The organism is Pseudomonas sp. Pseusp11, from assembly GCF_047304405.1.
Classification (GTDB): Bacteria; Pseudomonadota; Gammaproteobacteria; order Pseudomonadales; family Pseudomonadaceae; genus Aquipseudomonas.
Window position 1 is genome coordinate 57,672 of sequence record NZ_JBGLZF010000013.1, and the last position, 106,052, is coordinate 163,723.

90 protein-coding genes and 2 pseudogenes (1 of these 92 only partly in view) are annotated in these 106,052 nt (G+C 60.3%); 41 read left to right on the plus strand and 51 right to left on the minus strand.

Going from position 1 to position 106,052, the window contains the following annotated elements; genetic code table 11:
• The 8 genes in view from ACCC96_RS12940 to ACCC96_RS12975 are tightly spaced (at most 28 nt apart) and all read left to right on the plus strand, a layout consistent with a single transcriptional unit that may run on beyond the window.
• On the plus strand, positions 1-1,215 hold the 3' portion of the coding sequence (locus ACCC96_RS12940) for an NAD(P)/FAD-dependent oxidoreductase (RefSeq protein ID WP_413696035.1). 33 nt of this gene lie to the left of the window's left edge; the window shows 1,215 of its 1,248 coding nt (coding positions 34-1,248); its start codon lies off the left edge, out of view; it ends in the stop codon at positions 1,213-1,215.
• Entirely contained in the window at positions 1,212-1,937 is a 726-nt protein-coding gene (locus ACCC96_RS12945; protein ID WP_413696036.1) for a class I SAM-dependent methyltransferase, read from the plus strand. The genes ACCC96_RS12940 and ACCC96_RS12945 overlap by 4 nt, the downstream gene beginning before the upstream one ends.
• Positions 1,937-2,449 (plus strand): hypothetical protein, encoded by a 513-nt coding sequence (locus tag ACCC96_RS12950; RefSeq protein ID WP_019650773.1) that lies wholly within the window; start codon positions 1,937-1,939, stop codon positions 2,447-2,449. Before ACCC96_RS12945 ends, ACCC96_RS12950 begins: the two co-directional genes overlap by 1 nt.
• Entirely contained in the window at positions 2,446-3,642 is a 1,197-nt protein-coding gene (locus tag ACCC96_RS12955) for a beta-ketoacyl-[acyl-carrier-protein] synthase family protein (RefSeq protein WP_413696037.1), read from the plus strand. The genes ACCC96_RS12950 and ACCC96_RS12955 overlap by 4 nt, the downstream gene beginning before the upstream one ends.
• On the plus strand, positions 3,639-4,097 hold the full coding sequence (locus ACCC96_RS12960; protein ID WP_413696038.1) for a hotdog family protein: 459 nt from the start codon (positions 3,639-3,641) through the stop codon (positions 4,095-4,097). Before ACCC96_RS12955 ends, ACCC96_RS12960 begins: the two co-directional genes overlap by 4 nt.
• Entirely contained in the window at positions 4,097-4,825 is a 729-nt protein-coding gene (gene fabG / locus ACCC96_RS12965; RefSeq protein ID WP_413696039.1) for a 3-oxoacyl-ACP reductase FabG, read from the plus strand. Before ACCC96_RS12960 ends, fabG begins: the two co-directional genes overlap by 1 nt.
• On the plus strand, positions 4,825-6,051 hold the full coding sequence (locus ACCC96_RS12970) for a beta-ketoacyl-ACP synthase (RefSeq protein ID WP_019581869.1): 1,227 nt from the start codon (positions 4,825-4,827) through the stop codon (positions 6,049-6,051). Before fabG ends, ACCC96_RS12970 begins: the two co-directional genes overlap by 1 nt.
• Positions 6,052-6,079: 28 nt before the next feature.
• The gene (locus ACCC96_RS12975) at positions 6,080-6,523 is read left to right on the plus strand and encodes an excinuclease (RefSeq protein ID WP_413696040.1); all 444 of its coding nucleotides are present in this window, start codon (positions 6,080-6,082) and stop codon (positions 6,521-6,523) included.
• A gap of 310 nt (positions 6,524-6,833) precedes the next feature.
• Here the strand turns inward: ACCC96_RS12975 and ACCC96_RS12980 are convergent, their stop codons facing one another.
• The 4 genes and pseudogenes from ACCC96_RS12980 to ACCC96_RS12995 form a co-directional block, all read right to left on the minus strand.
• Positions 6,834-7,121 (minus strand): addiction module antidote protein, encoded by a 288-nt coding sequence (locus ACCC96_RS12980; protein ID WP_038360089.1) that lies wholly within the window; start codon positions 7,119-7,121, stop codon positions 6,834-6,836.
• A pseudogene (locus ACCC96_RS12985) lies at positions 7,118-7,422 on the minus strand (type II toxin-antitoxin system RelE/ParE family toxin). Before ACCC96_RS12985 ends, ACCC96_RS12980 begins: the two are co-directional and overlap by 4 nt.
• 337 nt (positions 7,423-7,759) lie before the next feature.
• On the minus strand, positions 7,760-8,203 hold the full coding sequence (locus ACCC96_RS12990) for a DUF2846 domain-containing protein (protein WP_019581867.1): 444 nt from the start codon (positions 8,201-8,203) through the stop codon (positions 7,760-7,762).
• Between the two features lie 92 nt (positions 8,204-8,295).
• On the minus strand, positions 8,296-9,189 hold the full coding sequence (locus ACCC96_RS12995; RefSeq protein ID WP_413696041.1) for a LysR substrate-binding domain-containing protein: 894 nt from the start codon (positions 9,187-9,189) through the stop codon (positions 8,296-8,298).
• Between the two features lie 118 nt (positions 9,190-9,307).
• Here ACCC96_RS12995 and ACCC96_RS13000 point away from each other — a divergent pair, with 118 nt between their 5' ends.
• A complete protein-coding gene (locus tag ACCC96_RS13000) occupies positions 9,308-10,582 on the plus strand; it encodes an MFS transporter (protein ID WP_413696042.1) in 1,275 nt (424 codons plus the stop codon).
• A gap of 69 nt (positions 10,583-10,651) precedes the next feature.
• On the opposite strand, the gene hemE is transcribed toward ACCC96_RS13000, so the two are convergent.
• The 11 genes from hemE to ACCC96_RS13055 form a co-directional block, all read right to left on the minus strand.
• Entirely contained in the window at positions 10,652-11,719 is a 1,068-nt protein-coding gene (gene hemE, locus ACCC96_RS13005; RefSeq protein WP_138866669.1) for a uroporphyrinogen decarboxylase, read from the minus strand.
• A 153-nt stretch (positions 11,720-11,872) separates the two neighbouring features.
• On the minus strand, positions 11,873-13,291 hold the full coding sequence (locus ACCC96_RS13010) for an FAD-dependent oxidoreductase (RefSeq protein WP_007936832.1): 1,419 nt from the start codon (positions 13,289-13,291) through the stop codon (positions 11,873-11,875).
• Positions 13,292-13,324: 33 nt separating this feature from the next.
• The gene (gene gltB / locus ACCC96_RS13015) at positions 13,325-17,770 is read right to left on the minus strand and encodes a glutamate synthase large subunit (protein ID WP_204123935.1); all 4,446 of its coding nucleotides are present in this window, start codon (positions 17,768-17,770) and stop codon (positions 13,325-13,327) included.
• A gap of 349 nt (positions 17,771-18,119) precedes the next feature.
• Positions 18,120-19,733 carry an AAA family ATPase gene (locus ACCC96_RS13020; protein ID WP_413696043.1) on the minus strand — a complete coding sequence of 538 codons (1,614 nt, stop codon included), beginning with the start codon at positions 19,731-19,733 and terminating at the stop codon, positions 18,120-18,122.
• Positions 19,734-19,743: 10 nt separating this feature from the next.
• Positions 19,744-20,844, minus strand: a complete 1,101-nt coding sequence (gene aroB / locus ACCC96_RS13025) for a 3-dehydroquinate synthase (protein WP_019581861.1) — start codon at positions 20,842-20,844, stop codon at positions 19,744-19,746.
• Between the two features lie 150 nt (positions 20,845-20,994).
• The gene (gene aroK / locus ACCC96_RS13030) at positions 20,995-21,513 is read right to left on the minus strand and encodes a shikimate kinase AroK (protein WP_019581860.1); all 519 of its coding nucleotides are present in this window, start codon (positions 21,511-21,513) and stop codon (positions 20,995-20,997) included.
• Between the two features lie 4 nt (positions 21,514-21,517).
• Positions 21,518-23,593, minus strand: coding sequence for a type IV pilus secretin PilQ (gene pilQ, locus ACCC96_RS13035; protein ID WP_019650781.1), 2,076 nt, complete (start codon positions 23,591-23,593; stop codon positions 21,518-21,520).
• A gap of 13 nt (positions 23,594-23,606) precedes the next feature.
• Positions 23,607-24,134, minus strand: coding sequence for a pilus assembly protein PilP (locus ACCC96_RS13040; protein WP_019650782.1), 528 nt, complete (start codon positions 24,132-24,134; stop codon positions 23,607-23,609).
• Entirely contained in the window at positions 24,131-24,754 is a 624-nt protein-coding gene (gene pilO, locus ACCC96_RS13045; protein ID WP_019581857.1) for a type 4a pilus biogenesis protein PilO, read from the minus strand. Before pilO ends, ACCC96_RS13040 begins: the two co-directional genes overlap by 4 nt.
• Positions 24,751-25,317, minus strand: coding sequence for a PilN domain-containing protein (locus ACCC96_RS13050; RefSeq protein ID WP_019581856.1), 567 nt, complete (start codon positions 25,315-25,317; stop codon positions 24,751-24,753). Before ACCC96_RS13050 ends, pilO begins: the two co-directional genes overlap by 4 nt.
• On the minus strand, positions 25,317-26,381 hold the full coding sequence (locus ACCC96_RS13055) for a pilus assembly protein PilM (RefSeq protein ID WP_019650785.1): 1,065 nt from the start codon (positions 26,379-26,381) through the stop codon (positions 25,317-25,319). Before ACCC96_RS13055 ends, ACCC96_RS13050 begins: the two co-directional genes overlap by 1 nt.
• A 217-nt stretch (positions 26,382-26,598) precedes the next feature.
• Here ACCC96_RS13055 and ACCC96_RS13060 point away from each other — a divergent pair, with 217 nt between their 5' ends.
• A complete protein-coding gene (locus ACCC96_RS13060) occupies positions 26,599-29,037 on the plus strand; it encodes a penicillin-binding protein 1A (protein ID WP_413696061.1) in 2,439 nt (812 codons plus the stop codon).
• 132 nt (positions 29,038-29,169) lie between these two features.
• On the opposite strand, the gene ACCC96_RS13065 is transcribed toward ACCC96_RS13060, so the two are convergent.
• The 3 genes from ACCC96_RS13065 to rpmE form a co-directional block, all read right to left on the minus strand.
• Entirely contained in the window at positions 29,170-30,438 is a 1,269-nt protein-coding gene (locus tag ACCC96_RS13065) for a malic enzyme-like NAD(P)-binding protein (protein ID WP_019581853.1), read from the minus strand.
• Positions 30,439-30,617: 179 nt separating this feature from the next.
• A complete protein-coding gene (locus tag ACCC96_RS13070) occupies positions 30,618-31,409 on the minus strand; it encodes a thermonuclease family protein (protein ID WP_413696044.1) in 792 nt (263 codons plus the stop codon).
• A 35-nt stretch (positions 31,410-31,444) separates the two neighbouring features.
• On the minus strand, positions 31,445-31,663 hold the full coding sequence (rpmE, locus tag ACCC96_RS13075; protein WP_018929146.1) for a 50S ribosomal protein L31: 219 nt from the start codon (positions 31,661-31,663) through the stop codon (positions 31,445-31,447).
• Positions 31,664-31,833: 170 nt separating this feature from the next.
• On the opposite strand from rpmE, the gene ACCC96_RS13080 reads away from it, so the two are divergent.
• The 10 genes from ACCC96_RS13080 to ACCC96_RS13125 all read left to right on the plus strand — a co-directional run bounded on the left by ACCC96_RS13080 (position 31,834) and on the right by ACCC96_RS13125 (position 44,966).
• The gene (locus ACCC96_RS13080) at positions 31,834-34,053 is read left to right on the plus strand and encodes a primosomal protein N' (RefSeq protein ID WP_413696045.1); all 2,220 of its coding nucleotides are present in this window, start codon (positions 31,834-31,836) and stop codon (positions 34,051-34,053) included.
• Between the two features lie 226 nt (positions 34,054-34,279).
• Positions 34,280-36,016, plus strand: a complete 1,737-nt coding sequence (gene argS, locus ACCC96_RS13085) for an arginine--tRNA ligase (protein WP_413696046.1) — start codon at positions 34,280-34,282, stop codon at positions 36,014-36,016.
• A gap of 1 nt (position 36,017) precedes the next feature.
• Positions 36,018-36,728, plus strand: a complete 711-nt coding sequence (locus ACCC96_RS13090) for an SPOR domain-containing protein (RefSeq protein ID WP_007936813.1) — start codon at positions 36,018-36,020, stop codon at positions 36,726-36,728.
• 312 nt (positions 36,729-37,040) lie between these two features.
• Positions 37,041-37,571: an ATP-dependent protease subunit HslV gene (gene hslV, locus ACCC96_RS13095; protein WP_007936812.1), complete on the plus strand. Its 531-nt coding sequence runs from the start codon at positions 37,041-37,043 to the stop codon at positions 37,569-37,571.
• A gap of 54 nt (positions 37,572-37,625) precedes the next feature.
• Positions 37,626-38,966: an ATP-dependent protease ATPase subunit HslU gene (gene hslU / locus ACCC96_RS13100; RefSeq protein WP_019581849.1), complete on the plus strand. Its 1,341-nt coding sequence runs from the start codon at positions 37,626-37,628 to the stop codon at positions 38,964-38,966.
• Positions 38,967-39,171: 205 nt separating this feature from the next.
• Positions 39,172-39,552, plus strand: a complete 381-nt coding sequence (locus ACCC96_RS13105) for a gamma-butyrobetaine hydroxylase-like domain-containing protein (RefSeq protein ID WP_018929151.1) — start codon at positions 39,172-39,174, stop codon at positions 39,550-39,552.
• A 254-nt stretch (positions 39,553-39,806) separates the two neighbouring features.
• Complete coding sequence (gene phaC, locus ACCC96_RS13110; protein WP_258672087.1) at positions 39,807-41,486, plus strand: class II poly(R)-hydroxyalkanoic acid synthase; 1,680 nt, start codon at positions 39,807-39,809, stop codon at positions 41,484-41,486.
• A gap of 134 nt (positions 41,487-41,620) precedes the next feature.
• On the plus strand, positions 41,621-42,475 hold the full coding sequence (gene phaZ, locus ACCC96_RS13115; protein WP_413696047.1) for a poly(3-hydroxyalkanoate) depolymerase: 855 nt from the start codon (positions 41,621-41,623) through the stop codon (positions 42,473-42,475).
• A gap of 129 nt (positions 42,476-42,604) precedes the next feature.
• The gene (gene phaC / locus ACCC96_RS13120) at positions 42,605-44,287 is read left to right on the plus strand and encodes a class II poly(R)-hydroxyalkanoic acid synthase (protein WP_413696048.1); all 1,683 of its coding nucleotides are present in this window, start codon (positions 42,605-42,607) and stop codon (positions 44,285-44,287) included.
• A 58-nt stretch (positions 44,288-44,345) separates the two neighbouring features.
• Positions 44,346-44,966, plus strand: a complete 621-nt coding sequence (locus ACCC96_RS13125) for a TetR/AcrR family transcriptional regulator (RefSeq protein ID WP_019581845.1) — start codon at positions 44,346-44,348, stop codon at positions 44,964-44,966.
• Between the two features lie 89 nt (positions 44,967-45,055).
• On the opposite strand, the gene ACCC96_RS13130 is transcribed toward ACCC96_RS13125, so the two are convergent.
• The 3 genes from ACCC96_RS13130 to ACCC96_RS13140 form a co-directional block, all read right to left on the minus strand.
• Entirely contained in the window at positions 45,056-45,877 is an 822-nt protein-coding gene (locus ACCC96_RS13130; RefSeq protein ID WP_258672084.1) for a phasin family protein, read from the minus strand.
• Positions 45,878-45,887: 10 nt separating this feature from the next.
• Entirely contained in the window at positions 45,888-46,310 is a 423-nt protein-coding gene (locus tag ACCC96_RS13135; protein WP_007936802.1) for a phasin family protein, read from the minus strand.
• A gap of 205 nt (positions 46,311-46,515) precedes the next feature.
• The gene (locus ACCC96_RS13140) at positions 46,516-46,791 is read right to left on the minus strand and encodes a polyhydroxyalkanoic acid system family protein (protein ID WP_018929158.1); all 276 of its coding nucleotides are present in this window, start codon (positions 46,789-46,791) and stop codon (positions 46,516-46,518) included.
• A 154-nt stretch (positions 46,792-46,945) separates the two neighbouring features.
• On the opposite strand from ACCC96_RS13140, the gene ubiE reads away from it, so the two are divergent.
• The 10 genes from ubiE (at position 46,946) to ACCC96_RS13190 (ending at position 55,143) form a co-directional block, all read left to right on the plus strand.
• A complete protein-coding gene (ubiE, locus tag ACCC96_RS13145) occupies positions 46,946-47,716 on the plus strand; it encodes a bifunctional demethylmenaquinone methyltransferase/2-methoxy-6-polyprenyl-1,4-benzoquinol methylase UbiE (RefSeq protein WP_007936800.1) in 771 nt (256 codons plus the stop codon).
• Complete coding sequence (locus tag ACCC96_RS13150) at positions 47,716-48,339, plus strand: SCP2 domain-containing protein (RefSeq protein WP_019581841.1); 624 nt, start codon at positions 47,716-47,718, stop codon at positions 48,337-48,339. Before ubiE ends, ACCC96_RS13150 begins: the two co-directional genes overlap by 1 nt.
• Positions 48,336-49,940, plus strand: coding sequence for a ubiquinone biosynthesis regulatory protein kinase UbiB (ubiB, locus tag ACCC96_RS13155; RefSeq protein WP_028939613.1), 1,605 nt, complete (start codon positions 48,336-48,338; stop codon positions 49,938-49,940). The genes ACCC96_RS13150 and ubiB overlap by 4 nt, the downstream gene beginning before the upstream one ends.
• A 91-nt stretch (positions 49,941-50,031) precedes the next feature.
• Positions 50,032-50,433 carry a phosphoribosyl-AMP cyclohydrolase gene (gene hisI, locus ACCC96_RS13160; RefSeq protein ID WP_007936797.1) on the plus strand — a complete coding sequence of 134 codons (402 nt, stop codon included), beginning with the start codon at positions 50,032-50,034 and terminating at the stop codon, positions 50,431-50,433.
• Positions 50,426-50,758 carry a phosphoribosyl-ATP diphosphatase gene (locus ACCC96_RS13165; protein ID WP_007899279.1) on the plus strand — a complete coding sequence of 111 codons (333 nt, stop codon included), beginning with the start codon at positions 50,426-50,428 and terminating at the stop codon, positions 50,756-50,758. Before hisI ends, ACCC96_RS13165 begins: the two co-directional genes overlap by 8 nt.
• A gap of 24 nt (positions 50,759-50,782) precedes the next feature.
• A complete protein-coding gene (locus tag ACCC96_RS13170; RefSeq protein WP_018929163.1) occupies positions 50,783-51,061 on the plus strand; it encodes a twin-arginine translocase TatA/TatE family subunit in 279 nt (92 codons plus the stop codon).
• A gap of 10 nt (positions 51,062-51,071) precedes the next feature.
• A complete protein-coding gene (gene tatB / locus ACCC96_RS13175) occupies positions 51,072-51,512 on the plus strand; it encodes a Sec-independent protein translocase protein TatB (RefSeq protein WP_258672078.1) in 441 nt (146 codons plus the stop codon).
• On the plus strand, positions 51,509-52,303 hold the full coding sequence (tatC, locus tag ACCC96_RS13180) for a twin-arginine translocase subunit TatC (RefSeq protein WP_019581837.1): 795 nt from the start codon (positions 51,509-51,511) through the stop codon (positions 52,301-52,303). The genes tatB and tatC overlap by 4 nt, the downstream gene beginning before the upstream one ends.
• Positions 52,300-53,007 (plus strand): 16S rRNA (uracil(1498)-N(3))-methyltransferase, encoded by a 708-nt coding sequence (locus ACCC96_RS13185; RefSeq protein WP_258612982.1) that lies wholly within the window; start codon positions 52,300-52,302, stop codon positions 53,005-53,007. Before tatC ends, ACCC96_RS13185 begins: the two co-directional genes overlap by 4 nt.
• A 219-nt stretch (positions 53,008-53,226) precedes the next feature.
• Positions 53,227-55,143 (plus strand): methyl-accepting chemotaxis protein, encoded by a 1,917-nt coding sequence (locus tag ACCC96_RS13190; protein ID WP_413696049.1) that lies wholly within the window; start codon positions 53,227-53,229, stop codon positions 55,141-55,143.
• Between the two features lie 84 nt (positions 55,144-55,227).
• On the opposite strand, the gene ACCC96_RS13195 is transcribed toward ACCC96_RS13190, so the two are convergent.
• The 20 genes from ACCC96_RS13195 to hutC all read right to left on the minus strand — a co-directional run bounded on the left by ACCC96_RS13195 (position 55,228) and on the right by hutC (position 79,741).
• Complete coding sequence (locus ACCC96_RS13195) at positions 55,228-55,962, minus strand: amino acid ABC transporter ATP-binding protein (protein ID WP_007936789.1); 735 nt, start codon at positions 55,960-55,962, stop codon at positions 55,228-55,230.
• Positions 55,955-56,914, minus strand: a complete 960-nt coding sequence (locus ACCC96_RS13200) for an amino acid ABC transporter permease (protein ID WP_413696050.1) — start codon at positions 56,912-56,914, stop codon at positions 55,955-55,957. The genes ACCC96_RS13195 and ACCC96_RS13200 overlap by 8 nt, the downstream gene beginning before the upstream one ends.
• A gap of 181 nt (positions 56,915-57,095) precedes the next feature.
• Positions 57,096-57,893, minus strand: a complete 798-nt coding sequence (locus tag ACCC96_RS13205; RefSeq protein WP_026345986.1) for a transporter substrate-binding domain-containing protein — start codon at positions 57,891-57,893, stop codon at positions 57,096-57,098.
• Positions 57,894-58,123: 230 nt separating this feature from the next.
• Positions 58,124-60,694 (minus strand): glucans biosynthesis glucosyltransferase MdoH, encoded by a 2,571-nt coding sequence (gene mdoH, locus ACCC96_RS13210; RefSeq protein ID WP_019650797.1) that lies wholly within the window; start codon positions 60,692-60,694, stop codon positions 58,124-58,126.
• Complete coding sequence (locus ACCC96_RS13215) at positions 60,687-62,492, minus strand: glucan biosynthesis protein G (RefSeq protein ID WP_019581832.1); 1,806 nt, start codon at positions 62,490-62,492, stop codon at positions 60,687-60,689. Before ACCC96_RS13215 ends, mdoH begins: the two co-directional genes overlap by 8 nt.
• 321 nt (positions 62,493-62,813) lie before the next feature.
• Positions 62,814-63,251 carry a D-aminoacyl-tRNA deacylase gene (gene dtd, locus ACCC96_RS13220; protein ID WP_018929172.1) on the minus strand — a complete coding sequence of 146 codons (438 nt, stop codon included), beginning with the start codon at positions 63,249-63,251 and terminating at the stop codon, positions 62,814-62,816.
• Complete coding sequence (gene pip, locus ACCC96_RS13225; RefSeq protein ID WP_018929173.1) at positions 63,248-64,219, minus strand: prolyl aminopeptidase; 972 nt, start codon at positions 64,217-64,219, stop codon at positions 63,248-63,250. Before pip ends, dtd begins: the two co-directional genes overlap by 4 nt.
• 128 nt (positions 64,220-64,347) lie before the next feature.
• Complete coding sequence (locus tag ACCC96_RS13230) at positions 64,348-65,268, minus strand: alpha/beta hydrolase (protein WP_258672063.1); 921 nt, start codon at positions 65,266-65,268, stop codon at positions 64,348-64,350.
• A 50-nt stretch (positions 65,269-65,318) separates the two neighbouring features.
• Positions 65,319-66,266 carry a choline ABC transporter substrate-binding protein gene (locus ACCC96_RS13235; protein ID WP_019650800.1) on the minus strand — a complete coding sequence of 316 codons (948 nt, stop codon included), beginning with the start codon at positions 66,264-66,266 and terminating at the stop codon, positions 65,319-65,321.
• Positions 66,267-66,593: 327 nt separating this feature from the next.
• Positions 66,594-67,397, minus strand: a complete 804-nt coding sequence (hutG, locus tag ACCC96_RS13240) for an N-formylglutamate deformylase (RefSeq protein ID WP_018929176.1) — start codon at positions 67,395-67,397, stop codon at positions 66,594-66,596.
• Between the two features lie 10 nt (positions 67,398-67,407).
• A complete protein-coding gene (gene hutI, locus ACCC96_RS13245; RefSeq protein ID WP_018929177.1) occupies positions 67,408-68,613 on the minus strand; it encodes an imidazolonepropionase in 1,206 nt (401 codons plus the stop codon).
• A 17-nt stretch (positions 68,614-68,630) separates the two neighbouring features.
• Positions 68,631-70,040 (minus strand): amino acid permease, encoded by a 1,410-nt coding sequence (locus tag ACCC96_RS13250; RefSeq protein WP_019650803.1) that lies wholly within the window; start codon positions 70,038-70,040, stop codon positions 68,631-68,633.
• 97 nt (positions 70,041-70,137) lie between these two features.
• Positions 70,138-71,676: a histidine ammonia-lyase gene (gene hutH / locus ACCC96_RS13255; protein WP_413696051.1), complete on the minus strand. Its 1,539-nt coding sequence runs from the start codon at positions 71,674-71,676 to the stop codon at positions 70,138-70,140.
• A 113-nt stretch (positions 71,677-71,789) separates the two neighbouring features.
• Positions 71,790-73,313 carry a histidine ammonia-lyase gene (gene hutH / locus ACCC96_RS13260; protein WP_413696052.1) on the minus strand — a complete coding sequence of 508 codons (1,524 nt, stop codon included), beginning with the start codon at positions 73,311-73,313 and terminating at the stop codon, positions 71,790-71,792.
• Between the two features lie 144 nt (positions 73,314-73,457).
• The gene (locus ACCC96_RS13265; protein ID WP_007936770.1) at positions 73,458-74,288 is read right to left on the minus strand and encodes a quaternary amine ABC transporter ATP-binding protein; all 831 of its coding nucleotides are present in this window, start codon (positions 74,286-74,288) and stop codon (positions 73,458-73,460) included.
• Entirely contained in the window at positions 74,285-75,136 is an 852-nt protein-coding gene (locus tag ACCC96_RS13270) for an ABC transporter permease (protein WP_018929182.1), read from the minus strand. The genes ACCC96_RS13265 and ACCC96_RS13270 overlap by 4 nt, the downstream gene beginning before the upstream one ends.
• Positions 75,137-75,206: 70 nt before the next feature.
• Positions 75,207-76,175, minus strand: a complete 969-nt coding sequence (locus ACCC96_RS13275) for an ABC transporter substrate-binding protein (protein WP_018929183.1) — start codon at positions 76,173-76,175, stop codon at positions 75,207-75,209.
• Between the two features lie 171 nt (positions 76,176-76,346).
• On the minus strand, positions 76,347-78,029 hold the full coding sequence (gene hutU / locus ACCC96_RS13280; RefSeq protein ID WP_019650808.1) for a urocanate hydratase: 1,683 nt from the start codon (positions 78,027-78,029) through the stop codon (positions 76,347-76,349).
• Positions 78,030-78,479: 450 nt separating this feature from the next.
• Complete coding sequence (locus ACCC96_RS13285) at positions 78,480-79,049, minus strand: HutD family protein (protein WP_413696053.1); 570 nt, start codon at positions 79,047-79,049, stop codon at positions 78,480-78,482.
• Positions 79,050-79,072: 23 nt separating this feature from the next.
• Complete coding sequence (gene hutC / locus ACCC96_RS13290; RefSeq protein WP_244858324.1) at positions 79,073-79,741, minus strand: histidine utilization repressor; 669 nt, start codon at positions 79,739-79,741, stop codon at positions 79,073-79,075.
• Positions 79,742-79,929: 188 nt separating this feature from the next.
• On the opposite strand from hutC, the gene ACCC96_RS13295 reads away from it, so the two are divergent.
• Positions 79,930-81,294 carry a formimidoylglutamate deiminase gene (locus ACCC96_RS13295; RefSeq protein WP_413696054.1) on the plus strand — a complete coding sequence of 455 codons (1,365 nt, stop codon included), beginning with the start codon at positions 79,930-79,932 and terminating at the stop codon, positions 81,292-81,294.
• A 60-nt stretch (positions 81,295-81,354) separates the two neighbouring features.
• On the opposite strand, the gene ACCC96_RS13300 is transcribed toward ACCC96_RS13295, so the two are convergent.
• Both ACCC96_RS13300 and bamE read right to left on the minus strand, forming a co-directional pair.
• Complete coding sequence (locus tag ACCC96_RS13300; protein WP_019650810.1) at positions 81,355-81,924, minus strand: lipocalin family protein; 570 nt, start codon at positions 81,922-81,924, stop codon at positions 81,355-81,357.
• Between the two features lie 33 nt (positions 81,925-81,957).
• Positions 81,958-82,212 (minus strand): outer membrane protein assembly factor BamE, encoded by a 255-nt coding sequence (bamE, locus tag ACCC96_RS13305; protein ID WP_018929189.1) that lies wholly within the window; start codon positions 82,210-82,212, stop codon positions 81,958-81,960.
• A 296-nt stretch (positions 82,213-82,508) separates the two neighbouring features.
• On the opposite strand from bamE, the pseudogene ACCC96_RS13310 reads away from it, so the two are divergent.
• Together ACCC96_RS13310 and ACCC96_RS13315 are read left to right on the plus strand one after the other, a co-directional pair.
• A pseudogene (locus ACCC96_RS13310) lies at positions 82,509-83,531 on the plus strand (cache and HAMP domain-containing protein); the annotation flags it as partial.
• Positions 83,532-83,624: 93 nt separating this feature from the next.
• The gene (locus tag ACCC96_RS13315; protein WP_370695245.1) at positions 83,625-84,389 is read left to right on the plus strand and encodes a methyl-accepting chemotaxis protein; all 765 of its coding nucleotides are present in this window, start codon (positions 83,625-83,627) and stop codon (positions 84,387-84,389) included.
• A gap of 62 nt (positions 84,390-84,451) precedes the next feature.
• Here the strand turns inward: ACCC96_RS13315 and ACCC96_RS13320 are convergent, their stop codons facing one another.
• The 5 genes from ACCC96_RS13320 to ACCC96_RS13340 form a co-directional block, all read right to left on the minus strand.
• The gene (locus ACCC96_RS13320) at positions 84,452-85,054 is read right to left on the minus strand and encodes a DUF924 family protein (RefSeq protein ID WP_018929191.1); all 603 of its coding nucleotides are present in this window, start codon (positions 85,052-85,054) and stop codon (positions 84,452-84,454) included.
• Positions 85,055-85,057: 3 nt separating this feature from the next.
• Positions 85,058-86,068 (minus strand): class 1 fructose-bisphosphatase, encoded by a 1,011-nt coding sequence (locus tag ACCC96_RS13325; protein WP_007933966.1) that lies wholly within the window; start codon positions 86,066-86,068, stop codon positions 85,058-85,060.
• 245 nt (positions 86,069-86,313) lie between these two features.
• On the minus strand, positions 86,314-87,681 hold the full coding sequence (locus ACCC96_RS13330; protein WP_413696055.1) for a DUF3999 domain-containing protein: 1,368 nt from the start codon (positions 87,679-87,681) through the stop codon (positions 86,314-86,316).
• Positions 87,678-91,265, minus strand: coding sequence for a DUF2339 domain-containing protein (locus tag ACCC96_RS13335; protein ID WP_413696056.1), 3,588 nt, complete (start codon positions 91,263-91,265; stop codon positions 87,678-87,680). The genes ACCC96_RS13330 and ACCC96_RS13335 overlap by 4 nt, the downstream gene beginning before the upstream one ends.
• Before the next feature lie 143 nt (positions 91,266-91,408).
• The gene (locus ACCC96_RS13340; RefSeq protein ID WP_019581812.1) at positions 91,409-93,859 is read right to left on the minus strand and encodes a glycogen/starch/alpha-glucan phosphorylase; all 2,451 of its coding nucleotides are present in this window, start codon (positions 93,857-93,859) and stop codon (positions 91,409-91,411) included.
• Between the two features lie 258 nt (positions 93,860-94,117).
• On the opposite strand from ACCC96_RS13340, the gene ACCC96_RS13345 reads away from it, so the two are divergent.
• The gene (locus tag ACCC96_RS13345) at positions 94,118-94,558 is read left to right on the plus strand and encodes a YkgJ family cysteine cluster protein (RefSeq protein WP_258674128.1); all 441 of its coding nucleotides are present in this window, start codon (positions 94,118-94,120) and stop codon (positions 94,556-94,558) included.
• 227 nt (positions 94,559-94,785) lie between these two features.
• On the opposite strand, the gene typA is transcribed toward ACCC96_RS13345, so the two are convergent.
• Both typA and thiI read right to left on the minus strand, forming a co-directional pair.
• Positions 94,786-96,606: a translational GTPase TypA gene (typA, locus tag ACCC96_RS13350; protein ID WP_008028025.1), complete on the minus strand. Its 1,821-nt coding sequence runs from the start codon at positions 96,604-96,606 to the stop codon at positions 94,786-94,788.
• 139 nt (positions 96,607-96,745) lie between these two features.
• Positions 96,746-98,200, minus strand: coding sequence for a tRNA uracil 4-sulfurtransferase ThiI (gene thiI, locus ACCC96_RS13355; protein WP_258672044.1), 1,455 nt, complete (start codon positions 98,198-98,200; stop codon positions 96,746-96,748).
• Positions 98,201-98,528: 328 nt separating this feature from the next.
• Between thiI and glnA the strand changes: the two genes are divergently transcribed.
• The 6 genes from glnA to ntrC all read left to right on the plus strand — a co-directional run bounded on the left by glnA (position 98,529) and on the right by ntrC (position 104,601).
• Positions 98,529-99,935: a glutamate--ammonia ligase gene (glnA, locus tag ACCC96_RS13360; RefSeq protein ID WP_258619145.1), complete on the plus strand. Its 1,407-nt coding sequence runs from the start codon at positions 98,529-98,531 to the stop codon at positions 99,933-99,935.
• A 134-nt stretch (positions 99,936-100,069) separates the two neighbouring features.
• Positions 100,070-100,618, plus strand: coding sequence for a chorismate mutase (locus ACCC96_RS13365; RefSeq protein WP_019650817.1), 549 nt, complete (start codon positions 100,070-100,072; stop codon positions 100,616-100,618).
• A gap of 101 nt (positions 100,619-100,719) precedes the next feature.
• Positions 100,720-101,235: a DUF4124 domain-containing protein gene (locus tag ACCC96_RS13370; RefSeq protein ID WP_413696057.1), complete on the plus strand. Its 516-nt coding sequence runs from the start codon at positions 100,720-100,722 to the stop codon at positions 101,233-101,235.
• Positions 101,232-101,852 carry a DUF4124 domain-containing protein gene (locus tag ACCC96_RS13375; RefSeq protein ID WP_019650819.1) on the plus strand — a complete coding sequence of 207 codons (621 nt, stop codon included), beginning with the start codon at positions 101,232-101,234 and terminating at the stop codon, positions 101,850-101,852. The genes ACCC96_RS13370 and ACCC96_RS13375 overlap by 4 nt, the downstream gene beginning before the upstream one ends.
• A gap of 230 nt (positions 101,853-102,082) precedes the next feature.
• The gene (glnL, locus tag ACCC96_RS13380) at positions 102,083-103,168 is read left to right on the plus strand and encodes a nitrogen regulation protein NR(II) (RefSeq protein WP_018929201.1); all 1,086 of its coding nucleotides are present in this window, start codon (positions 102,083-102,085) and stop codon (positions 103,166-103,168) included.
• Positions 103,165-104,601 (plus strand): nitrogen regulation protein NR(I), encoded by a 1,437-nt coding sequence (gene ntrC / locus ACCC96_RS13385; protein WP_018929202.1) that lies wholly within the window; start codon positions 103,165-103,167, stop codon positions 104,599-104,601. Before glnL ends, ntrC begins: the two co-directional genes overlap by 4 nt.
• Positions 104,602-105,064: 463 nt before the next feature.
• On the opposite strand, the gene ACCC96_RS13390 is transcribed toward ntrC, so the two are convergent.
• Complete coding sequence (locus tag ACCC96_RS13390) at positions 105,065-105,505, minus strand: hypothetical protein (protein ID WP_413696058.1); 441 nt, start codon at positions 105,503-105,505, stop codon at positions 105,065-105,067.
• Between ACCC96_RS13390 and ACCC96_RS13395 the strand changes: the two genes are divergently transcribed.
• A complete protein-coding gene (locus ACCC96_RS13395; RefSeq protein WP_413696059.1) occupies positions 105,504-105,959 on the plus strand; it encodes a tRNA (cytidine(34)-2'-O)-methyltransferase in 456 nt (151 codons plus the stop codon). The two genes, ACCC96_RS13390 and ACCC96_RS13395, sit on opposite strands and share 2 nt — an antisense overlap.
• Positions 105,960-106,052: the final 93 nt, after the last annotated feature.

Below are 106,052 nucleotides of genomic sequence, written 5' to 3' on the forward strand. Positions count from 1 at the left end.
GTGGTGATCGGTGCCGGCCCCTCGGGCGCTATCGCCGCCGCGCTGCTCAAGCGCAAAGGCCATGATGTGCTGATGATCGAACGCCAGCATTTCCCACGGTTTTCCATCGGTGAAAGCCTGCTGTCCCACTGCCTGGATTTCGTCGAAGAAGCCGGCATGCTCGACGCGGTCAATGCGGCCGGTTTCCAGTTGAAGAACGGTGCGGCATTCGCCTGGGGCGATCAGTACAGCACCTTCGATTTCGGCGAGACGTTCAGCAACGGCAAGCCGACGACCTTCCAGGTCCAGCGCGCCGACTTTGACAAGCTGCTGGCCGATCAGGCTGAACTGCAGGGAGTCGACGTCCGTTACGGCGAAGCCATCGTCAGCGTTGATTTCAGCCTGGCGAAACCGCAGCTCGATGTGCTTCGCGAAGATGGCAGCCAATACCGCGTCGAGGCCGACTTCGTGCTCGATGCCAGCGGCTACGGTCGTGTGCTGCCGCGCTTGCTGGACCTTGAGGCGCCGTCAAACTTTCCGGTGCGCCAGGCGGTATTCACCCACGTCGAAGACTGTATCGACAGCCCGGCTTTCGAACGGGAAAAAATCCTCATCACCACCCATCCGACCCAACGCGACATCTGGTTCTGGACCATCCCGTTCAGCAACGGCCGTTGCTCGGTGGGCGTGGTGGCGGCCGCCGAACACTTCGCAGGCCGCACCGACAATCTGGACGACTGCCTGCGCGGCTTCATCGCTGAAACTCCAAGCCTGGCCGGGGTGCTGAGTAACGCCGTATGGGATACACCCGCGCGAACCATCGGCGGCTATTCGGCCAACGTCAAAACCCTGCATGGCCCTGGCTTCGCCTTGTTGGGCAATGCCGCAGAATTTCTCGACCCGGTGTTCTCCTCCGGCGTGACCATCGCCATGCGTTCGGCGAGCATGGCCGCCGGGGTGCTGCACCGCCAACTGCAAGGTGAAAGCGTCGACTGGCAAACCGAGTTTGCCGAACCCCTCAAGCGTGGCGTCGACACCTTCCGTTGCTACGTCGAAGGCTGGTACGCCGGGACTTTTCAGGATGTGATTTTCTATCAGGGCGGTACAGAGGATATTCGCCGCATGATCAGCTCGATCCTCGCGGGTTACGCCTGGGATGAACGCAACCCGTTCGTCAGCGAAGCCAAACGTCGACTGCGGATGATCTCAGAGCTTTGCGCAAAGGATGCGACATGAGTTATTTGAGCGACAACTACGTCGAAGAAACCCGTTTCGGTTTCTGGTTCCTGCGCAGCCACACCTGGCAGCACCATGTATTGCGAGTGGCGATCAATGATTTGCGCAGCCTGTTCAGCGAGCCATTGCCCGACAACCCGGTATTGCTCGATGCCGGTTGCGGCCAGGGCAAGTCGTTCCAGTACCTGCGCCAGACCTTCGCGCCCAAGCGCCTGATCGGGCTGGATGCCGACCCTCACAGCCTGAACCTGAGCGGCGAAGAAGCGATCCGCCAGGGCATGGATGTAGAGCTGATCGGCAGTGACTGCGCCAGCATCAAAGTGCCAGACGCCGGTGTCGATCTGCTGTTCTGTCACCAGACTTTCCATCACCTGGTCGAGCAGGACCAGGCCTTGGCCGAGTTCTACCGGGTGCTCAAGCCGGGCGGTTATCTGCTGTTCGCCGAGTCCACCGAGGCTTACATTGATACGTGGGTGATTCGCTGGTTGTTCCGCCATCCGATGCACGTGCAAAAGAGCGCCGCCGGCTACCTGGAGATGATTCGTCGGCAGGGTTTTGAATTCGGCCCGAAAAACGTGTCTTACCCTTACTTGTGGTGGAGTCGCGCCAAGGATTTCGGCCTGCTCGAACGCTTCGGCTTGCGCCAGCCAAAACCCTTTGGCCACCGGGAAGAAACCCTGGTCAATGTGGTCGCGCGCAAGCCCCTTGAAGAGAGTGTCTGATGATCCGTTTCCTGCTTCTGGGTTGTGTCCTGCTACTGAGCGCCTGTGCCAGCCAGACGCCGCTGCCCGAGCGAACCCCGAACCTGGCGTTGCCACTGCAACTACACATCGAACGGCAGATGGCCGAGCAGCGTCAGGACTGGCTCCTGGTGATCCAGCGTGAAGGCCCGGGCATTCGCTGGTCGATGATGGACCCGTTGGGAATTCCCGTGGCACGACAGAAACTGATCGATGGCCAATGGCAAGCCGACGGCTTGCTACCACCCAATCCGGAAGCCCGGGAGCTGTTCGCCGCCCTGTTGTTTGCATTGACCCCCGAAGGCGAGTTGCACCGCAACTATCCCGCCGCCCGGCAGCATGACGGGCAACGGTCATTGTCAGCGCGCTGGAACATCCGCTATTCACAACCAAGTCTTTCGCAACCAAGTCTTTCGCAACCACCGAGCTTTGAATTGAACGTGTCCCAAGGCCCGCATTATCGCGTCACCCCGTTAGGCGAAAACACGCCATGACCGCTTACCTGAATGCCCTTGGGGTAATCTGCGCCCTCGGCCGCGACAAGCAGGAAGTCGCCCGCAACCTGTTTGCCGGCGATTGCTCGGGCATGCGTAGCGAGGCCGGCTGGGTCGCGGAGCGCTCGTTGCCCGTGGCGGCGGTGCGTGGTGAGCTGGCACCGATTCCGGCTGAGTTGGCTCATCAAAACAGTCGCAACAATCAATTGCTGCTGGAGGCCGCGCTGCAAATTCGCCAAGACATCGAGCAGGCGATCCAGACCTACGGCCGCGACCGTATCGGCGTCATTCTGGGCACCAGCACCTCAGGCATCGACGAAGCCAGCCGCGGCCTGGCCCATTACATCCGCGAACATCACTTCCCGGCTGATTATGACTATCAGCAGCAAGAGCTCGGCGCACCGGCGACGTTTCTCGCCGACTGGCTGCAATTGAGCGGCCCGGCCTATGTGATCTCCACCGCCTGCACCTCCAGCGCCCGTGCGCTGATGAGTGCCCAACGGCTGCTCGACCTGGGCATGTGCGATGCCGTGTTGTGCGGCGGTGTCGACAGCTTGTGCAAGCTGACCCTCAACGGTTTCTCTGCCCTGGAAGCGGTGTCCGAGCAACGCTGCAACCCGTTTTCGGCGAACCGCAACGGCATCAATATCGGCGAAGCCGCGGTGCTGTTCCTGATGAGCAAAACCGCTGGCAGCGGCCAACCGATTGCTTTGCTCGGCAGTGGTGCCAGCTCCGATGCACACCATATTTCCGCGCCGGAACCAACCGGCCGTGGCGCCCGGCAAGCCATGCACAAAGCCTTGAGCCGCGCAGGCCTGCAACCCCAACAAATCAGCTATCTAAACCTGCACGGCACCGCCACCCAACACAACGACGCCATGGAAAGCCTGGCTGTGACGGCGCTGTTTCCACAAGGCGTGCCCTGCTCATCAACCAAACCGATGACCGGCCATACCCTCGGCGCCGCTGGCGCCCTGGAAGCGGCGTTCTGCTGGTTGAGCCTGAGCGCGGATAACCACGAGCATGCCCTGCCGCCCCATGTCTGGGACGGGCAGCCCGACCCCGAGTTGCCGGCATTGCATTGGGTGACCCCGACCGACCACCTGACGTCCATTGCACCCCGCTACCTGATGAGTAATTCCTTTGCCTTTGGTGGCAATAACGTCAGCCTGATTATCGGAGACGCCCCATGATTACCTGGCCGCTCGCCGAACTGCTGCCCCATGCCGGCGACATGATCCTCATCGATCAGATCCTGTCGTTCGACGACGAGCAGATCTATACCCGACTCACCGTCAAGCCCGGCGGCCTGTTCAATCGCCCCGACGGCAGCCTGCCGGCCTGGGTCGGCATCGAGTTGATGGCCCAGAGCGTCGCCGCTTACGCTGGCTGCCATGCGCGCCAGAAAGGCAATGCGGTGGAACTGGGCTTCCTGCTCGGCAGCCGCAAATTCGAATGCAACGTGGAACACTTCCCTGCCGGCACCGAGCTGACCATCCATGGGATACGCTCGCTGGAAGACGACAACGGCATGGGCGTATTCGAATGCCACATCACCGCCCCCGGCATCCACGCGACCGCCCGGCTGAACGTGTTCCGCCCACCTCAAGCCGCTCAATATCTGCATGAACCCCAAGGAGTCGAGTGATGACTGAATCCGTACTGGTCACCGGCTCCAGCCGTGGTATTGGCCGCGCCATCGCATTGCGTCTGGCCCGAGCGGGGCATGACATCGTGCTGCACTGTCGCAGCGGCTTGGCGGACGCCGAAGCCGTCAAAGCAGAAGTGGAAGCCTTGGGCCGCAACGCGCGCATCCTGCAATTCGACGTCAGCAACCGCGCCAGCTGCAAAGCCATTCTCGAAGCCGACGTGGAAGCTCATGGCGCCTATTACGGCGTGGTGCTCAACGCCGGCCTGACCCGCGACGGTGCTTTTCCGGCCCTGAGCGAGGAGGACTGGGATGTGGTGATACGCACCAACCTCGACGGTTTCTACAACGTGCTGCACCCAGTGATGATGCCGATGATCCGTCGTCGCGCCGCCGGGCGGATTGTCTGCATTACTTCGGTGTCCGGGCTGATCGGCAATCGCGGGCAGGTCAATTACAGCGCGTCCAAGGCCGGTCTGATCGGCGCGGCCAAGGCATTGGCGATTGAGCTGGGCAAGCGCAAAATCACGGTTAACTGTGTCGCACCCGGCCTGATCGACACGGCGATGCTCGATGAAAACGTGCCGGTGGAAGAACTGATGAAAATGATCCCCGCACAACGCATGGGCACCCCGGAAGAGGTGGCCAGTGCAGTGAATTTCCTGATGTCGGCGGAAGCTTCGTACATCACCCGGCAGGTTCTGGCCGTCAACGGAGGCCTGTGCTGATGAAGCGCGTCGTCGTCACCGGCATGGCCGGCATCACCTCACTGGGCAGCGACTGGGACACCATCGCCGCCAACTTCGCCGCCAACCGCAGCGGCATTCGTCGCATGCACGAGTGGGATCGCTTTACCGAACTCAATACCCGCCTGGCCGGGCCGATCGACGACTTCCAGGTGCCCGGCCACTGGACGCGCAAGCAGTTGCGCAGCATGGGCCGGGTATCGCGGCTGGCAGTCGGCGCTGCAGAACAGGCCCTGGCGGACGCCGGGCTACTGGGTGATGAGTCGATCAAGGACGGGCGCATGGGCGTGTCCTGCGGCTCGTCCACCGGCAGCACCGACGAGATCAAGGCGTTCGGCAAAATGTTGCTCAATTCGGTGGCCGAAGGCCTGAACGCCAACTCCTACGTGCGGATGATGCCGCACACCACGGCAGCGAATATCAGCATCTTCTTCGGCCTCACCGGCCGACTGATCCCGACCTCCAGTGCCTGCACCAGCGGCAGCCAGGGCATCGGTTACGCCTACGAGTCGATCAAGTTCGGCCGCCTGCCGCTGATGCTCGCCGGCGGTGCCGAAGAGCTGTGCCCGACCGAGGCCATGGTGTTCGATGCGCTCTACGCCACCAGCCTGAAAAACGATGCCCCGCAAACCAGCCCGCGCCCTTACGACAGCGGCCGCGATGGCCTGGTGATCGGTGAGGGCGGCGGCATGCTGGTACTCGAAGAACTCGAACACGCCCTGGCACGTGGCGCCCGCATCCACGCCGAGATCGTCGGTTTCGGCAGCAACGCCGACGGCCAGCATGCCACCCGCCCCGAGCTGATCACCATGCGCCGGGCCATGGAGCTGGCTTTGGAAGACGCCGGGCTCGACCCAAGCGCCATCGGCTATGTAAATGGTCACGGTACGGCGACAGAACAGGGTGACATTGCCGAAACACTGGCGACCAACAGCTTGTTCGGCGAACACATGCCGATCAGCTCGCAGAAGAGCTTCCTCGGCCACACCCTGGGAGCCTGCGGCGCGCTGGAGTCCTGGTTCAGCATCGAAATGATGAACCGCGACCTGTACGTGCACACCTTCAACCTCGATGAGGTCGATCCCCAGTGCGGCAAGCTCGATTACCTGCGCGGTGAATTCCGGCAGATGAGCAACCAGTACGTGATGAACAACAACTTCGCTTTTGGTGGGGTCAACACCTCGTTGATCTTCCGCCGCTGGTCGTAAACGAAATACCAGGGTCAAGGAGACCAGCATGCACTTCAAGAAACTCGCTGCCGCCACTCTGCTGATGTGCGCCTTGCCGGGCATCAGCCACGCGCGAGACACGGCGCTGTACCTGCCTTTTGACAAAGCCGTTGCCGAGGCCACCCGCACCGGCAAAATCGATGGCAGCGTGAAGTTCTACCTGGCGGGCAATACACCGGCTGGCAACGTCACCGTACTCAGCACGGGTGCCGTGACCAATAAGAAAACCAACGCCTTCAACAAGTCTGACCAAGTGGCCTGCGAATGGGTCGTGCAATCAGCAATCATCAGCCTGCACCAGGCAGCGAAGAACGCCGGTGCCAACGCCGTGACCAACATCGTCAGCTTCTACAAGAGCAATGAGCGCAAGGATGCCAAGACCTATGAATGCCACGCAGGGGCGATCATGGCCGGGGTTGCGTTGAAAGGGGATTTGGCGAAGGTTCAGTAACAACACTTGTGGCGAGGGGGCTTGCCCCCGTTCGGGCGCGAAGCGGCCGTAGATCTGAAATTGCGATTTGTCTGACGAAACATGAACTCAGATTCAGGACTGCTGCGCAGCCCAACTGGGGCAAGCCCCCTCGCCACAAGGGCGCCTTTCGGCGCCCTTTCACAAACAGGTCGGCTTGTCATCGCCCGGTACCAGCCTGGCTCTGCGATGGCTGGTTACCCAGGATCCTCAGAGACTCGCAAACCCCTGTCAGGGACGCAGGAAGTAAACACTCAAGACAGCATTGTCGTCATTATTCTTTTGGGTTGACTCAGGTACTGGCGTGTAATTTTAATCCTAGAGCCTTCACTACTTTCAGGATGGTACCGAACTCTGGATTCCCTTCACCTGACAGTGCGCGGTAAAGGCTTTCCCGGGAGAGCCCTGCATCCCGTGCGACTTGGGTCATGCCGCGAGCACGCGCAATGGTCCCAAGTGCTTTGGCTATAAATGCTGGATCATCTCCCGCTTCTTCCATGCAAGCGTCAAGATAATTGGCCATGTCCTCTTCGGTCTTGAGGTACTCGGCAGAGTCCCAACGAGTGAATTTTTCGGTCATGGGTTTTGCTCCTGCCAGGATTTCGCTATGAGCCTGGCTTGTTTGATGTCTCGGGTTTGGCTGCTTTTGTCACCACCGCAGAGGAGGATGACCAGTTGACGGCCTTGCTGCATGAAATAGACCCTATACCCGGGGCCATAATCAACACGTACCTCACTGACCCCTTCTCCGATGGTTTTGACATCGCCAAAATCCCCATCGCCATACGGTCAATTCGCACCTGAATACGCATCCTGGCGCGGCTATCGGCCAGCTTCAATAACCAGCTAGAGAAAGTTGAACTTCGAAGGATCTCAGTCATACGCCAGAGTGTAGCCTTTGAGCTACACACACTCAACGTGGATTTCTTCTGAGATGATGTGCGGCGTCTACACCCTCTCATCGGCGAGGTAAGGGCTTACCTTTGATCGCTGCTCACTTCAACGAGAGCGATCGCGACGCCTGCCAGCGGGTGCTGCAATCGAACCAGACCAAGCTGCAAGGCCGAGAGCAAACGGGTCGGGATGAATGCGATGACCGATGTCGTCAGCGACTAGCATTCCCGCAAGGATTTGAACACTTACGGAGGTGAACTTATAGGTTACGGATCCAGTGAACGGGACAACCCCCAACGCTACGCGCAGGGGCCATCCAGACACTTACTGCGCTTGAATCAACTTGCTTTCAGCGACGCCAGCGCGGCCTGTCTTGTCGTCGACGACTTGCAGGTTGTTACGCGCTTTGATGAAACCCACTTTCACTTCCTGCCAGACAAAGTAGTTTTTGCCCGCTTCTGCGGTGAGTTTCAGTTCCGAGTCGTTTTCCGCCGAAGACACCAGAGTCTGCTGGCCAGCCGGGACAGCCAACATCAGATAGGACTTGGCGACTGTCTGCCCTACAGGCTTGCCATTGAGGGTCACCGGCATTTTCACCCCGGCACCCATGCTCTCGTTGCGATAAACATAGATATTGGCTTTGTCGGGGCTTACCTGGAACGTCTTCGCTTGAGCGTCCAGGGTTTCATCGGCCATTTTTACCGAAGCACAACCACCGGTCAGAGCAAACAATGCCAGCAATGCGGTGAACGTTAACTGCTTGAACATCCTGTATCTCCCTGGTTTGTGATGAGTCCAATGACGGTATCGGCCGATACGTTAAAAGACCTAGGGCTGCACCCAATAAAAACCTTGTAGCGCTATGGCGTCAGCTTGCGCGTCAACAACTCCACAAACGCCTTGGCCATCGGCGACTTCTGATCCTTGCGCTGTACCAGCCATACCGCCGAAATCGCCTCTGGATCCAGCAACGGCCGATAGACCACGCCATCAATGCGCATTCGCTGATAAGACGCCGGCAACACCGATACCCCCAAACCCGCCGCCACCAGCCCGATGATGGTCATCGCCTCGCCAGCCTCCTGGGCAAAGTGCGGGCTGAAGCCGGCGTCCCGCGCCAGGCTGAGCAGTTGTGCGTACAAACCGCTGCCATAGCTGCGCGGAAAAAATACGAACGGCTCGAGGGCCAGGGCGGACAGGAACAGACCTTCTTCGCTGCCATCCACCAGCGGATGCTTGGAGCTGAGCACCGCCACCAACGGCTCACGCATCAATTCCACAACGCTGAGCGAGTCCGGCAAGCCCAGCGGTCGCATGATGCCGATCTCGATCGACTCGTCCACAAGCGCATCGGCCACTTGGGTGCTGCTCATCTCCCGCAGGTTCAGGTGCACCGCCGGGAAGCGCTGGCGAAACGAGAAAATCGCCTGGGGAATGGTCGAGTTGAACGGCGCCGACGAGGTGAAGCCGATCTTCAGTTCACCCAATTCACCAAGTTGTGCCCGCCGAGCCACATCCGCCGCTTTGTCGACCTGCGCCAGCGCCAGCCGCGCCTCTTCCAGAAACAGCCGACCGGCCTCACTCAGCTCGACCCGACGATTGGTCCGCTCGAACAGACGCGCCCCCACTTCCTGCTCCAGCGCCTGAATCTGCTGGCTCAGCGGCGGCTGCGAGATGCCCAGCACTTGGGCGGCGCGGCCAAAATGCAGCTCTTCGGCGACGGCAATGAAGTAGCGCAAGTGACGCAATTCCATGAAAACTCCATTAGGTCGTTAAACCTATCAAACAGGTCGAACAATATATTGGATAGAAACATTAGCCAGCTATATGATTTTTTCATTGCCTGATCGGCTGCGCCCTCCGAGGTTCGAAGTGAAAACTGCTGTCGCCCCACTCGCCCATGAAATTCCGCCCGCCGCGCTGAACGATGTCGTCGCTGAACGCAACGAGATCTACATCGAAAAAGGCACGCCGATGTTCATGCGCACGGTACTGGCGCTGTTCTCTGGCGGCTTCGCGACCTTTGCCCTGCTCTACTGCGTGCAGCCGATGATGCCGCTGCTGTCCCGCGAGTTTTCCATCAATGCGGCCCAGAGCAGCCTGATCCTGTCGGTCGCCACCGGCATGCTCGCCATCGGCTTGCTGATCACCGGCCCGATCTCCGATCGCATCGGGCGTAAACCGGTGATGGTCGCCGCACTGTTCGCTGCCGCACTCTGCACCATCGCTAGCGCGATGATGCCGAGCTGGCAAGGCGTGCTGGTGATGCGGGCGCTGGTGGGGTTGTCGTTGAGCGGTCTGGCGGCGGTGGCGATGACTTATCTGAGCGAAGAAATTCACCCGCAGCACATCGGCCTGGCCATGGGCTTGTACATCGGCGGCAACGCCATCGGCGGCATGTGTGGACGGTTGATTGTTGGCGTACTGATCGACTTCGTCAGCTGGCACACGGCAATGCTGGTCATCGGCGGCCTGGCGCTGATTGCCGCCGCGGTGTTCTGGAAAATCCTCCCCGAGTCGCGCAACTTCCGCGCTCGTTCGCTGCACCCGCGTAGCCTGCTCGACGGCTTCACCATGCACTTTCGCGACGCCGGCCTGCCGCTGCTGTTTGTCGAAGCGTTCGTGCTGATGGGCGCGTTCGTTACCCTGTTCAACTACATCGGCTATCGCCTGCTGGCCGAGCCGTATCACATGGACCAGGCCTTCGTCGGGCTACTCTCGGTGGTGTACCTGTCGGGCATCTACAGCTCGGCGAAAATCGGCGCCCTGGCCGACCAGCTCGGCCGGCGCAAAGTGCTCTGGGCAACCATTGTGGTGATGCTCGCGGGCCTTGCGTTGACGATGTTTACGCCCCTGCCAGTAGTGATCTTCGGCATGCTGGTCTTCACCTTCGGCTTCTTCGGCGCGCATTCGGTGGCCAGCAGCTGGATCGGTCGTCGCGCGACCAAGGCCAAGGGGCAGGCAACGTCGTTGTACCTGTTCAGCTATTACGCCGGGTCGAGTATCGCGGGGACGGCGGGCGGCATGGCCTGGCATCTGGGTGGCTGGAACGGGATCGGGCTGTTCATCAGCGCATTGCTGGTGATTGCGTTGCTGGTGGCGTTGAAATTGGCGAAGTTGCCGCCGTTGGAGAATTTGAAAGCTTAAGGCTGCGATCTTTTGATTTTGATGCAAAAACGCCCGGCAAATGCCGGGCGTTTTTTTATCGGGTGACGATCACTCGTGATACTGCGCCGACAGCTCATGCACCGCGCGCAGGAATGCACCGGCATGCTCCGGATCGACTTCCGGCGTAATGCCATGGCCGAGGTTGAACACGTGGCCGCTGCCCTTGCCGTAGCTGGCGAGGATCCGCCCGACTTCGGTGCGGATGGCTTCTGGCTTGGCGTAAAGCACGGTCGGGTCCATGTTGCCTTGCAGGGCGACTTTGTTGCCGACGCGTTGACGGGCCTCACCGATGTCGCAGGTCCAGTCCAGGCCCAGTGCATCGGCGCCGGCGTCGGCAATGCTCTCCAGCCACAGGCCGCCGTTCTTGGTGAACAGGATGACCGGCACTTTGCGACCTTCGTGTTCACGGATCAGGCCGCTGACGATTTTGCGCATGTAGGCCAGGGAGAATTCCTGGTACGCCGCCGCCGAGAGATTACCGCCCCAGGTGTCGAAGATCTGCACCGCTTGCGCGCCGGCCAGGATCTGGCCGTTGAGGTACGAGGTGACCGACTGCGCAAGCTTGTCCAGCAGCAGGTGCATGGCTTGCGGGTTGTCGTAGAGCATCGCCTTGGTCTTGCGGAAGTCTTTCGACGAACCGCCTTCGACCATGTAGGTGGCCAGGGTCCATGGGCTGCCGGAGAAGCCGATCAGCGGCACGCGGCCGTTCAGTTCGCGGCGGATGGTGCTGACTGCGTCCATCACATAGCCGAGGTCTTTCTGTGGATCAGGAATCGGCAAGGCTTCGATGTCAGCCAGGGTGCTGACGACTTTCTTGAAGCGCGGACCTTCGCCGGTCTCGAAGTACAGGCCTTGGCCCATGGCATCGGGGATGGTCAGGATATCGGAGAACAGGATCGCCGCATCCAGTTGCGGATAGCGGTCGAGCGGTTGCATCGTGACTTCGCACGCGAACGCCGGGTTCATGCACAGGCTCATGAAGTCACCGGCCTTGGCACGGCTGGCGCGGTATTCAGGCAGGTAGCGGCCGGCCTGGCGCATCATCCACACGGGGGTGACGTCTACGGGTTGCTTGAGCAGGGCGCGGAGGAAACGGTCGTTCTTCAGGGCAGTCATGTCGGCATCCGGAAAAAAAGTGCGGGCATTTTCTCAGAGCGCGACGCAAAAGGCACGGCAAGAGCCGATCCTTTTGTCTATCGGGTCAATTTGTCGCGGTTTCGGCATCGAAAGATCGTTCCCACACAGAGCGTGGGAACGATCAGTGGAGGGTTAAACGCCCAGGTAATCCAGGATCCCTTCAGCGGCATTGCGGCCTTCGAAGATCGCCGTCACCACCAGGTCGGAACCGCGCACCATGTCGCCACCGGCGAAGATTTTCGGGTTGCTGGTCTGGTGCTTGTACTGACCTTGTTCCGGCGCCACGACGCGGCCCTGGCTGTCGGTCTGGATGCTGAACTGCTCGAACCACGATGCCGGGCTTGGACGGAAGCCGAAGGCGATAACCACGGCATCGGCCGGGATGATCTCTTCGGAACCCGGGATCGGCTCGGGGCTGCGACGGCCACGGGCATCCGGCTCGCCGAGACGGGTCTCGACCACCTTCACACCTTCGACACGGTCTTCACCGACGATTGCGATCGGTTGGCGGTTGTAGAGGAATTTCACGCCTTCTTCCTTGGCGTTCTTCACCTCTTTGCGCGATCCCGGCATGTTCGCTTCGTCACGACGATAGGCACAGGTCACCGCCTTGGCGCCCTGACGAATCGAGGTACGGTTGCAGTCCATCGCCGTGTCGCCGCCGCCCAGCACCACCACCTTCTTGCCTTTCATGTCGACGAAATCTTCCGGCGACTTTTCAAAGCCCAGGTTGCGGTTGACGTTGGCGATCAGGAAGTCCAGCGCATCGTGCACGCCCGGCAGGTCCTCGCCGGCGAAGCCGCCCTTCATGTAGGTGTAGGTGCCCATGCCCATGAAGACCGCATCGAATTCTTCGAGCAGTTGTTCCATGGTCACGTCCTTGCCCACTTCGGTGTTCAGGCGGAACTCGATGCCCATGCCGGTGAAGACTTCGCGGCGATTGCTCAGCACGGTCTTTTCCAGTTTGAACTCGGGAATGCCGAAGGTCAGCAGACCGCCGATTTCCGGATTCTTGTCGAATACCACCGGCGTCACGCCGCCACGCACCAGCACGTCGGCACAGCCCAGGCCCGCAGGGCCCGCACCGATTACCGCAACACGCTTGCCGGTCGGCTTGACCTTGGACATGTCCGGGCGCCAGCCCATGGCGAACGCGGTGTCGGTGATGTACTTCTCGACCGAACCGATGGTCACCGCACCAAAACCGTCGTTGAGGGTGCAGGCACCCTCGCACAGACGATCCTGAGGACACACCCGGCCGCAGACTTCCGGCAGGGTGTTGGTCTGGTGCGACAGTTCGGCGGCCTGGAGGATGTTGCCCTCGGCCACCAATTTGAGCCAGTTGGGAATGAAGTTGTGCACCGGGCACTTCCATTCGCAATACGGGTTACCGCAACCCAGGCAGCGGTGGGCCTGGTCGGCCGACTGCTGGGGTTTGAACGGTTCGTAGATTTCCACGAACTCTTTCTTGCGTTGACGCAACAGTTTCTTCTTCGGATCCTTGCGCCCGACATCGATGAACTGGAAGTCGTTATTCAGACGTTCAGCCATAGTTAAAACCTCATCAAACTCTTCAGGCGCATATCACTGCGGGTTGGCACGGGTGCTGGAAAGCAACGATTTCAGGTTGGCAGCCTTGGGCTTGACCAGCCAGAAACGACGCAGATAGTCATCGAGGTTTTCAGCGAGGTTACGACCCCACTCGCTGTCGGTTTCCTCGACGTATTCGTTCAGCACGCGTTGCAGGTGGCTGCGATAGGCTTCCATCGCCTCACCGCTGATCCGCTGGATTTCCACCAGTTCGTGGTTGACCCGGTCAACGAAGGTGTTGTCCTGGTCGAGCACGTAGGCGAAACCGCCGGTCATGCCTGAGCCGAAGTTGTAACCGGTCTTGCCCAGAACGCAGACGAAACCACCGGTCATGTACTCGCAGCAGTGATCGCCTGTGCCTTCCACCACAGTGTGAGCACCGGAGTTACGCACCGCGAAACGCTCGCCCGCGGTGCCGGCGGCGAACAGCTTGCCGCCAGTGGCGCCATACAGGCAGGTGTTGCCGATGATGGCGCTGTCCTGTGTCTTGTAGAGGCTGCCTTTCGGCGGAACGATGACCAGTTTGCCGCCGGTCATGCCTTTGCCGACGTAGTCGTTGGCATCGCCTTCCAGGTACATGTTCAGGCCACCGGCGTTCCACACGCCGAAGCTCTGACCCGCCGTCCCTTTGAAGCGGAAGGTGATCGGCGCGTTGGCCATGCCCTGGTTGCCGTGTTTGCGGGCGATTTCACCGGAGATCCGCGCGCCGATGGAACGGTCGCAGTTGCAGATATCCAGGGCGAAATCGGCGCCGCTCAGGTCGTTGATCGCCGAGGTGGCCATGTCGACCATTTTCTCGGCCAGCAGGCCTTTGTCGAACGGCGGGTTGCGGTCGACCTGGCAGAATTGAGGCTTGTCTGCCGGGATGTGATCGCTGCCGAGCAACGGGGTCAGGTCCAGGTGGTTCTGCTTGGCGGTCTGGCCTTCGAGGACTTCCAGCAGATCGGTACGGCCGATCAGCTCTTCGAGGGAGCGCACGCCCAGCTTGGCCAGCCACTCACGGGTTTCTTCAGCGACGTAGGTGAAGAAATTCACCACCATGTCGACGGTCCCGATGTAGTGATCCTTGCGCAGCTTCTCGTTCTGAGTCGCAACGCCGGTGGCGCAGTTGTTCAGGTGGCAGATGCGCAGGTATTTGCAACCCAGGGCAATCATTGGCGCGGTGCCGAAGCCGAAGCTTTCAGCGCCGAGAATGGCTGCCTTGATCACGTCGAGGCCGGTTTTCAGGCCACCATCGGTTTGTACCCGGACTTTGCCGCGCAGGTCGTTGCCACGCAGGGTCTGGTGGGTTTCGGCCAGGCCGAGCTCCCACGGTGCGCCCGCGTATTTGATCGAGGTCAGTGGCGATGCACCGGTGCCGCCGTCGTAGCCGGAGATGGTGATCAAGTCCGCGTAGGCCTTGGCCACACCGGCCGCGATGGTGCCGACGCCCGCTTCTGCCACCAGTTTCACCGAAACCAGCGCATTCGGGTTGACTTGTTTCAGGTCGAAAATCAGCTGCGACAAGTCTTCGATCGAATAGATGTCGTGGTGCGGCGGAGGCGAAATCAGGGTCACGCCCGGCACTGCGTAACGCAGCTTGGCGATCAGACCGTTGACCTTGCCGCCTGGCAGCTGACCACCTTCGCCGGGCTTGGCGCCCTGGGCGACTTTGATCTGCAGCACTTCAGCATTGACCAGGTATTCCGGAGTCACACCAAAGCGGCCAGTGGCGACCTGCTTGATTTTCGAGCTCTTGATGGTGCCGTAGCGCGCCGGGTCTTCGCCGCCTTCGCCGGAGTTCGAACGCGCACCGAGGCGGTTCATGGCTTCGGCCAGGGCTTCGTGGGCTTCCGGCGACAGAGCGCCCAGCGAAATACCAGCGGAGTCGAAGCGCTTGAGCACCGATTCCAGAGGCTCGACTTCGCTGATATCCAACGGCGTGTCGAGGGTCTTGACCTTGAGCAGGTCGCGGATCATCGACACCGGGCGGTTATCCACCAGTGACGTGTATTCCTTGAACTTGCTGTAGTCACCCTGCTGCACAGCGGCTTGCAAGGTGTTGACCACGTCCGGGTTGTAGGCGTGATATTCGCCACCGTGGACGAACTTCAACAGACCGCCCTGCTGGATCGGTTTGCGCGGGCTCCAGGCTTCGGCCGCCAGGGCTTTCTGCTCGGCTTCGATGTCGACGAAGCGTGCACCCTTGATGCGGCTTGGCACGCCACGGAAGCTCAGTTCGCAGACTTCTTCGGACAGGCCGATAGCTTCGAACAGCTGCGCACCGCGATACGACGTGATGGTCGAGATGCCCATCTTCGACAGGATCTTCAGCAGGCCCTTGGTGATGCCTTTGCGGTAGTTCTTGAACACCTCATAGAGGTCGCCCAGCACTTCACCGGTGCGGATCAGGTCGCCCAGCACTTCATAGGCCAGGAACGGGTAGACCGCCGAGGCGCCGAAACCGATCAGCACCGCGAAGTGGTGCGGATCGCGAGCGGTCGCGGTTTCCACCAGAATGTTGGAGTCGCAACGCAGGCCTTTTTCGGTCAGGCGGTGGTGCACGGCACCGGTCGCCAGCGAAGCGTGGATCGGCAGCTTGCCCGGAGCAATGTGACGGTCACTCAGTACGACCTGGGTGCGACCGGCGCGAACGGCTTCTTCAGCCTGATCGGCGACGTTACGCACCGCGGCTTCGAGACCGACGCTCTCGTCATAGTTGAGGTCGATGATCTGACGCTCGAAGCCTGGGCGATCGAGGTTCATCAGCGAGCGCCACTTGGCCGGAGAAATGACCGGCGAGCTGAGGATCACGCGCGAGGCGTGTTCCGGCGACTCCTGGAAGATGTTGCGCTCGGCACCGAGGCAGACTTCCAGCGACATGACGATGGCTTCGCGCAGCGGGTCGATCGGCGGGTTGGTGACCTGCGCGAACTGCTGACGGAAATAGTCGTACGGCGTACGCACGCGTTGGGACAGCACGGCCATCGGCGTATCGTCGCCCATCGAGCCGACTGCTTCGTAGCCTTGCTCGCCGAGCGGACGCAGCACCTGGTCGCGCTCTTCGAACGTGACCTGGTACATCTTCATGTACTGCTTGAGCTGATCGACGTCGTAGAACGCCGAACCGTGGTCGTTGTCTTCCATGGTCGCCTGAATGCGCAGGGCATTCTTGCGCAGCCATTGCTTGTACGGATGACGGGACTTCAAGCGGTTGTCGATGGCGTCGGTGTCGAGGATCTGACCGGTTTCGGTGTCCACGGCAAAGATCTGGCCCGGGCCAACACGCCCCTTGGCGATCACGTCCTCAGGCTGGTAGTTCCAGACACCGATTTCCGAGGCCAGGGTGATGAAGCCGTTCTTGGTGGTGACCCAACGCGCCGGACGCAGGCCGTTACGGTCGAGCAGGCACACCGCGTAGCGACCGTCGGTCATTACTACGCCAGCCGGGCCGTCCCACGGTTCCATGTGCATCGAGTTGTATTCGTAGAACGCACGCAGATCCGGGTCCATGGTTTCGACGTTCTGCCACGCAGGCGGGATGATCATCCGCACGCCACGGAACAGGTCGATGCCACCGGTGACCATCAGCTCGAGCATGTTGTCCATGCTGGAGGAGTCGGAACCGACACGGTTCACCAGCGGGCCGAGTTCATCCAGATCCATCAGATCATTGGTGAACTTGGTGCGACGGGCCTGCGCCCAGTTGCGATTGCCGGTGATGGTGTTGATTTCGCCGTTGTGGGCAAGGAAGCGGAACGGCTGCGCCAGCGGCCATTTCGGCAGCGTGTTGGTCGAAAAGCGCTGGTGGAACACGCAGATCGAAGTTTGCAGGCGCTGGTCGCTCAGGTCTGGATAGAAGGCGGTCAAATCCGCCGGCATCATCAGGCCTTTGTAAATAATGGTCTTGTGGGAAAAGCTGCAGATGTAGTGATCGACATCGGCGGCGTTGGCCACGGACGAACGACGACGGGCACTGAACAGCTTGATCGCCATGTCCTGATCGCTCAGGCCTTCACCACCGACGAACACTTGCTCGATCAGCGGCAGGCGCTCGAGGGCCAGGCGGCCGAGGACGCTGGTATCGATCGGCACTTTGCGCCAGCCGACCAGGGTCAGGCCTTCGGCCAGGATTTCGCGGTTCATGTTCTCGCGAGCGGCTTCGGCTTTCACCGGATCCTGGTTGAAGAAGACCATGCCCACGGCATATTGCTTGGGCAGTTCGACGCCGAAGGTTTCCTGGGCGATGGCACGCAGGAACACATCCGGCTTTTGAATCAGCAGACCGCAACCGTCACCGGTCTTGCCGTCGGCGTTGATCCCACCGCGGTGGGTCATGCAGGTCAGGGCCTCAATGGCCGTTTGCAAAAGGGTATGACTGGGCTCGCCCTGCATATGGGCTATCAGGCCAAAACCGCAGTTATCCTTGAATTCATCTGGTTGGTACAGACCTGCTTTCATAGACACTTTCTCACCAGGCTGCCTCTTGTCGAGGCAAATTTCTTTTCAATTCAACCAGTTACCATCCACGCCGAACGTACGCCAGCTTTGCGGGGCAAAAGGGAGGTCATTGTACACACCGACACAGAGGCCCACAAATTTGACGACGAAATGTCGCAAATCTATGTCGCATTTGTGAAAGGTTTAAAGCGATATGCTGTGCTAGTCAAAACTTTTTTAATTTTGACCGCAGCGACTCAAAGACTACTGTGACGCAGACACCACAAGGCACGCGGTCTGTAGAGACGGCATGCGCTTGTAGAAATTTTGAGGTGCTTGGAGAGGCGGCCTGGGTAAGGCCGCCGAATCTTCAGCGAGTTGTTGCCAGTTCCTGTTGGACGCTGGCGACAGTGCGAGGCCAAGGTTTACCAGCCTGAACCTTCGCTGGCAAGGCCTTGATGGCAGTAACAGCTGCATCGCGGTTGGCGAAGCTACCGTAGGTGATGACGTAAAGCGGCTTGCCGTTGAGCACTTTCTTGAAATAACGGTACTCGCCGCCCTGCTCCTTGACGAAGTTTTGCGCGGTCGACTCGGAGCTGGTGCCAAGGATCTGCACTACGTAGCTGCCCGGCGCCTGGCCTGCGTACCAGCTGCCACCAGCGGCTTTGGCCACGGCAGCTGGTTTCTCGGCGGGTTTGGCCACTACGGCCGGCTTGGCGGGCGCTGGAGCCGGTTTGGCAGCCGGTGCAGGCGCTGGCGCTGGCTTGGTCACAGGCGCGACAGGCTTGGCGGTCGCGATTTGAGTCGGCGCAGGCGTCGGCTTGGCGGCCGGTGTTGGCGCGGGCCCCGCTGGAACGCCTGCCGGTGGCGCAGTGGTGGTCACGGTCGGCGGTGTGGCGCTAGAGCCTTCGACCGGTACGCCATCATCGCCTTCGGTAATGCCTCCAGCCGCTTCGACCAACGGACCGCGCATCACTGGCTGCGAGTTACCGACCAACGGCAATGGCATCGGTTGCGTATTACCGGCGAACTCAACGGAGGGAGCGCCTGCGCTGTTAGGTTTTGGCGTGCCCTGGCCCAGCGGCAGTTGCGCCTGTTCGTTGGCAGGCGCGCCGGTGGTCGGTGCTTTGTTGCGACCTGGCATCAACCAGGCGGCAGCTACCGCGACCACGACGACGGCGGAAATTGCCAATACGTGTTTCTTCGGCATGTTGAACCCCATACTTGGACGCTTGACCGCTGAGCGGCTGGCAATCATGGCTTCGATCATTGCATCGCGGGCGACCTGGTTGATGTTGCCAGGCCAACCGTCGGAGCTTTCGTGAATATCAGAGATCTGATCCGCGGTGAAAAGTTCGATTCCCCGGCCAGCACCTTCGAGACGCTGATCCAGATATTCGCGGGTTTCTTCTTCGGTGTAGGGCTGCAATTCGATGACGTGAAAACGCTCTTCCTCGAGGCTCAGCGCATCAAGTTGAGCAATTAGCGAGGACTCACCGAACAGGAATACATGCGGACGACCTTCCGGTGCGCCGGCAGCCAGGGCCAGCAAGGCTTCCAGTGCAGACTCGTCGAGTTGCTCGGCGTCATCCACCAGCAAATAGACTTCCTGCCCCGTGAGCGCAAGCTGCACCACTTGGGCCAGGATCGCACCGATCTCGGCCTGAGCAACGTCCAGCGCCTGAGCCACTTGATTCAGCACACCAGCGGCATCGCCGGCGCCACGGGCGGAAACCACCACGCTCTGCACTGACTGTTTGTTGGTGCTGGCTACCAGGGCCTGACGCAACAGGGTTTTGCCGCTGCCTTGCGGGCCGGTGACCACCAGCAACAACTGGCTGTAGCGAGCCAGGTGGTGCAACTGGCCCAGCACCGGCTTGCGCTGGGCCGGGAAGAATTTGAAGCCAGGCACCCGTGGAGCGAAAGGGTCATGACTTAACTGGTAATGGCCGAGGAAAGCCTCGTCGGCATGCAAACTAGTCATCGGGATCTTATTAACCTTTAAGCTGAGCCAGGGCGCGGTAATCCGCTCCCAGCGTGGCCTGTAAAACCTCTTTCGGATAATCGTCGGTCACCACTGCTTCGCCCATGTGGCGCAGCAGCACCAGGCGCAAACGACCGTCGATCACTTTCTTGTCAATTGCCATGTGTTCGAGAAAATCGGCTTCGGTCATCTCTTCCGGCGGAATGACCGGCAGGCCGGCGCGCTGGAACAGGCGAATACCGCGATCACGCTCTTCTTCGCTGATCCAGCCCAGGCGCGCGGACATTTCCAAAGCCATCACAGTGCCAGCAGCGACTGCTTCACCATGCAACCAGACACCATAGCCCATATGGGTTTCGATCGCGTGGCCGAAGGTATGCCCCAGGTTCAACGTGGCACGCACGCCGGTCTCTTTCTCGTCGGCACCCACCACTGCCGCCTTGGCCGCACAGGAACGTTCGATGGCGTAAGTCAGGGCGGCCTGGTCCAGGGCGCGCAGGCGATCGACGTTTTCTTCGAGCCAGGTCAGGAACGGCTCGTCGCAGATCAGCCCGTACTTGATGACTTCTGCCAGCCCGGCAGACAGTTCACGGGCCGGCAGGGTATTGAGGGTGGCGGTATCGATCAGCACCACGTTGGGCTGATAGAAGGCGCCGACCATGTTCTTGCCCAGCGGATGATTGATCCCGGTCTTGCCGCCCACCGAAGAATCGACTTGCGACAGCAATGTGGTCGGCACCTGGATGAAATCGACGCCGCGCTGGTAGCAGGCCGCCGCAAAGCCGGCCATGTCACCGATCACGCCGCCACCAAGGGCAATCACCGTGGTGCGACGGTCGTGCCGAGCGGTCAGCAGGCCATCGAAAATCAGTTGCAGGGTTTCCCAGGTCTTGAAGGCTTCGCCGTCGGGCAGCACCACGGAAATGACCGAAAACTGCGCCAGACTGCGGGTCAGACGCTCGAGGTAGAGCGGCGCGACGGTCTCGTTGGAGATGATCGCCACCTGCCGCCCGCGAATATGCGGGGCCAGCAGCTCAGGTTTATCCAACAAACCTTCGCCAATATGAATCGGGTAGCTGCGCTCGCCTAGATCGACCTTGAGTGTCTGCATGTGTCCCCACAGTGAAGATGGAATCAGGCGTCCTGCCTTGAGTTTACGAATTCCATGGCGTCTGCTGGTGTGACGCCGTCCGGTAGCCATCCGCCACAACCTTGAGCGGCTGCGACAGGACGCCGAGGATAGCGCATTTCGCCCCGTGCATTAACGGGGCGGCAGCTGCTGCAAGCGTTCGAGAATATCGAGCACCACCATCCGCGGCGGCCGCTCATCGGTTTCCACCACCAGGTCGGCGATTTCCCGATACAGCGGGTCACGGATCGCCAGCAAGTCCCGCAGGGTCTTGGCCGGATCGGCGGTGCGCAGCAGTGGCCGATTGCGATCGCGAGCCGTTCGGCCCACTTGCTGCTCGACAGACGCGTGCAGATAGACCACCCGACCACCGGCGTGCAGCGCCCGACGATTGGCTTCGCGCATTACCGCTCCGCCACCGGTCGCCAACACTACGCCGTCGGACGCGCACAGCTCGGCAATCATCGCCTGCTCGCGGTCACGAAAGCCCGGTTCGCCTTCTTTATCGAAAATCCACGGGATATTGGCGCCCGTGCGCAATTCAATTTCCTTATCGGAATCTTTGAACGGCAGGCGCAGCTCTTTGGCCAGCAACCGGCCGATGGTGCTTTTTCCAGCCCCCATCGGTCCAACAAGAATCAAATTTCGCACAGAATCAATGACTCACAGCAATCGCCTGATTGTTCATGATACGCGGAGTGAGAAATACCAGCAGCTCGGATTTTTTCTCCGAAACCACGTCACGCCGGAAAAGGCGGCCAAGATACGGCACATCACCGAGAAATGGCACCTTATCTACAACCTTGCTCTGAGTATTTGAGAAAACCCCACCAATCACGATGGTCTCGCCGTCGTTGACCAATACCTTGGCGTTGACCTCGTTTTTCTTGATCGGCGGTACATCCTGCACTTTGTTCAGGTAGTCCGGTTCGTCCTTGGTGACCTTGACCTCCATGATGATGCGGTTGTCCGGGGTGATCTGCGGCGTCACTTCCAGGGACAGCGAGGCTTCCTTGAACGACACTGAAGTGGCACCGCTGGAGCTGGCTTCCTGATAGGGGATTTCGGTGCCCTTGAGGATTTTCGCGGTTTCCTTGTCGGACGTGACCACTTTGGGCTGCGAGACGATTTCCCCGTTGCCGGTTTTTTCCATGGCCGTCAGCTCAAGGTCCAGCAGCACATTGTCGGTAATGAAGGCGATGCCGATCCCCGAGGTGTTGGAGGAAGTCCCAAGGTCGACGAACGGCGAGTTGGTGCTGGTGCTGCCCGGCGTGCCGACGGTGGTCGAAGAGCCGTTGACCCCGGAGCCGTTCCAATTACCCTTCTGCACCGAACCTCCCCAGCGCACGCCGAGGCTTTTGTCGTAATCGACGTTGGCCTCAACGATGCGCGCCTCGATCATCACCTGACGCACTGGAATATCCAGCTGTGCAACGATGCGACGCAGTTCGTCGAGGCGGTCCTGGGTCTGGTAGGCAATGATGTTGTTGGTCCGCTCATCGACAGTGATTGAACCGCGCTCGTCGACTTTCGCCTCGGCGCTGGTCACCGACTGGAACAGCTTGGCGATATCGGCTGCCTTGGCGTAGTTGACCTGCAACAGTTCGCGACGCAGAGGCGCCAGTTCGGCGATTTGCTTCTGCGACTCCAGCTCCTGACGCTCCCGGGCGGCGATTTCATCGGCCGGCGCCACCAGCAACACATTGCCAATCTTGCGTTTATCCAGGCCTTTGGTTTTCAACACCAGGTCCAGCGCCTGATCCCACGGCACATTCTGCAGGCGCAACGTGATGCCGCCCTGCACCGTGTCACTGGCCACCAGATTGAGGTTGGTGAAATCGGCGATCAGTTGCAGCACCGAGCGCACATCGATGTCCTGGAAATTTAGCGAGAGCTTTTCGCCGCTGTAGGCAAAACGTTCGGCGTTGCGTTTTTGCAAGTCATCGACCGTCATCGGCCGGATGCTGACGGTCAGTTTGTTATCGGTCTGGTAGGTCGAATAATCGAAGGCGCCGCTTGGCTCGATGCTGATGATGGCCCGGTCGCCCGTGGCGCTGGCGTTGACGAACTGCACCGGGGTAGCGAAATCCTTGACGTCGAGGCGTACGCGCAGCCGTTCAGGCAATTGAGTCTTGGTGAAGCCGACGATGATCTTGCCATCGCGCTCCTGTATGTCCGGGGCGATGGACGGATCCGACAGATCGATAACCACATTGCCTTCACCCTGGGTGCCGCGCTGGAAATCCACGCCACGAATGGCTTTGCCCACGGGAGCACTGGCTCTGGCGGGCGCGGGTACCGCAGTGGCCGCGCGCGGTGCGCTGGCAATCGGTTTGGGCGCCTTGTTACCGGCCGCCTGCCCGACGACCACGAACAGGTTGTTGCCTTCGACGCGTGCGTTATACGGAGTCAGTTGAGTCAGGCCGATGATCAGCCGCGTGCGGTCCTTGGCTTCCACCACCGTGGCGCTGCGGGCATTGCCGCCGCCCAGGTCACGACTCTTGTTCGCCAGCTGGCTGGTAACTCCCGGCAAATCCAGCGCAATCCGCGCAGGCTGCTCAGTCGTATAGCCATGCGGCTGCGGTGGCGGCCCGTCGAACGACAACTTCAGCTCGACACGGTCACCGGGCAGCGCGGCGACATCCAGCGCTTTGAGGTTGGCCGCCTGTACCAACGGCGACAGAAACGCTATCCATAGCGAAATACCGAAGGTTGAGAAAATCCTGTTCATTGTTCGAGTTCCACTATGAGTGCTCTTTCAAAGGGATGGTCCGCGGCCGCTCCAGCCAGGCGCCTTCGCCATCGGGAACGATTTCGACCACATCGACTTGCGAAGCGCTGATGGCGACGATCCGCCCATCATTACGTCCCAGGTAATCGCCGACTTTCAGCCGATGCACACCGCCCGCCCCGCGCAGCAGCGCAAAGGAGCCGGAGGCATTGGAGATTGTGCCGACCATTTCAAATTGTTCGATGTTGAAGCCTTCGAGGTACTGCTTGACCCGGTTGGGGTCGGGTTTGACGTTGCGCGAGCCGTGCTTCTGGCCAGCCAGATCGACTCTGACCTGCCGGGAGAACGGGCTGCGCAGGTTGGCAGCGCTGTAGGTGAATGTCGGATAAGACTGGAATGTCGGCGTTGGTTCAATCTTGCCGGGCGCTCGCAGGCGCACTTCGTTCAGGTAGGCGTCGATGTCGCTGAAACCATTGTCACCACCACAACCGGCCAGGATGACCAGGCACATCACCATCGACAGGCAACGAATCGGGTTCATTTCTGCAACCCCTTGTCGTTGTAGCGGTAGGTCTTGGCAAGGATGCTCATGCGCAGCTTCGGACCGCCTTCGGGATTGGCCGGCACCAGGTCGAAATCATGCAGGGTGACGATCCGGGGCAACCCCGCCACACCGCTGACGAAAGTGGCCAGGTCGTGATAAGCGCCGGTGACGGTGATCTGGATAGGGAGTTCGATGTAGAACTGCTGGGTGACCTCCGGCAGCAGCTTGATCTCTTCGAATTCCAGGCCGCTGCCCAGGCCGGTGCGGGTGATGTCCTCCAGCAGGCCGGGCACTTCGGTGTCGCTGGGCAATTGCCGTAATAGCATGCCGAAGGAATTCTCCATTTCCTTCATCTGCTGGGTATACAGCTCAAGATTGGCCGCCATGTGGGCTTTGGTCGCGAACTGCTCCTTGAGCGTCGACTCCTCCTCACGCTTGAGTTCCAGGTGGCTTTGCAGGTCGCTGATCAGGAAGCTATAGCCCAGGGCCAGCACCAGCACCATCAGCAGAACACTCGCAAGGACCTTGATCGCCCTTGGCCAGGAACCCATGTTGTTGGTGTCCAGATCGCTGATGTCGATCTGGCGCAACCCTTCGAGCCATTCGGACGGCCTCATTTAGCCACCCCCACAATTGCCGGCTGAGTCTGACGGACGGTCAACTGAAAAACATTGGCCTGATCCAGCTGACCGGCGGTGTTCGCTTTGACTTCCGTGAGATTGGGCGCATCGAACCAGTCGGACGCATCCAGATTGCGCATCAAATCCGAAACACGATTGTTGGACTCCGCCGCGCCGGTGATGGACAAGGTCTTGCCGACCATTTTCACTTCGGTGAAATACACGCCGTCCGGCAAGGTGCGCGCCAACTGATCGAAGATCCTCCCGCTGATCGGCCGGTTGCCTTGCAGGTCCTGGATGATGCGCATGCGCTCGACGAGCTGCTGGCGACGAGCCTTCAGATCGCTGATCTGTTTGATCCGCTCGTCGACCACGGCAATCTGCTTGGCGATGTAATCGTTACGCGCGACTTGTCGATCAATGGCGCTGTTAATGACCTGGTCCGTGATCAGCAGTGCCCCCACCGACCCTGCCAGCACACCGACCAACGCCAGCAAAAAGCGTTTGCGCCGCGCTTCGCGCAACTCTTCACGCCAGGGTAAAAGATTGATCCGTGCCATCAGTCGAAACTCCTGAGGGCCAGCCCGCAGGCGATCATCAGTGCCGGCGCATCGCTCGCCAGGGCACTGGCGTTGACCCTGCTGCTCAGGGTCATGTCAGAGAATGGATTGGCGACCTGGGTCGGCGTACCCAGGCGCTGCTCGATCAACCGATCCAGCCCTGGGACCGAGGCAGTGCCGCCGGCCAGGAGAATGTGATCGACCGAGCTGTATTGGCCGGAGGCAAAGAAAAACTGCAATGAGCGCGACACTTGTTGCACCAACGCATCCCGAAACGGCTGCAAGACCTCACTGACGTAATCGTCCGGCAAACCGCCCTGTTTCTTCGCCAACCCTGCCTGCTCGACCGTCAGGCCATAACGGCGCTGGATTTCTTCCGTCAGTTGTCGGCCGCCGAACAATTGTTCGCGGGTGTAGATGATCCGCCCATTGTTCAACACGCTCAGGGTGGTCATGGTGGCGCCGATATCGACCACCGCCACGGTCAGATGCTCCTGAGAGGTGGCCAGCTGGGTTGCCAGCAAGCCGAACGATCGCTCCAGGGCATAGGCTTCGACATCGACGACTCGCGCAGTCAGCCCGGCCAGGGCCAGGGCCGCTTCACGAACCTCGACGTTTTCCTTGCGACAGGCGGCCAGCAGCACATTGACCCGCTCGGGATTGCGCACCGACGCGCCTTGCACTTCGAAGTCGATCGCCACTTCATCCAGCGGATACGGGATGTACTGATCGGCCTCGATCTTCAGCTGGTTTTCCATCTCGTCGTCGGAAAGACCGGCGTCCATCTCGATGGTCTTGGTGATCACCGCCGAGCCGGCGACCGCCACGGCGACGTTCCTCTGGCTGGTTTTGGCCTTGAGCAGCACGCGCGCAAGGGCCTGCCCCACGCCTTCGAGCTCGGCAATATTTTTTTCGACCACGGCACTGGCGGGCAGCGGCTCGACCGCATAGGCCTCGACCCGATAACGGTCGCCTTGGCGGCTTAACTCCAACAGCTTCACCGACGTAGAGCTGATGTCGATCCCCAGAAGCGCATTGGTTTTTTTATTGAAGAGTCCTAGCACTACCAATTCCCTATGACTATCCGTGAGTTACGGACTCTGTAATATCCATTGCGTTCAATACCCCCCGTCTTGACAGAAGCGCAAATGACGCTCCCTGCGGAAAAATGCTTATAATGCCGAGCGTTTTTCCGCTTTCACTGCAAGCGCGGGTCATTCTCTTTATAGCCTGAACCCTGATGCCTAATTCATTCTTTGCCCTGGATATCCAAAAGCCTTGATTCGTCTGCTGAAATTCTTCGGTTGGTCCATCGTCGCCGTTTTCTGCGGACTGCTCCTGGGTCTGAGCGGCGCCTTTCTTTACCTTAGCCCTGGATTGCCATCTGTGGAGGCGCTGAGAAGCATTCAGTTGCAGATTCCTTTGCGGGTGTACAGCAGCGACAACAAGTTGATCGCAGAATTTGGCGAAATGCGCCGTACGCCGATCCGTTTCGCCGACATTCCCCCCAATTTCATTAATGCGTTACTAAGTGCTGAAGACGACAATTTCGCCAACCACTATGGCGTCGATCCCAGCAGCCTGATGCGTGCCGCCACCCAGCTGGTAAAGAGCGGACACATTCAGTCCGGCGGCAGCACCATCACCATGCAGGTGGCGAAGAACTTCTTCCTGAGCAGCGAACGCAGCTTCTCGCGCAAAACCACCGAAATTCTCCTGGCCCTGCAGATCGAACGGCAGCTGACCAAGGACGAAATCCTCGAGCTGTACGTCAACAAGATCTATCTGGGCAACCGCGCCTATGGCATCGAGGCGGCGGCGCAGGTCTATTACGGCAAGTCGATTCGTGATGTCAGCCTGGCGCAGATGGCGATGATCGCCGGTCTGCCAAAAGCCCCGTCGCGCTTCAACCCGCTGGCCAACCCGGCCCGCAGCAAGGAGCGTCGCGACTGGATCCTGGGGCGCATGTACAAGCTCGGCAAGATCACCGAAGCCGACTACACCGCGGCGATCAACGAACCGCTGAACGCCAGCTATCACGTGCCGACCCCGGAAGTGAACGCACCGTACGTCGCCGAAATGGCCCGCGCCGAAATGGTCGGTCGCTATGGCAGCGATGCGTACACCGAAGGTTTCCGCGTCACCACCACGGTGCCGAGCGACTTGCAGGAAATGGCCAACAGCGCGGTTCACGAAGGCTTGATGACCTACGATCAACGGCACGGTTATCGCGGCCCCGAGTCACGCCTGCCGGGTAAAACCCGAGAGGCCTGGACCCTGGAACTGACCAAGCAGCGGACCATCAGCAGCCTGGAACCGGCGATCGTGACCCAGGTCGACAAGAACGGCGTGCAGGTGCTGACCCGCACCGGCGAAGAGCATGTTGCCTGGGACACCATGAAGTGGGCCCGTCCGTTCCTGAACACCAACAGCATGGGCGCCAATCCGAAGCAGCCGTCGGACGTCGCGCAGGTCGGCGATCTGATTCGCGTACAACGTCAGCCGGACAATTCGCTCAAATTCAGCCAGATTCCGCAGGCCCAGGGCGCACTGGTGTCCCTCGATCCGCAGAACGGCGCCATTCGTTCCCTGGTCGGCGGTTTTGCCTTCGAGCAGAGCAACTACAACCGCGCCATGCAGGCCAAGCGTCAGCCGGGTTCGAGCTTCAAGCCGTTCGTCTATAGTGCCGCCCTGGATAACGGCTACACCGCCGCCAGCCTGGTGAACGACGCACCGATCGTGTTCGTCGACGAGTACCTGGACAAGGTCTGGCGCCCGAAGAACGACACCAACACCTTCCTCGGTCCTATCCGCATGCGTGAAGCGCTCTACAAGTCGCGCAACCTGGTATCGATCCGCCTGCTGCAAGCGCTGGGCGTCGACCGCACCATCGACTACATCAGCAAGTTCGGCTTCAACAAGCAGGACCTGCCACGCAACCTGTCCCTGGCACTGGGCACCGCGACCCTGACACCAATGGAAATCGCCACCGGCTGGAGCACCTTCGCCAACGGCGGCTACAAGATTTCCCCGTATATCATCGACAAGATCGAAAGCCGCAACGGCGACACACTGTTCGTTGCCAACCCGCCGAGCGTTCCGAAAGGCAACGTAGTCAGCGACGGCATCGCCGTGCCGGCCGCCAATACCTTCACCGTCAACGCCACCCCAGGCGAAGCGCCGGGCACCCAGCCAGTGTCACAAGCGCCAGCGGTGGCCGAACGCATCATCGATGGCCGCACTACCTACATCCTCAACAGCATGCTTGAGGACGTAATCAAGCTCGGTACTGGCCGTCGTGCGCTGGCCTTGGGCCGCAGTGACATTGCAGGCAAGACCGGCACCACCAACGAATCCAAGGACGCCTGGTTCTCCGGCTACAACGCCGATTACGTGACCACCGTCTGGACCGGCTTCGACCAACCGGAAAGCCTGGGCAAACGCGAGTTCGGCGGCACCGTCGCCCTGCCGATCTGGATGAACTACATGGGCGCCGCCCTCAAAGGCAAGCCAGCCCATACCCAGCCGGAACCTGAAGGCATCCTCAGCCTGCGGGTCGACCCGGTCAGCGGTCGTGCAGCCACCCCAAGCACGCCAGGCGCCTACTTTGAGCTGTTCAAGGCCGAAGATACGCCACCGTCGGTGAATGAGCTGGGTAACGGCAATGTGCCGGGCAGCCCGCTGCCAGCGGACGAAGCGGCGCCGATCGATTTGTTCTGATCGCCGCACACCAAAAAGCCCCGCCTTCGAAAGAAGTGCGGGGCTTTTTATTGCCTGCCTGCAAACCCCTCAGATACAAAAAAGCCCCGACTCAGAATGAGCCGGGGCCTTTGGCTGAAGCGCTACAACGGCTTAGCCGTTGAACACGTCATCCACGCTTTTCAGCGGGTAGTTCTTCGGATACGGCAGGGTCGCCACGCCGGTCTCGATCGCAGCCTTGGCCACGGCATCGGAGATCACGGTGATCAGACGGGCATCCATTGGTTTCGGGATGATGTACTCACGACCGAATTCCAGCTTGATGCCGCCGTAGGCGTCGCACACTTCCTGAGGCACTGGCAGCTTGGCCAGTTCACGCAGGGCGTTGGCAGCAGCCACTTTCATTTCTTCGTTGATGCGCTTGGCGCGAACGTCCAGGGCACCACGGAAGATGAACGGGAAGCCCAGTACGTTGTTGACCTGGTTCGGGTAGTCCGAACGGCCGGTGGCCATGATCACGTCGTTGCGAGTGGCGTGTGCCAGCTCCGGGGAGATTTCCGGATCCGGGTTCGAGCACGCGAACACGATCGGGTTGGCCGCCATGGACTTCAGGCCTTCAGCACTCAGCAGGTTCGGGCCGGACAGGCCAACGAACACGTCAGCGCCTTCCAGCGCGTCAGCCAGGGTGCGCTTGTCGGTCGCGTGAGCGAACACAGCCTTGTACTGGTTCAGGTCGTCACGGCCGGAGTGGATCACACCGGTACGGTCAACCATGTAGATGTTTTCGATGTTGGCGCCCATGCTCACCAGCAATTTCATGCAGGAGATGGCGGCAGCACCGGCGCCCAGGCAGACGATCTTGGCGTCAGCCAGGGTTTTGCCAGCGATTTCCAGGGCGTTGATCATGCCGGCAGCGGTCACGATCGCAGTGCCGTGCTGGTCATCGTGGAATACCGGAATGTCGCACTGCTCGATCAGAGCGCGTTCGATTTCAAAGCATTCAGGTGCCTTGATGTCTTCCAGGTTGATGCCACCGAAGGTGATGGAGATACGCTTGACGGTGTCGATGAAGGCTTGCGGGCTTTCGGAGTCGACTTCGATGTCGAACACGTCGATGCCGGCGAAGCGCTTGAACAGAACACCTTTACCTTCCATCACCGGCTTGGAAGCCAATGGACCGAGGTTACCCAGGCCCAGAATCGCGGTGCCATCGGAAATGACTGCAACCAGGTTGCCTTTGCCGGTGTATTTGTAGGCCAGTTCAGGATCGCGGGCGATTTCGCGTACTGGTTCGGCTACGCCGGGGCTGTAGGCCAGCGACAGGTCGCGGGCGGTAGCAGTGGCCTTGGTGAGCTCGACACTCAGCTTCCCTGGACGAGGATTGGCGTGATATTCGAGAGCGGCAGTTTTCAAATCAGACATGTGGGCATTCCGCTTTTTACTGTTGGACAGACGGACCGCCGAGGATACTCGTGTCGCAAAGTCCCCACAAGACTGACCAGTCACCCCTGTCAAGCGCCCTGCCCTACGACTTTGGGCCAAGAGCCACGGAATACAAGGGATGGACTGTTCACAATCTACAGAATAAATGTCTACAATTTTTATTGCGGTGCGACCTGCAACATCGCCGGATCGGTCAGCGGCAAAAGCCAGCGCGCCTGTCCGGGCTTCAGTCCGCCACGGCGCGAACGATCCACGACCCAGCCACGAGCCTCGATTTGCTTGCCTATGAGCCTTTCAAGCGATGCGCCATCGAACTGGCCCAACATATTGGGTGCAACCCGCAATACAACTGAATCCTGCAACTCGATCCAAACCCCGCCACGATTGCGCTGAACCTTGCTCACACGGCCACTGAGCACGGCGAAGCCGGACGCGTTGATCTGCTCCGCTTTCAGCACAGGTGACTGTCGCCACAGCCCGAGGCCGGCCTGACGAGCACTGCGTTCCGCCGCCTGCTGGCAGCCGACCAAATCGACGTTCGGCGCTACCGCGACCTGAAAACCGAGACCTTCAGCAAGCATCTGCGCTTCGAGGTTGGCGCCATCGACGCTGTAGACATGGGCCAGGGTGCGACCGTAATGGTCCTTGCCTTCTTTACCCGACAGCAAACCGACCCGCCCGTCGCTGGCGGCCACCAGGGCTTCCAGGCGTTTGCGCGCGGCCACGGCGAACGGCTCGTCGGAACGCCCCTGCTTGCCCAGCTCCGGCGTGTTCAAACCGATCATGCGCACACTGCGCCCATCGCTCAGACGCAAGGTGTCGCCATCCACCACCCGCTGCACCACAACCGGCGTCAGCCCGCTCGGTGCCGGGCAGAAGGCCTGGGCAGCGGAAAGCCAAATCACAGGCATAAAAAAGGCGCCCGCGAGGGACGCCTTTTTCATCAGCATGGAAAAACCGTAACGGCCTCCCAAGTTGATCGGCCTTAGGCCTTTTTCGCGCCGAAAGCACCGAAACGGTCTGCGAAACGCTGAACGCGGCCGCCAGTGTCCAGAGTCTTTTGCTTACCGGTGTAGAACGGGTGGCATTCGTTGCAAACGTCGATCGCCAGGGCTTTGCCGTAGGTCGAACGGGTTTCGAACTTGTTGCCGCAGCTGCAGGTAACAGCAACTGCTGGGTATTCTGGATGGATATCAGCTTTCATGGTGTCTTCCTCAGGCTAGCGTGCCGCCACCCAACACTATTGTTGAATACCGCACGTAATTAGGCCGCGGATTCTACCAGACAATGCCGATCACGCAAGCTGTCACTGAAACCGACCGTCTGCTAGGCTCCCGGCCTTCGTCATCGCTCCCCTATCGAGAAAACAATCGCGTGCCCAACGCCATTCTGCGCCTCGCCCTGCCTTCGCCCCTGCGCCGCCTGTTCGACTATCGCGCGCCGGCCGGAGTCCTGCGCGCCCAGTTACACCCGGGCATGCGCTTGCGGGTGCCGTTCGGTCGACGGGAGATGATCGGGATTCTGGTGGAGATCACCGACCACAGCGAGGTCCCGACGGAAAAGCTCAAACCGGCGCTGGCGCTGCTCGATGCCGTACCGCCGCTGCCGCCCGCGCTGTTCAAGCTGTGCCTGTGGACGTCCCAGTATTACCAGCACAGCCTCGGCGACACGTTGAGCTGGGCGCTGCCGGTGTTGCTGCGCCAGGGTGAACTGGCCGAAGCCCGTCAGGAGCGGTTCTGGTCCGCCGCGCCTGGTGCCAGCCTCGATGACCCGCGCATCGCCCGCGCGCCGCGACAGCGTGAAGCCCTGGCGACCCTGGCGCAACATCCCCACGGCGTCGCCCATCAGTTGCTGAGCAAACTGATGCTGAGCAAGGACAGCCTCGACCTGTTGCTGGCCAAGGATCTGGTGCAGGTAGACATCCGCAGGCACGCGCCCGGCGCTCGCCACGAACACTGGCTGGCACAACCGGAATTGCCGCTCAACCCGGAGCAGCGCGCCGCTTATGAAGCGATTCGCGCCGGGTTCGACAGTTATCACGCGTTCCTGCTGGCCGGCGTCACCGGCAGCGGCAAGACCGAAGTGTATTTGCAGCTGATCCGCGAAACCCTTGAGGCCGGCAAGCAAGCCCTGGTGCTGATCCCGGAGATCAACCTCGGCCCGCAAACCCTGGCGCGCTTCGAACAGCGCTTCAATGCACGCATCGCACTGATCCACTCCGCGGTCAACGACCGCGAGCGCCTGGACGCCTGGCTGGCCGCGCGGGATGGCGAAGCCGACATTATTATCGGCACCCGTTCGGCGCTGTTCACGCCAATGAAGAACCCCGGCCTGATCATCATCGATGAAGAGCACGACGGCTCCTATAAACAGCAGGAAGGCCTGCGCTACCACGCCCGCGACCTGGCACTGGTTCGCGCCCGGCAGGAAAACATCCCGATTGTCCTCGGCTCCGCCACGCCTTCGCTGGAAAGCCTGCAAAACGCCTACACCGGTCGTTACGGCCTGCTGCGCCTGAATGAGCGCGCCGGTGGTGCCAAGCAACCGCGCTTCCTGCGCCTGGACGTAAAAAGTCGCCCACTGGACAGCGGCATTTCCGGACCGATGCAGCAAGCCATCGGTCAAACCCTCGCCGCCGGCCAGCAGGTGCTGGTGTTCCTCAACCGCCGAGGGTTCGCCCCGACGCTGCTCTGCCACGATTGCGGCTGGATGTCCGAATGCCAGCGCTGCGACGCGCGAATGACCGTGCACCAGCGCTCGGGCGAATTGCGTTGCCACCATTGTGGCTACGTCGAACGCGTGCCTCGGCATTGCCCAAAGTGCGGCAAGGTCGATTTGCGGCCCGTGGGCGCCGGCACCGAGCGTGCCGAGGAACGCTTGGGGATTCTATTTCCGGACGTCCCGGTGCTGCGGGTCGACCGCGACAGTACTTCACGCAAAGACGCGATGAATCAGTTGTTCGCGACCATCCAGAAAGGCCAGCCGTGCATTCTGGTCGGCACACAGATGCTTGCCAAAGGGCACCACTTTCCTCGGGTGACACTGGTGTCGATTCTCGATGCCGACGGCGGGTTGTTCTCCGGTGACTTCCGCGCCAGCGAGCGCATGGCGCAGTTGATCGTCCAGGTCGCCGGACGCGCGGGCCGCGCCGAAGAGCCGGGCAAAGTGATCATCCAGACGCACCTGGCGGACCACCCGCTGCTGGTGCAACTGACCGAGCAGGGCTATTTCGCCTTTGCCGAACAGGCATTGAGCGAACGCCGCTCCGCCGGGTTGCCGCCATTTGCGCATCTCGCGCTGCTGCGGGCCGAAGCGCACAAACCGGGGCAGGCCGAAGGGTTCCTCGATGAAGCGTGCAGCGAGGCCGAACGACTGCTGGCCGAACAGCATCTGACCGGCATCGAGTTGCTGGGGCCGGTTCCGGCACCGATGGAGCGCCGGGCCGGGCGCTATCGCGCGCAGTTGTTGCTGCAAGCCACGGCCCGGGCGCCGCTGCATCGATTGTTGAGCAGTTGGTTGCTGGTTTTGGAGCAGATGCCCAGTGGGCGGGCGGTGCGTTGGTCTTTGGATGTCGATCCGGTCGATTTGTATTGATTTCAAAATCGCCATCGCGGGCAAACCTCGCTCCTACAACGGATCTTGCTGATCCGCACACCGCCTCTGCAGGAGCGAGGCTTGCCCGCGAAGGCGGCCGCTTTTGTCACCACATATCCATAACCTGCCCGCTATAGTTGGCAAGCCCGTCTTCGCAACGGATAATGCCCAGTTTTTCCACCAGCGCATCGAAGCGCCGCCGCGCCTGCGGTCGAAAGAGAAGACCATGAAAGACACCATTCGCCAGCTGATCCAACAAGCCATCACCCAACTCGTCAACGAAGGTGTGTTGCCTGAAGGCCTGTCGCCGGCGATCCAGGTGGAAAACTCCCGTGACAAGACTCACGGCGACTTCGCCAGCAACATCGCGATGATGCTGGCCAAACCGGCCGGCATGAAGCCCCGTGACCTGGCCGAGAAAATCATCGCCGCGCTGCCGGCTGACGAAAACGTCTCCAAAGCCGAAATCGCCGGCCCAGGTTTTCTGAACTTCTTCCAGAACACTCAAGCCCTGGCGACTCGTCTGGACGCGGCCCTGGCCGACGACCACATCGGCGTACGCAAGGCCGGCACGGTGCAGCGCACCGTGGTTGACCTGTCGGCCCCGAACCTGGCCAAAGAGATGCACGTCGGCCACTTGCGCTCGACCATCATCGGCGACGGCGTGGCCCGGGTGCTGGAGTTCCTCGGCGACACCGTGATCCGTCAGAACCATGTCGGCGACTGGGGCACCCAGTTCGGCATGCTGATGGCTTATCTGCAGGAAAACCCGATCACCAGCGACGAGCTGTCGGACCTGGAAAACTTCTACCGCGCCGCCAAGCAGCGCTTCGACGAGTCCGAAGAGTTCGCCGACCGCGCCCGTGGCCTGGTGGTCAAGCTGCAAGCCGGCGACCCGGACTGCCTGGCCCTGTGGACCAAGTTCAAGGACATCTCGCTGTCCCACTGCCAGAAAATCTACGAACTGCTGAACGTCAAGCTGACCATGGCCGACGTGATGGGTGAAAGCGCCTACAACGACGACCTGATCAACGTGGTCAACGACCTCAAGGCCAAAGGCATGCTGGTCGAGAGCAACGGTGCTCAATGCGTGTTCCTCGACGAATTCAAGACCGCCGATGGCGATCCGCTGCCGGTGATCATCGTCAAGGCCGACGGCGGCTACCTCTACGCCACCACCGACCTGGCGGCCGTGCGCTACCGCAGCGGCGTGCTGAAAGCCGATCGCGCGCTGTACTTCGTCGACCAGCGCCAGGCCCTGCACTTCCAGCAAGTGTTCCAGGTCGCGCGCCTGGCCGGCTTCGTGACCCATCCGATGGATATGGAACACATGGGCTTCGGCACCATGAACGGCGCCGACGGCCGTCCGTTCAAGACCCGTGACGGCGGCACCGTGAAGCTGATCGACCTGCTGACCGAAGCCCAGGAACGCGCCTACACGCTGGTGAAGGAGAAGAACCCGGAGTTGGCCGAAGACGAGCTGCGCAACATCGCCAAGGTCGTGGGCATTGGCGCGGTGAAGTACGCCGACCTGTCCAAGCACCGCACCAGCGACTACAGCTTCAACTTCGACCTGATGCTGAACTTCGAAGGCAACACCGCACCGTACCTGCTGTACGCCTACACCCGAGTGGCCGGCGTATTCCGCAAGCTTGGCAAGGACTTCAGCGAAGTCGAAGGGCAAATCGTCCTCGAAGCGCCGCACGAACATGAGCTGGCGGCGAAACTGGCGCAGTTCGGCGAAATCCTGAATAACGTGTCCGACAAAGGCACGCCGCACATTCTCTGCACCTACCTGTACGATGTTGCCGGCCTGTTCTCCAGTTTCTACGAGAACTGCCCGATCCTCAGCGCCGACACCCCGGCGCAAATGCAGAGCCGTCTGCGCCTTGCCGCACTGACCGGCCGCACTCTCAAGCAAGGCCTGGAACTCTTGGGTCTGGAAACTCTGGAGCGTATGTAAGTTGGCTGCCAAGAAAAAACCTGCACCCAAGCGTGGCGCCAGCCGTTACCAAGCTCCTGCAAAGCAACCGATCCCGGGCTGGCTGTGGATGGCCATCGGCCTGACGGTCGGCGCGTTCATTGTGTTCCTGATGAAGCTGGAGCCAGGCAAGGGCAGTGACAGCGTCAAGCGCGAGAAGGTCGAGCAGCAGCAGAAAGCCACCAAGATCGCCGAGGCCAACAAGACCCCGCCGAGCCCGACGCAACCGGTGAAGCCGAAGTACGACTTCTACACCTTGCTGCCGGAATCGGAAGTGATCGTGCCGCCGGATGCGGTGCCGGAGAAAACCCTGCCGACACCACAAGTGCCGGCCGTACCGACCACGCCAGTGACGCCTGCGGAAGCGGCGAAGATCGACACTGCCCGGGCTCAAGCGGCATTGGCCGGCATCACCCCGCCGCCAGCGCCACCGGTGGCAAAAGCGGCGCCGGTGACCAAGTTCTTCCTGCAGGCCGGTTCGTTCCGCAAGCAAGCCGATGCCGACAAGGTTCGGGCGCAGATTATCCTGTTGGGTCAGGCCGTGGCGGTTGAATCCGGCACGGTGAAGGACGAGACCTGGTACCGGGTACTGGTCGGCCCGTTCAGCAACCGCGAACAACTGACCACCGCCCAGAAGCAACTGGCGGGCAGCGGCTTCAGTAACCTGTTGTTACAACAACGCCAGAGCCGCTGATCCCACTTTACAGCCAGAAGCAATCTGCTTTTGTGGCGAGGGAGCTTGCTCCCGCTGGAGTGCGAAGCACTCCCAATCCGGCCATCGCGGTATGCCAGACAAACCGCGATGCCCGGATTTACGACTGCTTCGCAGCCGAACGGGACGGTGCGGCAATCCGACAAGCTCCCTCGCCACAGGGATTCACTTGCACCCGCCTTCGCAAATGACACACCGCTCGTCCCCCGCCGCGTCCTACAGTTGAAAAACGCTCCACCACCCCCATATGAGTTGGCATAAGGCATTTTCGCCCCGCTGCGTGGAGACTCTCCCTTGACCACCATCGTTTCAGTTCGCCGCCACGGCAAAGTCGTCATGGGCGGCGACGGCCAGGTTTCGCTCGGCAATACCGTGATGAAAGGCAACGCGAAGAAAGTTCGCCGCCTGTACCACGGTCAGGTTATCGCCGGTTTTGCCGGGGCTACCGCTGACGCCTTCACCCTCTTCGAACGTTTCGAAGGCCAACTCGAAAAACATCAGGGCCACCTGGTTCGCGCTGCTGTCGAGCTCGCCAAAGAATGGCGCACCGACCGCTCCCTCAGCCGCCTCGAAGCCATGCTCGCGGTCGCCAACAAGGATGCCTCCCTGATCATCACCGGCAACGGTGACGTGGTTGAGCCTGAAGAAGGCCTGATCGCCATGGGTTCCGGCGGCGGCTACGCCCAGGCTGCGGCCAGCGCGCTGTTGAAAAAGACCGACCTGTCGGCCCGGGAAATCGTCGAAACCGCTTTGGGCATCGCTGGCGACATCTGCGTGTTCACCAACCACAACATCACCATCGAGGAGCAGGATCTCGCTGAGTAAGCCTGTCTTGGCCTAGCGCCACGGCTTACTTTTGCTTGAGGACCGCCAATTACTATGCCCATGACCCCCCGTGAAATCGTCCACGAACTCAATCGCCATATCATCGGCCAGGACGATGCCAAACGCGCCGTCGCCATTGCCTTGCGCAACCGCTGGCGCCGGATGCAGCTGCCCGAAGAGCTGCGCGTCGAAGTCACCCCCAAGAACATCCTGATGATCGGCCCGACTGGCGTCGGTAAAACCGAGATCGCCCGTCGCCTGGCCAAACTCGCCAACGCGCCGTTCATCAAAGTCGAAGCAACAAAATTCACCGAAGTGGGCTATGTCGGCCGTGACGTCGAATCGATCATTCGTGATCTGGCCGACGCGGCGATCAAGCTGCTGCGCGAACAGGAAATGACCAAGGTTCGCCACCGCGCCGAAGACGCTGCCGAAGAGCGCATCCTCGACGCGTTGCTGCCTCCGGCACGCATGGGCTTCAGCAACGAAGACGCCGCCCCGGCCCAGGACTCCAACACCCGCCAGCTGTTCCGCAAACGCCTGCGTGAAGGTCAGCTGGACGACAAGGAGATCGAAATCGAAGTCGCCGAAATCACCGGCGTCGATATCTCCGCGCCACCGGGCATGGAAGAAATGACCAACCAGTTGCAGAGCCTGTTCGCCAACATGGGCAAGGGCAAGCGCAAGAGCCGCAAGCTCAAGGTCAAGGAAGCGCTGAAACTGGTTCGCGACGAAGAAGCCGGTCGCCTGGTCAACGAAGAAGAGTTGAAGGCCAAGGCGCTGGAAGCTGTCGAACAACACGGCATCGTGTTCATCGACGAAATCGACAAGGTCGCCAAGCGCGGCAATACCGGTGGCGTCGACGTATCCCGTGAAGGCGTACAGCGCGATTTGCTGCCGCTGATCGAAGGCTGCACCGTCAACACCAAACTGGGTATGGTCAAGACCGACCACATCCTGTTCATCGCCTCCGGTGCGTTCCACCTGAGCAAGCCGAGCGATCTGGTGCCGGAGCTGCAAGGTCGCCTGCCGATTCGGGTCGAACTCAAGGCCCTGAGCCCGGAAGATTTCGAGCGCATCCTCAGTGAGCCGCATGCATCGCTCACCGAGCAGTATTGCGCGCTGCTGAAAACCGAAGGGCTGCTCATCGAGTTCCAGCCGGACGGCATCAAGCGTATTGCCGAGATTGCCTGGCAGGTCAACGAGAAGACCGAGAACATCGGCGCACGTCGCCTGCACACCTTGCTGGAGCGTCTGCTTGAAGAGGTGTCGTTCAGCGCCGGCGATCTGGCCAGCACCCATGACGAAAAGGCGATCCTGATCGATGCCGATTACGTCAACAGCCACTTGGGCGAATTGGCGCAGAACGAAGACCTGTCCCGTTATATCCTGTAGGTCTCATTCTGTGTGAGCGGGCTTCTGTGGCGAGGGAGCTTGCTCCCGCTGGGTCGCGAAGCGGCCCCAAAGTCGGTGAATGCGGTTTATCTACAAGACCTCATTCGCCGGATTTACGACTGCTACGCAGCCGAGCGGGAGCAAGCTCCCTCGCCACAGGTCACCCGCCGACACAGGGCCTTCATACAAACGGAAGATCGGCCCCATGACGACCCAACTCCCCACCGACATCAAACTGCACAAAGCCTCGAAAACCCTGACGCTCAAATATGCGTCCGGCGAGGAGTATCACCTGCCCGCAGAATTCCTTCGCGTGCACTCTCCTTCCGCCGAGGTCCAGGGCCACGGCAAACCTATCCTGCAATTTGGCAAGATCGGCGTAGGCCTGAGCAAGGTCGAACCAGCCGGTCAGTACGCACTGAAATTGACCTTCGACGACGGCCACGACAGCGGCCTGTTCACTTGGGAATATCTGTACCAGTTGGCGGTGCGCCAAGAGGATCTGTGGAACGATTATCTTGCCGAACTCAAAGCGGCTGGAAAGACCCGTGATCCGAACGAGTCGGTCGTCAAGCTGATGCTCTAAGTCAGGCCTCTAGGTATTTAGAGGGCATTTTCTAATTCCATCTGTTTGAATGCTTGGCTGCCGGGTCAACGATTGGCCCGCTTGCGAAAAAAATTAAACTCGGGTAACCAATGGAGCTGGCAAGTTCCGTGCAGTGCTCTCTGAACTGAAAAGCAGCTATGCAATCAACGGTCACCCGAGCAGTAGTACCTGGCGCATTGTGTGACTACACAGCTGGGCTCAGGTACTCGCCTCAGGACAATGGAGCGTCGTAGATGAGTAACAAGCAAAACGATGACCTGAAATTCCAGGCTTCAGAAAATACCTTGGGACTGAATCCTGTTGTTGGGCTGCGTAGAAAGGATCTACTGGGTTCCGCTCGAATGGTGCTGACCCAGGCCATCAGACAACCCATCCACAGTGCCAGGCACGTCGCCCATTTCGGCATCGAACTCAAGAACGTGCTGTTCGGAAAATCCGAGCTTCAACCGCAAAGCGACGACCGCCGTTTCCTCGACCCGGCCTGGAGTCAAAACCCTCTCTACAAACGTTATTTGCAAACTTATCTGGCGTGGCGCAAGGAGCTCCACACCTGGATCGATAAGAGCAATCTCTCGCCCAAGGACGTCGCTCGCGGGCATTTCGTGATCAACCTCATGACCGAAGCCATGGCCCCGACCAACACGGCGGCCAACCCGGCGGCGGTCAAACGCTTCTTCGAAACCGGCGGCAAAAGCCTGCTCGACGGCCTCTCCCATCTGGCCAAGGATCTGATCCACAATGGCGGGATGCCGAGCCAGGTCAACATGGGCGCGTTCGAAGTCGGCAAGAGCCTAGGCGTGACCGAAGGCGCAGTGGTCTTTCGCAACGACGTGCTGGAACTGATCCAGTACAAGCCGATCACCGAGCAGGTGCATGAACGCCCACTGCTGGTGGTGCCGCCGCAAATCAACAAGTTCTATGTTTTCGACCTGAGCCCGGACAAGAGCCTGGCGCGCTTCTGCCTGCGCAACAACGTGCAGACGTTCATCGTCAGCTGGCGCAACCCGACCAAGGAACAACGCGAGTGGGGTCTGTCGACCTACATCGAAGCGCTCAAGGAAGCGGTCGATGTAGTCACCGCGATCACCGGCAGCAAAGACGTGAACATGCTCGGTGCCTGCTCCGGCGGCATTACCTGCACCGCCCTGCTGGGTCATTACGCAGCGATCGGCGAAAAGAAAGTAAACGCCCTGACACTGCTGGTCAGCGTGCTCGACACCACCCTCGACAGCGACGTGGCCCTGTTCGTCGACGAGCAGACCCTCGAAGCCGCCAAGCGCCATTCCTACCAGGCCGGTGTGCTGGAAGGCCGCGACATGGCGAAAGTCTTCGCCTGGATGCGCCCCAACGACTTGATCTGGAACTACTGGGTCAACAACTACCTGTTGGGCAACGAGCCACCGGTGTTCGACATTCTGTTCTGGAACAACGACACCACTCGCCTGCCGGCCGCTTTCCATGGCGACCTGATCGAGATGTTCAAAAACAATCCACTGGTCCGCCCTGACGCACTGGAAGTGTGCGGCACGCCGATTGACCTGAAACAGGTCACTGCCGACATCTTTTCCCTGGCCGGCACCAACGACCACATCACCCCGTGGAAGTCCTGCTACAAGTCGGCACAACTGTTCGGCGGCAAGGTCGAGTTCGTGCTGTCCAGCAGCGGACATATCCAGAGCATTCTGAACCCGCCCGGCAACCCGAAAGCACGCTACATGACCAGCACCGACATGCCGGTCAAAGCCGAGGACTGGATGGAAAACTCCACCAAGCACACCGACTCCTGGTGGCTGCATTGGCAGGCGTGGCAGGCCGAACGCTCGGGCAAACTGAAAAAGTCCCCCGCCAACCTTGGCAACAAGGCCTATCCCGCGGGTGAAGCGTCGCCAGGCACGTATGTGCACGAACGTTGAGCTTCAAACAACTCGCAGTCCGCGGCACTGGGAGGTGCCGCGATTGTCATCAATCAGCCTCGAGGCCAGCCTCGAACATTCTGCGACGGCCCGGGATGGCCCGAGCAGCGTTTAAAACCTACAGGGCTTCGTGCATGCCGCAACCGTTCGTATTTCGTACCGTCAACCTGGATGGGCAGACCCTCCGCACCGCGGTACGCCCCGGCAAGCCTCACTTGACGCCCTTGCTGGTTTTCAATGGCATCGGCGCCAACCTGGAGCTGATATTTCCGTTCGTCCAGGCGCTGGATCCGGACCTGGAAGTCATCGCCTTCGACGTCCCCGGTGTCGGCGGCTCATCGACCCCCCACCGGCCGTATCGCTTCTCGGGCCTGGCGAAACTGACGGCACGAATGCTCGACTATCTCGATTACGGGCAGGTCAATGTGATCGGCGTGTCATGGGGTGGCGCCCTGGCGCAGCAATTTGCCTATGACTATCCCGAGCGCTGCAAGAAGCTGGTGCTGGCAGCCACGGCGGCCGGCACAGTGATGGTGCCGGGCAAACCGAAAGTGCTGTGGATGATGGCCAGCCCACGACGCTACATCCAGCCGTCCCATGTGATTCGCATCGCGCCGATGATCTATGGCGGCTCGTTCCGTCGCGATCCGACCCTGGCGGCCAGTCACGCCGCGCGGGTTCGCTCGGCAGGCAAACTGGGCTACTACTGGCAGCTGTTCGCCGGGTTCGGCTGGACCAGCATTCACTGGCTGCACAAGATCCATCAACCGACCCTGGTGCTGGCCGGCGACGATGACCCTCTGATCCCGCTGATCAATATGCGCATGCTGGCCTGGCGAATTCCCAATGCCCAATTGCACATCATCGACGACGGGCATCTGTTCTTGATTACCCGGGCCGAAGCGGTGGCACCGATCATCATGAAGTTTCTCGAAGAGGAACGTCAGCGCGCAGTGATGCATCCGCATCCGGCGCCATCGGGCAGTTGACCTGCCCCGGATTTGGTTCAGGAAAAGAGCGTCGACAGGACGTCGTACCGCGCAACAATCCGCAACAACGTCTATGGTGATTTGTTCGGTGAGTTTGTTTTTGGCCTGATGACGAAGGAGTGTTGACTCATGCGCGACAAACCAGCGAAGGGCTCCTTGCCCACTCCCGCTGCATTCATCAACGCACAGAGTGCGGTTACCGGTCTGCGCGGCCGGGACTTGCTTTCAACCTTGCGCAGCCTGGCCACCCATGGCCTGCGCAACCCGGTGTACACGGCCCGGCATGCCTTGAAGCTGGGCGGCCAGCTTGGCCGCGTGCTGTTGGGTGAGACCCTGCACCCGATCAATCCGCAAGACAGTCGCTTTGCCGACCCGGCGTGGAGCCTCAACCCTTTTTATCGCCGCAGCTTGCAGGCCTACCTGAGTTGGCAGAAGGAGGTCAAAAACTGGATCGACGAGAGCAACCTGAGCCCGGACGATCGCGCCCGCGCCCACTTTGCGTTTGCCTTGATCAACGACGCCGTGGCGCCATCCAACACCCTGCTCAATCCGCTGGCGGTCAAGGAGATCTTCAACTCTGGCGGTCACAGCCTGGTGCGGGGTATCGGCCATTTGCTTGACGATCTGCTGCACAACGACGGCTTGCCCAGACAGGTCACCAAACAAGCATTCGAGGTAGGCAAGACAGTCGCCACCACCACCGGCTCCGTGGTGTTTCGCAATGAGCTGCTGGAACTGATCCAGTACAAGCCGATGAGCGAGAAACAGTATTCCAAGCCGTTGCTGATCGTGCCGCCACAGATCAACAAGTTCTACATTTTCGACTTGAGCCCCAGTAACAGCTTCGTCCAGTTCGCCCTTAAAAACGGCTTGCAGACCTTCGTGATCAGCTGGCGCAATCCTGATGTGCGTCACCGCGAATGGGGGCTGTCGTCTTACGTCGAAGCCACCGAAGAAGCGATGAATGTGTGCCGGGCGATCACCGGTTCCCGCGATGTCAACCTGATGGGTGCCTGCGCCGGCGGGCTGACCATCGCCGCGCTGCAAGGGCACTTGCAGGCCAAGCGGCAGCTGCGGCGGGTGTCCAGCGCGACCTATCTGGTGAGCCTGCTCGACAGTCAGATAGAAAGCCCGGCCACCCTCTTCGTCGACGAACAAACGCTGGAAGCGGCCAAGCGCCGCTCATATCAGAAGGGCGTTCTGGAAGGTCGCGACATGGCCAGGGTTTTTGCCTGGATGCGCCCCAACGATTTGATCTGGAATTACTTCGTCAATAACTACCTGCTGGGCAAGGAGCCACCGGCGTTCGACATCCTCTACTGGAACAATGACAACACGCGCCTGCCGGCAGCGTTTCATGGCGACCTGCTGGACTTCTTCAAGCACAACCCGCTGAGTCATCCGGGCGGGCTGGAAGTGTGCGGCACTCCGATCGACCTGCAAAAAGTCACCGTCGACAGTTTCAGCGTGGCCGGCATGAACGATCACATCACCCCGTGGGATGCGGTGTATCGCTCGACCTTGCTGCTGGGTGGCGAGCGGCGCTTCGTGCTGTCGAGCAGCGGTCATGTGCAGAGCATTCTCAACCCGCCGCACAACTCGAAAGCCAACTACGTCGAGAACCCGAAACTGAGCAGCGACCCGCGGGCCTGGTATTACGACGCCAAACGCGTCGACGGCAGTTGGTGGACACAATGGCTGAGCTGGATTCAGGAACGCTCCGGCACTCAACACGAAACCCTGATGACCCTTGGCAACCAGAACTATCCACCGATGGAGGCGGCACCCGGTACTTACGTGCGCGTGCGCTGACGTTCAATGATCCACGGCCGCCAATGGCCGTGGCCTGACTCGACATTAAGAAGACTGGATGAAAACCCGCGACCGGATTCTCGAATGTGCCCTGCAGTTGTTCAATCAGAAGGGCGAACCGAACGTTTCCACCATGGAAGTGGCCAACGAAATGGGCATCAGCCCGGGCAACCTCTATTACCACTTCCACGGCAAGGAGCCGCTGATACTGGGGCTGTTCGAACGCTTCCAGACCGAACTGACGCCCTTGCTCGATCCACCGTCCGATGTGGAATTGGCACCCGAAGATTACTGGCTGTTCCTGCACCTGATCGTCGAACGCCTGGCCCAATACCGGTTTCTGTTCCAGGACTTGTCGAACCTTGCCGGCCGCCTACCGAAACTGGCCAAGGGGATACGCAACTTGCTCAATGCGTTGAAGCGCACACTGGCTTCATTGCTGGCGCAGTTGAAGGCTCAGGGGCAGTTGGTCAGCGACACCCAGGCGCTGGGGCAACTGGTGGAACAAATCACCATGACATTGCTGTTCTCGCTGGACTATCAGCGGATTCTCGACCGTGAAGGTGAAGTACGACTGGTGGTGTATCAGATCATGATGCTGGTGGCCCCGCACTTGTTGCCGCCGGTCAAAGTCGCGACCGAGCGGTTGGCGTTGCAGTACCTCGAAGAGCACGACTGACCCGGTGGGTCTTCGATGGTTTCTGGCATCCATGCACAAACAAAAACGCCCGACCTTTACAGGCCGGGCGTTTTTTTGCGTCCTGGAAATCAGGACTGACTGGTTGGCGCCGATGGAGTCGGTGCGATAGTCGGGGTTACAGCAGGGGTCGGTGCAGCGGCGGAGTTCGCCGGACTGACCGGGGTTGCCGGTTTGGCGGCAGCCACTGCTGGTTTCGGAGCGGCCGCTTTCGGGGCGGCTGGTTTCTTCACTGCTGGCTTCTTCGCCGCAGCGGGTTTGGCCGCTGCGGTTTTAGCTGCAGGTTTGGCCGCTGGTTTAGCGGCTGGTTTTGCAGCAGCTTTTGCAGCGGGTTTAGCGGCCGCTTTGGCTGCAGGTTTCGCAGCAGCAGTTTTGGCTGCCGGCTTGGCGGCAGGTTTCGCTGCGGCCTTGGCCAATGGTTTGGCAGCGCTTTTAGCTGCCGGTTTGGCCGCCGCGGTTTTCGCCGCAACAGGCGCAACCTTGGCACCGGTGAGTTTTTCGATTTGCTTGGTCAGGGTATCGACCTTGCTGTGCAGTGCCTTGACCTCATTGCGGCTCGGTACACCCAGACGCGAAATGGCGCTGTTCAGGCGCTTGTCGAAAGCCCCTTCCAGCTCATCCCACTTGCCCAGTGCGCGATCTTTCACGCCGCTGATGCGCGACTTGGCCGACGAAGCGGAGTCCTTGGCAGCATCGACAGTCTTGCCGACAGCGCTCTTGGTGAGCTTCTCGGCTTTCTCGCCGTCCTTAACCAATGCATCGAAGAGTTTGCTGCCGTCAGTATCAATCTTCGAGTACACGCCTAAACCAGCCAGCCAGATCTTGCGGGAGTAGTCTTCGACCTTCCCGATCCACGAGCTGCCTTCTTTTTCAGTATTCTTTTTGCCAGCCATCCCGTTCTCCTTAAGATTTACGCGCGACACGTTCGAGCAATGCTGTCAGCTCATCGAGCTTAGCAGAGAGTGTCTCCACGTCATGTTTAGACGGAATGCCGATACGATTCAAGGCACTTGCGATACGCGTATCGAAAGCCTTCTCGACTTTGTCGAGTTGAAGTTCGACTTTGCCTTTGAAAGTACTCACTTCACTCTTGGCTTCATCGATCTCGGCATTAGCCGCTTCAAGTTTCTCAGCAACTACTTTTTTGCCTTTCTTTTCAACAGCTTGACCAGCCTTGATCAACTCTTGAACGTACTCGCTACCCTCTTGACCGACCTTGGTGTAGGCACCCAGGCCCGCCAGCCAGATCTTGCGGGCATACGATTTGACGTCGTTCAGAGTGTTGGTCTCAACGTCGACTTTTTTCTTCAAAATAACTTTGGCCATGGTCCACCTCACGCGCAGAAGGGTTGAGGAACTGCCCGCGAAAGTGTCGGGCTCAGGCACAAAGTAGGGAGAAAAATTAGAAACGGCACCCTAACAAATGACACAAATCGGTGGTGCCTCCGGGAAAAGATCGCAGCCTTCGGCAGCGCCTGCAGATGTACACATTTCAATGCAGGCGCTGTCGAAGGCTGCGATCTTTGGGGAATCACGCGAGGGCTTTGTCGAGGGCCCTTTCGATTTCCGATTTGATGGTGCCGCTCATGGCGGACATCAACAGCCCCAGTTCGACATCGACCCTGATCGAGTCCTCGCCCACATGTACCGCGCCTTTCACACCGGAGCGCTTGAGGTTCAGGGTGTCACCGGACCACTGCGGCTCCAGGCCATATTGATCGGACAGTTTCTGCGCCAACTTGTCGGCCTTCTCGCGGGCCGCTTCCTTACCCAGGCCATGGGCACGCTCAACACTAATATGGGCCATCGAATGACTCCTGCTTTATGGACACTTCCTGAAGCATCTTGACCGTTACTGCGTCAAAACGTCCCAGTTTCTCTATATCTTACCTTCAGCCTTGCCAAGACAAAGCAGGCCACCGGGATTAGAATGTCCCGCATTCTATTTTGGTGACAGCGATATGACTGATCAGCGCAAAGGCAGCGATGCCGAACCCACCACTCACTTCGGCTTCAAAAACGTTCCGGAAAGCCAGAAAGCGGAAAAAGTCGCTGAGGTTTTCCACTCGGTAGCCGCCAAGTACGACTTGATGAACGACCTCCTGTCGGGCGGCATGCACCGTCTATGGAAGCGTTTCGCGATCGAACTGTCGGGCGTGCGTGCCGGTAACCGCGTGCTGGACATCGCCGGCGGCACTGGCGACCTGACCAAAAAGTTTTCGCATCTTGTGGGACCGACTGGTCAGGTAGTGTTGGCCGACATCAACGAATCCATGCTCAAGGTCGGTCGTGACCGCCTGCTGGATCTGGGTGTGTCCGGCAACGTCGAATTCGTCCAGGCCGACGCTGAAAAGCTGCCGTTCCCGGACAACCACTTCGACTGCGTGACCATCGCTTTCGGCCTGCGCAACGTGACGCATAAAGAAGACGCCCTGCGCTCGATGCTGCGCGTGCTCAAGCCCGGCGGTCGCCTGCTGGTGCTGGAGTTCTCCAAACCCACCAACGCACTGATGTCCAAAGCCTACGATGCCTATTCGTTCGCCTTCATGCCGTTGATGGGCAAGCTGATCACCAATGATTCGGAAAGCTATCGCTACCTGGCCGAATCGATCCGCATGCACCCGAATCAGGAAACCCTGAAGTCGATGATGGTCGAGGCCGGTTTCGACCGCGTGACCTACCACAACATGACCGCAGGCATCGTCGCCCTGCACCGTGGCATCAAACCCTGATGTTGCTGGCCGGCCTGCTCGCCAGCGTTGAACTCGGTCTGAACCGGGTGCTGCGTCTCGACAGCACGGCGCTGCCGCGGCTGGCGCATTTGAGTGGCAAGGTGATTGCCGTCGACTGCCGCAGCCCGGCGTTGCAATTGTTCATCCTGCCCAGCGATGAAGGTCTGATGCTGGCGTCCCACTGGGAAACCGGTGCCGACTGCACGTTGCGCGCACCCGCCTCAAGCCTGCTGAAACTGGCGACGAGCAAAGACAAGACTTCCGTGCTGCATGGCCCGGAAGTCGAGCTCGACGGCGACAGCGGCGTGCTGCTGGAACTGGCGACGGTCCTGCAGGACCTGGAGCTGGACTGGGAGTACGAACTCTCGCGCTGGCTGGGACCTGTGGCCACGCAACTGGTCGGCGGTCACCTGCGCAGTCGCGCACGCTGGTATCAGCAAGGGTTCGCCAGCCTCAACCAGAACCTGGGCGAATACCTGGCCGAAGAATCGCGCACCCTCGTCGGTCAGCGCGAAGCCGAAGCCCGTTTCAGTGAACTGGACCAGATCAAGCTCGATCTGGAACGTCTCGAGGCGCGTTTCGAGCGCCTTTCCCGATCCCTCGACCCAAGCGATAACGCATGAAGCTGCTTGCCGTCCGCCGTTTGTTGCGCATCCAGCGCGTCGTGATCCGCTACCGCCTCGATGACCTGCTGTTCGCCCTGCCATTGCCCTGGTTTTTGCTGGCGCTGCGCTATGCCTTGCCGTGGCGCTGGTTCCCGCGCAAGCCCCTGGACCTGAGCCGTGGCGCACGATTGCGCCTGGCGTTGCAGGACCTTGGGCCGATTTTCATCAAGTTCGGCCAGATCCTTTCGACGCGCCGCGACTTGCTGCCCGAAGACATCGCCGATGAACTGATGATGTTGCAGGACCGGGTACCGCCGTTCGACTCGCAAGTGTCGGTCCGGTTGATCGAAGAGCAGCTCGGCAAGAAGATCAATGAAGTCTTCTCACGTTTCGACGTCGAACCGCTGGCCTCGGCTTCGGTGGCACAGGTGCATGCCGCGCAGCTGAAAACCGGTGAAGAAGTGGTGGTCAAGGTGATTCGCCCAGGCCTCAAACCGGTGATTGCCCAGGACCTGGCATGGCTGTTCATTCTTGCCCGCGCCGCGGAAAAACTCTCGGCCGACGCCCGTCTGCTACACCCGGTGGACGTGGTCAGTGATTACGAAAAAACCATCTACGACGAACTCGACCTGCTGCGCGAAGCCGCCAACGCCAGCCAGTTGAAGCGCAACTTCGACGGTTCGCCGCTGCTGTATGTGCCGCAAGTCTATTGGGACTGGTGCCGACCGAAAGTGCTGGTGATGGAGCGCATCTACGGGATTCAGGTCACCGACCTCGCGACCCTGGCCGACCAGCGCACCGACATGAAAATGCTCGCCGAGCGTGGCGTGGAGATCTTCTTCACCCAGGTGTTCCGCGACAGTTTCTTCCACGCCGACATGCACCCCGGCAACATTTTCGTCAGCACCGTGCAGCCCTGGAGCCCGCAGTACATCGCCATCGACTGCGGCATCGTCGGCAGCCTGACCCCGGAAGACCAGGACTATCTGGCGCGCAACCTGTTCGCATTCTTCAAGCGTGATTACCGGCGTGTCGCGCAGTTGCACATCGACTCGGGCTGGGTACCGGCGGAAACCAAACTCAACGAATTCGAAGCGGCGATCCGCACGGTGTGCGAACCGATTTTCGAAAAACCGTTAAAAGATATTTCCTTCGGTCAGGTGCTGATGCGCCTGTTCCAGACCGCTCGACGCTTCAACATGGAAGTGCAGCCGCAGTTGGTCTTGCTGCAAAAAACCCTGTTGAACATCGAAGGCCTGGGTCGTCAGCTGTACCCGGACCTCGATCTGTGGAACACCGCCCAGCCGTTCCTCGAACGCTGGATGCGCGAGCGCGTCAGCCCCAAAGCCTTGCTGGGCAACGTGCAGAGCCAGTTCGAGCAGCTCCCGCACCTGGCCAACATGGCCCGCGACCTGCTCGAGCGCATGTCCCAACCCCACGCCAACGACCCGCCGCCGCCGTGGCACCGGCGCAAGGACGACGTGTTCCTGCGCCTGCTCGGTACCGCTCATCTGGCGGGTGGCACGATACTCGCCGCCGGCGGCCCGTTACACGAACTGGGGCATTGGCCCGCCGGAATCATGGTGGCGATCGGCTTGTATCTGGTCGTTCGCCGATAGCCAGTTGGATCATCGGCTGGCACACTGTTTGAACGCTGAATTTGAACATTGGCCTCAACTATTGAAGTAGAGCCCGCTGTCGGAGTCGAAGATGAAAAACTGGCTGGACGAGATCAAGTGGGACGCCGATGGCCTGGTGCCCGCGATTGCCCAGGATCACAAGACCGGACGCGTCCTGATGATGGCCTGGATGAACCGCGAAGCACTGCAATTGACCGCCGCCGAGAACCGTGCCATTTACTGGTCACGTTCCCGTGGCAAGCTGTGGCGCAAGGGCGAAGAGTCCGGCCACGTGCAAACCCTGCATGAGATGCGCCTGGACTGTGACGCTGACGTGATCATCCTGATGGTCGAGCAGATCGGCGACATCGCCTGCCATACCGGCCGTCAGAGCTGCTTCTACCGCGTCTTCGAGAACGGCGACTGGAAAACCGTCGACCCGGTTCTCAAAGACCCGCACGCCATTTACTCCGCAGGACATACTCATGAGTGACACCCTGACCCGTCTGGCCCAGGTGCTGGAAGAGCGCAAAGGCGCCGCCGCCGACAGCTCGTACGTCGCCAGCCTGTACCACAAGGGCTTGAACAAGATTCTGGAAAAAGTCGGCGAAGAGTCGGTCGAAACCATTATCGCCGCCAAGGATGCCGCCATCAGCGGTGACTGCAGCGATGTGATCTACGAGACCGCCGACCTGTGGTTCCACAGCATGGTCATGCTCGCCCAGTTGGGGCAACATCCACAGGCTGTGCTCGATGAACTGGACCGTCGCTTCGGTCTGTCCGGACATGCCGAGAAAGCCTCGCGTCCGTCCGCCTGAATAATTATTAGAGAGGAACGCAACATGGGCATTTTTGACTGGAAACACTGGATCGTCATCCTGGTTGTCGTGGTGCTGGTGTTCGGCACCAAGAAACTGAAAAACCTCGGCACTGACGTGGGCGAGTCGATCAAGGGCTTTCGCAAGGCCATGAACGACGAAGAGAAACCGGCCGACCCGACTGCGACTCCGGCCCAACCGGTTCCGCCGACCCAGCCACAGGCCACAACGTCTGTGAACCCGCCGCACACCATCGACGTGCAGGCGCAAAAAGTCGAAGAGCCGATCCGCAAAGACTCGTGAGCACTGACTAATGTTTGGTATCAGCTTCTCTGAACTGCTGCTCGTCGGCCTCGTCGCCCTGCTGGTGCTGGGCCCCGAGCGCCTGCCGGGTGCTGCGCGCACCGCTGGCCTGTGGGTCGGGCGGCTGAAGCGCAGCTTCAACGCGATCAAACAGGAAGTTGAACGTGAAATCGGTGCCGACGAGATTCGCCGGCAACTGCACAACGAGCACATTCTGTCCCTGGAGCAGGAGGCGCGGAAGATTTTCACGCCGACCCAGCAGGAGCCAACGCCGGTGGAACCTGTGGCGACGCCGACGATTCATGCGCCGGCGGCCGAGACTACGCCGACTGAAACGGTGAAAACCGTTGAAACAGCACCGGTTATTGCTCCAGTAGAACCTGTTGCTCCTGCCGCCGCGCCGACAACGCCGGCGCCTCACGACACCACTTTGCCGCCGCGAGCCCCATGAGCGATCTCCCCGAAAACGACCAGCACATGCCACTGGTCTCGCACCTCACCGAGTTGCGCACCCGTCTGCTGCGCTGTGTAGCGGCGATCTTCATTATCTTCGCCGGGTTGTTCGCCTTCACCCAGCAGATTTACACCTTCGTCTCCACGCCTCTGCGCCAGTACCTGCCGGCCGGCGCGACGATGATCGCCACCGACGTGTCGTCGCCGTTCCTGACGCCGCTGAAGCTGACCATGATGGTCTCGCTGTTCCTGGCAATCCCGGTGATCCTGCATCAGATCTGGGGTTTCATCGCGCCAGGCCTGTACAAGCATGAGAAGCGCATCGCCGTGCCGTTGCTGGTCTCCAGCATCCTGCTGTTCTACACCGGCATGGCCTTCGCCTATTTCCTGGTGTTCCCGCTGATCTTCAAGTTCTTCGCCGCCGCCACCCCGGCCGGCGTGGAAATGATGACCGACATCACCAGCTACCTCGATTTCGTCATGACGCTGTTCTTCGCCTTCGGTGTGGCGTTCGAGATCCCGGTGGCCGTGGTGCTGCTGGTGTGGATCGGCGTGGTCAACGTCGCTTACCTGAAGAAAATCCGTCCGTACGTGGTCATCGGTTGCTTCGTGGTCGGCATGATCCTGACCCCGCCGGACATCTTCTCGCAGACGCTGTTGGCCGTACCAATGTGGTTGCTGTTCGAGATCGGCGTCCTGTTCGGCGGCCTGATCAGCAAGCGCGGCGAGCACCCGGACGAAAAACCGGCTGACGATCACAACGACCAGCCGCCAGCGACCCAAGCGTGAACCTGCTGCTCCTCGAAGAGGCCGATTTCATTGCGGCCGACCGGGTGATCCTGCGCGATCGCCGGTTGACTCATATGCAGGAAGTCCACCGCTGTGAAGTGGGTGACAGCATGCGCGTCGGGCGTATCGGCGGGCTGATGGGTGCCGCCGAAGTGCTGCGCCTGGACGCTGACGAAGCCGAGTTGCGCGTCACCCTCGACCAGCCGCCACCAGCCAAGCTGCCACTGACCCTGGTGTTGGCCCTGCCACGCCCGAAAATGCTCCGCAGGGTGTTCCAGACCGTGGCTGCCATGGGTGTGCCACGAATCGTTCTGGTAAACAGCTATCGCGTCGAGAAGAGCTTCTGGCAAACCCCGTTCCTGGAACCTGAGGCGATTCGCGAGCAATTGATCCTGGGGCTTGAACAAGCCCGGGACAGCGTGCTGCCGGAAGTCGTCATCGAGAAGCGCTTCAAACCTTTTGTCGAAGATCGCCTGCCAGCAATCACTGAAGGCACTCTCGGCCTGGTCGGTCATCCCGGCAATTACCCGCCCTGCCCCCGTGGCCTGGACGAACCCGTGACCCTGGCCATCGGCCCCGAAGGCGGCTGGATTCCTTACGAAATCGACCTGCTGGCCAAGGCCGGCCTGCAACCGGTGCAGCTCGGCGAGCGCATCCTGCGGGTCGAAACCGCCGTCACTGCGCTGCTTTCGCGGCTGTTCTAACCCAGACACTTACCCTGTGGCGAGGGAGCTTGCTCCCGCTTGGGCGCGAAGCGGCCACCTCTTTTTTCCAGCAAGACCGCATTCACCGGTTTTACGACTGCTTCGCAGCCGAGCGGGAGCAAGCTCCCTCGCCACAGGTGTTTGCTCACCTACAGGTTCCAGCCTGCCTGCCGATACAGTCCCCATAAAACCGAATAATGGTCCGAGGGGAGTTGCAGCATGTACCGTTGGCTAGCCGAAAAACTGGGAAACGTAAGCGTCAATCGCAAACTGGGTGTCGGCTTCGGTCTGGTGCTGCTTCTAACCTTGTTGATCACCTTCACCGGCTGGACCGGCCTGAGCGGTGTGATCAGCCGTGGCGACACGCTCGGGTTTATTTCCAGCCTCAATGAGCTGACCAAAGACCTGCGCCTGGCCCGCCTGGACTACGACATGCGCCGTGGCGAACAAGGCCCGGGCGCCGTCAACGAGCTGATCGGCAAACTCGATAGCGGCCTGAAAACCGCCCGCACGCTAATCGAACAACCTGACGACGTGGCATTGCTCGACCAGCAACTGGCCGCCATCAGCGAGTACAAACGCGCCTTCGCCGATCTGACCCAGGCCACCGCCGCTCGCGAAGACGCTCGCAGCAAACTGGGCGCCACCGCCGATAACGCCGTGGCCCGCGTCGCCGAAGTCGAAAAATCCATGCTGCAGGGCGACAGCGTCACCCAGTTCAACAGTGTGATCGACCTGAGCAAACTGATTCAGCAAGCGCGCTTCCAGGTCCGCGGCTACACCTACAGCGGCAAACCCGAGGCCGAGCAGCCAGCGCTGGACGCCATCGACAACGCCCTGAAAAACCTCGAAAGCCTGCCGTCCAAACTGCCGGAGCAACACATCGCCAACCTGCAACAGGCGACCGACTCGCTCAAAGCCTATCGCGCGGCGGTCAGCCAGTTCCGCGACTCCCAGGTCGCCAGCGCTGCCGCCTTCAAACGCATGAGCGCCCAGGGCGACATTCTGTTCGACGTCAGCAAAAAGCTCACCACCTCGCAAACCGCCGTGCGTGACGCCGATACGGCGCATGCCAAAAACCTGCTGCTGATGGCCACCGTCCTCGCGTCGGCCTTTGGTCTGTTCGCCGCCTGGGCCATCACCCGCCAGATCGTCATTCCCCTGAGCCAGACCCTCAAAGTCGCCGAGCGTGTCGCCGCGGGCGACCTGAGCCACAACCTGATTTCTGAACGCCAGGACGAACTGGGCCAACTACAGCGCGCCATGCAAAGCATGACCCTGGGCCTGCGAGAACTGATCGGCGGCATCAGCGACGGCGTGACCCAAATCGCCAGCGCCGCTGAAGAACTGTCTGCCGTTACCGAGCAGACCAGCGCCGGGGTCAACAGCCAGAAGGTTGAAACCGATCAAGTGGCCACCGCCATGCATGAAATGACCGCCACCGTGCAGGAAGTCGCGCGCAATGCCGAGGAAGCGTCCGAAGCCGCCGTCGCCGCCGACCAGCAGGCCCGCGAGGGTGACAGGGTGGTCGGCGAAGCCATCGCCCAGATCGAGCGCCTGGCCCTCGAAGTCGGCAACTCCACTGCCGCCATGGGCGATCTGAAGCGCGAAAGCGACAAGATCGGCAGCGTGCTCGACGTGATCAAATCCGTGGCCCAGCAAACCAACCTGCTGGCGCTCAACGCCGCCATCGAAGCCGCCCGCGCCGGTGAGGCCGGGCGTGGCTTTGCGGTAGTCGCCGACGAAGTCCGCAGCCTGGCCCAACGCACCCAGAAGTCCACCGAAGAAATCGAAGAGTTGATCGTTGGCCTGCAAACCGGCACTCAGCAAGTCGCGACCATCATGGACAACAGCCGCAGCCTGACCGACAGCAGCGTCGAACTGACCCGCCGCGCCGGCGGCTCGCTGGAAAGCATCACCCGTACCGTGTCGGCGATCCAGTCGATGAACCAGCAGATCGCCGCTGCCGCCGAGCAACAGAGCGCAGTGGCCGAAGAGATCAACCGTAGTGTGCTGAACGTGCGAGACGTGTCCGAGCAGACCTCGGCCGCCAGCGAAGAAACCGCGGCCTCCAGCGTCGAGCTGGCGCGGTTGGGGACGCATTTGCAGATGCTGGTGGGCAGGTTCAAGGTTTAACACCACACAAAGCAAAAAGATCGCAGCATTCGGCAGCCTGTAGTAGGAGCTGCCGAAGGCTGCGATCTTTTTTGGGCGATGCGGTTACAAAACCTGGCGCAAAAACGCCTGCGCACGGGGATCCTTCGGTGCATCGAAGAACTCGGCCGGTGAGGCGTCTTCCAGCAATTTGCCGTGATCGAAGAACAGCACCCGGTCTGCCACTTCCCGGGCGAAGCCCATTTCGTGGGTGACGCAAACCATGGTCATGCCTTCCACGGCCAGGGTCTTCATCACATCCAGCACTTCACCGACCATTTCCGGGTCGAGCGCCGACGTCGGCTCATCGAACAGCATGACTTTCGGCTCCATCGCCAACGCCCGGGCTATAGCCACGCGCTGCTGCTGACCACCGGAAAGGCGCGATGGAAACTCGTGGGCCTTCTGAGCGATACCGACCTTTTCCAGCAACACCATGGCCTTGGCCTCGCGCTCCTTCTTGCCGCGCTTGCGCACGACTTTCTGGGCCAGGCAGAGGTTTTCCAGCACGGTCATGTGCGGGAACAGGTTGAAATGCTGAAACACCATGCCGACTTCGCGGCGGTAGGCGTTGACGTCGGTTTTCGGGTCGGCCAGTTGCAGACCGTCGATGCTCACCGAACCGGAGTCGAACGCTTCCAGGCCATTCAGGCAGCGCAGAAAGGTCGACTTGCCGGAACCGGACGGGCCGATCACCACCAATACTTCGCCCTTCGCCACTTGGGTGGTGACGTTGTCCACCGCGCGAACCACCTGACCGCGGGTGTCGAAGACTTTTATCAGATCGCGGACTTCAATCACTTTGCGCGAGCCTCCTCTCAAGCCGACTGGCGATTTTCGACAGCGGCAGGTTGATCAACAGGTACAACCCAGCCACGCAGAACAGGATTTCGAACGGCGAGAACGAGGTAGTGATGACTTCACGACCGCTTTTCAACAGTTCGGTAATCGCGATCACCGACACCAGCGAGGTGTCCTTGACCAGACTGATGAACTGCCCGGCCAGCGGTGGCAGCACGCGCTTGAACGCTTGCGGCAGCACCACATGACGCATCGACTGGCCACCGCTCAAACCCAGGGAACGCGCCGCTTCGTTCTGGCCACGGGCAATGGACTGCACGCCAGAGCGGATGATCTCCGCCACGTAGGCACCGGTGAACAGCGACAACGCGGCGATCCCGGCGAACTCCCGGGAGAGGTTCATCACGGTGCCAATGAAGAAGTAGAAAATGAAAATTTGCACCAGCAGCGGCGTACCGCGCACCAGCTCGACATAGATCGTCGAGAGGTCGCGCAGGGTCGGGTTGTTCGACAGGCGGCACAGCCCGGTGGCCAGGCCGATCAGCAGGCCAAGCACGCCAGACACCAGGGACAACCACAACGTGGTCCAGAGACCCCATAGCAGCGGGCCGGCGGCCCAATGCCGGGTCACGCCGATCACATCGCCTTCGGCCACATCATCGCCTTGCGCGACTTGCAGGCTGTTGTCGTCAACCGTCAGGTGCTGCTCATCCCCGGCATCATTACGCAGGGTGACTTCAGCCTTGCTGCCCTTGTGCACCAGCTCGCTGACGGTGGAGATGTCGGCCGCACGCTGGGACTCTTCGGCGTGGTAGGCGAAGTACTGCGGCACACGGTTCCAGCGCCATTCGTAGGACATCAGCGAGGTGGCGTAATACAGCGCGCCGGCCAGGCCGATCAGCACCAGCACGGTTAATACGTGCCAGGGCCATTGAGCTTTTTTCTGTTTCATTTAAAGGCAAATCCATAACGATCAGGGCGCCCGCTCCCTCTGTGGCGAGGGAGCTTGCTCCCGCTGGGTTGCGCAGCAACCCTGAAATCAGCCACTGCGCAACGTCGGGTAAAACGAGTCAATCGATTTACGACTGCTTCGCAGTCGGACGGGAGCAAGCTCCCTCACCACAAAGGCGGTGTTACTCCATGTCCTTGAGCCAGGCGGTGTCTTTAAACCACTTGTCATGGATACGATCGTAGGTGCCGTCTTCGTGAATCTGGTGCAGGAAGTTGTTGATGAAGTTGAGGCTGTCGTAATCGCCTTTCTTCAGGCCGAAAGCCAGAGGCTCATAGGTGAACGGCTTGTCGAGGAACAGCAGTTTGCCGTTGCCGACCTTGTTCACCGCCACGACGTTGTAAGGCGCGTCGTAGATGAAGGCGTCGGCCTTGCCGTTGACCACGTCGAGCACCGCTTCCTGCTCGTTGTCGTAGCCGTGGTACTTGGCTTTGGAAATGAGTTTTTTGGCGACCATCTCGCCAGTGGTGCCGAGCTTGGAGGTGATGCGGTAGTCGGCGGTGTTCAGGTCTTTATAGGACTTGATGGTGCCTTCCAGCTCCTTGCGGATCAGCAGCGTCTGGCCGACCACGATGAAGGGTTCGCTGAAGTTCAGGCGCAGGTTGCGCTCCTGGGTCAGGGTCATGCCGCTGCCGATCATGTCGAACTTGTCGGTCAGCAGGGCCGGGATGATGCCGTCGTAGCCGGTGGATACCATTTCCAGCTTGACGCCCATGGCCTTGGCCATGGCTTTGAGGATGTCGACTTCGAAGCCGATGATTTCGCCGCGCTTGTTGGTCATTTCGAACGGCATGTAGGTCGGGTCCATGCCGACTTTCAGCGTGCCGCGCTTGACCGCGTCATCGATGGCACCGGCCTGCACCGCGCTGACTGCAACCAATGCCGTGACGCCGACCAGCAGCATCGACAGATACTTCTTCATCTTCAAGTCCCCAAAACCCATCGCATTGTGAGGCACGCAAACCGCAGGTTTCCTTTGGGAAACCGGCAGATACGAACAGAAAGTTGTCCGGGCGCACCAATTCGGGGACGGATGCTAACGCACTCGGCCGTTTGCACAAGGGGTTGAGGGAGATTTGTTTGATCGTTCCCACGCAGAACACGAGAGCGATCATCAGCACAAAAAAAACCCCGCTTTCGCGGGGTTTTTCATTATGCCAACTGAGGCTGCACGCTCAACGGTTTGAGCGGCAACAGCGGCGCATGCGGATCGGCATCCACCGAAGTGCGCCAGGCCTGCAGCCACTCGGCATGGCCTTCGCTCCAGACCTGCTCATGCAAGCGACCCAGTGCCACCGGATCACTCAGCAGGGCCACGCGCTCGTTGTTGGTCAGCCCTTCAGGCCCGACCTTCATCGCATGGCGAACCCGCTCGATACGCAGCCATTCGATCGGCTCGGCCTGACGGTGACGAGACGTCGCCAGCGCACACGCCAACGCGTTCTGCTGTGGATCGACCACCGACCGGACGAAGCCGTCGTGCAGTGCATGCCAGCGGTTTTCGTGGGTGTACTGATCAGTCGCCAACAACGCCTGCGGCGGAGCGTATTCCTCAGGAATCAGGAACAGGCTTTCGTCACGGGACTTCAGGCCCAGACCGACACGACTGGAGATCACCGACACCGGAATCGACAGCATCAGCGAACCGACAATCGGCACCAGCCACCAGAGGAAGCTCGGGTTCAGCCAGATCACCAGCAGCGCCCAGAAGAAGCCCAGCACGGTTTGCGGACCGTGGCGCTTGACCGCCTCGCTCCACGGCGTGGAGTCGTCGTCACGTTGCGGCGAGTTCCAGGTCGCGGCCCAGCCGAGGAACGCGGCGAGCACGAAACGGGTGTGGAAAATCATCCGCACCGGCGCCAGCAGCATGGAGAACAACATCTCCAGCAGCATCGACAGCGTCACCTTGAACTTGCCACCGAACTCTTTCGCGCCCTTGGCCCAGATCAGGATGATGCTCAGCAGCTTCGGCAGGAACAGCAGCACGATGGTCGTCGAGAACAGCGCGATCGCCTTGTCCGGGTGCCATTGTGGCCAAAGCGGATAGAGCTGACGCGGTTCCAGGAAGTACTGCGGCTCCATCAGCGTGTTGGTCGCCAGCAGGGCTGTCGACAGCACGAGGAAGAAGAACCACAACGGCGCCGACAGGTAAGACATCACGCCTGTCAGGAACACCGCACGGTGTACCGGGTGCATGCCCTTGACCAGGAACAGCCGGAAGTTCATCAGGTTGCCATGGCACCAGCGACGGTCACGCTTGAGTTCGTCCAGCAGGTTCGGCGGCAGTTCTTCGTAGCTGCCCGGCAAGTCATAGGCAATCCACACGCCCCAGCCGGCACGGCGCATCAGCGCAGCTTCAACGAAGTCGTGGGACAGAATCGCACCGGCGAACGCGCCTTTACCGGGCAACGGCGCCAGGGCGCAGTGCTCGATGAACGGCTTCATGCGGATGATCGCGTTGTGGCCCCAGTAGTGGGATTCGCCCAACTGCCAGAAGTGCAGGCCAGCGGTGAACAGTGGACCGTACACACGGGTGGCGAACTGCTGCATACGCGCATAAAGGGTGTCCATGCCCGACGCACGCGGCGCGGTCTGGATGATCCCGGCGTCCGGCGTGGCTTCCATCAGGCGCACCAGGCTGCTCAGGCATTCGCCACTCATTACGCTGTCGGCGTCGAGCACGACCATGTATTTGTAGTCACCGCCCCAACGACGGCAGAAGTCGTCGAGGTTGCCGCTTTTACGTTTTACGCGACGACGACGGCGGCGGTAGAAGATCTTGCCGAAGCCCTTGGCTTCACGGCAGACGTCCAGCCAGGCCTGCTGTTCGGCGACGCAGATATCGGCGTCGTTACTGTCGCTGAGCACGAAAAAGTCGAAGCGATCGAGGTTACCCGAGGCTGCAACCGACTCGAAGGTCGCCCGCAAACCGGCGAATACCCGCGGCACATCTTCGTTGCAGATCGGCATCACCAATGCGGTGCGTGCGTCCTTGGCGATCGGCTCGTTGCCGGCGCTGGCGCCGGAAATGCGGTACTTGTCGCGACCCGTGATCAACTCGAGGAAGCCCATCAGCGCGGTCCAAAAACCGGCCGACACCCAGCAGAACAGAATCCCGAACAGAATCAGGATGCTGGTTTGCAACGCGTAAGGCAGCACCTGGGCCGCGGTTTGCAGAAGCGGTTGGTGCAGGACTTCTTCAAGATCGACGAACGACCAGCCCTGGTACGGCATGATGCCTTTCATGTACCAGCCGGCGACGATCGTCTGACCGAGCATCAGCACCAGCAGAATATAGCGGCGGATCGAACCGACGGTGCGCCAGCGAGCAGCCGGCAGCACGTTCTCGTCTTTCGGCGGCTGCGGCGGGTTGGTGCGACCGGTCAGCCGACGCCAGCCACGCACCAGAATATTGGTGCGCCATGGCTCCGGAACGACTTTGGTCCGACGGATCGGTGGGGCTGCCTTGAGGCAAACCCGACCACTGGCGTCGAGTCCCAACATTTGCGCATCCGCCAGTTCTTCGGCGGTGTTCAGGGTCAGGCGCCGCCCGACCGACGCCTGGGCGGCATCGGTTGGCGCGTCGAACGCCTGGGACGACAGACGTTCGTGCAACTCACTGAAAGACTTGCAGCCCGCGAGTTCCGCGCGCTGCTCGTCGGTCATTGGCAAATGCGCCAGGTACTCGGCAAGCGTTTGTGGCTGTACTTGTGAATTACTCATCGGCGGGCAACTGATAGCTCCAGGTCTCGGTCAGGACTTGTTCAGTCGGTGCCGATTCCGGTGTGGCAGGGGCCGCTTCGGCAGCGACAGGCTGCTTGGCGTCTTTGTTGTCCTTGTCCTTGGTGTCCTTGACTTGCTGGGCTTGCGCTTCAGCTTGCTTGGCCTCCTTGTCCTTCTTCTCCTGCTGCTTGGCGGCGATCTTGTCGGCCTTGGCAACGGAAGAGCTGGACGCTGGCGCCGTGGTCTTGATCGTCTCGGCAGGCGTGATGGTCTTGACCAGTGCTGCACGCATTTCGGTGGACTTGTTCGGATCCTTGATCTTCATCCGCAGGGTCAGGCGCCAGCCCTTGGTTTCAGGGTTGTAACGGACGCTGTTCTCGACCAGTTCCGCGTTGTCGCCAACGCTCACCTGACTGCGCACTTCGGCATCTTCCGGCAAGTCTTGCAGGGACGGACCCTGGAAATCCACCAGGTAGGCCACGCTGCCGTCCGGCTGACGAATCAGGTTCGACTGCTTCACGTCACCCGTGGAACGCAGGGTCTGTTGAACCCAGGCGCTGTCCGCCGAATGCAGGGCGGCTTCGTCGATGGTCCAGTGCATGCGATAGGCGACGTCCAGGGGCTGGCCAGGCTCTGGCAGTTTTTCCGGGCTCCAGAAAGCAACGATATTGTCGTTGGTTTCGTCAGCGGTAGGAATCTCCACCAGATCGACGGAGCCCTTGCCCCAATCGCCTTTCGGCTCGATCCAGGCGCTTGGGCGCTTGTCGTAGCGGTCATCAAGGTCTTCGTAGTGGCTGAAGTCACGACCACGCTGCAGCAAGCCGAAACCGCGCGGGTTCTCGATCGAGAAGTTGCTCACGGCCAGGTGTTTCGGGTTGTTCAATGGGCGCCAGATCCATTCGCCGTTGCCGGCATGGATCGACAGACCGCTGGAGTCGTGCAGTTCGCGACGGTAGTTCAGCACTTTCGACGGCTGGTTGGCGCCGAACAGGAACATGCTGGTCAGCGGCGCAACGCCAAGTTTGGTGACCTTGTCACGCAGGAACATCTTGGCCTTGACGTCGACGACCGTGTCGCTGCCCGGACGCAGGGTCAGGCGATAGGCACCGGTGGCGCGCGGCGAATCCAGCAGGGCGAAGATCACCAGGTGCTTGTCGCCCGGCTTCGGCTGCTGAATCCAGAACTCGGTGAAACGCGGGAACTCTTCGCCGGACGGCAAGGCGGTATCGATGGCCATGCCGCGAGCGGACAAGCCATAGGTGTGGCCCTTGCCGACGACGCGGAAGTAACTCGCGCCGAGCATGGTCATGATTTCGTCTTGCTTGTCGGCCTTGTTGATCGGGTAGAGCACACGGAAACCGGCATAACCCAGCTTCTCAGTGGCTTTAGGATCGAACTTCATATCGCCGAAATCGAAACGACTTGGGTCGTATTTGATCTCTTCGACGGCGTTGGCCGTGATTTCGTTGATTTTCACCGGCGTATCGAAGTGCATGCCCTGGTGATAGAACGACAGCTTGAATGGGGTTTTCTGGTTAGCCCACTCGGCTTTTTCGGTGAGGAAGCGAATTTTTTGATAATCCGCGAATTTCATCTCACGAAATTCATTCGGCAGGTTACTGCGCGGGGCTTCGTATTTTTGCCCGGCCAGCTCTTTTGCCTTGACCGATACGTCATCCAGATTGAATGCCCAAAGCTGGCCGGCGCTGAACAGGCAGAGCAGTGCAGAGCCCGCTACCAGAGCATTTCGAAACCGTTTGGCAGACAATTTTGGTGCATTACAGGGACTAACAATCACGAGCAACCCTCGCCGAAAACAGATCAAAAAACCAACGGCCAGTTAAAGTGCCAGCACGGTGTACGGTGGAAAAAAACCGACCCTGCGGACCACTCTTGCCAAGTTGGCGAGCATTGTTCCGACTCCCATGGGGCAAAATGATTCCCCAACAGGCCGCGGACAAGTCTCTACCTAAGTCAAAATGGACCAACGAACGCTGATCCCCGTAGCGCGCGATTATCTAGTAGGCCGCGTTACAACGCATCAGGGGGAAGCAAGTATTTATCGGGAAAAGCCTCTGTTTTCAGCCGAAATGCCCTTAAAAACATGTTTCAAGCGCTTTCACGTCTGTAACAGGAAGGTTACCGGGCCATCATTGACCAGGTGCACCTGCATATCCGCGCCGAATCTACCTGATGCCACAGTGCCATGCACCTGTTTCGCTTTGCCCAATAGATAGTCGAACAGCGCCTCGCCCAAGGCCGGAGGGGCTGCAGTCGAAAAACTCGGACGCAACCCGTTTTTGGTATCGGCGGCCAGGGTGAACTGCGAGACCAGCAACAACCCGCCGTCCACGTCAGCCAAGGACAGATTCATCTTGCCCTCGGCGTCACTGAATACTCGATAGTTAAGCAGTTTATGCAGAAGTTTGTCGGCGCTGGCCTGCGTGTCGTCGGGTTCGACCGCCACCAGCACCAGCAACCCCTGATCTATCGCACCAACCACCTCTCCCGCGACCTCGACTCGCGCGCCGCGCACGCGTTGCAGCAGGGCCTTCATGCTTCGTCAGGCGACAGGTCGAGCAAGCGACGGGCCATCTGATCGGCGGCGCGTACCAATGCATCGGTGATCCCCGGTTCGGACGCCGCATGGCCGGCGTCGCGGATCACCTGCAATTCGCTGTTCGGCCAGGCTTGATGCAGTTCCCAGGCGTTGTCCAGCGGGCAGATCACGTCATAGCGACCATGGACGATGACGCCGGGCAAATGGGCGATCTTGCCCATGTCGCGGATCAGCTGATTCGGCTCGAGGAAAGCGTTGTTGGTGAAGTAGTGGCATTCGATGCGGGCGATGGACAACGCACGCTGGGGTTCGGAGAAACGATCGACCACCAGCGGGTTCGGACGCAGGGTCGCGGTGCGGCCTTCCCAGATGGACCAGGCCTTGGCCGCGTGCATCTGGGCGATCTGGTCGTTGCCGACCAGGCGTTTGTGGAATGCCGTGAGCAAGTCGTCGCGCTCGTCCAGCGGGATCGGCGCGATGTAGTCCTGCCAGTAATCGGGGAACAGGCGACTGGCGCCACACTGGTAGAACCACTCGATTTCCTGGGGACGGCAGAGAAAAATCCCGCGCAGAATCAGACCGTGCACGCGCTCCGGGTGGGTTTGTGCGTAAGCCAGGGCCAGGGTCGAACCCCAGGAACCGCCGAACAGCACCCATTTGTCGATGCCCAGGTGCTTGCGAATCCGCTCGAGATCGGCGACCAGATCCCAGGTGGTGTTGTTCTCAAGGCTGGCGTGGGGCGTGGAGCGACCGCAACCGCGCTGGTCGAAGGTGACGATGCGATACAGGTTCGGATCGAAATACCGGCGGCTCTGCGCATCACACCCGGCGCCAGGGCCGCCGTGAATGAACACTACCGGCAAACCTTCCGGTGAACCGCTTTCGTCGACATACAGCGTATGGGTTTTATCGACGGCCAGATCGTGCCGGGCGTGGGGTTTGATCTGCGGGTACAAAGTCTGCATTGCGCGCTCCGTAAGGGGTCGAGGTCATCCCTGTAGGGACTTCTATTATTCTGCCGTCCGGCATCATAAACCCGAATTACTTCAATGAGCATGCCCCTTGCAGCGTCAGCGCTTGTCAGCCCGTCTTGTCAGCCCGTCTTCTCAGCCAAATACCCGAGCAGGGTTTCATAGAGTCGGTCGACCTCGGCAACCTGCCCCCGCGCCCGCAAACAACCGTGAACCAGCCCCTGACCGTAATAAAGCATTGCGCTCACGCCGGCGGCGTTGAGTCGCCCGGCGTAAAGCACGCCGTCATCGCGTAGCGGATCGAACTGCGCCACGGCGATCAACGTCGGTGGCAGACCGCTGAAGTCGTCGGCGAGCAAGGGCATCGCATAGGCCGTTGGCTGACGGATACCACCCAAGTACAGCGCGTGATAACAATCCAGATCGCTGCTACCCAGCAATGGCGCGTCGGCGCATTCGCTGCGTGATGGCAACCGGTGATCGCCGCCCAGGCCCGGATAGATCAGAACCTGTGCACAAGGCGCCGGTTCGCCGGCATCGCGCAAGGCCAGACACAGCGCAGCGGCAAGGTTGCCGCCAGCGCTGTCGCCGGCCACCAGCGTCCGCGCCAGGTCGAGTTGAAACGGCCCCGTGCGTAGCGCTCGCCAGACACCCAGACAGTCATCGAACGCCGCTGGAAACGGATGCTCCGGCGCCAGCCGATAATCGACGGCGATCACCAACACACCGAGCACCGACGCCAGTTCGGCGCAGATGAAGTCGTGGGAATCCAGATCCCCCACCACCCAACCACCGCCATGCAGATACACAATGCAGGGCCAACCGTTGGTCGGCAGCGGAACCGGCGGTTGCCAGGCGCGCACCGCCACTCCCGCCAACTCTAGATCGACCACCTCAAGCCCCGCGGGATGTGGCGGGGTAAACGCCCGGCACATCTCGCTGTAGGCCTGACGCATACCGGCGAGGCTGCTGTCAGTGCTGTTGAAGCTGAGGGTTTTCTCGACGAAAGCCGCCATCTGTTCAGAGAGTGGATAAGAAGCCATGGACTACAGCCAGTCAGTTCAAAGTTTTTGATTGATAACCTGTGGCGCAGTCAATTTTTGAGACTGGCCTGAACGGTTGCCGCGCCATTCTTTCCATCGAAACTGCTGACACCCGCCAGCCAGCGCTGAAGGTCTTCAGGATGATCACGCAGCCACTGTTTGGCGACATCCTGCGGCGTCTTGCGCTCCATGATCGGCACCATCAACTGGCTTTCCTGGGCAGCGGTGAAGGTCAGGTTTTCCAATAGACGGTTCACGTTCGGGCAACGCTCGGCATAGTCTGGCGCGGTCACGGTGGAAACGGTCGCCGCGCCTTCATTCGGGCCGTAGACGTCTTCGCTGCCGGTCAGGTAGGCGATGTTCATGTTGATGTTCATCGGATGCGGGGTCCAGCCGACGAACACCACGAACTCCTTGCGATTGACCGCCCGTTGTACGGCGGCGAGCATCCCGGCCTCACCGGACTCGATCAACTTGAAGTCCTTCAAACCGAAGCGGTTGGTCTCGATCATGGTTTTGATGGTGGTGTTGGCGCCGCTGCCCGGCTCGATGCCGTAGATCTTGCCACCCAACTGATCCTTGAACCTGGCGATGTCGGCGAAGGTTTTCAGGCCGGCGGCAGCGACATAGTCAGGTACCGCGAGTGTTGCCTGGGCGTCGGCCAGGCTAGGTTTGTCCATGACCTTCACCTGATTGGCGGACACGAACGGAGCGATGTTCTTGTCCATCGCCGGTTTCCAGTAACCGAGGAAAATATCCAGACGCTTGTCGCGGATGCCGGCGAAGATGATTTGCTGCACGGCGCTGGTTTGCTTGCTTTCATAGCCAAGGCCATTAAGCAGCACATCGGCCATGCCGCTGGTGGCAATGACGTCGGTCCAGTTGACCACGCCCATGCGCACGGTCTTGCAGGAAGCGGGGTCGTTGGCGAAAACGCTGGTGCTCAGAAGAGCAGTGCCGGTGAGGATTAACAGACAGCGGTTGAACAGTCGTTTCATCGGGAAGGCTCGCTCGGCAGCAGATTATTGTGGGCCCGGTGTCTTTGTGCACCGTGCCCACAACGTTACGCAGCGCCGAGTCGGCAAAAGTGACCTGTGGCGACCGTGTTTTGCACAGTGGCGACTGTCCTGATGCGTTACCAAGGCGAACACTAATCTGTGGCGAGGGAGCTTGCTCCCGCTGGGTTGCGAAGCAGCCCCCAAACCATTCAACCGAGTTTCATCAGATACGCCCGACCAACCGGGTTTAAGACGGCTTCGCCGCCGAGCGGGACGGTGCGGCGATCCGACAAGCTCCCTCGCCACAAAGGCCCGTTCGCCAGAGGGTTACGCGCTGTAATGCTTTTCGCCCCACGCCAACAATCCTTGCAGCAATTCCCGGAGCACCACTTGCGTCGGCTCGGCCAAATCCGGGCGATAACGGAACGGCTGGAACTCTTCCATGTACGTGCACTGGCCCAACTCCAGTTGCACGGCATGAATGTTCTCGGCCGGATTACCGTAATGCCGGGTGATGTGCCCGCCCTTGAAGCGGCCGTTCAGCACATGGCTGTAATCGGTGTGCTTCGCGCAGATCGCTTCCAGCTGTGTGGCCAACTGCGGATCGCAACTGGCGCCGTTGAAGGTGCCGAGGTTGAAGTCCGGTAGTTTGCCGTCGAACAGGTGCGGAATCACCGAGCGGATCGAGTGCGCGTCGAACAGCAGCGCGTAGCCGAACTCGGCTTTCAGCCGTGCCAGTTCTTCCTGCAAGGTGCGGTGGTACGGCGTCCAGATCTGCTCCAGATACGTCGCCCGCTCTGCAGCCGACGGCTCCAGCCCTTCGCGGAACAACGGCACGCCATCGAACAGCGTCGCCGGATACAGACCCGTGGTGGCGCCGACATATAGAGGCTTGTCGTCGGACGGCCGGTTCAGGTCGATGACAAACCGCGAGTACTCGGCCGCCAGGGTGCTGGCGCCCAGTTCGGCGGCGAATTCATAAAGCCTGGGGATATGCCAATCGGTGTCCGGCAGGCTTTTCGCGTCGGGGATCAACCCCGCTTCCACCGTCGGGGTCAGACGTAGGCCGGCGTGGGGCATGCTGATCAGCAGCGGCACGCGGCCTTGTTTGAAGTTCAGAACCTTATCCACAACCGCTCTCCTACAGATTTGATTCAACGCCGTGACGCACGACGCGTTTTTCCAGGTCGCCGCCCAGCCAGTACGACAGGTCGGCCGGACGATCGATTTGCCAGGCGACGAAGTCTGCGACCTTGCCGGCTTCCAGCGAACCGTGGGTTTGGCCCATGCCCAACGCGGTGGCGGCATGAATAGTCGCGCCCGCCAGTGCCTCTTCCGGGGTCATGCGGAAACAGGTGCAGGCCATGTTCAGCATCAAGCGCAACGACAACGCCGGCGAGGTGCCCGGGTTAAGGTCGCTGGCGATGGCGATTTTCACCCCGTGTTTGCGCAGGGCTTCCATCGGTGGCAATTGGGTTTCCCGCAGGAAGTAAAACGCGCCGGGCAGCAATACCGCGACGGTGCCGGACTTGGCCATGGCGATGGCGTCGTCTTCGGTCATGAATTCCAGATGATCGGCGGACAGTGCGTGGTAACGCGCCGCCAGGCTCGAACCGTGCAGCGATGACAATTGCTCGGCGTGCAGCTTCACCGGCAAGCCGAGGTTCTGCGCGGCGACGAACACCCGCTCGACCTGCTCTGGCGAAAACGCCAGGTATTCACAGAAAGCGTCTACCGCATCCACCAGCCCTTCGGCCGCCAGGGCCGGGAGCATTTCGCTGCAGATGTGATCGATGTACGCGTCGGCGCGGTCGGTGTATTCCGGCGGCAAGGCGTGGGCCGCCAGGCATGTGCTGCGCACGCTGACGGGTAGCTCGGCGCCGAGACGACGGATCACCCGCAGGATCTTGCGTTCGCTGGCCAGGTCCAGGCCGTAGCCGGATTTCATTTCGACGGTGGTCACGCCATCACGCATCAGGCTTTTCAGACGCTTGGCTGCGCTGGCGAACAGCTCGTCTTCGCTGGCGGCGCGGGTGGCGCGCACGGTGCTGGCAATGCCGCCGCCGGCTGCGGCGATTTCCGCGTAGCTGACGCCTTGCAGGCGCTGCTCGAATTCGCCGCTGCGGTTGCCGCCGAATACCGTGTGGGTGTGGCAGTCGATCAGGCCCGGAGTGACCCAGGCCCCGCTCAAGTCATTGACGGCCGGGTACTCGCCGGCCGGCAGTTCGGCGCGTGGGCCGATCCACTCAATGTGCGCACCGGACGTCACGATGGCCGCATCCTCGATGATCGAGTAGACGCCTTGCGCCATGGTTGCGACGTGGCAGTGTTGCCAGAGCGTTTTCATCCTTGGCCTCCGTTAGGTTATCGATGAGAAAAAATGGGTTCCTGTTCCACCGGTACCGCCTTGCCTGCCGCCGGTTTGACCCACGTCAGGTAGGCCAGCACCAGCAACACAATCCAGACCACGCCGACGATCAACGCCGCCTGGGTGTCCGGGAAATAACCCAGCACGCCGAAGATGAACAGCATGAAGGCAATCGCCGCCATCGGCGCATAGGGCCAGAACGGCACCGGGAATTTCAATTGCGCGACCTGCTCAGCACTCATGGAGCGACGCATGGCCACTTGGGTGAACAGAATCATCAGCCAGACCCACACCGTGGCAAAGGTCGCGATGGAGGCGATCAGCAGAAAGACGTTTTCCGGGATCAGGTAGTTCAGCAACACACCCAGCAGCAGCGCGCAGCTCATCACTATCACCGTCAACCACGGCACGCCATTGCGCGACAAGCGGGCGAAGCCTTTCGGTGCATGCCCTTGCTGAGCCAGGCCATACATCATGCGGCCCGCGCCGAAGATGTCACTATTGATGGCCGACACCGCCGCCGAGATCACCACGATGTTGAGGATGGTTGCCGCCGAGCTGATCCCCAGGTTGTCGAAAATCTGCACGAACGGGCTGCCTTGGCTGCCGATCTGCTGCCACGGGAAGATCGACATCAGTACCAGCATCGTCAGCACGTAGAACAGCAAGATTCGCAACGGTACGGCATTGATCGCGCGAGGCAGCACATGCTGCGGGTCTTTGGCTTCGCCGGCGGTAACGCCGATGATTTCAATACCGCCAAAGGCAAACATCACCACCGCAAACGAGGCGATCAAGCCGCCCACGCCATTGGGCATGAAGCCGCCCTGGGTCCAGAGGTTGCTGATATCGGTCGCCTGGGCACCGGGCGCATTGCTGATGCCGAACAGCATGATGCCGAAACCGCCGAGGATCATCGCGACGATGGCCGCGACCTTGAGCAGCGACAACCAGAACTCCATTTCGCCGAAGACTTTGACGTTGCACAGGTTCAAGCCGCCGACCACCGAAACGATGCCCAGCACCCAGATCCAGCGGGAGACTTCCGGAAACCAGAACCCCATGTAAATGCCGAATGCGGTCACGTCGGCCATACCGACGATGACCATTTCAAATGCGTAGGTCCAACCGAGGATAAAGCCCGCCATCGGCCCCAGATAAGTGCTGGCGTACTGGCCGAATGAGCCGGCCACCGGGTTATGCACCGCCATCTCGCCGAGGGCGCGCATGACCATGAACACCGCCGCGCCACCGATCAGGTAAGCGAGCAGGACCGCGGGGCCGGCCATTTGAATGGCCGAGGCAGAACCGTAAAACAGCCCGGTGCCGATCGCCGACCCCAGTGCCATGAAGCGAATATGTCGGGCAGAGAGCCCGCGTTTCAAACCTTTTGCTGGCTGTTGCATTTCTCGTCCTTAATTATTTTTATTCGACGCAAAATTGAATCGCGAGCAGGCTCGCTCCCACAGTCCAATGTGGGCGCGGGCCTGCTCGCGAAGGCCATTACAGGCTAGGCAGCAACTTCGCCGTCACCAGGTCATTCAGGCAACGCGTGGCCAACAACTCACTGGCCGCATTGATGTCCGGAGCGAAGAAGCGATCCTTCTCATAGAACGGCACTTCGGCACGCAGGATCGCGCGGGCTTTTTCCAGTTTTGGCGAGGTTTTCAGACCGTCGCGCAGATCCAGACCCTGGGCCGCCGCCAACCATTCCACCGCGAGAATCCCGCGAGTGTTCTCGGCCATTTCCCACAGACGCTTGCCGGCAGCCGGGGCCATGGACACGTGGTCTTCCTGGTTCGCCGACGTCGGCAGACTGTCCACGGAATGCGGATGGGACAACGCCTTGTTCTCGCTGGCCAATGCCGCCGCCGTTACTTGAGCGATCATGAAGCCGGAGTTCACGCCGCCATTGGCCACCAGGAACGGCGGCAGTTGCGACATGTGCTTGTCCATCATCAGCGAGATGCGGCGTTCGCTCAGGGAGCCGATTTCGGCAATGGCCAGCGCCATGTTGTCGGCGGCCATGGCTACCGGCTCGGCGTGGAAGTTACCGCCGGAGATCACGTCGCCTTCAGCGGCAAACACCAATGGGTTGTCCGATACGGCGTTGGCTTCGATGGCAAGCACTTCGGCGGCCTGACGGAACTGGGTCAGGCAGGCGCCCATGACTTGCGGCTGGCAGCGCAGGGAGTACGGATCCTGGACCTTTTCGCAGTTCTGGTGCGAGTCGGACACTTCACTGCGCTCGCCCAGCAGATCGCGGTAAGCGGCAGCGGCGTCGATCTGGCCTTTCTGGCCGCGAGCGGCATGAATACGCGCGTCGAATGGCGAGCGCGAACCCAGTACCGCTTCGACCGTCAGGCCGCCAAGGGCCAGGGCGCCGGCGAACAGATCTTCGCCTTCGAACAGGCCACGCAGGGCGTAGGCGGTGGACACCTGAGTGCCATTGAGCAGCGCCAAGCCTTCTTTCGCTGCCAGGGTCAGCGGTGTCAGACCGGCGACTTTCAGCGCTTCGGTGGCGGGCAGCCATTCGCCTTTGTAGCGCGCCTTGCCTTCACCCAGCAGTACCAGCGACATGTGCGCCAGCGGCGCCAAATCGCCGGATGCACCAACCGAACCTTTCAAAGGAATGTGCGGGTAAACCTCAGCATTGATCAGCGCGATCAGTGCATCGATCACCTGACGACGAATGCCGGAGAAACCACGGCTCAGGCTGTTGACCTTGAGCACCATGACCAGTCGCACCAGGGCGTCGCTGATCGGCTCGCCGACACCGGCGGCATGGGACAGCACCAGCGAGCGCTGGAGGTTTTCCAAGTCTTCGCTGGCGATGCGGGTCGAGGCCAGCAGGCCGAAACCAGTGTTGATGCCATACGCGGTGCGGTTCTCGGCGAGGATCTGTTCCACGCAGGCAACGCTGGCTTCGATTTGCGCCGAAGCGCTTTCGTCGAGGGTGATTTTGACCGGTTGCTGATAAACATCACGCAGTTGGGCAAGGCTCAGTTGGCCGGGAATCAAATTAAGCGCAGTCACATTCATTCTCCTTTTGAGAGCATTTTTATTAACTAACCAGACGCTCCGGAGATATCCGTTGTCCGTCGCTTCCCGCCTTTTGGAGGGGCCGCGCCTTGGCACGCTGGTGGTTGTGGAAATCAGTTGAGGTTCGGTACAGCCTTGTGCAGCAAAATCGGGTCTTTCAAAACAGCAGCGGCGCTGGCGATGTCCGGCGCCAGCCAGCGGTCCTGGTCGTAGGCCGGAATACGTTCGCGCAGCAGGCGCCACGCGGCATCGGTGCCGGCGCCGAAGCGTTGCTCTTTCAGGAACTCAAAAGCCTGAGCCGCCAACAGATACTCGATGGCGAGGATCTGTGTGCAGTTTTCCAACGCGCGATGCAGCTTCAGCGCGGCGTTGGTGCCCATGCTCAGGTGGTCTTCCTGCAAGCCCGAAGTGACGTAGTTATCGAGCACCGCCGGTTGCGCCAACTGGCGGTTTTCCGCACACAGCGACGCGGCAACGTATTGCACGATCATCATCCCGGAGTTCACGCCCGGATTGGCCACCAGAAAGGCCGGCAAACCGCTGACGTGCGGGTTGACCAAGCGGTCCAGGCGACGCTCGGCGATAGAGCCGATTTCGGCCATGGCAATGGCGAGCAAGTCAGCCGCCAAAGCAACTGATTGGCCGTGCGGATTGGCCTGGGACATGACGCGGAAGTTGTCCGGCGTGCCCAGCAGCAACGGGTTGTCGGTGACGGCGTTGAGCTCGGTTTCGATCTGTTTTCTGGCGTGTTCCAGCTGATCGCGGGCAGCGCCGTGCACTTGTGGAATCGAGCGGATGCTCAGCGCATCCTGAGTGCGAATGCCTTTGCTGCTGGCGATCACTTCACTGCCGTCGAGCAACGCTCGCAGATTGATACCCACCTGTTGCATGCCTGGATGCGGCTTGAGCGCGATGATCTCAGCATCGAACGCGGCAATCTGGCCGCGCTGGGCTTCGAAGCTCATGGCGCCGATCACATCGGCCCACTGCACCAGGTTCGTTGCATCGGCCAGGGCCAGGCAGCTGAGGCCGGTCATGCACGGTGTGCCGTTGACCAGGCACAAACCATCTTTGGCACCCAGTTGAACCGGTTGCAGCCCTTCTTCGGCCAAGGCTTGTTGTGCAGAAACGATCTGCCCGCGATAGCTGACATTGCCGACGCCCAGCAGCGCGATGCCGATGTGGGCCATGTGGGTCAGATAACCGACCGACCCCTGGGACGGCACTTGCGGAGTGATGCCGCGATTGAGCAACGCCAGCAACGCTTCGACTACCCGGCGGTGAATGCCGGATTTGCCATGGCTGTAGTTGTGGATCGCGGCGCAGAGAATCGCGCGAGTCTGCTCGTCGGACAGCGGAGCACCGACGCCGCAGGCATGGCTGAGCAAGGTGTTGCGCGACAGCTGGCTGAGTTGTTCGTCCTTGAGCGAGACGTTGCACAAGGCGCCCAGGCCGGTGTTGACACCATAGGCACGCTCACCACTGGCGACGATGCGCTGGACGATCGCCTGGGCATTCTCGATCCGCGCCCAGGTTTGGGCCGACAGCTCAAGCTGCGCGCCGTGGCGGGCGACCGCGACCACATCCTGCCAACGCAACGGGGCATCGGCGATAACGATTTTTTCAGCCTGGGACATCTAGAGCCTCATACAAAATTCATGGACGTATGACACCTGTGGCGAGGGAGCTTGCTCCCGTTCGACCGCGCAGCGGTCGCAGATTTTCAGGGCCGCTTCGCAGCCCAGCGGGAGCAAGCTCCCTCGCCACAAAAACGATCAACCTCAAACCACCGCAGCCCGCCGCTGTACGAACCGATCCACATACTCATCCGCCGGCGAATGCAGGATTTCTCGTGGCGTGCCGACCTGAATCAGCCGGCCATCCTTGAGGATCGCGATGCGGTTGCCGATGCGCACGGCCTCATCGAGGTCGTGGGTGATGAAGACGATGGTCTTGTGCAGGGTCTTTTGCAGTTCCAGCAACTGGTCCTGCATTTCGGCGCGGATCAGCGGGTCGAGGGCGCTGAAGGCTTCGTCCATCAGGATGATGTCGGTGTCCGCCGCCAGGGCGCGAGCCAGGCCCACACGCTGGCGCATACCGCCGGAAAGCTGATGCGGGTATTTGTTTTCGTAGCCCTTCAGGCCCACGGTGTTGATCCAGTGCAGCGCGCGCTCGGAGCACACCTGCTTGCTCTCGCCACGCACTTTCAGGCCGTAGGCGACGTTATCCAGCACGCTTTTGTGCGGCAGCAGGCCAAAGCTCTGGAACACCATGCTGATCTTGTGCCGGCGAAATTCGCGCAGGGCTTCCATGTCGTATTGCAGGATGTCCACGCCGTCCACCAGGATCGCGCCGCTGGTCGGGTCGATCAGGCGGTTGAAGTGACGCACCAGGGTCGACTTGCCGGAACCCGACAGGCCCATGATCACGAAGATCTCGCCGGTGCCGATGCTCAGCGACAGGTCATTCACGCCGACCACGCAACCGGTTTCGGCCAGTACCTGGTCTTTGGTTTTGCCCTGGCTAATCATGCCCAGCGCATCCTTGGAACGGTTGCCGAAAATCTTGAAGACGTTTTTGACTTCAATCTTGCTGATGGCTGCGTTGCTCATTTGCTCACCTCATGCCGTGCGCGACCGTACGCCTGTGTAATGCGGTCGATCACCACTGCCAGAATCACGATCGCCAGACCGGCCTCAAGACCACGTCCGACGTTGAGGGTCTGAATCCCCACCAATACGTCTTCACCCAAGCCACGGGCACCGATCATCGAGGCGATCACCACCATCGACAGGGCCATCATGGTGGTCTGGTTGATCCCGGCCATGATGCTCGGCAGGGCCAGCGGCAGTTGCACGCCGAACAGTTGCTGCCAGCGGTTGGCACCGAAGGCGTTGATAGCTTCCATCACTTCACCGTCAACCTGGCGAATACCCAGATCGGTCAGGCGGATCAGCGGCGGCGCAGCGTAAATAACGGTAGCGAAAATCGCCGGGACCTTGCCCAGGCCGAACAGCATCAGCACCGGAATCAGGTACACGAAGCTCGGCATGGTTTGCATGATGTCCAGCAGCGGCATCAGTACCGAACGCAGGCGATTGCTGCGCGCAGAAAGAATGCCCAACGGAATGCCGATCAGCACCGAGATGACCGTCGCCACCATCATCAGCGCCAGGGTCTGCATCAGCTTGTCCCAGAGACCGACCGCGCCCACCAGGAACAGCAAACCGACGATGACCGCCGTGGTCACGACTTTGCGGGTCGCGTGCCAGGCAACGCCCGCCACGATCGCCAGCATCAGCCACCAGGGCGCCGCACGCAGCAGCCCTTCAAGATTGACGATGGCCCACAGCAGGGTGTCGGAGATGCTGCGGAACACGTCGCCGTAGTTGGTGACCAGCGTATCGACCCAACCGTTGACCCAGTCGGCGATGGAAAAGGTAAAGCTTTCGGGAAACATAAGAGACTCTCAATCAAGGGGTTGCGATCAAGCATCCGACTGCCGTTGCCGACAGTCGGAGAGGCTCAACCTACAAGGCCGCGTCGATTTTCTTGGCTGCGTCTTCGCTCACCCACGCGTGCCAGACTTCAGGATGTTCCTTCAAGAAGATCTTGGCCAGTTTTGGCGACTCGATCCGCTCTTTGGCCATACGCCCCAGGTTCTGATTCAACAGGTCGATCGGCAGGTTGACCTTTTCCAGCACGGTCACCAGTTCCGGGGCCTGCTCGTGGAAAGTCTTGGAGAGGCCGACCTTGATGGTCACGCGCTTGTCGACACCCGGTTTTTCTTCCAGTTTGACCACGTCGATCTGGCCCATCAGCGGGGTTGGCGACCAGTAGTAGAACAGGATCGGCTCGCCACGCTTGTAGCTCGACAGCACCGCCGCATCCAGCGCCGGGCCGGTGCCCGGACGGAAGTTGGTGTAGCTGTTTTCCAGGCCGTAGCTTTTCAGCATTTCGCTGTTATCCAGCTCGCAGGTCCAGCCGGCCGGGCAGTTGTAGAAACGCCCTTTGGATGGCTCTTCGGCGTCCTTGAATACCGCGGAATATTTAGCCAGATCGGCAATGTTTTTCAGGTCCGGCGCCTTGGCTTCCAGTTTGCGCTTGGCGTCGCCTTCGATCACGTAGCGCGGCACGTACCAGCCTTCGACGGCACCCACCACCGGAGCGCCGACACCGACGACCTTGCCGGCCTTCTCGGCCTTGTTCCAGACTTCGCTGCGGCCGACCCACTCTTCGGCGAACACTTGGATGTCGTTGCTGCTCAGGGCGTTTTCCATGGTGATGGAGTTGCCCGGCAGGCTGTCGGTCTTGCAGTCGTAGCCTTTCTCCAACACGACTTGCAGCACGTCGGTCAGCAGCATGGCGCTTTCCCAGTTCAGGCCGGCGAATTTCACCGGTTTACCCGATTCGCACCAGCCAGCCGCCTGGGTGGCACCGGCACTGGCCAGCAGGCCCATGGAAAGCAAAGTGGTCAGCAGGGTCTTGTTCGATTTCATTGTGTGACGCTCCTAATCATGAGTTGGCTTACGGCAGTCAAGAGGCATCCAGCCCTGTCCACGTCCAATCAGGCCTGCGCAACCGCGCTACCCGCCCCGCTTGTTGTTAGGTCTGCAACGTCGTGATCTCTGCAGGAGCTGCCACGGCAGCTCCTGCAGCGGTCTTTTCTCTTATTTGCCGGTGATCATCGGCAGGTTCAGCCCCTGCTCCTTGGCGCAGTCGATCGCGATCTGGTAACCGGCATCGGCGTGACGCATGACACCGGTGGCCGGGTCGTTGTGCAGCACGCGAGCGATACGCTCGGCCGCTTCGTCAGTACCGTCGCAGACAATCACCATGCCGGAGTGCTGGGAGAAGCCCATGCCGACGCCGCCGCCGTGGTGCAGGGAAACCCAGGTCGCGCCGCTCGCGGTGTTCAGCAGAGCGTTGAGCAGTGGCCAGTCGGACACGGCGTCGGAACCGTCTTGCATCGATTCAGTTTCGCGGTTCGGGCTGGATACGGAGCCGGAGTCCAGGTGGTCGCGACCGATCACGATTGGCGCGGACAATTCACCGCTGCGCACCATTTCGTTGAACGCCAGACCGAGCTTGGCGCGCAGGCCCAGGCCAACCCAGCAGATACGTGCCGGCAGACCCTGGAAGCTGATGCGCTCGCGAGCCATGTCCAGCCAGTTGTGCAGGTGGGCGTCGTCCGGGATCAGTTCTTTGACTTTAGCGTCGGTCTTGTAGATGTCCTGCGGATCGCCCGACAGCGCAGCCCAACGGAACGGGCCGATGCCACGGCAGAACAGTGGACGGATGTAAGCCGGTACGAAACCCGGGAAGTCGAATGCGTTCTCCACGCCTTCTTCTTGCGCCATCTGACGGATGTTGTTGCCATAGTCGAAGGTCGGGATGCCTTGCTTCTGGAAATCGAGCATCGCTTTGACGTGAACGGCCATCGATTGCTTGGCGGCCTTGATCACGGCAGCAGGTTCGGTCTTGGCGCGGGCGCGGTATTCGTCCCAGGTCCAGCCGGCCGGCAGGTAGCCGTTGAGCGGGTCGTGGGCGCTGGTCTGGTCGGTGACCATGTCCGGGCGCACGCCACGACGGACCAGTTCCGGGAGGATTTCCGCAGCGTTGCCCAGCAGGGCGATGGAGATCGCCTTGCCTTCGGCAGTGTATTTGGCGATACGGGCCAGGGCGTCGTCGAGGTCTTTGGCTTGCTCGTCGACGTAACGGCTTTTCAGACGGAAATCGATACTCACTTGTTGGCATTCGATGTTCAGCGAGCAAGCGCCGGCCAGAGTTGCAGCCAGAGGCTGAGCGCCGCCCATGCCGCCGAGGCCTGCGGTCAGGACCCAACGACCTTTCAGGTCATCGTTGTAGTGCTGGCGACCGGCTTCGACGAAAGTTTCGTAGGTGCCTTGAACGATGCCCTGGCTGCCGATGTAGATCCAGCTGCCGGCGGTCATCTGGCCGTACATGGCCAGGCCTTTGGCGTCGAGTTCGTTGAAGTGCTCCCAGCTCGCCCAGTGCGGTACCAGGTTGGAGTTGGCGATCAGAACGCGTGGGGCGTTGCTGTGGGTCTTGAACACGCCGACCGGCTTGCCGGATTGCACCAGCAGGGTCTCGTCGTCGTTCAGGTTGGTCAGGCTTTCAACGATCTTGTCGTAGCATTCCCAGTTACGTGCCGCACGACCGATACCACCGTAAACCACCAGTTCTTTAGGGTTCTCGGCGACTTCCGGGTCGAGGTTGTTCATCAGCATGCGCAGCGGCGCTTCAGTCAGCCAGCTCTTGGCGGTCAGCTTGTTACCGCGGGCAGCACGGATTTCAACGTCACGAAACTTAGTAGGTTTATTCTCAGTCACGAAAAGAACTCCTCAGCAATCAATCCAAACCAACCCAGGTAGTGGGCGAGCAAGCCGATGGGCATCAGTGCACATCAGCGAATCAGTGGACGATGGTTGAGTCTTCGTGACTCATACACATACGTCTTTACTTGTACATACAAGCATATGCAATCAAGCGGCCAACTTGTTGAATGAGCATCCAAGAAAATTTCTTACAGGGCTGGAAAGCGTCTGGATCAAGGGTTCTGGCGTAAATGAAATTTTTCGCGGGGATTTATTCGGGGACGTGCCGATTGTTACTTGAGCATGGTTTTGCGCCACACTGGGGCGTTCGGTAACAAATTGGTGCGCGATGGGGAACGGATTTGCGAGGACGAAAAGCATCGCGGGCAAGCCTCGCGCCCACAAGATTATCATCGACCTTGTGGGCGCGAGGCTTGCCCGCGATAGAGGCGACTCGATATTGGATCAGCGTGCAGTCAGCTCAATGACACAGCACGAACCATTGAGGGCGACGTCCTGCAGACCGACGTTACCGTCCAGTTGCAGGCAATCATGGCGACCGAGTTGCGATGCTTTGTTACCGACCTTCACTTCCAGCGCTTCACTGACACTGAACACCAGCAGAGTCCCGGCTTCACTAAAAAACCGCTGCTTGCCTTCCAGCCACTGCAACCGCGCACTGTAACGATCCGGTGCATAAATTAGGTTGAAGTCGCGAATCGGCCCACCGAGCAATGCGCAGGACACGTGACTCTCGCCATTGAAAGCAAACGGGTCGAGCGGTAACAACGCCCGCGTGTCCTGGCCATCGACGCGCAAGGTCATGCCCTCGCCTTGCAGTACGGTGATCACCCGCTCATAACCGGCAAAGGTGGAAAAACCGCCCGACTCGCCGATGTCGGCAATCGACAGGCGCCAGCCAAAACCATCAAGGCCTACCCCCGTATCACGGGTGATTTCTTCAGTGCTGCCGCCGCCGTTCTTCCACGGCATGCGCGGGTAATCGGTTGCGCGTAAGACCTTCAACTGCCCCATTTATGTCTCTCTACTTATGGCTCTTATTTATGGAACCGCCCTTCCAGACGATGACGGGAACCGGGGTGGATCAAGCGGGCGGCGGTCACTGGCTGACGGCCGGACCAGGTGCGGCGACGAATCAGCAGGCACGGCTCGCCCTTTTCAATCTGCAGCAACTTGCATTCGGACGGCTCGGCGAGAATCGCTTCGACCACATGCTCGCCCTCGGTCAACGGCGCGACCTGATTCAGATAGGCGTAAGGCGTTTGCAGGGTGAAGTCTTGCTTGAGGTAGTCCGGCGCCACCAGCGCGTTGACGAAACGGTCTTCGATTTGCACCGGGATATCGTTTTCGAAATGCACAATCAGCGAGTGAAACACCTTCTGGCCCTCGCGCATGTCCAGGGCCAGGGCCCGCTCGGAACCGGCGGCCTCTTCTTCGAGGGTGATCACCTTGCACGTGTGACGATGGCCACGGGAGGCGATCTCGTCGGCGATGTTGTGCACTTCAAACAGCGCAGACTGACTTTTTGGCTCGGCGACGAACGTTCCGACGCCTTGCATGCGCACCAACAGGCCGTCGGCGGTCATCTCGCGCAGGGCGCGGTTGATGGTCATGCGGCTGAAACCCAGCTGGCTGACCAGCTCGCTTTCCGACGGAACGCGGTAGTGCGGCGGCCAGTTTCCACTATCGATTTGCTGGGTGATCATCTGTTTTACGCGGGCGTACAAGGGCGCCGGGCTGTCGCCAATGTTCGCGGCCAACGGGGAGACTGCAGGCGGAGTCGGCACGGTTAATCCTTGTTCATCTATGAGAGGTTGCTAGCTTGCCGGAGTTTACCGAGCAGGCAAACGTCTGTATATGTATATACAAATAACACACGATGGGGTGCTGAACCATGTCCGCCTTCTTTGCCGAACGCGCGCTGCTGCCTAGTGGATGGGCCAACAATGTACGTCTTGAAGTCAACGCCGATGGCGTGCTGACCCATATCCAGGCCGATTCCCACGCAGATGACGCCGAAAGGTTGAGCGGTCCACTGCTGCCGGGAATGCCGAATTTACACTCCCACGCCTTCCAGCGAGCCATGGCAGGACTTGCGGAAGTGGCGGGTAATCCGAATGACAGTTTCTGGACCTGGCGCGATCTGATGTATCGGCTCGTCGGAAAAATCAGCCCGGATCAACTCGGCGTTATCGCCCGTCAGCTGTACATCGAAATGCTCAAGGCCGGTTACACATCGGTCGCGGAATTTCATTACGTCCATCACGACAATAGTGGCCAGCCGTATGCGGACCCGGCCGAACTGGCGCTGCGCATCAGCCAGGCGGCCAGCTCCGCCGGTATTGGCTTGACCTTGTTGCCGGTGCTCTACAGCCATTCCGGTTTTGGCGGACAGACCCCGAACGAAGGCCAGCGCCGCTTTATCAACAGCACCGAAAACTACCTGAAGCTTCAGTCGCGTTTGCAGCCGATTCTGGCGCAGCAACCCGCGCAGTCGCTCGGCCTGTGTTTCCACTCGTTACGCGCGGTCACACCGCAGCAGATCAGCGAAGTGCTGGCAGCCAGCGACAAGCAATGCCCGGTGCACATTCACATCGCCGAGCAGCAGAAGGAAGTCGACGACTGTCTTGGCTGGAGCGGTCGCCGTCCGCTGCAATGGCTGTACGAAAACACCGAAGTCGATCAACGCTGGTGCCTGGTCCACGCCACCCACGCCAACCCGGAAGAAGTCACGCTCATGGCCAAGAGCCGCGCCATCGCCGGCCTGTGCCTGACCACTGAAGCCAACCTCGGCGACGGGATTTTCCCAGCGGTGGACTTCCTGGCGCAGGGCGGGCGCATGGGTATCGGTTCCGACAGCCATGTGTCGTTGAGCGTGGTTGAAGAATTGCGCTGGCTGGAATACGGCCAGCGTCTGCGCGATCAGCGGCGTAATCGGTTGTATGGCGCGAATCAGCCGATGGTCGGCCGCACGCTGTACGACGCAGCGCTGGATGGCGGCGCCCAGGCGTTGGGGCAGCCGATCGGCGCCCTGGAAGTCGGCAAGCGCGCGGATTGGTTGGTGCTGGACGGCAACGATCCATACCTGGCGACGGCCAGTGGCGACGGAATTCTCAATCGCTGGCTGTTTGCCGGTGGCGATCGCCAGGTCCGTGATGTGCTGGTCAATGGCCAGTGGGTCGTGCGCGATGGGCGGCATGCCGACGAGGAAGAGAGTAACCGGGCATTCACCCAAGTCCTGCGCGATCTCTTGGGCTGACGCAAAAAAACTGTGGGAGCGAGCAGGCTCGCTCCCACAGTTTTTGCTCTTCGGTGACCGTTAGTTCGAGGTCTTGGCCATCTTGCTATCCGACGTACGCCAGATCAGCCGTGTCGTGTCATAGCCCTGCTGACGCGCCCTGCTCAGCAGCTCTTCACGCACTACGCCATTGACCGTCGGGGTCCGTGACAGCAGCCAGAGATGATGGCGACTCGGGTCGCCGACAATCGCGGTCTTGTAGTCATCGCTGACGTACAACACCCAGTACTCTCCCTTCGACACACCGGGTATCAATCGCGAGAACCAGGTATCGAACTCGACCCACAGCTTGTCGGCCTTGCCGGGTACCTGTGGATAAGCCCTGCCCTTGGCCTCTTCCCATTGCCATTGCGAGGTCAGGCAGCGGTTCAGCACCGCCATCTCACCGTCAGGCTTGAGGCTGTAATGGGCTTCGGATTGCGCACAGTTACGCTGGAAATACACCGGCAGACGCGCCAATTCGTACCAGGTTCCCTGGTAACGCTTGAGGTTGACACTATTGACGGTCTTGGGCGCCAACGGATCTACGCCAGAAGAGGCGCAGCCGGCCAATACCAGGCCGGCAAAAAGAACGATCAGGAACCGCTTCATTATTTTTTTCTCCCGTGGGCGAAAAGCCCCGGTTTACTTCAGGCCTTGGCCCGAAAACATCAGCACTTTGTCACCGGCATACTGCACGCTGATAAAGCTGTTTTTGTCGCCCCAGGTGCAACTGGACATGCCGAGTGCGCCCGAGCAGTCGGTCGGTTTGCCCAGCAAGGTTTCAACCTGGGCCTTGGGCATGCCGGTCGACAGCTTCGAATAATTTTCCTGATTGATCTTGCTGCACGCGGCCAACAGCACGCAGAACGAGAGCAAGGCGATAGAACGCAGCGACATGGTGTAACTCCTGGAGCGGAAGAGAGGTGGCATGTTGCCAACCAGAAGCTTAGAAGAGAAAACCCTAATCTGGTTCCCCGACCGTCCGCCTATTTATTAGGCCACTCGTCAGCCTTTTACCGATAAATCAGCCCCTTTCTCAGGTCATTGGGTATTTCGTCGGTTTTCGTCAATACCCGCCTAATCTTTGGCGCTGGCCAGTCGACATAAAAGCAGCGCCAAGCCCTCGACTGTGGCAAATTGACGCCCCTTTGCTGACCAGCCACTGCGCGGTAGATCATTTAATGACCAGAAACATGAAATTCAGCCACAAGATCTTGTTGGCAGCCGCTCTCGTGGTGGCCGTTGCATTCGCCTGTTTCATCCTGTTCAACGATTACCGCCAGCGTCAAACCCTGCGCAGCAGTACCGAGTCCTCGATGCAGGAACTCGGCAGCCTGACCACCAGCAACATCCAGACCTGGCTGGAAAGCCGCATCCAATTGCTGCAATCGCTGTCCCAGCAGATCGCCGTGGACGGCAGCGCCCCGGCCAATCTCAAACGCGCCATCGACCTGCCGGCCTATACCAGCAACTTCCAGCTGAGCTACTTCGGCGGCACCGATGGCGTGATGTTCTCGATCCCGGCCGGCAACCGCGCTGCGGACTACGACCCTCGCGCCCGTGGCTGGTACAAGGCAGCCAACAACGCGCAACAGACCATCGTCACCGAACCCTACATCGCGGCGTCGTCGGGCAAACTGGTGATCACCGTGGCCACGCCGGTGAAGTACCAGAGCCAGATGATTGGCGTCGCCGGCGCGGATATCGACCTGTCCAGCGTCAGCGCGATCATCAACTCGCTGAACTTCGGCGGTCATGGCCATGCGTTCATTGTCAGCGCCGACGGCAAGATTCTGATCCACCCGGACAGCAAACTGGTGCTCAAGAACCTGGCCGACGCCTACCCCAACGGCGCGCCGAAAGTCAGCCCGGGCCTGAAAGAAGTCGAACTGGACGGTAAAACCCAGTTCATCTCCTTCACCCACGTTAACGGTGTGCCGTCGGCGGACTGGTACGTGGCGCTGGTGCTGGATCAGGAAACCGCGTTCTCGATGCTCAGCGAATTCCGCACCTCGGCGATCATCGCCATGGTCATCGCCGTGGTGATCATCATCGCGCTGCTGAGCATGTTGATCCGCGTGCTGATGCAGCCGCTGCTGATCATGGGCCGCGCCATGCATGACATCGCCGAGGGCGAAGGCGACCTGACCAAACGCCTGACCATTCATGGCCAGGACGAATTCGGTGCTCTGGGCACCTCGCTCAACCGTTTCGTCGAGCGTATCCACACCTCGATCCGCGAAGTATCTTCGGCCACCGGCCAGGTCAACGAAGTTGCCCTGCGCGTAGTGGCGGCCTCGAACTCGTCAATGTTCAACTCCGATCAACAGGCCTCGCGCACCAGCAGCGTCGCGGCAGCGATCAACCAGCTCGGTGCCGCCGCCCAGGAAATCGCCCAGAACGCCGCCCTCGCCTCGCAACACTCGAGCGACGCACGCAGCCTGGCCGAAGAGGGTCAGCAGGTAGTGGATAAAACCATCGCCGCGATGCACCAGCTTTCGGCAAAAATCAGCGATTCGTGCGGCAACATCGAAACCCTGAACAGCAACACGGTGAACATCGGACAGATTCTGGAAGTGATCACCAGCATCTCGCAACAGACCAACCTGCTGGCCCTCAACGCGGCCATCGAAGCGGCCCGGGCCGGTGAAGCCGGCCGTGGTTTTGCCGTGGTGGCCGACGAAGTACGCAACCTCGCCCACCGCACTCAGGATTCGGCGCAGCAAGTGCAGAAGATGATCGAGGAGCTGCAAGTTGGGGCCCGGGAAGCGGTCAGCACCATGACCGACAGCCAGCGCCAGAGCGAAAGCAGCGTCGGCATCGCCAACCAGGCCGGCGAACGCCTGGGCAGCGTGACGCAGCGCATCGGCGAGATCGACGGGATGAACCAGTCGGTGGCTACCGCGACCGAAGAACAGACCGCCGTGGTGGAATCGATCAACGTCGACATCACCGAGATCAACACGCTGAACCAGGAAGGTGTGGAGAACTTGCAGTCGACTTTGCGTGCCTGTGCCGATCTTGAACAGCAGGCGGCGCGGTTGAAGCAGTTGGTGGGGAGTTTCCGGATCTAAGGCGCTCTCACTGGTCTCATCGCGGGCTTGCCCGCGATGGCGGCATCAGCAACAACGAAAAGCTAGAAGCGCGATCCTGGCCCCGAAAGAAACTCCAGCTCCTCAGCCGTAGACTCACGCCCCAACACCGCATTGCGATGGGGAAACCGCCCAAATCGCGCAATGATCTTCTGATGCCGTTCGGCGTAATCCAGGTTGCTGGCAAACACCGCCCGATCCGCCTCGGGTTGCTGTTCAACCAGATCGAGAAACCGCGAAACCGCTTCGTTCTGCACCGCCAGGTTTTCGCAGTGTTCGAACACCAGATAGATAAAAACCCGCTGGATCGGACGCAGTTGCCGATCGAAATCCGCGGCAATGCCTTGCGCCACCAGTGCCTGGGCCCTGACGTCGCCGGAAAAGGATTTGGGGGTGTCGCGAAAGATCATTCGCGGCAATTGATCGAGCAGCAGCACCAGGGCCAGCCAACCTTCGGGGCGTTGCGCCCATTCGGTCAATCCGCCGGCCAGTGCCTGCTCGACCAGATCCCCGAAACGCATCCGCGCTTCGAGGTCCTGACTGTCACGCTTGCCGAACCATAACTTGCCCTTGTCAGCCGCTATTTCGTTGGGTGATTCGAAAGATCCAAACCACCATTCGAGTAACGGCTGCCAGGGCGCGGTCATGTTTTATTCCTTGTGGTAAGCCGTGACGCGGGCAACTTCTTCTTTCGAACCGAGGAACACCGCAACACGCTGGTGCAGGCCTTCCGGCTGGATGTCGAGGATGCGCTGGTGGCCGTCAGTGGATGCGCCACCCGCTTGCTCCACCAAGAACGACATCGGGTTGGCTTCGTACATCAGGCGCAGTTTGCCCGGCTTCGACGGCTCGCGGCTGTCGCGTGGGTACATGAACAGACCACCGCGGGTCAGGATGCGGTGCACGTCGGCCACCATCGCGGCGACCCAACGCATGTTGTAGTTCTTCTTCAGCGGGCCTTCATCGCCAGCCAGCAATTCGTCGACGTAACGTTGTACCGGCGCTTCCCAGTGACGCTTGTTGGACGCGTTGATCGCGAATTCCTGCGTGGACTCCGGAATCGTGATGTCTTCATGGGTCAGTACGAAGCTGCCCATTTCACGATCCAGGGTGAAGCCTTTGACGCCATTGCCCAGGGTCAGCACCAGCATGGTCTGTGGACCGTAAATCGCGTAACCGGCGGCAACCTGCTGAGTGCCTGGCTGCAGGAAGGCCTTTTCGTTCAAAGGCTCGTTCTGGGTCAGGTATTCGTTCGGGCAACGCAGCACCGAGAAGATCGTACCGACCGGCGCGTTGATGTCGATGTTCGACGAACCGTCCAGCGGGTCGAACACCAGCAGGTACGCGCCTTTCGGGTATTTGCCCGGGATCTGGTAGGCATTGTCCATTTCTTCGGATGCCATGCCGGCCAGGTGACCGCCCCATTCGTTGGCTTCGAGCAGGATGTCGTTGGACATCACATCAAGCTTCTTCTGCACTTCACCTTGGACGTTTTCAGTGCCCATGCTGCCCAGGACACCACCCAGGGCGCCTTTGGAGACGGCGTGGCTGATTTCCTTACAGGCACGCGCCACCACTTCGATCAGGAAACGCAGATCGGCAGGAGTGTTGTTGCTGCGGGTCTGCTCAATCAAATAGCGACTCAGGGTAACGCGGGACATGGACGGCTCCGGAGGAATGGGGGGGCTAAAAACCCGCGCAGTTTAACGCGAGTCGGGGCGCATTTCCTCCTATCAGACGTGATACACCCAATAGAGTTCATGCGCGGGGTTGAGCGTAGTTGGAAATGGGCCGGGATTGGGCGCCAGTTTCGATATTTTTGGTGGCAGGAAGGACGCCTTCGCGGGCAAGCCTCGCCCCTGCAGGAGCGGCTTGCCCGCGATCTGGCGCACAGTGCCAGCCATCCTCAGGATTTAGCAGCAGGCTTGCGCAGCAAACTGAACGCCATCCCCCCCAGAAACAGCACACTGAGCAGCAACACCGCCCACAGCCCGATCTTTTTCCAGTTCGTGCCCAGCACCGTTGGCGCTGTCGCCACCGGGGTCACCACTGCCCCGCCGTCCACCGTCGCCTTGCCCAACGTCGCCAGCTTCGCCGCGCTGTAATCGGGAATCAGCGTCGACAACGGCAAGCTTGCAGCCTTCACCGTCGCACTGCCCAGCGCCAGCGTATAAGGCCCGGCCCCGCGTGCCAGGAACACCAATTGCGTGGAGCGCACGGCATACCGCACAGTGGGTGCTTCGGCGCCCAGGCCACCGCCGCGTTCATCCACCGTCAGTTTCAATTGCTGCACGGTCTGGCCCGACAACTGCAATTCGTTCTGCACCACGTCCTGGCCATTCTGGGTCAGGCGATAGAGCAAACCGTTGGTCAGCGTTTGCCACGGCAGGCTGGTCTCCCGGCGCCCTGATAATGTCACCGGTGCCAGGCTGTTGGGCTGATTCAGTTCGATCTGCAAACGCTGGACGTTCAACCCCATCGGCAATTGCCAGATGTACTCACCGGCCTTCACGCTGCTACCAGCCAATGGTTGCGACCAGACCAACGGCAGCGGCAAGGTGCGAGGGTTGGTGCTTTCCAGTTGCGCCGACGTCAACACCGGCGCCGATTGCGGTGAACTCCACAGCAAGCGCAAATAGCGCGCCGATTGCCCCGGCAGGCCGACTTCATGTTGCTCGACCCGTTCGTCGGCAAACGTCAGACGCGCCACCTGCCCTTCACCCCACGACTGCCAATGCTGCAAATCGTTGCTGGCTTCGATGCTGAAACGCTGGAAGCCGTCGCGTTCACTGGTCCAGTCGAGGATTAATTGCTGCAACGGCGCCTTGATGCCGCTGGCATCGAGTAACCAACCGCGCAGCTCTTCTTCGCCCGCCTCCAACTGGCTGGACGGCTGCACTTCGATCAACGTGCCGTTGGTGTTCGATTGCACCCGTACGCTCGGCGTGCGTTCGCTGGCATCCGCCGAGTTGTACAACGGGAACCACTTTACGTCGGTCAGCGTGCGGTTTTCGTGGGTCTGCGCAGGCTCTCGGGCCAGAGCGTACGCCTGAGGCTCACCGGCGGCGTTGAACACACGCACATCGCTGAGATCGGTTTGCCGCGCGTTCAGTTGCACGCCCAAGGGCAATTCCAGGCGATACCACGGGCCCTCGCCGCTCACAGACAACGGTACCTGCCTGGCGAAATCCGCAGGTTTTTCCTGCGCGCCAGCCGACAGTGTCACACCCAGCACAACAGCAGCCCACCAGCCCAGGTTCAGCTTCTGACTCAAGATGACGCTCCTTCGGTTTCAGGGGCCGGTTTTTCAGCATCCGGCACGGCTTCGGCACGCTTGGGTGGCAACGGGGCGAAATAACCCACCACCAACAGCAACACGCCAACGCCGATAAACGACACGATCCGCGCCAACCCGCCACGGTTACTCAATTCAACGAAGAACAGCTTGGCGACCACCAGCGCGATCAGCCCTGCGCCGATCAGCCAGACTTCACGGCGGTGACGCAGATGCCCACCGATCATCAGACTCAGGGCCATCAGGGTCCAAACGATGGACAGGCCAGCCTGCACCAGCATCGATTCAAGCAGCAGATCCAGCGCGAACGGCACGCCACCCCAGTGGTGAGCCGCGCGCATCACCAGCGCGGTAAAGAAGGCGAACAGTGCAACACCGGCAATCACCTGCGTGGCGTTATCGGTGTAATCCTTGCGGATCGCCAGTTGCGTGACTGCGTTGCGGGACCAGACATAAACGCCGAACAGGGCGAACAACAGGCCCAGCTCCAGCGGGTTGATCAGTGGCACATAGGGCAACGGCTCGGCGGTGCCGTCGCTGGCCATGTTCGCCAGCCAGAACCAGCCGAGCATCAACAACGCCAACGGCGCGGCGGCATAGACCCGGTACTCGCGGGGATAAGCCGACACTGGCCATGGCCACGCACGCGGTGCGGCCATCAGCACCAGATACAGGCTCGGCAGAATCGCCCAACCCAGCCAACGCCAGGCGTTGTACTGCTCCGACAACAGCAGCAAGCCATAACGCAGCTCCAGGGCCAACACGCCGATCAATAGCCAGCAACCGAGCACATGGGCGGTGCTCAGGGCTTTTTCGGGCAGCATCGGTGCCAGACGCCGCAATGAGATGAAATGCACGACGAACACCACGGCCCAAACCAGCCAGCCGAAGTTGGCGGCCGGGTGATAACGCGAATGCCAGTCCGCGAGCAACACCAGACCGGCGGCGGGAATCAGCAAGGTGCAGAGCAAGCCCAGCGACGACCACTTCAGGCGCAGCGCCAACACCGCCCAAAGCGCCACACTCACCGCCGCGACCGCCAGCAACAACGTCGCTTGCAGGTTCACAGGCGCAAAACGCAGCACTTCGCTGATCCACGCCAGTGCCCACCAACCCGCGCTCCACACCAGCAACACTTCGGACAAGCGCTGCAGGCTCAACACATCGAAAGCTGAAGCATGGTTGCCGAGCTGCAAACGCCAGGCCCCGACGAATGCCGCCAGCCCCAGCACCAACGGCGTCCAGAAACCGCTATGCGCCAGCGGTCGCAGCCCTTCGCTGAGCAGCGGCCCGAACAGGTCCGGCCCGGCGAACAGGAAGGCTACGCCACCGATCACCTGCAACAGCAGACCAAAGACAAAACTCACGCGCTGCTTCAGGTACAAACTCAGCCAGATGATGAATAAACCACTGGCCGCCCACACCGCACTCGCGGTTTGCCACGGCAACACGAACAGCACCGCGAGGTTGATCAGCACCAGACCGGCCAACAACACCACCGACAAGCCGCGCAGCAAACGCACGTCGTTGCGCACCATTTCGTCCCGGGCCGCCAACAACATGCCGGCGATCAGTGCCAGCCCGATCAAGGATGCGCTGAGCAAACCGCTCCAACCGGCGCTGAACACCGCAGCCGAGTCTCCGCTCGCCCCTCGCAGCCGCACCAGGAACAACGCGCCGCCGAGCAGTTGCACGGCGAACGCACTGAACAGGAACGCTCGCGATTGCAGGCGCAGGCCGACGAACAGCGTCGCCAACCCGGCCAACGCCCAACTGATCGCCGTGCCGTGAGTGAAGAAAAACAGCGGCGCCAGCAGATAGAGGAACGTCAGGCCCAGGCAGGCCAGCACCGGCAACCCTTGGCGCTCCCACGGCAACGCCTGTTCGGGCAACGCTTTGCGCAATTGGTAGAAGCTGAACAGCAGCGCCACGCCGAGCATCAACGCCCCCAGCGGCGCGCCATCGAGCAGGCTGCTCTCGCCGCTGCGTAATTCGCTGAGAAAGGCCAGCGCCGAGCCCAGTTGCAGCAGCAAGGCAAAGGCGCGTGCCAATGGTCGTTGTTGACGCAGTCCGAGCCAGAAAATCCCGGCACCTTCCACCGCCCAGGCTGCGGCAGTCCAACGCGCGTCGAGCCCCAGAGGGATCGCCAGGCTGGCGAAGATCACCCCCAGCGCCAGACAGGTTTCAGCCAACAACAGCGCTCGCCCCCCCATCAGCAACCGGGCCAGGCCCATATAAATAATGCCCAGCGCCAAGGCGCTGAAGGCTGCGGCAAATTCAAAGTGCTCCACCAGTGCGAACTGCAGGCCGAAACCCACCAGCGGTGGCGCGAACAGCATCGTGCCGTCGACGTAATCACCCTTGCGCGCCGACCAGCGCAACAGTGCTTCACGGCTGTCGTCCTCGGGCGCGTCGCTCATTTCCAGCAACTTGCGCCGGGTGAACAACAAACCGATGGCCAGGTACATCAGGAAAAACAGAATCAGGAACGGCTCGGTGCTCCACAGCAGCTCCGGTTTATAGGAACGCAGACCCCAGGCAAAGCCGATGCCGAAGGTGCCGACAAAACCGATCAGGTTGAGCAGCCGCCAGGCCTTGAACCACGCGATGGCGAGGATGCCAGCGTTGAGCAAGGCGAAATAGCTGAACAGCGCGACATGGTTGCCGGCACCGGTGGAGGTCAGGATCGGCGCGGCAAAACCGCCCAGCGCAGCCGCGGCAGCCAGGCCCAACGCGTTTTGGGTAATGGCCAGAATCGCCGAGAACACCGTCACCACAACCAACAGGCCCAATGCTGCCTTGGGATCAAGCAACGGATGCAGACGCATCGCGGCAAATACCGTCAGGTACAACACCGCGATCCCGGTGCCTTGCAGCATCAGCGCGTAGTTGCTGTTGCGCAGTCTCAGCCACCAGCCCAGGGCGAGCAGACCCAAGGCCGCCGCCGCGACGCCGGCATAACGCAACTCGATCGGCACCACCATGCCTTCGGTGGCATAGCGCAACAGGAAGGCCAGGCCGAGGAACAACAGCACCACACCGACCCGCAACACGGTATTGCCGCCGAACAGCCAGTTGCGTGCGCCGCTGATGGCGCGTTCGATGAAGTTCGGGCCGCGCGGCTCGGCCGGTTGCTGCGGTTCGCGGGCGACCGGCTCGGGCTGCCAGACATCGGCGGGCAACGGACGACTGGTTTCGGCAGCGGCCACGGTGATGGGTTCGAATTCGGGGGGTAGCTCCCAGACCAGCTCCGTAGGTGCGAGAGGGGCTTGCTCAAGAATGATTTCAGGCGACTCAGCGGGTTCGCTGACAACCGGTTCGCCTGGTTCAGGTGCCTTGGCACCCGACACCTCCAGCAACGCCAGTCGCTGTTCGACCGCATTCAGCGCAACCTGAGCCTGATTGAGTAAACGTCGCTGCTCGGCCGTTTGAGTGCTCAAGCGGCCGATACGCATGGCCTGGCCGAGACCCAGCCCGAGCAAAGCGCCCAACAGCGCCTCACTGAACGACTCGTCAAGAATCCAGCCCAGCAGCAGCCCAATCAGCATTAACATCCATTGCATGGTCGATATCCCTAAGCGGCCCATTGCCTTGTGGCGTTTGCACTGACCGCGCAGCGGTCACTGAAACATCCGGTAAAACTGGCGCTTAGTATATCGGGCCGGCCCAACAACAGTTGGGCCTTGCGCACATTTGTCGCTAAAAGTTACTCCAAAGCCTTCCAGATATCCGTGGCGTACTCGCGAATAGTCCGGTCTGACGAGAACCAGCCCATCCGCGCGGTGTTCAATACCGCCGAACGCCACCACTCTTTCGAGTCGTGCCAGTGAGCTTCGACCCGCATCTGCGCGTTCCAGTAAGAGTCGAAATCGGCGCAAACCAGGAAGCGGTCGTAGTCCACCAGTGAATCGATCAGCGCGGTATAACGGGACGGATCGTCCGGTGAGAACACCCCGCTGCGAATCGCTTGCAGCACGTCGTTGAGCCGATGGGAGGCGGCGATGTCCGGCGCTGCGTTGAATTCATGGTTACGCTTGCGCGCTTCCACTTGCTGGGCGCTGAGACCAAAAATAAACATGTGCTCGGCACCGATGCGCTCGCACATTTCCACGTTGGCCCCGTCCAGCGTGCCGATGGTCAGCGCGCCGTTGAGGCCGAATTTCATGTTGCTGGTGCCCGAGGCTTCGAAGCCGGCGGTGGAAATCTGCTCCGACAAGTCCGCCGCCGGAATGATGCTTTCGGCCAGGCTGACGTTGTAGTTGGGCAGGAACACCACTTTGAGCAAGCCGCGCACCGTCGGGTCGTTGTTGACCACCCGCGCAATGTCGTTAGTCAGCTTGATGATCAGCTTGGCCTGGTGATAACTGGCCGCCGCCTTGCCGGCGAAGATTTTCACCCGCGGCACCCAATCGATTTCCGGCTCGGCACGAATCGCCTGATACAGCGCAACGGTATGCATCAGGTTAAGCAACTGACGCTTGTATTCGTGGATCCGCTTGACCTGCACATCAAACATCGCCGCCGGATTGACCGCGATCCCCAGCCGCTCATGAATCAGATACGCCAGGGCTTTCTTGCTGTGCAGCCGCTGTTCGGCGAACTGCTTGCGAAATGCAGTCTTCTCGGCAAACGGCTCCAGCGCGAGCAAGTGCTCCTCGGGGTTGTCCAGCAGGCTCGGGCCGAGGGCGTCAACCAGCATGGAGGTGAGTTCGGGGTTGGCCTGATAGAGCCAGCGGCGGAAGGTAATGCCGTTGGTTTTGTTGTTGATCCGGTCCGGGTAAAGCTTGTGCAGTTCGGAGAACACCGTGCTGCGCATCAGCTGCGTGTGCAGGCCGGACACGCCGTTGACGCTGTGGGAACCGAGGAACGCCAGGTTACCCATGCGCACGCGACGACCGTTGTCTTCCTCGATCAGCGAAATCGCACGCAGCACGTCGAAATCGTGAACGCCTTTGGCTCGCAACGAGTCGATGTGCTGGGCGTTGATCAAGTAAATGATCTGCATGTGCCGGGGCAGCATCCGCTCCATCAGACTGACCGGCCAGGTTTCCAGCGCTTCCGGCAACAGCGTGTGGTTGGTGTACGACAGCGTGTCGACCGTGATCTGCCACGCCGCATCCCACGCCACGTCATAGACGTCGACCAACTGACGCATCAGTTCGGCCACGGCGATCGAGGGGTGAGTGTCGTTGAGTTGAATGGCGGCGTGATCGCCCAGGGTCAGCACCGAGGTGTGCATGTTGCGATGGCGACGCAACAAGTCCTGCAAGGACGCGGAGACGAAGAAATATTCCTGGCGCAGGCGCAACTCCTGGCCGGCCTCGTTGCTGTCCGCCGGGTAAAGCACGCGGGAGATACTTTCTGCCCAGGCCACTTCCGCGACCGCGCCCAAGTGGTCGCCCGCGTTGAAGCGCTCCAGATGCAATTCTTCCATGGCCCGGGCGCGCCACAGCCGCAGGGTGTTGACGCTTGCACCACGCCAACCAACCACCGGGGTGTCGTAGGCGATGGCCCGTACGGTTTCCGACGGGGACCAGACTTGCCTCGACTTGCCGGCTTCATCAGTCACGGTTTCGACACTGCCGCCGAAACCGATCGGGTAGGCCACCTCTGGTCGTTCGAACTCCCACGGGTTGCCGAAGTCCAGCCAGTGTTCGGTCTGCTCCTGCTGCCAGCCGTCGACGATGGCCTGGCGGAACAAACCGTGTTCATAACGAATGCCATAACCATGGCCGGCGATGCCGAGGGTCGACATGCTTTCCATGAAGCATGCCGCCAGACGCCCGAGGCCGCCGTTGCCCAGTGCCGCATCAGGCTCCAGCAGACGGATGCGTTCGATGTCGACGCCCAGTTCGGTCATGGCCTCGCGGGCCACATCGAGCAAGCCGAGGTTGCTCAGGCTGTCGTAGAGCAAGCGACCGATAAGAAATTCAAGGGAAAGGTAATAAACACGTTTCTGGCCTTTGCGGTAGATCTGCCGGGTGTGGTCCATCCAGTGCTCGACCATATGATCACGCGCCGCCAGGGCAATGGCTTCGAACCAGTCATGGTCGAAGGCGTGATCCGGGTCTTTACCCACCGCGTAAGTGAGCTTGGTCAAGACGGCGTCGCGGAATGCGGCCACCTCTGCTTCGCGAACAAGTGGTTCTTGAGTCATCGATAGGACCTCGAGCGAGCGTGGAATTGTCTGAGCCTAGTCGGTCTGACAGACCGTAGAGACTCTGGTTCGGCAGTTTTTCCTGTTAGTACGAGATAGATCGACATTACGTTGTCGTGGGCCAGAAACAATGCAGGGGCCGTGCCGGACACAGGGCTATTTTGCGACAAGCAAAAAAATCTGGCGAAAGGTTGTTCAAAAATCCACCAGTCCCGGTATGATCGCGCGCCCTGATGCACACGCTGGTAACAACCGATGATGAAGCCCAACCTGATCGCCGCCGCGGAAATCGATCGCCTCGATACCTGGGCCAAGTACTCTGCCCCAATGTGCGGCTCGTGCATGTCCAGCTGCTGCACGCTGCCGGTCGAAGTCAAGATCAAGGATCTGATCCGTATCGGCATCGTCGACGAATTCGAACTGGGCGATCCACCCAAGAACATCGCCAAGCGCTTGCAGAAGGAAGGGATTGTCGAGCGCTACAACCAGAAGTCCGAGATCTTCACCCTCCAGCGCATGAGCAACAACGATTGCCTGTACCTGGATCGTAAAAGCCGTTTGTGCACTATTTATGATAAGCGCCCGGACACCTGCCGCAACCACCCGAAGATCGGACCGCGGCCAGGGTATTGCGCGTACAAGCCTAAAGAAGTGGTGCGCGAGAACAGCAGCTCCAGCCGCACCCTCGAAAAGTTTTAAAGCCGCCTCGATCCCCGTAGCAGCTGTCGAGCCCCAGCGAGGCTGCGTTCGGCAGCGCAGCAGTCGCAGGCCTGAAAACACGATTTATATGATGCACCGCAGCGTTTGATTTCACGACTGCTGCGCAGTCGAACGCAGCCTCGCAAGCTCGGCAGCTGCTACAGCCAGACAAACAAAAACGCCCCCGGCCTTTCGACCGGGGGCGTTTTCATTCAGCCTGAGTTAACTCAGTTCTTGGCTTTCTTGGCAGCGCGGGTACGCTCGCCTTCGTCCAGGATCTTCTTACGCAGGCGGATCGACTTAGGAGTCACTTCGCACAATTCATCGTCCTGGATGAATTCCAGGGCCTGTTCCAGGGTGAAGCGAACAGGCGGAACCAGGGCGATGGTTTCGTCTTTACCCGAAGCACGCATGTTGTCGAGCTTCTTGCCTTTGGTTGGGTTGACGCCCATGTCGTTGTCACGGCTGTTCAGACCAACGATCTGACCGTTGTAGATCTCTTGACCGTGTTCAACGAACAGCTTGCCACGCGCCTGCAGGGTTTCCAGGGAATAGGTCAGCGCCTTGCCGGTTTCTACCGATACCAGAACACCGTTCTGACGACCGGACATGTCGCCGGACTTCATGGTGTCGTAGCGATCGAAGATCGAGGTCAGGATGCCAGCACCGTTGGTCAGGGTCAGGAACTGGTTACGGAAACCGATCAGACCGCGAGCAGGGATGTTGTATTCCAGACGAACACGGCCTTTGCCATCCGGCACCATGTTGGTCAGGTCGCCTTTACGCAGGCCCATCTCTTCCATGACCTTGCCCTGAGATTCTTCAGGGGTGTCGATGGTTACGTTTTCGAACGGTTCCTGCTTCACGCCGTCAACTTGACGGATGATCACTTCCGGACGACCAACGCCCATTTCGAAGCCTTCGCGACGCATGGTTTCGATCAGTACCGAGAGGTGCAGCTCACCACGGCCGGAAACCTTGAACTTGTCAGCCGAGTCGCCTTCTTCAACGCGCAGTGCAACGTTGTACAGCAGCTCTTTGTCCAGACGCTCCTTGATGTTACGGGAAGTCACGAACTTGCCTTCTTTACCGCAGAAAGGCGAGTCGTTTACCTGGAAGGTCATGGAAACGGTTGGCTCGTCAACGGTCAGAGGCTTCATCGCCTCGACGTTGTCCGGCTGGCACAGGGTGTCGGAGATGAACAGCGAGTCCATACCGCTCACGCACACGATGTCACCGGCAAACGCTTCTTCAACGTCGATACGGTGCAGGCCGTGGTGACCCATCAGCTTCAGGATACGACCGTTACGCTTCTTGCCGTCGGCGCCAATGGCCACGACTGGAGTGTTCGGCTTGACGCTACCACGAGCGATACGGCCAACACCGATAACACCCAGGAAGCTGTTGTAGTCCAGTGCCGAGATTTGCATCTGGAACGGGCCTTCACGGTCAACTTTAGGAGCCGGTACGTTGTCGACGATCGACTGGTACAACGGGGTCATGTCTTCAGCCATGTCGGTGTGGTCCAGACCGGCGATGCCGTTCAGGGCCGAGGCGTAGACGACTTTGAAGTCCAGCTGTTCTTCGGTAGCACCCAGGTTGTCGAACAGGTCGAAGATCTGGTCCAGAACCCAGTCCGGACGCGCGCCTGGACGGTCAACCTTGTTGATGCACACGATTGGACGCAGGCCGGCTTCGAACGCCTTCTTGGTCACGAAACGGGTTTGCGGCATAGGGCCGTCTTGAGCGTCAACCAGCAGCAGAACGGAGTCGACCATCGACATTACGCGTTCAACTTCGCCGCCGAAGTCGGCGTGGCCCGGGGTGTCCACGATGTTGATGTGGTAGCCGTTCCAGTTGATGGCAGTGTTTTTCGCCAGAATGGTAATACCGCGCTCTTTCTCCTGGTCGTTGGAGTCCATCACGCGCTCGTCGTTGAGCTCGTTGCGCTCCAGGGTGCCGGATTGACGCAAGAGTTTGTCTACCAGGGTGGTTTTACCATGGTCAACGTGGGCAATGATGGCGATGTTGCGTAGATTTTCGATCACTTGTGTATCTCGATCAGAGGATTCGGTGTGCTGACAAGTCTTGGCAGCGATTGACAGTAGTGTCCGGCATGGCCGTTACAGCTTGACGGCGGTGTCGGGGGGCCGGTGACGCAGGCCACAGGCAAACAGCCCCGGGCACTTAGCTCGGTCGATAAACGCGCACATTGGCATGCCCCTCACTGAGCAAATGGTGGGCATGCAGGCGACTCATCACGCCTTTGTCGCAATACAGCAGGTACTGGCGAGTAGGGTCCAGTTCCTTGAAACGAGCGTTCAGTGCATAAAACGGCATCGTTTGTACCTCAATGCCAGGAAGCTCCAGCGGGTCGTCTTCGGCGGCATCCGGGTGACGGATGTCGATGATGATCTGGCCCGCCAGCGCTTCGCTGACTTCTTCAATCTGCAAGTCCTGGCCCAATTCGTCGATCACCCGATCGATCGGCACCAGTTTGGCGTTTTCGAGCGCACGCTCGAGCACCGCCATGTCGAATTCTTTCTCTTCGTGTTCAACGCGGTAGCGCTTGGCCGCGGTTTTCGGATTGACCGAGATGACCCCGCAGTACTCCGGCATGTGCCGGGCGAAATCGGCGGTGCCGATCTCGTTGGCCGTGTCGATGATGTCCTGCTTGTGGCTGGCGATCAGCGGGCGCAGCACCAGTTTATCGGTCACGCAGTCGATCACCGACAGGTTCGGCAGCGTCTGGCTCGATACCTGGGAGATCGCTTCGCCGGTGACCAGCGCATCGATGTGCAGCCGGTCAGCGATACTGGACGCGGCGCGTAACATCATACGCTTCAATACGACGCCCATATGACTGTTATCGACTTTGCCGAGAATCTCGCCCAGCACTTCCTCGAACGGCACACTGACAAATAACACGCGCTGGGAGCTGCCGTACTTCTTCCAGATGAAATGCGCGACTTCCATGACGCCCAATTCGTGGGCACGTCCGCCCAGGTTGAAGAAGCAGAAGTGGCTCATCAGGCCGCGGCGCATGATCTGGTAGGCCGCCACGGTCGAGTCGAAGCCGCCGGACATCAGCACCAGCGTCTGCTCCAGGGCGCCGAGCGGATAACCGCCGATGCCGTTGTGCTGGCTGTGGATCACGAACAACCGTTGGTCGCGAACTTCGATGCGCACTTCGATTTCGGGCTTTTTCAGATCGATCCCGGCGGCACCGCACTGGCGGCGCAACTGGCTGCCGACATATTTCTCGATGTCTATCGAACTGAATGGGTGCTTGCCCGCACGCTTGCAGCGCACCGAGAAAATCTTCCCGGCCAGCGCATCGCCATAGTGCTGCTTGCACTTCTCGACGATGTCGTCGAAGTCGCCCAACGGGTACTCGTCGATCTGCAAAAAGTGCGCGATGCCCGGCGTGCAAGTCAGGCGCTCGCCCATCTCTTTCAGGACCTTGGGGTCGCTGACGCGGGTTTCCAGCTCGAGATTGTCCCACACACCGTTCACCACCACGGCCGGGTCCAGATCGCGGAGCACGGTACGGATGTTTTTGGCCAACTGGCGGATGAAACGCATCCGTACCGGGCGGCTCTTGATGGTGATCTCGGGGAAGACTTTTACGATTAGTTTCATGAAAACAGCGCGCGCAGGGCCAGCCGAAAAAGGGGGGCGCGGATTATAGCGGAAATTGCTCAAGGTTTAACCAGTTAATGTGCAGAAGGTTTTGAGCGCACCAAAACAGGTCATTTATGGAATCCGACGCTACATTACAGGGCGAGATTTTGCGCTTTATGGTGCGCCGCCCCCTTATAAGCGTGATATTGGGGCAAAAAACCCATGATGAGGCACTGGCATGCAATTTGCTCCCTTGTGAGGCAGGTTGCCATGGCAGAGTATTCGCGCCGGCATCACCCACATATAAGGGCATCCACTACTAGCCCTAAGCCACCCGGAGGACACTATGTCGAAGTCGGTTCAACTCATCAAAGATCATGACGTCAAGTGGATTGATCTGCGCTTCACGGACACCAAAGGCACTCAGCACCACGTGACCATGCCGGCTCGCGATGCGCTGGATGAAGCTTTCTTCGAAGAAGGCAAAATGTTCGACGGTTCCTCCATCGCTGGCTGGAAAGGCATCGAAGCTTCCGACATGATCCTGATGCCGGACGACAGCACTGCCGTTCTCGACCCGTTCACCGAAGAGCCTACCCTGATCCTGGTTTGCGACGTGATCGAGCCTTCGACCATGCAAGGCTACGACCGTGACCCACGGGCGATCGCCAAGCGTGCCGAGGAATACCTGAAGTCGACCGGTATCGGCGACACCGTATTTGTGGGTCCAGAGCCTGAGTTCTTCATCTTCGACGAAGTGAAGTTCAAGTCCGACATCTCCGGCTCCATGTTCAAAATCTTCTCCGAACAAGGTTCGTGGATGTCCGACCAGGACGTGGAAGGCGGCAACAAAGGCCACCGTCCAGGCGTCAAAGGCGGCTACTTCCCGGTTCCGCCGTTCGACCACGACCACGAAATCCGTACCTCCATGTGCAACGCCATGGAAGAAATGGGCCTGGTCATCGAAGTTCACCACCACGAAGTGGCGACTGCCGGTCAGAACGAAATCGGCGTGAAGTTCAACACCCTGGTTGCCAAGGCTGACGAAGTTCAGACCCTGAAATACTGCGTACACAACGTAGCTGACGCATACGGCCGCACCGCGACCTTCATGCCTAAGCCGCTGTACGGCGACAACGGTTCGGGTATGCACGTTCACCTGTCCATCGCCAAAGATGGCAAGAACACCTTCGCTGGCGAAGGCTATGCCGGCCTGTCCGACACCGCTCTGTACTTCATCGGCGGTATCATCAAGCACGGTAAGGCTCTGAACGGCTTCACCAACCCGTCGACCAACTCCTACAAGCGTCTGGTCCCAGGTTTCGAAGCTCCAGTGATGCTGGCGTACTCGGCTCGCAACCGTTCCGCTTCGATCCGTATTCCTTACGTGTCCAGCCCTCGCGCTCGCCGTATCGAAGCCCGTTTCCCGGATCCAGCAGCTAACCCGTACCTGGGCTTCGCTGCACTGTTGATGGCTGGCCTGGACGGCATCCAGAACAAGATCCACCCTGGCGACGCAGCTGACAAAAACCTGTACGACCTGCCGCCTGAAGAGGCGAAAGAGATCCCACAAGTTTGCGGCAGCCTGAAAGAAGCCCTGGAAGAGCTGGACAAAGGTCGTGCGTTCCTGACCAAAGGCGGCGTTTTCAGCGACGACTTCATCGACGCTTACATCGCTCTGAAAAGCGAAGAAGAAATCAAGGTTCGTACCTTCGTACACCCACTGGAATATGAGCTGTACTACAGCTGCTGATCCGGTAGCGCCGCGTCACGCGGCGTGACAAAAGAGAGGCCTCCTTCGGGAGGCCTTTTTTGTGGGCGAACGTCTGTCATCGGATGCCCGGTTGCGTGCATCATGCCCGTCATCCGATAAAGCCGAGATCTCCCATGCGCCTACGCCCATGCCTTGCCTTGCTCACTGCCTTGCTGGCCAACAGCGCCTTTGCCAGCCCGGCACCTGCCGCCCTCGCCCCACTGCTTGGCACCATCGAGGAGCGCTTGGCGATTGCCGATCAAGTCGCGTTGAGCAAATGGGACAGCGGTAAGCCCGTCGAGGACCGTCAGCGCGAGCGTGAGGTGATTGCCGGCGCCGTTGCCCTGGCACCTGCTTATAAATTGAGCAACGAAGCCGTCGAACAGTTCTTCTCGGCGCAGATCGAGGCCAACAAACTGGTGCAATACGCGCATTTGTCTGACTGGCATGCGCAAGGCAAGGCTCCCAACGACCCTCGCCCCGACCTCGTCGGGCAGATCCGCCCGCAACTTGATCAGTTACAAAAACGCCTGCTGCAACAACTGGCCGATTTCAGCCCTTATCGCAACGACCCACAGTGCCCGTCCTGGCTGGCCAAGGCCAATAAAACCGGCACCCAAGTATCTCTGCGCGAGCTCGCCAAGGTACGCGCCAGCGCTGAGTTGTGCAGCGCCAGCCGCTGAGCCGGCCTGCCGACATGCGCTGATGTGCTCTATGCTCAGCGCTTAGTCGCCACGAACGGAACAGGGCCGGACACTTGCCCAACGGCCAATGGAAGCCTGCAATGCGCTCATTGTTGTTATGCCTGCTCGTACTGATCGCCCTGCCCGCGGCCGCGCAGATCTATAAGTACACCGACGCCAATGGCAACACCGCCTACAGCAATCAGCCGCCCGACGGCGTCAAAGCCCGGCCGGTCGAATTGCCACCGCTCAACAGCGTCGAGCGCCAGTCGCCAAGCGAGCCGGTAGCACCTGCGCAAGCCAGTAGCCGTGACCAACCGCACAGCGCCTATCAGGTGCTGGAGCTGAGCGGCCTGCCCTCCGAAGAAGCCTTGCGCGCCAACAACGGCACGTTCACCGTCAGCGTATTGATCAATCCACGCCTGCAAGGCACTCATCGATTGAGGCTGTTACTGGACGGTCAACCCTACGGCCAGCCGAGCAACGTGCCGACCCTGCAACTGGTGAACATCGACCGTGGCGAACATAACCTTGCGGTTCAGGTGATCGACGGGCAAAACGTCGTGCAACAGAGCCCCACCGTGACGCTCACCGTCCAACGAGTGCATAAACCTTGAGGGCCTGGCTGTTGATCGCGTGCCTGGTCAGCCTGCCGGCGATGGCCGAAGTCTTCACATATATCGACGCTCAGGGCAATCGGGTCTTCACCGATCAGCCGGGCACCCGCAACGCCAAACGTGTGCCGTTGGCGACAAGCAATCGAATGTCAGCCAACCCGAGTGGCGCAGCGCCCATGACCGCTGCGAAAACAAACCCGGCCAAACCACTGTTTCATTACGACATGCTTCGGGTGCTGGTGCCGGAACCGGATGCCACGATCCGTAGCAGTGCCGGTGAATTGATCGTCAGCGTTACCAGCGAACCCGGCCTGCAACAGGGTCATCGTTACCGTTTGCTGCTGGACGGCCAGCCCACCGCCGAGCCCGGCCCCAGCCCGGTGTTCGCCCTGAGCAATATCGACCGCGGCAGTCACAACCTGTCGGTGGAAATCCTCGACGAACAGGGCCGCACCGTCGAACGCACGGCCAATCAACCGTTCCATATGCTGCGCATCTCCCTGGCGCAGAAACGCCAGGTCAAACCCTGCACCCTCACCGACTACGGCCAACGGCCGGAATGCCCCCTTAAAGACAAGCCTGAAGAAGAAAAAAGCGCCTTCTTGCCCTTCTTCTAACCTCGTTCAGGTTTGCGCACTATATTGGTGCAAACATCTGCACCATACCCACATCTCAGCCCATTTTGGTTCGAAAGTACTCGAAAAAACTGGCAGAACGCCATGCAAACGAGCGTAAAACGCCCGTTTCAGGCTCTAAACGCTTCTTTTCGGAGCCTTGGTTTGGTTTTTGCATTTTCCTCATACCGGCGCGTTATTCATGCGCATGCCCTGCTCCAAAAGAGGTCCTGATGACCATTAGCGACGCACTACACCGCTTGCTACTCGACAACCTGACCACCGCCACCATCCTGCTCGACGCCGAACTGCGCCTCGAGTACATGAACCCGGCGGCGGAAATGCTCCTGGCCATCAGCGGCCAGCGTAGCCATGGGCAGTTCATCAGTGAGTTGTTCACCGAGTCCACCGAAGCGCTGAACTCCCTGCGCCAGGCAGTCGAGCAGGCACACCCGTTCACCAAGCGCGAAGCGATGCTCACCGCCCTCACCGGCCAGACCTTGACCGTCGACTACGCCGTGACGCCAATCCTGAGCAATGGCGACACGATGCTGCTGCTGGAGGTTCATCCTCGCGACCGCCTCCTGCGGATCACCAAGGAAGAGGCGCAACTGTCGAAGCAGGAAACCAGCAAAATGCTGGTGCGTGGCCTCGCCCACGAGATCAAGAACCCTCTCGGCGGCATTCGTGGCGCGGCTCAGTTGCTCGCCCGTGAGTTGCCGGAAGAAAGCCTGCGCGATTACACCAACGTGATCATTGAAGAAGCCGATCGCCTGCGCAATCTGGTGGATCGCATGCTCGGCTCCAACAAGCTGCCGTCGCTGGCCATGTGCAATGTCCACGAAGTGCTGGAGCGTGTGTGTCAGTTGGTGGAGGCCGAAAGTCAGGGTTGCATCACTTTGGTGCGCGACTACGACCCAAGCATTCCGGATGTCTTGATTGATCGCGAACAGATGATTCAAGCCGTGCTGAATATCGTGCGCAACGCGATGCAGGCCATCAGCAGCCAGAACGAGCTGCGCCTTGGCCGCATCAGCTTGCGTACCCGCGCCATGCGCCAGTTCACCATCGGCCACGTGCGCCATCGCCTGGTGACCAAGATCGAAATCATCGACAACGGCCCGGGGATCCCCGCCGAGCTGCAGGAAACCATCTTCTTCCCCATGGTCAGCGGCCGCCCGGACGGTACCGGGCTGGGCCTGGCCATTACCCAGAACATCATCAGCCAGCACCAGGGCCTGATCGAATGTGACAGCCATCCAGGCCACACCACGTTCTCGATCTTTCTGCCACTGGAACAAGGAGCCACATCGACATGAGCCGTAGTGAAACCGTGTGGATCGTCGATGACGACCGTTCTATCCGTTGGGTCCTGGAAAAAGCCTTGCAACAGGAAGGCATGACCACCCAAAGCTTCGACAGCGCCGATGGCGTGATGAGTCGCCTGGCGCGCCAGCAGCCGGACGTGATCATCTCCGACATTCGCATGCCGGGTGCCAGCGGCCTGGACCTTCTGGCGCGGATTCGCGAACAACACCCACGGCTGCCAGTCATCATCATGACTGCCCACTCCGACCTGGACAGCGCTGTCGCGTCCTATCAGGGCGGCGCGTTCGAATACCTGCCCAAGCCGTTCGACGTCGACGAAGCCGTTTCCCTGGTCAAGCGCGCCAATCAACACGCTCAGGAACAACAAGGGCTGGAAGTCGTCCCGACACTGACCCGCACCCCGGAAATCATCGGCGAAGCACCGGCGATGCAGGAAGTGTTTCGCGCCATCGGGCGCTTGAGTCACTCCAACATCACCGTGCTGATCAACGGCGAATCCGGCACCGGTAAAGAGCTGGTGGCCCACGCCCTGCACCGTCACAGCCCAAGGGCGGCCTCGCCGTTCATTGCACTGAACATGGCGGCGATCCCCAAGGACCTGATGGAGTCCGAACTGTTCGGCCACGAAAAAGGCGCATTCACCGGCGCGGCCAACCTGCGTCGCGGGCGCTTCGAACAGGCCGACGGCGGCACGCTGTTCCTCGATGAAATCGGCGACATGCCGGCGGACACCCAGACTCGTTTGCTGCGGGTACTGGCGGACGGCGAGTTTTACCGCGTCGGCGGTCATGTGCCGGTGAAGGTCGATGTACGCATCATCGCCGCGACTCACCAGAATCTGGAAACCCTGGTGCATGCCGGAAAATTCCGTGAGGACTTGTTCCACCGCCTCAACGTGATCCGCATCCACATTCCACGGCTGTCGGACCGTCGCGAAGACATCCCGACCCTGGCCAAGCACTTCCTCAGCCGCGCCGCGCAAGAACTGGCGGTGGAACCGAAACTGCTGAAAAGCGAAACCGAGGAATACCTGAAAAACCTGCCATGGCCAGGCAACGTGCGTCAGCTGGAGAACACCTGCCGCTGGATCACCGTGATGGCTTCAGGTCGCGAAGTGCACATCAGCGACCTGCCGCCGGAGCTGCTGAGCCTGCCGCAGGATTCAGCACCGGTAACCAATTGGGAGCAGGCCCTGCGCCAGTGGGCCGACCAGGCTTTGGCACGTGGCCAATCGAGCCTGCTCGACAGCGCCGTACCGGCCTTCGAGCGGATCATGATCGAAACCGCCCTCAAACACACCGCCGGCCGCCGCCGCGACGCCGCCGTACTGCTGGGCTGGGGGCGCAATACCTTGACGCGCAAAATCAAGGAATTGGGGATGAAGGTCGATGGTGGGGATGATGATGAAGGGGATGAGGGTTAATCCCTTCACCTGATCATTCCCACGCTCCCGCGTGGGAATGATCATCGCCCCTCCGTGCACCGCCGCAATGCACCGTGAACCGCAATCGCGCACGGCATCTACTTTGAAATCCTCGATTTATCCGTAACAAAACCCGAACTGCAAAAACACAAAAGCCCCGGAATACGGGGCTTTCAGCACTACTCAGCGACTTTTCGTTTCAACATATTAAAAACTGGCACGCCCCCTGCAATAGTCCAATCAGTGATTCGATTCACTACCCAGTTTCGGGGACCTTGGTACAGGCAGGCCGGGGATTCCCCTCTTTACACCGGGCTCACACCGCAACAGCGACGAGCCCCCCGTTTTGGGGTCCTTGGTACAGGCAGGCCGGGGATTCCCTCTTTACACCGGGCTCACGACGCAATGCGCGAGCCCTCCCGTTTTGGGAACCTTGGTACAGGCAGGCCGGGGATTCCCTCTTTTATTGCTCTCGGAGATGGATCTCCAGCCGCCAGCGGTCATCGACCTTGCTACCGGCCCAGCCGCCTTGCAGGGGCCGGGCCGCCACCACCGTCAGCAACAATCCCCCATCACTCAATCGCGTTCGCCAGTTCACGTCCTTGCCGTTGAGCTTGAGCTGACCTTTCTGTGCACGGCCTTCAGCCTCGAACAACAGCGCGACACTGCCGTCGACCAACTCGCCGTGGGTTTTGGGTTCGTTGTTGAACCACACCACCAGTCCATCATTGGTCACCTCGACCTGCTGCAAAACGCTGGGGTCAGGCGCTGTCAGACGACCGATCATCAGGCCCACCATCACCCCGACAATCGCCAGTGAACCCATCACCCGCAGGAATAGTTTCGAACGGGGATCGGCTTGCGGCGTAGAATGCTGCTCATCTTTACCTTCGGAGCCGTGCATGTTTCACGTCATCCTTTTCCAACCAGAAATTCCGCCGAATACCGGCAACGTTATCAGGCTGTGCGCCAACAGTGGCTGCCACCTGCATTTGATCGAACCGCTGGGCTTCGAGATGGACGACAAGCGCCTGCGCCGGGCGGGCCTCGACTACCATGAGTATGCCACTCTGCAACGCCACGCAGACCTCGCCAGCTGTCTGGAAAGCCTTGGTTATCCTCGGCTGTTCGCCTTCACCACCAAGGGCTCGCGGCCGTTTCACGACGCCAGCTTCGCCGAGGGCGATGCCTTCCTGTTCGGTCCGGAAAGCCGTGGCTTGCCAGCCGAAGTGCTCGAAGCCCTGCCCGGCGAACAACGCCTGCGCCTGCCCATGCGCGAAGGCTGTCGCAGCCTGAACCTGTCCAACACCGTGGCCATCGCGGTGTACGAAGCCTGGCGCCAGCTCGGGTTCAAGTAAGAGACACGCCCTCCGTAGGAGCTGCCGAAGGGGGGCGTATTTTTTTTTTTTTTTTTTATATAAAAAAATAGCAGCCAAAGTGTCTTAATAACA

Excerpts from the sequence above, each read along its gene's own strand:
- argS (WP_413696046.1), top strand. The coding sequence starts at position 34,280 with ATGAAAGACACCATTCGCCAGCTGATCCAACAAGCCATCACCCAACTC.
- ACCC96_RS13295 (WP_413696054.1), top strand. The coding sequence starts at position 79,930 with ATGTCCGCCTTCTTTGCCGAACGCGCGCTGCTGCCTAGTGGATGGGCC.
- ACCC96_RS13165 (WP_007899279.1), top strand. The coding sequence starts at position 50,426 with ATGAGTGACACCCTGACCCGTCTGGCCCAGGTGCTGGAAGAGCGCAAA.
- ACCC96_RS13020 (WP_413696043.1), bottom strand. The coding sequence starts at position 19,733 with ATGACTAGTTTGCATGCCGACGAGGCTTTCCTCGGCCATTACCAGTTA.
- ACCC96_RS13150 (WP_019581841.1), top strand. The coding sequence starts at position 47,716 with ATGTTGCTGGCCGGCCTGCTCGCCAGCGTTGAACTCGGTCTGAACCGG.
- ACCC96_RS13105 (WP_018929151.1), top strand. The coding sequence starts at position 39,172 with ATGACGACCCAACTCCCCACCGACATCAAACTGCACAAAGCCTCGAAA.
- ACCC96_RS13190 (WP_413696049.1), top strand. The coding sequence starts at position 53,227 with ATGTACCGTTGGCTAGCCGAAAAACTGGGAAACGTAAGCGTCAATCGC.
- ACCC96_RS13250 (WP_019650803.1), bottom strand. The coding sequence starts at position 70,040 with ATGCAACAGCCAGCAAAAGGTTTGAAACGCGGGCTCTCTGCCCGACAT.
- hemE (WP_138866669.1), bottom strand. The coding sequence starts at position 11,719 with ATGACTGCCCTGAAGAACGACCGTTTCCTCCGCGCCCTGCTCAAGCAA.
- pilO (WP_019581857.1), bottom strand. The coding sequence starts at position 24,754 with ATGAGGCCGTCCGAATGGCTCGAAGGGTTGCGCCAGATCGACATCAGC.
- ACCC96_RS12955 (WP_413696037.1), top strand. The coding sequence starts at position 2,446 with ATGACCGCTTACCTGAATGCCCTTGGGGTAATCTGCGCCCTCGGCCGC.
- fabG (WP_413696039.1), top strand. The coding sequence starts at position 4,097 with ATGACTGAATCCGTACTGGTCACCGGCTCCAGCCGTGGTATTGGCCGC.
- ACCC96_RS13065 (WP_019581853.1), bottom strand. The coding sequence starts at position 30,438 with ATGTCTGATTTGAAAACTGCCGCTCTCGAATATCACGCCAATCCTCGT.
- ACCC96_RS13170 (WP_018929163.1), top strand. The coding sequence starts at position 50,783 with ATGGGCATTTTTGACTGGAAACACTGGATCGTCATCCTGGTTGTCGTG.
- ACCC96_RS13230 (WP_258672063.1), bottom strand. The coding sequence starts at position 65,268 with ATGGCTTCTTATCCACTCTCTGAACAGATGGCGGCTTTCGTCGAGAAA.
- ACCC96_RS13345 (WP_258674128.1), top strand. The coding sequence starts at position 94,118 with ATGAAGCCCAACCTGATCGCCGCCGCGGAAATCGATCGCCTCGATACC.
- ACCC96_RS13130 (WP_258672084.1), bottom strand. The coding sequence starts at position 45,877 with ATGGCTGGCAAAAAGAATACTGAAAAAGAAGGCAGCTCGTGGATCGGG.
- ACCC96_RS13340 (WP_019581812.1), bottom strand. The coding sequence starts at position 93,859 with ATGACTCAAGAACCACTTGTTCGCGAAGCAGAGGTGGCCGCATTCCGC.
- ubiB (WP_028939613.1), top strand. The coding sequence starts at position 48,336 with ATGAAGCTGCTTGCCGTCCGCCGTTTGTTGCGCATCCAGCGCGTCGTG.
- hutI (WP_018929177.1), bottom strand. The coding sequence starts at position 68,613 with ATGAAAACGCTCTGGCAACACTGCCACGTCGCAACCATGGCGCAAGGC.
- ACCC96_RS13320 (WP_018929191.1), bottom strand. The coding sequence starts at position 85,054 with ATGACCGCGCCCTGGCAGCCGTTACTCGAATGGTGGTTTGGATCTTTC.
- phaC (WP_258672087.1), top strand. The coding sequence starts at position 39,807 with ATGAGTAACAAGCAAAACGATGACCTGAAATTCCAGGCTTCAGAAAAT.
- glnL (WP_018929201.1), top strand. The coding sequence starts at position 102,083 with ATGACCATTAGCGACGCACTACACCGCTTGCTACTCGACAACCTGACC.
- ACCC96_RS13395 (WP_413696059.1), top strand. The coding sequence starts at position 105,504 with ATGTTTCACGTCATCCTTTTCCAACCAGAAATTCCGCCGAATACCGGC.
- ACCC96_RS12970 (WP_019581869.1), top strand. The coding sequence starts at position 4,825 with ATGAAGCGCGTCGTCGTCACCGGCATGGCCGGCATCACCTCACTGGGC.
- ACCC96_RS13325 (WP_007933966.1), bottom strand. The coding sequence starts at position 86,068 with ATGTCCCGCGTTACCCTGAGTCGCTATTTGATTGAGCAGACCCGCAGC.
- ACCC96_RS13125 (WP_019581845.1), top strand. The coding sequence starts at position 44,346 with ATGAAAACCCGCGACCGGATTCTCGAATGTGCCCTGCAGTTGTTCAAT.
- ACCC96_RS13200 (WP_413696050.1), bottom strand. The coding sequence starts at position 56,914 with ATGAAACAGAAAAAAGCTCAATGGCCCTGGCACGTATTAACCGTGCTG.
- ACCC96_RS13050 (WP_019581856.1), bottom strand. The coding sequence starts at position 25,317 with ATGGCACGGATCAATCTTTTACCCTGGCGTGAAGAGTTGCGCGAAGCG.
- glnA (WP_258619145.1), top strand. The coding sequence starts at position 98,529 with ATGTCGAAGTCGGTTCAACTCATCAAAGATCATGACGTCAAGTGGATT.
- hutC (WP_244858324.1), bottom strand. The coding sequence starts at position 79,741 with ATGATCACCCAGCAAATCGATAGTGGAAACTGGCCGCCGCACTACCGC.
- hisI (WP_007936797.1), top strand. The coding sequence starts at position 50,032 with ATGAAAAACTGGCTGGACGAGATCAAGTGGGACGCCGATGGCCTGGTG.
- ntrC (WP_018929202.1), top strand. The coding sequence starts at position 103,165 with ATGAGCCGTAGTGAAACCGTGTGGATCGTCGATGACGACCGTTCTATC.
- ACCC96_RS12995 (WP_413696041.1), bottom strand. The coding sequence starts at position 9,189 with ATGGAATTGCGTCACTTGCGCTACTTCATTGCCGTCGCCGAAGAGCTG.
- ACCC96_RS12945 (WP_413696036.1), top strand. The coding sequence starts at position 1,212 with ATGAGTTATTTGAGCGACAACTACGTCGAAGAAACCCGTTTCGGTTTC.
- aroB (WP_019581861.1), bottom strand. The coding sequence starts at position 20,844 with ATGCAGACACTCAAGGTCGATCTAGGCGAGCGCAGCTACCCGATTCAT.
- hutH (WP_413696052.1), bottom strand. The coding sequence starts at position 73,313 with ATGTCCCAGGCTGAAAAAATCGTTATCGCCGATGCCCCGTTGCGTTGG.
- phaC (WP_413696048.1), top strand. The coding sequence starts at position 42,605 with ATGCGCGACAAACCAGCGAAGGGCTCCTTGCCCACTCCCGCTGCATTC.
- ACCC96_RS12990 (WP_019581867.1), bottom strand. The coding sequence starts at position 8,203 with ATGTTCAAGCAGTTAACGTTCACCGCATTGCTGGCATTGTTTGCTCTG.
- gltB (WP_204123935.1), bottom strand. The coding sequence starts at position 17,770 with ATGAAAGCAGGTCTGTACCAACCAGATGAATTCAAGGATAACTGCGGT.
- hslU (WP_019581849.1), top strand. The coding sequence starts at position 37,626 with ATGCCCATGACCCCCCGTGAAATCGTCCACGAACTCAATCGCCATATC.
- thiI (WP_258672044.1), bottom strand. The coding sequence starts at position 98,200 with ATGAAACTAATCGTAAAAGTCTTCCCCGAGATCACCATCAAGAGCCGC.
- ACCC96_RS13135 (WP_007936802.1), bottom strand. The coding sequence starts at position 46,310 with ATGGCCAAAGTTATTTTGAAGAAAAAAGTCGACGTTGAGACCAACACT.
- ACCC96_RS12950 (WP_019650773.1), top strand. The coding sequence starts at position 1,937 with ATGATCCGTTTCCTGCTTCTGGGTTGTGTCCTGCTACTGAGCGCCTGT.
- ACCC96_RS13040 (WP_019650782.1), bottom strand. The coding sequence starts at position 24,134 with ATGAACCCGATTCGTTGCCTGTCGATGGTGATGTGCCTGGTCATCCTG.
- dtd (WP_018929172.1), bottom strand. The coding sequence starts at position 63,251 with ATGAAGGCCCTGCTGCAACGCGTGCGCGGCGCGCGAGTCGAGGTCGCG.
- mdoH (WP_019650797.1), bottom strand. The coding sequence starts at position 60,694 with ATGAGTAATTCACAAGTACAGCCACAAACGCTTGCCGAGTACCTGGCG.
- ACCC96_RS13390 (WP_413696058.1), bottom strand. The coding sequence starts at position 105,505 with ATGCACGGCTCCGAAGGTAAAGATGAGCAGCATTCTACGCCGCAAGCC.
- pip (WP_018929173.1), bottom strand. The coding sequence starts at position 64,219 with ATGCAGACTTTGTACCCGCAGATCAAACCCCACGCCCGGCACGATCTG.
- ACCC96_RS13275 (WP_018929183.1), bottom strand. The coding sequence starts at position 76,175 with ATGAAATCGAACAAGACCCTGCTGACCACTTTGCTTTCCATGGGCCTG.
- ACCC96_RS13300 (WP_019650810.1), bottom strand. The coding sequence starts at position 81,924 with ATGAAGCGGTTCCTGATCGTTCTTTTTGCCGGCCTGGTATTGGCCGGC.
- pilQ (WP_019650781.1), bottom strand. The coding sequence starts at position 23,593 with ATGAACAGGATTTTCTCAACCTTCGGTATTTCGCTATGGATAGCGTTT.
- ACCC96_RS13265 (WP_007936770.1), bottom strand. The coding sequence starts at position 74,288 with ATGAGCAACGCAGCCATCAGCAAGATTGAAGTCAAAAACGTCTTCAAG.
- bamE (WP_018929189.1), bottom strand. The coding sequence starts at position 82,212 with ATGTCGCTGCGTTCTATCGCCTTGCTCTCGTTCTGCGTGCTGTTGGCC.
- ACCC96_RS13235 (WP_019650800.1), bottom strand. The coding sequence starts at position 66,266 with ATGAAACGACTGTTCAACCGCTGTCTGTTAATCCTCACCGGCACTGCT.
- tatB (WP_258672078.1), top strand. The coding sequence starts at position 51,072 with ATGTTTGGTATCAGCTTCTCTGAACTGCTGCTCGTCGGCCTCGTCGCC.
- ACCC96_RS13365 (WP_019650817.1), top strand. The coding sequence starts at position 100,070 with ATGCGCCTACGCCCATGCCTTGCCTTGCTCACTGCCTTGCTGGCCAAC.
- ACCC96_RS13205 (WP_026345986.1), bottom strand. The coding sequence starts at position 57,893 with ATGAAGAAGTATCTGTCGATGCTGCTGGTCGGCGTCACGGCATTGGTT.
- ACCC96_RS13270 (WP_018929182.1), bottom strand. The coding sequence starts at position 75,136 with ATGTTTCCCGAAAGCTTTACCTTTTCCATCGCCGACTGGGTCAACGGT.
- ACCC96_RS13335 (WP_413696056.1), bottom strand. The coding sequence starts at position 91,265 with ATGCAATGGATGTTAATGCTGATTGGGCTGCTGCTGGGCTGGATTCTT.
- ACCC96_RS13285 (WP_413696053.1), bottom strand. The coding sequence starts at position 79,049 with ATGGGGCAGTTGAAGGTCTTACGCGCAACCGATTACCCGCGCATGCCG.
- ACCC96_RS12980 (WP_038360089.1), bottom strand. The coding sequence starts at position 7,121 with ATGACCGAAAAATTCACTCGTTGGGACTCTGCCGAGTACCTCAAGACC.
- tatC (WP_019581837.1), top strand. The coding sequence starts at position 51,509 with ATGAGCGATCTCCCCGAAAACGACCAGCACATGCCACTGGTCTCGCAC.
- ACCC96_RS13010 (WP_007936832.1), bottom strand. The coding sequence starts at position 13,291 with ATGGCTGAACGTCTGAATAACGACTTCCAGTTCATCGATGTCGGGCGC.
- rpmE (WP_018929146.1), bottom strand. The coding sequence starts at position 31,663 with ATGAAAGCTGATATCCATCCAGAATACCCAGCAGTTGCTGTTACCTGC.
- phaZ (WP_413696047.1), top strand. The coding sequence starts at position 41,621 with ATGCCGCAACCGTTCGTATTTCGTACCGTCAACCTGGATGGGCAGACC.
- ubiE (WP_007936800.1), top strand. The coding sequence starts at position 46,946 with ATGACTGATCAGCGCAAAGGCAGCGATGCCGAACCCACCACTCACTTC.
- ACCC96_RS13070 (WP_413696044.1), bottom strand. The coding sequence starts at position 31,409 with ATGCTGATGAAAAAGGCGTCCCTCGCGGGCGCCTTTTTTATGCCTGTG.
- ACCC96_RS13370 (WP_413696057.1), top strand. The coding sequence starts at position 100,720 with ATGCGCTCATTGTTGTTATGCCTGCTCGTACTGATCGCCCTGCCCGCG.
- ACCC96_RS13315 (WP_370695245.1), top strand. The coding sequence starts at position 83,625 with ATGTTCAACTCCGATCAACAGGCCTCGCGCACCAGCAGCGTCGCGGCA.
- ACCC96_RS12975 (WP_413696040.1), top strand. The coding sequence starts at position 6,080 with ATGCACTTCAAGAAACTCGCTGCCGCCACTCTGCTGATGTGCGCCTTG.
- hutH (WP_413696051.1), bottom strand. The coding sequence starts at position 71,676 with ATGAATGTGACTGCGCTTAATTTGATTCCCGGCCAACTGAGCCTTGCC.
- ACCC96_RS12960 (WP_413696038.1), top strand. The coding sequence starts at position 3,639 with ATGATTACCTGGCCGCTCGCCGAACTGCTGCCCCATGCCGGCGACATG.
- ACCC96_RS13140 (WP_018929158.1), bottom strand. The coding sequence starts at position 46,791 with ATGGCCCATATTAGTGTTGAGCGTGCCCATGGCCTGGGTAAGGAAGCG.